The organism is Pseudomonas sp. BRM28 (assembly GCF_002939405.1).
Classification (GTDB): domain Bacteria; phylum Pseudomonadota; class Gammaproteobacteria; order Pseudomonadales; family Pseudomonadaceae; genus Aquipseudomonas; species Aquipseudomonas palmensis.
The window spans coordinates 3,321,129-3,426,056 of sequence record NZ_PEFV01000001.1; the positions used below are offsets into that span (position 1 = coordinate 3,321,129).

92 protein-coding genes, 1 tRNA gene and 2 pseudogenes (1 of these 95 cut by a window edge) are annotated in these 104,928 nt (G+C 64.6%); 45 read left to right on the top strand and 50 right to left on the bottom strand.

The features are described 5' to 3' along the window. Window positions 1–343, top strand: the 3' portion of a protein-coding gene (locus tag CR917_RS15675) for a LysR family transcriptional regulator (RefSeq protein ID WP_104572597.1). It extends 551 nt beyond the left edge of the window; 343 of the gene's 894 nt are visible here — the last part of the coding sequence; the start codon falls outside the window, past its left edge; it ends in the stop codon at window positions 341–343. A 239-nt stretch (window positions 344–582) separates the two neighbouring features. Here CR917_RS15675 and CR917_RS15680 read toward each other — a convergent pair whose 3' ends face one another. From CR917_RS15680 to CR917_RS15690, 3 genes are all read right to left on the bottom strand, one after another. Further along, complete coding sequence (locus CR917_RS15680) at window positions 583–2,940, bottom strand: TonB-dependent receptor (RefSeq protein WP_104572598.1); 2,358 nt, start codon at window positions 2,938–2,940, stop codon at window positions 583–585. An 81-nt stretch (window positions 2,941–3,021) separates the two neighbouring features. Continuing rightward, window positions 3,022–3,936 carry a FecR domain-containing protein gene (locus CR917_RS15685; RefSeq protein WP_104572599.1) on the bottom strand — a complete coding sequence of 305 codons (915 nt, stop codon included), beginning with the start codon at window positions 3,934–3,936 and terminating at the stop codon, window positions 3,022–3,024. Continuing rightward, window positions 3,933–4,448: an RNA polymerase sigma factor gene (locus tag CR917_RS15690; protein WP_104572600.1), complete on the bottom strand. Its 516-nt coding sequence runs from the start codon at window positions 4,446–4,448 to the stop codon at window positions 3,933–3,935. Before CR917_RS15690 ends, CR917_RS15685 begins: the two co-directional genes overlap by 4 nt. An 853-nt stretch (window positions 4,449–5,301) precedes the next feature. On the opposite strand from CR917_RS15690, the gene CR917_RS15695 reads away from it, so the two are divergent. Beyond that, window positions 5,302–5,862 (top strand): restriction endonuclease, encoded by a 561-nt coding sequence (locus CR917_RS15695; protein ID WP_256589690.1) that lies wholly within the window; start codon window positions 5,302–5,304, stop codon window positions 5,860–5,862. A gap of 535 nt (window positions 5,863–6,397) precedes the next feature. On the opposite strand, the gene CR917_RS15700 is transcribed toward CR917_RS15695, so the two are convergent. Genes CR917_RS15700 through CR917_RS15705 form a run of 3 tightly spaced genes read right to left on the bottom strand, consistent with a single transcriptional unit; the run spans window position 6,398 to window position 7,997 of the window. Continuing rightward, window positions 6,398–6,928 (bottom strand): restriction endonuclease, encoded by a 531-nt coding sequence (locus tag CR917_RS15700; protein WP_104572601.1) that lies wholly within the window; start codon window positions 6,926–6,928, stop codon window positions 6,398–6,400. Then, window positions 6,928–7,371 (bottom strand): hypothetical protein, encoded by a 444-nt coding sequence (locus CR917_RS27105; protein WP_146095017.1) that lies wholly within the window; start codon window positions 7,369–7,371, stop codon window positions 6,928–6,930. Before CR917_RS27105 ends, CR917_RS15700 begins: the two co-directional genes overlap by 1 nt. After that, window positions 7,368–7,997, bottom strand: coding sequence for an AAA family ATPase (locus tag CR917_RS15705; RefSeq protein WP_104572602.1), 630 nt, complete (start codon window positions 7,995–7,997; stop codon window positions 7,368–7,370). The genes CR917_RS27105 and CR917_RS15705 overlap by 4 nt, the downstream gene beginning before the upstream one ends. A gap of 543 nt (window positions 7,998–8,540) precedes the next feature. Here CR917_RS15705 and CR917_RS15710 point away from each other — a divergent pair. After that, window positions 8,541–8,846, top strand: coding sequence for a DUF6124 family protein (locus CR917_RS15710; protein ID WP_058540395.1), 306 nt, complete (start codon window positions 8,541–8,543; stop codon window positions 8,844–8,846). 348 nt (window positions 8,847–9,194) lie between these two features. Here CR917_RS15710 and CR917_RS27440 read toward each other — a convergent pair whose 3' ends face one another. The 5 genes from CR917_RS27440 to CR917_RS15730 form a co-directional block, all read right to left on the bottom strand. Next, entirely contained in the window at window positions 9,195–9,335 is a 141-nt protein-coding gene (locus tag CR917_RS27440; RefSeq protein WP_173925052.1) for a hypothetical protein, read from the bottom strand. 228 nt (window positions 9,336–9,563) lie between these two features. After that, complete coding sequence (locus tag CR917_RS15715) at window positions 9,564–10,538, bottom strand: tripartite tricarboxylate transporter substrate binding protein (RefSeq protein WP_104572603.1); 975 nt, start codon at window positions 10,536–10,538, stop codon at window positions 9,564–9,566. Between the two features lie 170 nt (window positions 10,539–10,708). Further along, window positions 10,709–11,848: a mandelate racemase/muconate lactonizing enzyme family protein gene (locus CR917_RS15720; RefSeq protein ID WP_054916483.1), complete on the bottom strand. Its 1,140-nt coding sequence runs from the start codon at window positions 11,846–11,848 to the stop codon at window positions 10,709–10,711. A gap of 15 nt (window positions 11,849–11,863) precedes the next feature. After that, window positions 11,864–12,985 carry a mandelate racemase/muconate lactonizing enzyme family protein gene (locus CR917_RS15725; RefSeq protein ID WP_043860271.1) on the bottom strand — a complete coding sequence of 374 codons (1,122 nt, stop codon included), beginning with the start codon at window positions 12,983–12,985 and terminating at the stop codon, window positions 11,864–11,866. Next, entirely contained in the window at window positions 12,982–14,607 is a 1,626-nt protein-coding gene (locus CR917_RS15730) for a BCCT family transporter (RefSeq protein ID WP_104572604.1), read from the bottom strand. The genes CR917_RS15725 and CR917_RS15730 overlap by 4 nt, the downstream gene beginning before the upstream one ends. 123 nt (window positions 14,608–14,730) lie before the next feature. Here CR917_RS15730 and CR917_RS15735 point away from each other — a divergent pair, with 123 nt between their 5' ends. After that, window positions 14,731–15,633 carry a LysR substrate-binding domain-containing protein gene (locus CR917_RS15735; protein WP_100632494.1) on the top strand — a complete coding sequence of 301 codons (903 nt, stop codon included), beginning with the start codon at window positions 14,731–14,733 and terminating at the stop codon, window positions 15,631–15,633. 19 nt (window positions 15,634–15,652) lie between these two features. Here the strand turns inward: CR917_RS15735 and CR917_RS15740 are convergent, their stop codons facing one another. Then, window positions 15,653–16,582, bottom strand: a complete 930-nt coding sequence (locus CR917_RS15740; protein WP_054916486.1) for a LysR family transcriptional regulator — start codon at window positions 16,580–16,582, stop codon at window positions 15,653–15,655. Between the two features lie 108 nt (window positions 16,583–16,690). On the opposite strand from CR917_RS15740, the gene CR917_RS15745 reads away from it, so the two are divergent. Beyond that, on the top strand, window positions 16,691–17,887 hold the full coding sequence (locus CR917_RS15745; protein WP_256589692.1) for an MFS transporter: 1,197 nt from the start codon (window positions 16,691–16,693) through the stop codon (window positions 17,885–17,887). Between the two features lie 97 nt (window positions 17,888–17,984). Continuing rightward, window positions 17,985–21,200, top strand: a complete 3,216-nt coding sequence (locus CR917_RS15750) for a hybrid sensor histidine kinase/response regulator (protein WP_104572606.1) — start codon at window positions 17,985–17,987, stop codon at window positions 21,198–21,200. 115 nt (window positions 21,201–21,315) lie between these two features. On the opposite strand, the gene CR917_RS15755 is transcribed toward CR917_RS15750, so the two are convergent. The 4 genes from CR917_RS15755 to uvrY form a co-directional block, all read right to left on the bottom strand. Then, window positions 21,316–21,391, bottom strand: a tRNA-Gly gene (locus tag CR917_RS15755). Window positions 21,392–21,456: 65 nt separating this feature from the next. Beyond that, a complete protein-coding gene (pgsA, locus tag CR917_RS15760) occupies window positions 21,457–22,017 on the bottom strand; it encodes a CDP-diacylglycerol--glycerol-3-phosphate 3-phosphatidyltransferase (RefSeq protein ID WP_043860267.1) in 561 nt (186 codons plus the stop codon). A gap of 32 nt (window positions 22,018–22,049) precedes the next feature. Further along, window positions 22,050–23,873 carry an excinuclease ABC subunit UvrC gene (uvrC, locus tag CR917_RS15765; RefSeq protein WP_043860266.1) on the bottom strand — a complete coding sequence of 608 codons (1,824 nt, stop codon included), beginning with the start codon at window positions 23,871–23,873 and terminating at the stop codon, window positions 22,050–22,052. A gap of 1 nt (window position 23,874) precedes the next feature. Next, the gene (gene uvrY / locus CR917_RS15770) at window positions 23,875–24,516 is read right to left on the bottom strand and encodes a UvrY/SirA/GacA family response regulator transcription factor (protein ID WP_043860265.1); all 642 of its coding nucleotides are present in this window, start codon (window positions 24,514–24,516) and stop codon (window positions 23,875–23,877) included. Window positions 24,517–25,240: 724 nt separating this feature from the next. Here uvrY and CR917_RS15775 point away from each other — a divergent pair. The 11 genes from CR917_RS15775 to CR917_RS15825 all read left to right on the top strand — a co-directional run bounded on the left by CR917_RS15775 (window position 25,241) and on the right by CR917_RS15825 (window position 39,601). Next, window positions 25,241–26,548 (top strand): nucleotide sugar dehydrogenase, encoded by a 1,308-nt coding sequence (locus CR917_RS15775; protein ID WP_043860264.1) that lies wholly within the window; start codon window positions 25,241–25,243, stop codon window positions 26,546–26,548. A gap of 154 nt (window positions 26,549–26,702) precedes the next feature. Beyond that, window positions 26,703–28,235, top strand: coding sequence for a glycosyltransferase (locus tag CR917_RS15780; RefSeq protein ID WP_173925053.1), 1,533 nt, complete (start codon window positions 26,703–26,705; stop codon window positions 28,233–28,235). Window positions 28,236–28,250: 15 nt separating this feature from the next. Further along, entirely contained in the window at window positions 28,251–29,420 is a 1,170-nt protein-coding gene (locus CR917_RS15785) for a PilZ domain-containing protein (protein ID WP_054916489.1), read from the top strand. Window positions 29,421–29,431: 11 nt separating this feature from the next. After that, entirely contained in the window at window positions 29,432–30,877 is a 1,446-nt protein-coding gene (locus tag CR917_RS15790; RefSeq protein WP_058540402.1) for a sel1 repeat family protein, read from the top strand. Beyond that, window positions 30,874–32,328: a hypothetical protein gene (locus CR917_RS15795; protein ID WP_058540403.1), complete on the top strand. Its 1,455-nt coding sequence runs from the start codon at window positions 30,874–30,876 to the stop codon at window positions 32,326–32,328. The genes CR917_RS15790 and CR917_RS15795 overlap by 4 nt, the downstream gene beginning before the upstream one ends. Window positions 32,329–32,342: 14 nt before the next feature. After that, entirely contained in the window at window positions 32,343–33,770 is a 1,428-nt protein-coding gene (locus CR917_RS15800) for an MBOAT family protein (protein WP_043860260.1), read from the top strand. Between the two features lie 9 nt (window positions 33,771–33,779). Next, on the top strand, window positions 33,780–34,874 hold the full coding sequence (locus CR917_RS15805; protein ID WP_058540404.1) for an alginate O-acetyltransferase: 1,095 nt from the start codon (window positions 33,780–33,782) through the stop codon (window positions 34,872–34,874). Window positions 34,875–34,885: 11 nt separating this feature from the next. Continuing rightward, window positions 34,886–35,530 carry an alginate O-acetyltransferase AlgF gene (locus tag CR917_RS15810; RefSeq protein WP_043860258.1) on the top strand — a complete coding sequence of 215 codons (645 nt, stop codon included), beginning with the start codon at window positions 34,886–34,888 and terminating at the stop codon, window positions 35,528–35,530. Between the two features lie 38 nt (window positions 35,531–35,568). Further along, window positions 35,569–36,969 (top strand): alginate biosynthesis protein AlgX, encoded by a 1,401-nt coding sequence (locus CR917_RS15815; protein ID WP_058540405.1) that lies wholly within the window; start codon window positions 35,569–35,571, stop codon window positions 36,967–36,969. Next, window positions 36,960–38,075 carry a polysaccharide lyase gene (locus tag CR917_RS15820; RefSeq protein ID WP_058540406.1) on the top strand — a complete coding sequence of 372 codons (1,116 nt, stop codon included), beginning with the start codon at window positions 36,960–36,962 and terminating at the stop codon, window positions 38,073–38,075. The genes CR917_RS15815 and CR917_RS15820 overlap by 10 nt, the downstream gene beginning before the upstream one ends. 17 nt (window positions 38,076–38,092) lie before the next feature. Then, entirely contained in the window at window positions 38,093–39,601 is a 1,509-nt protein-coding gene (locus CR917_RS15825) for a right-handed parallel beta-helix repeat-containing protein (RefSeq protein WP_058540407.1), read from the top strand. Here CR917_RS15825 and CR917_RS15830 read toward each other — a convergent pair. Next, on the bottom strand, window positions 39,591–40,022 hold the full coding sequence (locus tag CR917_RS15830) for a GNAT family N-acetyltransferase (RefSeq protein WP_058540536.1): 432 nt from the start codon (window positions 40,020–40,022) through the stop codon (window positions 39,591–39,593). The two genes, CR917_RS15825 and CR917_RS15830, sit on opposite strands and share 11 nt — an antisense overlap. A 122-nt stretch (window positions 40,023–40,144) precedes the next feature. After that, complete coding sequence (locus tag CR917_RS15835; protein ID WP_054916493.1) at window positions 40,145–40,552, bottom strand: DUF488 domain-containing protein; 408 nt, start codon at window positions 40,550–40,552, stop codon at window positions 40,145–40,147. Between the two features lie 138 nt (window positions 40,553–40,690). Between CR917_RS15835 and CR917_RS15840 the strand changes: the two genes are divergently transcribed. Continuing rightward, entirely contained in the window at window positions 40,691–42,307 is a 1,617-nt protein-coding gene (locus CR917_RS15840) for an inorganic phosphate transporter (protein ID WP_054916494.1), read from the top strand. A gap of 3 nt (window positions 42,308–42,310) precedes the next feature. Here the strand turns inward: CR917_RS15840 and CR917_RS15845 are convergent, their stop codons facing one another. After that, entirely contained in the window at window positions 42,311–43,081 is a 771-nt protein-coding gene (locus tag CR917_RS15845; RefSeq protein WP_043861092.1) for an OmpA family protein, read from the bottom strand. An 11-nt stretch (window positions 43,082–43,092) separates the two neighbouring features. Continuing rightward, a complete protein-coding gene (locus tag CR917_RS15850) occupies window positions 43,093–43,488 on the bottom strand; it encodes a DUF4398 domain-containing protein (RefSeq protein WP_052504235.1) in 396 nt (131 codons plus the stop codon). Window positions 43,489–43,706: 218 nt separating this feature from the next. Here CR917_RS15850 and CR917_RS15855 point away from each other — a divergent pair, with 218 nt between their 5' ends. After that, the gene (locus CR917_RS15855; protein WP_058540537.1) at window positions 43,707–44,354 is read left to right on the top strand and encodes a TIGR04211 family SH3 domain-containing protein; all 648 of its coding nucleotides are present in this window, start codon (window positions 43,707–43,709) and stop codon (window positions 44,352–44,354) included. A 58-nt stretch (window positions 44,355–44,412) separates the two neighbouring features. Here CR917_RS15855 and CR917_RS15860 read toward each other — a convergent pair whose 3' ends face one another. Then, window positions 44,413–45,366, bottom strand: a complete 954-nt coding sequence (locus CR917_RS15860) for a LysR family transcriptional regulator (protein ID WP_058540408.1) — start codon at window positions 45,364–45,366, stop codon at window positions 44,413–44,415. A gap of 78 nt (window positions 45,367–45,444) precedes the next feature. Here CR917_RS15860 and CR917_RS15865 point away from each other — a divergent pair, with 78 nt between their 5' ends. From CR917_RS15865 to fusA, 7 genes are all read left to right on the top strand, one after another. Continuing rightward, window positions 45,445–46,497, top strand: a complete 1,053-nt coding sequence (locus CR917_RS15865) for a Gfo/Idh/MocA family protein (protein ID WP_043861095.1) — start codon at window positions 45,445–45,447, stop codon at window positions 46,495–46,497. A 70-nt stretch (window positions 46,498–46,567) separates the two neighbouring features. After that, window positions 46,568–47,965: an MFS transporter gene (locus tag CR917_RS15870; protein WP_043861096.1), complete on the top strand. Its 1,398-nt coding sequence runs from the start codon at window positions 46,568–46,570 to the stop codon at window positions 47,963–47,965. Next, a complete protein-coding gene (gene aroQ, locus CR917_RS15875) occupies window positions 47,962–48,417 on the top strand; it encodes a type II 3-dehydroquinate dehydratase (RefSeq protein WP_043861097.1) in 456 nt (151 codons plus the stop codon). The genes CR917_RS15870 and aroQ overlap by 4 nt, the downstream gene beginning before the upstream one ends. Then, window positions 48,414–49,577, top strand: a complete 1,164-nt coding sequence (locus tag CR917_RS15880) for a Gfo/Idh/MocA family protein (protein ID WP_058540409.1) — start codon at window positions 48,414–48,416, stop codon at window positions 49,575–49,577. The genes aroQ and CR917_RS15880 overlap by 4 nt, the downstream gene beginning before the upstream one ends. 100 nt (window positions 49,578–49,677) lie before the next feature. Next, window positions 49,678–50,076: an ACT domain-containing protein gene (locus CR917_RS15885; RefSeq protein WP_058540410.1), complete on the top strand. Its 399-nt coding sequence runs from the start codon at window positions 49,678–49,680 to the stop codon at window positions 50,074–50,076. 127 nt (window positions 50,077–50,203) lie between these two features. Then, on the top strand, window positions 50,204–50,593 hold the full coding sequence (locus CR917_RS15890) for a tautomerase family protein (protein ID WP_058540411.1): 390 nt from the start codon (window positions 50,204–50,206) through the stop codon (window positions 50,591–50,593). 97 nt (window positions 50,594–50,690) lie between these two features. Beyond that, window positions 50,691–52,796 (top strand): elongation factor G, encoded by a 2,106-nt coding sequence (fusA, locus tag CR917_RS15895; RefSeq protein ID WP_078481078.1) that lies wholly within the window; start codon window positions 50,691–50,693, stop codon window positions 52,794–52,796. A gap of 12 nt (window positions 52,797–52,808) precedes the next feature. On the opposite strand, the gene CR917_RS15900 is transcribed toward fusA, so the two are convergent. From CR917_RS15900 to CR917_RS15935, 9 genes and pseudogenes are all read right to left on the bottom strand, one after another. Continuing rightward, window positions 52,809–53,144 (bottom strand): hypothetical protein, encoded by a 336-nt coding sequence (locus CR917_RS15900; RefSeq protein ID WP_058540413.1) that lies wholly within the window; start codon window positions 53,142–53,144, stop codon window positions 52,809–52,811. 94 nt (window positions 53,145–53,238) lie between these two features. Next, complete coding sequence (locus tag CR917_RS15905) at window positions 53,239–53,886, bottom strand: response regulator (protein WP_043861102.1); 648 nt, start codon at window positions 53,884–53,886, stop codon at window positions 53,239–53,241. 43 nt (window positions 53,887–53,929) lie between these two features. Further along, window positions 53,930–56,308 carry an ATP-binding protein gene (locus tag CR917_RS15910; protein WP_104572607.1) on the bottom strand — a complete coding sequence of 793 codons (2,379 nt, stop codon included), beginning with the start codon at window positions 56,306–56,308 and terminating at the stop codon, window positions 53,930–53,932. After that, window positions 56,308–59,109, bottom strand: a complete 2,802-nt coding sequence (locus CR917_RS15915; RefSeq protein ID WP_043861103.1) for an ATP-binding protein — start codon at window positions 59,107–59,109, stop codon at window positions 56,308–56,310. Before CR917_RS15915 ends, CR917_RS15910 begins: the two co-directional genes overlap by 1 nt. Before the next feature lie 139 nt (window positions 59,110–59,248). After that, window positions 59,249–60,130 (bottom strand): methyl-accepting chemotaxis protein, encoded by an 882-nt coding sequence (locus CR917_RS28145; RefSeq protein ID WP_371917300.1) that lies wholly within the window; start codon window positions 60,128–60,130, stop codon window positions 59,249–59,251. After that, window positions 60,107–60,874 (bottom strand): annotated as a pseudogene (locus tag CR917_RS28150) (MCP four helix bundle domain-containing protein); the annotation flags it as partial. The pseudogene CR917_RS28150 and the gene CR917_RS28145, both read right to left, overlap by 24 nt. Before the next feature lie 201 nt (window positions 60,875–61,075). Further along, on the bottom strand, window positions 61,076–61,879 hold the full coding sequence (locus tag CR917_RS15925) for a bifunctional diguanylate cyclase/phosphodiesterase (protein ID WP_104572609.1): 804 nt from the start codon (window positions 61,877–61,879) through the stop codon (window positions 61,076–61,078). A 164-nt stretch (window positions 61,880–62,043) separates the two neighbouring features. Further along, window positions 62,044–63,513: a SulP family inorganic anion transporter gene (locus tag CR917_RS15930; protein WP_043861106.1), complete on the bottom strand. Its 1,470-nt coding sequence runs from the start codon at window positions 63,511–63,513 to the stop codon at window positions 62,044–62,046. A 179-nt stretch (window positions 63,514–63,692) separates the two neighbouring features. Beyond that, the gene (locus tag CR917_RS15935) at window positions 63,693–65,456 is read right to left on the bottom strand and encodes a S8/S53 family peptidase (protein WP_104572610.1); all 1,764 of its coding nucleotides are present in this window, start codon (window positions 65,454–65,456) and stop codon (window positions 63,693–63,695) included. A 140-nt stretch (window positions 65,457–65,596) separates the two neighbouring features. Between CR917_RS15935 and CR917_RS15940 the strand changes: the two genes are divergently transcribed. From CR917_RS15940 to CR917_RS15950, 3 genes are all read left to right on the top strand, one after another. Then, window positions 65,597–66,874, top strand: coding sequence for a bifunctional O-acetylhomoserine aminocarboxypropyltransferase/cysteine synthase (locus CR917_RS15940; protein WP_054916502.1), 1,278 nt, complete (start codon window positions 65,597–65,599; stop codon window positions 66,872–66,874). 123 nt (window positions 66,875–66,997) lie between these two features. Then, a complete protein-coding gene (locus CR917_RS15945) occupies window positions 66,998–68,944 on the top strand; it encodes a DNA topoisomerase III (RefSeq protein ID WP_100632478.1) in 1,947 nt (648 codons plus the stop codon). A gap of 63 nt (window positions 68,945–69,007) precedes the next feature. After that, on the top strand, window positions 69,008–69,397 hold the full coding sequence (locus tag CR917_RS15950) for a VOC family protein (RefSeq protein WP_054916504.1): 390 nt from the start codon (window positions 69,008–69,010) through the stop codon (window positions 69,395–69,397). A 58-nt stretch (window positions 69,398–69,455) separates the two neighbouring features. Here CR917_RS15950 and CR917_RS15955 read toward each other — a convergent pair whose 3' ends face one another. From CR917_RS15955 to CR917_RS15970, 4 genes are all read right to left on the bottom strand, one after another. Beyond that, on the bottom strand, window positions 69,456–70,400 hold the full coding sequence (locus tag CR917_RS15955) for a p-hydroxyphenylacetate 3-hydroxylase reductase component (RefSeq protein WP_043861111.1): 945 nt from the start codon (window positions 70,398–70,400) through the stop codon (window positions 69,456–69,458). Window positions 70,401–70,462: 62 nt separating this feature from the next. Next, a complete protein-coding gene (locus CR917_RS15960) occupies window positions 70,463–71,632 on the bottom strand; it encodes a p-hydroxyphenylacetate 3-hydroxylase oxygenase component (protein ID WP_043861112.1) in 1,170 nt (389 codons plus the stop codon). Window positions 71,633–71,838: 206 nt separating this feature from the next. Continuing rightward, window positions 71,839–73,251 (bottom strand): DOPA decarboxylase, encoded by a 1,413-nt coding sequence (locus CR917_RS15965; protein ID WP_104572611.1) that lies wholly within the window; start codon window positions 73,249–73,251, stop codon window positions 71,839–71,841. An 85-nt stretch (window positions 73,252–73,336) separates the two neighbouring features. Next, the gene (locus CR917_RS15970) at window positions 73,337–74,281 is read right to left on the bottom strand and encodes a LysR family transcriptional regulator (RefSeq protein WP_043861114.1); all 945 of its coding nucleotides are present in this window, start codon (window positions 74,279–74,281) and stop codon (window positions 73,337–73,339) included. A gap of 144 nt (window positions 74,282–74,425) precedes the next feature. On the opposite strand from CR917_RS15970, the gene CR917_RS15975 reads away from it, so the two are divergent. After that, window positions 74,426–75,289 carry a LysR family transcriptional regulator gene (locus tag CR917_RS15975; RefSeq protein ID WP_054916507.1) on the top strand — a complete coding sequence of 288 codons (864 nt, stop codon included), beginning with the start codon at window positions 74,426–74,428 and terminating at the stop codon, window positions 75,287–75,289. On the opposite strand, the gene CR917_RS15980 is transcribed toward CR917_RS15975, so the two are convergent. Both CR917_RS15980 and CR917_RS15985 read right to left on the bottom strand, forming a co-directional pair. Further along, window positions 75,230–76,426: an HPP family protein gene (locus tag CR917_RS15980; protein WP_043861116.1), complete on the bottom strand. Its 1,197-nt coding sequence runs from the start codon at window positions 76,424–76,426 to the stop codon at window positions 75,230–75,232. The two genes, CR917_RS15975 and CR917_RS15980, sit on opposite strands and share 60 nt — an antisense overlap. A 267-nt stretch (window positions 76,427–76,693) precedes the next feature. Further along, a complete protein-coding gene (locus CR917_RS15985; RefSeq protein ID WP_043861117.1) occupies window positions 76,694–76,981 on the bottom strand; it encodes a hypothetical protein in 288 nt (95 codons plus the stop codon). A 268-nt stretch (window positions 76,982–77,249) separates the two neighbouring features. Here CR917_RS15985 and CR917_RS15990 point away from each other — a divergent pair, with 268 nt between their 5' ends. The 4 genes from CR917_RS15990 to ppk2 all read left to right on the top strand — a co-directional run bounded on the left by CR917_RS15990 (window position 77,250) and on the right by ppk2 (window position 82,055). Further along, a complete protein-coding gene (locus CR917_RS15990) occupies window positions 77,250–78,173 on the top strand; it encodes a hypothetical protein (protein ID WP_104572612.1) in 924 nt (307 codons plus the stop codon). A gap of 282 nt (window positions 78,174–78,455) precedes the next feature. Continuing rightward, entirely contained in the window at window positions 78,456–79,436 is a 981-nt protein-coding gene (locus CR917_RS15995; protein ID WP_100632474.1) for an aliphatic sulfonate ABC transporter substrate-binding protein, read from the top strand. Window positions 79,437–79,453: 17 nt separating this feature from the next. Beyond that, on the top strand, window positions 79,454–80,815 hold the full coding sequence (locus CR917_RS16000; protein WP_104572613.1) for an LLM class flavin-dependent oxidoreductase: 1,362 nt from the start codon (window positions 79,454–79,456) through the stop codon (window positions 80,813–80,815). Between the two features lie 205 nt (window positions 80,816–81,020). Then, window positions 81,021–82,055 carry a polyphosphate kinase 2 gene (gene ppk2 / locus CR917_RS16005; protein WP_043861121.1) on the top strand — a complete coding sequence of 345 codons (1,035 nt, stop codon included), beginning with the start codon at window positions 81,021–81,023 and terminating at the stop codon, window positions 82,053–82,055. Window positions 82,056–82,096: 41 nt separating this feature from the next. Here the strand turns inward: ppk2 and CR917_RS16010 are convergent, their stop codons facing one another. The 3 genes from CR917_RS16010 to CR917_RS16020 form a co-directional block, all read right to left on the bottom strand. After that, window positions 82,097–82,282, bottom strand: a complete 186-nt coding sequence (locus CR917_RS16010) for a DUF1289 domain-containing protein (RefSeq protein ID WP_043861122.1) — start codon at window positions 82,280–82,282, stop codon at window positions 82,097–82,099. A 9-nt stretch (window positions 82,283–82,291) separates the two neighbouring features. Next, window positions 82,292–83,038 carry an SDR family oxidoreductase gene (locus tag CR917_RS16015; RefSeq protein WP_043861123.1) on the bottom strand — a complete coding sequence of 249 codons (747 nt, stop codon included), beginning with the start codon at window positions 83,036–83,038 and terminating at the stop codon, window positions 82,292–82,294. Window positions 83,039–83,108: 70 nt separating this feature from the next. Further along, the gene (locus CR917_RS16020; RefSeq protein ID WP_043861124.1) at window positions 83,109–84,245 is read right to left on the bottom strand and encodes a sterol desaturase family protein; all 1,137 of its coding nucleotides are present in this window, start codon (window positions 84,243–84,245) and stop codon (window positions 83,109–83,111) included. Between the two features lie 268 nt (window positions 84,246–84,513). Between CR917_RS16020 and CR917_RS16025 the strand changes: the two genes are divergently transcribed. Both CR917_RS16025 and CR917_RS16030 read left to right on the top strand, forming a co-directional pair. Then, a complete protein-coding gene (locus tag CR917_RS16025) occupies window positions 84,514–84,945 on the top strand; it encodes a DUF411 domain-containing protein (RefSeq protein WP_043861125.1) in 432 nt (143 codons plus the stop codon). A gap of 10 nt (window positions 84,946–84,955) precedes the next feature. After that, complete coding sequence (locus CR917_RS16030; RefSeq protein WP_058540424.1) at window positions 84,956–85,390, top strand: YqaA family protein; 435 nt, start codon at window positions 84,956–84,958, stop codon at window positions 85,388–85,390. A gap of 6 nt (window positions 85,391–85,396) precedes the next feature. Here the strand turns inward: CR917_RS16030 and zapE are convergent, their stop codons facing one another. The 3 genes from zapE to CR917_RS16045 all read right to left on the bottom strand — a co-directional run bounded on the left by zapE (window position 85,397) and on the right by CR917_RS16045 (window position 88,087). Beyond that, window positions 85,397–86,506: a cell division protein ZapE gene (gene zapE, locus CR917_RS16035; protein ID WP_104572614.1), complete on the bottom strand. Its 1,110-nt coding sequence runs from the start codon at window positions 86,504–86,506 to the stop codon at window positions 85,397–85,399. A gap of 104 nt (window positions 86,507–86,610) precedes the next feature. Continuing rightward, the gene (locus CR917_RS16040; RefSeq protein ID WP_043861128.1) at window positions 86,611–87,759 is read right to left on the bottom strand and encodes a PQQ-dependent sugar dehydrogenase; all 1,149 of its coding nucleotides are present in this window, start codon (window positions 87,757–87,759) and stop codon (window positions 86,611–86,613) included. 28 nt (window positions 87,760–87,787) lie between these two features. Then, window positions 87,788–88,087, bottom strand: coding sequence for a hypothetical protein (locus tag CR917_RS16045; RefSeq protein WP_043861129.1), 300 nt, complete (start codon window positions 88,085–88,087; stop codon window positions 87,788–87,790). A 181-nt stretch (window positions 88,088–88,268) separates the two neighbouring features. Between CR917_RS16045 and CR917_RS16050 the strand changes: the two genes are divergently transcribed. Continuing rightward, on the top strand, window positions 88,269–88,757 hold the full coding sequence (locus CR917_RS16050) for an LEA type 2 family protein (protein WP_043861130.1): 489 nt from the start codon (window positions 88,269–88,271) through the stop codon (window positions 88,755–88,757). Between the two features lie 13 nt (window positions 88,758–88,770). Here the strand turns inward: CR917_RS16050 and CR917_RS16055 are convergent, their stop codons facing one another. Beyond that, window positions 88,771–89,025, bottom strand: coding sequence for a hypothetical protein (locus tag CR917_RS16055; protein WP_043861131.1), 255 nt, complete (start codon window positions 89,023–89,025; stop codon window positions 88,771–88,773). Between the two features lie 130 nt (window positions 89,026–89,155). Between CR917_RS16055 and CR917_RS16060 the strand changes: the two genes are divergently transcribed. Continuing rightward, window positions 89,156–89,476, top strand: coding sequence for a YqjD family protein (locus tag CR917_RS16060; RefSeq protein ID WP_043861132.1), 321 nt, complete (start codon window positions 89,156–89,158; stop codon window positions 89,474–89,476). A 75-nt stretch (window positions 89,477–89,551) separates the two neighbouring features. Here the strand turns inward: CR917_RS16060 and CR917_RS16065 are convergent, their stop codons facing one another. Beyond that, window positions 89,552–90,178: a response regulator transcription factor gene (locus tag CR917_RS16065; RefSeq protein ID WP_088514900.1), complete on the bottom strand. Its 627-nt coding sequence runs from the start codon at window positions 90,176–90,178 to the stop codon at window positions 89,552–89,554. Window positions 90,179–90,192: 14 nt separating this feature from the next. Continuing rightward, the gene (locus CR917_RS16070) at window positions 90,193–91,992 is read right to left on the bottom strand and encodes a PAS domain S-box protein (protein WP_104572615.1); all 1,800 of its coding nucleotides are present in this window, start codon (window positions 91,990–91,992) and stop codon (window positions 90,193–90,195) included. Between the two features lie 198 nt (window positions 91,993–92,190). Here CR917_RS16070 and CR917_RS16075 point away from each other — a divergent pair, with 198 nt between their 5' ends. From CR917_RS16075 to CR917_RS16085, 3 genes are all read left to right on the top strand, one after another. Further along, window positions 92,191–93,813 carry an acyl-CoA synthetase gene (locus CR917_RS16075; protein WP_088514884.1) on the top strand — a complete coding sequence of 541 codons (1,623 nt, stop codon included), beginning with the start codon at window positions 92,191–92,193 and terminating at the stop codon, window positions 93,811–93,813. 29 nt (window positions 93,814–93,842) lie between these two features. Next, window positions 93,843–95,612, top strand: a complete 1,770-nt coding sequence (locus CR917_RS16080) for an acyl-CoA dehydrogenase C-terminal domain-containing protein (protein ID WP_104572616.1) — start codon at window positions 93,843–93,845, stop codon at window positions 95,610–95,612. A 156-nt stretch (window positions 95,613–95,768) separates the two neighbouring features. Then, window positions 95,769–96,773 (top strand): FecR family protein, encoded by a 1,005-nt coding sequence (locus CR917_RS16085; protein ID WP_043861136.1) that lies wholly within the window; start codon window positions 95,769–95,771, stop codon window positions 96,771–96,773. Between the two features lie 31 nt (window positions 96,774–96,804). Here CR917_RS16085 and CR917_RS16090 read toward each other — a convergent pair whose 3' ends face one another. After that, the gene (locus CR917_RS16090; RefSeq protein ID WP_104572617.1) at window positions 96,805–98,124 is read right to left on the bottom strand and encodes a Na+/H+ antiporter family protein; all 1,320 of its coding nucleotides are present in this window, start codon (window positions 98,122–98,124) and stop codon (window positions 96,805–96,807) included. A 1,408-nt stretch (window positions 98,125–99,532) separates the two neighbouring features. Here CR917_RS16090 and CR917_RS28155 point away from each other — a divergent pair. Together CR917_RS28155 and CR917_RS28160 are read left to right on the top strand one after the other, a co-directional pair. Beyond that, a pseudogene (locus tag CR917_RS28155) lies at window positions 99,533–99,679 on the top strand (HAMP domain-containing protein); the annotation flags it as partial. A 102-nt stretch (window positions 99,680–99,781) separates the two neighbouring features. Continuing rightward, entirely contained in the window at window positions 99,782–100,537 is a 756-nt protein-coding gene (locus tag CR917_RS28160) for a methyl-accepting chemotaxis protein (protein WP_370409198.1), read from the top strand. Window positions 100,538–100,542: 5 nt separating this feature from the next. Here CR917_RS28160 and CR917_RS16100 read toward each other — a convergent pair whose 3' ends face one another. The 4 genes from CR917_RS16100 to CR917_RS16115 are packed head-to-tail and all read right to left on the bottom strand — an operon-like array spanning window position 100,543 to window position 103,152. Further along, window positions 100,543–101,865: a sensor histidine kinase gene (locus CR917_RS16100; protein WP_078481102.1), complete on the bottom strand. Its 1,323-nt coding sequence runs from the start codon at window positions 101,863–101,865 to the stop codon at window positions 100,543–100,545. Then, the gene (locus tag CR917_RS16105) at window positions 101,862–102,530 is read right to left on the bottom strand and encodes a response regulator transcription factor (RefSeq protein ID WP_043861139.1); all 669 of its coding nucleotides are present in this window, start codon (window positions 102,528–102,530) and stop codon (window positions 101,862–101,864) included. Before CR917_RS16105 ends, CR917_RS16100 begins: the two co-directional genes overlap by 4 nt. Then, window positions 102,530–102,844, bottom strand: coding sequence for a PepSY domain-containing protein (locus CR917_RS16110; protein WP_043861140.1), 315 nt, complete (start codon window positions 102,842–102,844; stop codon window positions 102,530–102,532). The genes CR917_RS16105 and CR917_RS16110 overlap by 1 nt, the downstream gene beginning before the upstream one ends. Beyond that, window positions 102,844–103,152 carry a PepSY domain-containing protein gene (locus CR917_RS16115; RefSeq protein WP_043861141.1) on the bottom strand — a complete coding sequence of 103 codons (309 nt, stop codon included), beginning with the start codon at window positions 103,150–103,152 and terminating at the stop codon, window positions 102,844–102,846. The genes CR917_RS16110 and CR917_RS16115 overlap by 1 nt, the downstream gene beginning before the upstream one ends. A 156-nt stretch (window positions 103,153–103,308) precedes the next feature. On the opposite strand from CR917_RS16115, the gene CR917_RS16120 reads away from it, so the two are divergent. Both CR917_RS16120 and queD read left to right on the top strand, forming a co-directional pair. After that, window positions 103,309–104,391, top strand: a complete 1,083-nt coding sequence (locus CR917_RS16120) for a patatin-like phospholipase family protein (protein WP_104572618.1) — start codon at window positions 103,309–103,311, stop codon at window positions 104,389–104,391. A 51-nt stretch (window positions 104,392–104,442) separates the two neighbouring features. Further along, window positions 104,443–104,799: a 6-carboxytetrahydropterin synthase QueD gene (queD, locus tag CR917_RS16125; RefSeq protein WP_043861143.1), complete on the top strand. Its 357-nt coding sequence runs from the start codon at window positions 104,443–104,445 to the stop codon at window positions 104,797–104,799. The last annotated feature ends 129 nt before the right edge of the window (window positions 104,800–104,928 follow it).

The following is a 104,928-nucleotide window of genomic DNA, read 5'->3' on the forward strand; positions in this document are numbered from 1 at the left end:
AGACTTGTTTCAGCACAATTGCCTGCGCTTCAACTTCCGGCGTGCCGAACCCAACTGGCCGTTCATCCGCGATGGAAAAGAGTTTTCCCTGAAGGTCAGCGGCAACATCGAATGCAGCAGTGGTGAAGCGCTGGCACAACTTGCGCGAGTAGGTGCCGGCATTGCACGTATCGGTGAGTTCAGCGTGCGCGAGGATCTGCAGCGCGGCGCCCTGATTCCGCTGCTGGAAGCCTGGAACCCTGGGGACCAGGAACCGATTCATGCTGTGTTCGTCGGCGGGGCGGCAATGCCGGCGCGGGTGCGACTGTTCGTGGACTTCTTGCTGGAACATCACCGGATGTAAGCGCTTGATCTGAAATTTCTGGGTACTTGTGGTGTTGAAGTCTCCAAAATGTCGTTACCTCACCAGCATCAATGCTGAAACGGTAACCCCTCCAGCTTCCCCACAAGCCAGAACCTTGATGTAGTGGTCACTCCATTACTGATGAGCACAGCGCTCAGGCAGGTTTCGACCTGTCCCTTTCGAAATACGGCCAGTAGCCCCGACTACACAACAGTCAAGGCCATGGTCTGCTTCTTACATCAGAAACTGTATTTGACCGTAAGCATCAGGTTGCGCGGGTCACCGTAGATGTTTTCGGCGCGAGCTGGACTGTCGGTGATGCTCACGTAGTATTTTTTGTTGAACACGTTGTTGAGGTTCAGGCGTGCGTCGATATGCTCGGTGGGCTTGAAGCCGACCATCAGGTCCAGCAGGGCGTAGGCATCCTGCTCGACCTTGTAGCCACTCCCCTTGTTGTACACGGAGTTCTGACCATAAGCGGTACCGCCGATGCGCCAGCGTTCAAGATCGCCTGGCAATTGATAGCTGGTGGTGAGCTTGACCAGGTGGCGCGGCAGGTCCGTATCGAAACCGCGGCCGACGTTGGCGCGGTTGGAATCACTGAGGTACTTGACCTCGGTGTAGGTATAGCCTGCGCCAACTTGCCAGCGAGGCGTGATTGCGCCTTGCAGTTCCATATCGATACCTTGCGCGCGCACTTTACCTGCCGCTTCATAGCACGTTACGGCAGTCGGGCAGCCGTCGGCGACTCGCGCACGGTTTTCCTGATCCATCCGGAACAACGCAATGGAGCCATTAAGTGCACCGTTGAAGTATTCGCCCTTGATACCGATTTCATAGTTCTTGCCCACGATCGGGGCCAGCAGGCCGCCGCTGGCATTCAGATTATTCTGCGGTTTGAAGATATCGGTATAGCTCACGTAGATCGAGTGATTATCGTTCAGATCGTAGATCAGGCCTGCGTACTTGGTGACGTGTCGTGTGACCTTGTAGTCCACCGTCCCGTATTGAGATTCGGCGTCATAGTCGTACCAATCCAGGCGACTGCCGAGGATCAGGTGCAATGGGTCTGCCAGGCTGAAACGGCCGGTGACGTAGGCGCTCTTCTGGTGGATATCAATGTGTTGCCAGAAGGTGGAGATCAGCGACGACGGTTTGGGGCGAAGGCTCGGATCCCAATTGTAGATGTCGATGTCGTTGTAGATGGAGTTGTCGGTGTTTTCTACCACCTTGATCTTCTCTTCCCGGGCACTGGCACCGGCCACCAGTTGGTGTTCGCGGCCGAACAGCTGGAACGAGCCGCTGGCGAACGCGTCGACGCCGGTCTGGTCGTCATCGTATTTGTAGCCACCAAAAATCTGGCGATAGACATTGTTGGTGTTGTAGACCTTGCTGGCGAGGTGATCCAGCTTTGACCAGGTCTTGTTGCCGGACAGGGTGAGCCTCCAGTCGTTGGCGAGATTGTGTTCAAGCTTGGCAAAGGCGATGGTGGTGTCTTTGTCCCAGTAATCCCAGTCGTTGCCCAGATAGGTCGAGCGGGGCAGGTTTAGGTCGCTGCCATCCGCCGCCACGGGAATGCCGCCCCATGGTACGTGGTTGTTGTCGTCCTGATAGGACGCGCCCACGGTCAACAAGGTGTCGTCGGTCAGGTCTGCCTCCAACACGCCATAGTAGACGCCGCGTTCGGTCTGGATGTTGTCCTGGAAGCTGTGGTTGTTCTGGTAGGCACCCACCAAGCGTCCACGGACCGAGCCCTGCTCGTTGAGAGGACCACTGACGTCCACCTCCGAGCGATAGCGGTCCCAACTGCCGGCGCTGGCGGTAATGCTTGCCTGGGTTTGTGCGGTGGGCTTCTTGCGTACCAGGTTGATCGAGGCTGCCGGGTTACCGGAGCCCTGCATCAGGCCGGTCGCGCCACGGACAATTTCAACGTGGTCGTACATCGCCAGGTCGCCCGACGCGATGATGTCGGCGGCGTTGGCTCCGACGTTGGTCGGGATCCCGTCGTACATGATGTTGTCGACCTGGAACCCGCGGGAGTAGTAGCGCTGCCTGTCTGGGCCGAGTTTCTGTGAACTCATGCCGGGGGTATTGCGCACCACATCATCCAGGGTGTTCATCGCCTGGTCATCCATGCGCTGGCGCGTGATCACCGTGACCGATTGAGGGGTTTCGCGCACAGTCAGCGCAAGCTTGGTTGCGCTACGCATAGGGCCGGTGGTGTAGGAGCCACTGCCTTCGGTAGTCTCGCCCAAGCCTCGGCTGTTCACGGTGGTGGCATCAAGTTCCAGGCTGTTTGCTGCTGGAGTTGCAATCACCCAGACCGCGCCTTCGGTGCTCAGTACCAGGCCGCTCCCTGCCAGCGCTAGGCGTACCGCTGATTCGGTTTCATACCGCCCCTTGAGCGCTGGAGCGGATTTGCCGGCAGTCAGACGCTCGTCGAAGGCCAGGCTGATACCAGCTTGCAAACCGATCATGCGTAGGGACTGAGACAGCGGTTGGACAGGCAGGTCGAAGTCGAAGCTTGCGCCAAGGGCCGGGATGCTCAGCACCAGGGCCGAGCTTGCGGCCAGGCTTCGGAGGGCGTTGTACAGCATGGGGTCATCTCTCGTTGATGTGGGCAGATACTCCCTGACGGAGTAGCGCCACATTTCCCTGACGTCCGATTGCAAAAAAGATCAGCGAGGCACCAACCAAATGGCGTCGTCGCGCCGTTGCAGGGTGGCGTTGGCCAATACCGGCAGGGTCTCGACGAAACTTTCTATGTCACCCAACTGCACCACCGCCGACAGCCGACGTTGCGACGGGCCGAGGACTTTCAGGGGTAGCCGCTGGTAGCGCGACAACACCGCAGCGACCTCTGCGAGGCTTGCATCCTCGAAGTTGAGGTTGCCGTCGGCGAAGCTGAACGCCGCCGAAGCCGAGCGGGCAAGGCGGGTTAAATGGCCAGCCACATCGCAACGAATTACCTGGCCAGCTTCGAGTACCGCCTGAGCGGTATCGCTATCGACCTGTACACGTCCGCGCTCGACGCTGACCTGGATCTGCTCAGGCAGGCGCTCGACCACAAAACGTGTGCCCAGCACCCGCACCCGTGCCAATCCGGCTTCTACCAGAAATGGCCGCTGGGCATCGCGCTGTACCGAAAAAATCGCCCGCCCCCGCAAGAGCATCAGGTACCGCTCGCCGCTGGAGTAGCGCACGAGCATTAGCGAATCGGCATCGAGGGTCAGTTGGCTGCCATCGTCCAACGCCACCGACCGTTGCTCGCCGATGCCAGTGGCGTACTGCACTTCACGGCCAACCAGCCGCGACCAGGTCAGCAAGCCCCCCAAGCCCGACATCGCCAGCAGCCCCAGCAGGCTCCCGCCCAACAACCGCCGACGCCTGACGCCCTCCATGGCCCCCGCCAATGCCTGGGTCTGCGAGGTGTGGGTAAAGCCCTGCCACAGGTCGACGAAGGTCTGGTATTCCTCGACGTGCCGCGGGTCTGCTTCCAGCCATTGGTTGAAGCGCGCACGTTCTGGGTGATCGTCGGGCAATTCGAGCATCCGAGTGAACCAGCGTGCAGCCTGCTGGCGAACATCGCTCATGACAACAGCGCCCGCGCCGCACGTAGGTCGAGCATCGCACGGATTAGATGGCGCTCGACCGCCGACAGAGATATCCCCAGCAGCTTGGCGATCTCGGGTTGGCGGCGGCCTTCGATACGCGCCAGCCAGAACACCTCCCTGCACCGTGGTGGCAGGCAATCGAGAATACGTTGCAGTGCATCCAGGCGCTGGGCCAAGTCCGCCAGGTGTTCAGTCGATGGCGAGACAGCCGCCTCGCCGGCCACGACCATCAACGGTTCAAGTGTTCCTTCACCCTCGGGCAGCCCCACATAGCGACGCGCCTCACGGTAATGGTCGATCAGCACCGAATGGGCGATGCGCCGCAGGTAGGCATTTGGTTGCTCGATTTTCCGACGCTGGGACGCCAGTACGAAGCGTATGAAGGCATCGTGCAGCACGTCACAGGCGCGTTGCATGCACTGGGTGTGCCGGCCGATCCCCAGGAGGAGGTCGGAATATGCCCACTGCAAATTGATGCCTTTCCACTCCATCCCAATGCTTCCTTTCCCAGCAAGATGGCGGATCATAGGCACCCAGAGCAGCAATGGCAAATGGGAATCATTCTTTTTGATAGGTGGGATATCCAGCTTTGGATATGGAGTACACCTAAGACCAGCAACGATGGCTGCGAAAATATTTACCTCGGGGCGCCGGCTCTGGTGACTATACGACCACTATTCAGCCCGAAGATGTCGATGAATCCAGATGCAATTTCTGCGTGGACTCACCGGCAGCTATGGGTCGGAAGCGGTCGTCCATAGATATCCGCTTCTGGCCGAAAGCAGCCTTCACCAAAAACCAGGTATCGATCGATAGCCCCACAGACAGCCTCAACCAACCCGCCCTTGAACATCCCCCAACACCCGCTAACCTTCGCCCATCGCTTTTTGTCTGCTGTTTCGTGTCATGGCGGCTGTGCGTGGGGTGCATTCGTGCGCGCCGGGTTCCTTGATTCCCGGTCTACCAACCTGCGTACAGCGCCACCCTTCGTCTGGTAGCGATAGGTGTCGGCTCCGCCAATCAAGGGAACTGCACAATGACAAGAATTGTCCCCGAACCCCGCGTGTTAATCCCCGCAAAACCACCTACACCGCCTTCGGCTGTTGCAACGGAAACCACCCTCCCCTGTTTTCCGTCTGCGAAGGCATCGAGCTCGAAGATGCGTTGGTCCATCTGTCGCTACAGATCCAATGCGCCAAGGAGATGGCGACAGGCCGAGGTTGGCCAGAAGCAGACCTTCGTGCCGCAAAAGTGGAGTTGACTTGCTATTGAACGGTCGGTGGACGACGTTCGTACACCTCAGTAACTTTACCATTTTGCGAATTGCGCATAGGAAAAGTAGCTGTGATCGATGATCCGTTACCAAAAAACTGGCGGGGCCTCCAGACAGGTGTTCAACAAATCTTCCGAAACGTCGGCTTGCTTGCTGACGTCGAGGTTGATTTGGGAACGCCGCGTGGCTCGGTGAATGTGGATGTCCACGCAATAGATGTTCGGAGCGTGGACAAAATCAGATACATCGTCGAGTGCAAAAACTGGGGCAGTGCCGTACCCCAGTCCGTAGTCCATTCGTTCACAACGGTGATGCACGAAACCGGCGCGAACATCGGATTTATCATTTCGAAGCGTGGGCTACAGCAGGGTGCCAAACGATACACCCAAAACACAAATATCGTTGGGATGACATACTTAGAGTTTCAGCAAAGATATTTTGAGGCTTGGTGGAAGAGGTACTTTTGTCCACGTATAGGCGATGCAGCGGACAACCCGCTTCGGTACACCGAGGAGTTCAACAGTGTTCGAGACAGCGCTTACGAAAAGCTTAGTGCTCAAGATCAAGAAAAATTTGATCGGCTAAGGCAAGAGAACGGTGGATCGCTAATGATCTTGTCTATGTTCAATTAGTTGGTCATGTCGCCAGTGTTGAACACCGGCACCATGCTGGATGTTCCAACGAATCTGGATAGTTTAAGACCAAGGTACTCGCAAAGATTACTCCTCACATCGAATGGCATTGCTACACCTTTCGGGGGTTGCTAGACATCATTCTGAAATACCTAGCAGACGTGGAAGGAGATTTTGACGCAATATTTGGAGGATCTATATTTGAACCAAGAGATCCTATCAGCAGGGTGACTGCTGATGGCCCCCCTTTGGAGGATGGTATCTATCACCGCTGACTCGCCGGCTAGTGCGATAGTGTGCGTTGTCGATTGCGCTCGTCTAAGCGTTGCTACGAAAGGCAGGTAGCAGCCTTGCGTGAAGGGCAACTATTGGACGATTTCCGCCGGTAGTGATAGGCAGAAAACGGCCATAAGCAACCATTCACATGAACGCCCTTTTCGAGCCTAGACAGCTGGGTTTAGGTATACGAAACCAAGGGCAACTCAGATTATTTATCTCGCCCAGCCTAATTCCGCTAGGCTCTATAATTCAGACTTTATGTGCTAGTGAGTATTTCTTCTATAAGAGTTCTTAAATTATCTGCCAGTAGCATGTTCAAAGGACAACCATTTATGTGAATATCGAGAAAGCGTCGTCCTCCTCCTAGCAGGTCGGACAGACGGATATGCAATAACTCTATCGTCCCCTCTGAGTTTTTACGCGTTAGCTCTGCTTTGGCATCCGGCGTAAGATTCGCAGCAGTCAGAATAATACCTGTGTTTATTTTTTCCCGGTCCATATCTAGGATGAACCCGCCCAGTTGCTCCCGCGTGAAGTCGCTTTGACGTACCTTTATATTTAATGCCGCATTGGTCTCAGGTGTAAGTGAACCATTTTTAATTTGCGAAAAGCGTACTACTCCGTCGATTCCACCATCCGCAGCCCCCCGTCTTGCGGGGAGCCCTGTTACCTCGATGAAAGGGGCAGCGCTGAGCAGAGCTCGGATTCGCACTTCCATAATGTCGCGTTTAAAGCTAGGCGTGGTACGCAGCAGCTGATTGACAAGCGTCTCTTCTAAAATACCCACTACGCATCACCAAAAAGAGCTTTCATTTGTTCCGACGAATATTTCAGACAAAAGTTAACTAATGCCTCAGAGCTATCAAGGGACGTCGGTGCTTGGCTGGCTATAATTATGATTTCCCAATTCATCGCCTTGATTTTTACCATTTCACTCTTAGGTGGTAGTTTCTCGTTTGAATCCGCAGTCTGAAGCTGCTTTACAATTGCAAGTTTGTCGAGGACGGCATTTTCAAGAATGTCGCAATCTCTCAGGGCTAATCTTGCCGCAGCATTAGAGATAGCGCGCTCGATTGCAGCCGTTGTTGACCTCACACCGTAAAAAATTCGAAGTTTTTCTACCTGCGGCTTATCTAAAGATTGCTCACTAAGATTAATAGACACCTTTCGTCGAGCGTTAGTTTTTAATGCTTCAGCTCCAACTTTTCGGGCTCTCGTAGAGTTACTCATATGCCTATTTCCGCAAGAAGGTTGTTCAGTGCAGTATTATATGCTGCATCACTTAACCGAATTGGAGCACTAGTTGTAGAGGCGTAAGGTACAGTGGTAGTGAGCATCAACACCTCGATGCCCTCGATGGAGAGCGCGTTGCGCAGGATTGTAGCCCCTTCTGTGGCATCGCCTGGATATGCCATATTTGCGAATACCTTCATCTTTGGTCCATTGGGGGAAAGATACGCACCCACCGCAACACCCCTAAGCTCATGTGGAATTCTTATCAAGCCAACTTGGTCGAGAGGATTGATCGGTGAGATAACTCTCCAACCGTTTTGATCCGCCCTAAGCAGATCCTCAAATACAGTGTAGCTGTCGTCAGTGTCGATTACCGCATAATCAAAGTTCGACGAGCCGGGGAATCGAGTCGGAACCGCTTCAGTCTCCCTTGAGTCGATCTTATTACCTGTTCCTGCGGCAAACTCTGGAGTCTGTGCCAGCGCTTGGCTCATCAAGAGTCCACCTGCAAGATCCACGGCGAGAACCCTTTGGCCGCGCTTGGCCAAAAGTAACGCTATATTCGTAGCAGTTGTCGTCTTTCCAACGCCGCCTTTCGGCGTATTAATCATAATCTTTATCATTGGCTTCTAATCTTGGCTTAGAGGATGGCTGCTTGCTCTTTAGGTTGAAAGCCTTGCCGGACAAAGCAGAATCACGAGATTACCGCAAAGTCTTGTGGACTGGGCAACCTCAAGCGCCAAGGCAGTGAATCGCCCAGATGTCCTCGGTGCAGACTGGTTTATTTTGGCTGATAGCCGCCCCTGATGGATGTCCGCTTCTGGCCGAAAGCAGCCTTCACCAAAAACCAGGTATCGATCGATAGACCCATAGACAGCCTCAACCAACCCGCCCTTGAATATCCCCCCAATCCTCGCTACCCTTCGTCTCGCCGCTGCCAATTCAGCGGCCGGGTCTGCAAGCCCGCCAAGCAAAAGGCGCACAGCGCCACCTGAAAGTCACTGGCGCTTTTTTGTGCCCGTGGTTTCTATTTATGGTGGCTACGTGTGGGAGACCTTCGGGTCTGCCGGGTTCCTTTTGCCCCGGTCTTGCAGACCCGCACGTAGCCGCCACCCTATCAACTGCAAGTGATAGCTGGCGGTTCCACTGCAAAAGGGAGCTGCACAATGACAAAAATCGTCCCCGATCCCCCGCTTGTTAATCCCCGCAAAACCGCCTACACCGCCTTCGGCTGTTGCAACGGAAACCACCCTCCCCTGTTTTCCGTCTGCGAAGGCATCGAGCTCGAAGATGCGTTGGTCCATCTGTCGCTACAGATCCAATGCGCCAAGGACACCACCGCACAAGCTTGCGAACGCGCCGACGCGCAGTTCAAGCACCTGCTGGTGGCAGCGCAGCAGTCGCTGGAGATGAGCACCGTGTTGATCGACACGGTGCTGGACGGCATGGAGGCGCAAGCGGTAGACGCGTAACGACGTGACACCCGGGCCGCAGACGCGGCTCACTGATAGGTGTGCCTATACGCCAAGTAGGAGCCGGCTTTGCCGGCGAAGCGACGCGCGGGCAGCGCGCGGCCTAGAGAGCGCCATCACATTCAAAGCATGCCCCCCAAACCCAGATGCAATTTCAAGACAGGTGACTGGGGATGTCTTCAGAAAGGCCACCAAAGGATCGCGGTGAAGTTATCAGGTGCCAGTCAATGCTGTTGTGCCGGTCACAAGATCGAGCGCCGCGAGCGCGGCGCTTCGCCGGCAAAGCCGGCCCCTACATGGGCTGCCACGTGCCAACGCCTGTGAGATTCGAGTTGTCAGCCACTACAACTACACCACCAGAATCGCCTCATGCACATCAATTGTCGGAATCGGCACCACACAACGGCGCGTGTCGAGCCACTGGCGCATCTTGCAGGCATCGAAAATCTGCCCCTCGTCCATCATCGCCAAGATGAGCGTTTGAGACATACGGTAACATCCACACTGAAGGCAACGCCGCCCTTCCCACCCGGCTGGGCAGTCGATGGCCTCGGCGTGGCCGGCGCAGATCAGACAGCTCATGCAACCCCCTGATTGTTTTTCTGGGCGGGAAGGAACGTGCTGGTTACACCACAAAAAACAGCGTTCGAAAAAGGCATGAAAATTCCGTGCCAAGGCACGTATCTCGACAGATGGCAGCTGTTTCGGGCACCCGCCTCACTGGCCCCTGCGAAGGTCGTCGATCAGGGTCTTGTACCCGGCCACCTGCTGCTTGACGTAGGTGCGCAATTGATCACCGGTCAGGGCGAACGGCAGCAGCCTGAAGCCGCTGCGAAGCTGGGCGAACTGTTCCGAGGCCAGTAGCTGGTCGAAGGTGTGCTTCCACCAGGCATAGTCCTCGTCGCTGACCCCGGGCCCCAGATAGAAGCCCCTGACCACCGGGCAGACGATGTCGTAGCCCTGTTCCCTGGCGGTGGGTACGTCCTTGAGCTCACCACCCAGGCGTTCTTCCGAGAGTACGGCCAGCAGGCGCATCTCGCCGCGCTGCAGGTGCGTGATGACCTCGAACGCATCGGTACTGCTGACTTCGATGTAACCGCCCAGCAACGCCGTGGCGCTTTCGCCGCCGCTTTCCAGGGCGATGTAGCGCAATTCGCCAATATCGATACCCGCGGCCTTGGCGAGCAATGCGGCCTGCACCCAGTCCTGCCCGCCGGCAGTGCCGCCGGAGCCGAACAGCACCTTGCGCGGCTGCTGCTTCAGCGCCTTGACCAGGTCGTCGAGGTTCTTGTACGGGGAGTCGCTTCTTACCGCGATGGCGCCATAGCTTTTGCCCAGGGCGGCGACCCAGCGTACCGCGCCCTCGTCGAAGCGCCCGAACTTGCCCTGGGCAAGGTTGAGCAGCGACCCGCTGGACCATGCGATCAGGGTGCCCGGCTCTGCCGGCCGTTGCGCGATGATGGTGTTGTAGGTCACCGCCCCGACCCCACCGGGCATGTAGGTGATCTGCATGGGCTGGTCGAACACCTTGTCCTGGGCCAGGGCTGTCTTTATCAACTGGCACATCAGGTCCCCACCGCCACCCGATGAACCGGGCACGATGCACTCGGGCGAAGACGGCGGCGCCGCCAGCAACGAAGTGGCGAACAGGGAGCAAGCAATCGAGCAGATACTGCGCAGGAAAAACGTCATGGCGGTCGCCTGTTATTGTTTTTGGTATGACTTGGCAGTTGCGCACCGGGCGGGTTGTCGCCAGTGCACAACTGCACGTACCAAATCTTAGGCTGTGTAGCTTTCTCCAACCTTGCAGCAAGGCAGCGTACGCTGCCCGCGCCATGACTGCAAAACCGGCACCACGGCAGTTACGCAGCGCCCGCCTGGCGGCCGACGCTCAGCTGCAACTGGGCAACGCGCCCGATCTGCTCCCAGTCGATCTGCAGGCCCAGGCCCGGTTGCTGCGACACCGTCACCTGCCCTTGCGCGTTGGTGCGGATCGGGTTGGCGGTGGCGAACTCGAACAGCTCGACCTCGCACGCCTGTTCGAAGTAGCTGCACACCGGCTGCCCCAGCATCAGGTGCAGGTTGGCCGCCTGCGCCAGCGAATGCCCCCAGCTCTGCAATTCGACCTTGAGCCCGCTGGCCGCAGCGTGGTGGATGATCTTCAGCGCGGGGGTGATGCCGCCGCAGGTCATCACATCCACCCGCACACGGCTCCAGCACTGCTGGCTGGCGGCAAACGCCACCAGCTGGCTGTCGGTGATGGCGTTGCCGGCGGCCAGCACCGGCACCTGCAGCCGCGTGCTCAAGTGTCGGTACCCGGCCAGGTCGTAGTCGTCCAGCGGCGCCTCGAACCAGGCGTAGCCCAGCTCGCCCAGCACCCGCCCGACCTTGAGCGCGGCGTCCAGGTCGTAGCGCTGCTCCACGTCCAGCATCAGCGCCAGGCCCTTGTCGCCGTGGGCCCGCTGAACCTGCTCGAGCAGTTGCAGGTCGCGCGCCGGGTCGCACCAGCAATGGAACTTGATGGCCGCAAAGCCCGCCTCGACCAGTTGCTGCACGGCGTCCACATAGGCCTGCGGCGTGGCCAGCACCGGGGTGCTGGCGTAGGCGTCGATGCGCTCGCGGTAGCCGCCCAGCAGCCTGAACAGGGGCAGGCCCGCCGCCTGCGCCGCGATGTCCCACAGCGCCACGTCGATCAGCGCCTGGGCCTGGGCCGAGCGCGCATAGGCCCTGGGCTTGAAGTGCATCCACAGCCCTTCGCGCTGCAGTGCCGAGCGCCCGAGCAGGTCGGGGATCATGTCGCGCAGCGTCTCGGCCAGTACCGCGTCGGGGTGGTGCGTGGTGTACGAATCGGTAGCCGCCACGCCGACGATGCCGTCGCAGGTGCTGATGCGGATGAAGGTGTGCGTGGTGCACGGCGCCGGTTGCTCCGGGGTCCAGGTGGAGCCGCGCAGCGGCGGCGCGCACACGAACACCTCGACCCGGTCGATGATCTGGTTGTGCATGGGGGCCTCCCGCCTCTAGGTGCGAACGCGATAACGCTCGATCATCGCCTCGTCCAGTATCACGCCAAGGCCTGGGCTGTCGGGCACGCGCACATGGCCGTCCTCCAGTGCCAGCAGGTTGCTCACCAGGCCACGGAACAACGGGCTGTCGCTTTGCGAGTATTCGATCAACTCGCCAAACTCGCTGGCCGCCAGAAAGTGCACGGTGGCTGCCAGCAGGATGCCGGTGCTGAAGCCGTGGGGCACCAGTTGCGCGCCGTGCAGTTGCGCCAGTTCATAGATGTGGCGCATCTCGCTGATGCCGCCGCAGCGGGTGATGTCGGGCTGGATGATCGCCGGGCGCGAAGCCTCCAGAAAGTGACGGAACTCGTGCCGCGTGGCCAGCCCCTCGCCGCCGGATACGCGCAGCCCGGAGCGCTCGGCCAGGTACGCCAGGCCGCGGGTGTCGTCCGAAGGCAAGGGTTCCTCGATCCAGTTGAGGTTGAACTGGCGCAGTGCATCGCATTGCACCAGCGCGTGGGAGTAGTTGCGCCAGCGCCCCACCAGGTCGATCTGCAGTTGCACGTCGTCGCCGATCTCCTCGCGCACCAGTTGCAGCAATGCCTTGTCCCTGGGCAGGTCTTCGCCAAAACCTGCGCCGCCGAGCTTGATGCTGCGCAGGCCCTGGGCCAGCAGGCCGCGTACCCGCTCGCGGTTGCCGGCCTCGTCGGGCCGCGGGATGAAGGTGCCGTAGGCGGCGATGCGCTCACGGTACTTGCCGCCGAGCAGGGTGTGCACCGGCACGCCGTAGTGCTGGCCGGCGATGTCCCACAGGGCGATGTCGAGCGCGCTGATGGCATGGATGGCCACGCCGCGCCGGCCCATGTATTCGCAGTGGCGGTACATCTTCTTCCACAGCCGGTCGATTTCCAGCGGGTTCTCGCCGACCAGGATGTCGCGCAGCCCCTGGCAGGTTTCATGGGATGCCGGGGTTTCGATCAGGGCCTTGACCACGGCCGGCGAGCTGTCGGTTTCACCGATGCCCAGCAGGCCGCTGTCGGTGTAGATGCGCACGATCAACGCATCCTCACCCCACTCGCAGGGCTGGTCGAGCGCAGGCACGCGCAACCAGATCGCTTCTACATCGACTATTTTCATTGCAGGTTTTCCAGAGTTTTCGGGGCGCCCTGGCAAGCTTGGCGAGGGGCCTGTTCGGCGTCGCACGCAGTGCCCTGGGCCAGGCGGGCGGACTGCGCTTCGATCAGGTGTGCGGGCATTGCCGCGTAGTCTTCGCGCAGCCACTTCAGCAGCCCCCAGATCTTCACCATGAGGATGAAGATGAACGGGATGGCGGTGAGGATCACGGCAGTCTTGAGGGTGTTGAGCGAGGCATTGATGTACAGCATCGCCAGCGGCAGCACGGCCAGCATCAGGCACCAGAACAGGCGCAGGCTCGGCGACGGGTCCTGGCCTTCACGCAGGTTGCGGGTGCTGGTGGCGGCCACGGTGTAGGCCACGGCGTCCAGGTGCGAGGCCAGGAACACCAGCATGAGCAGGAAGTACACCACCGACAGCAGTTTGCCGAACGGCAGGCTGGCGAGCAGCATCGACACCGCCGCTTCGCCGCCGGCACCGCTGAGCATGGCCGGGGCATTGACCACATCGGTGACGAACTGGTGAATGGCAAAGCTCTGCAGGCTGCCGAAGAAGAACCAGCAACCGCCGCAGCCGCCCAGGATCATCGCCAGTACCACCTCGCGAATCGTGCGGCCCTTGGAGACGCGGGTGACGAAAATTGCCACGCCCGGCGTGTAGGTGATCCAGTACAGCCAGTAGAACACGGTCCAGTCACGGGAGAAGCCGCCGTCCCCGGTAGGGTCGGTGAACAGGCTCATGTGGATGAAGTTCTGCAGGGTCAGGCCGATGGCGTTGGCGATGTTGCTGACGCTGAACTGGGTCGGCCCCAGCAGCAGCACGACCAGGGCGAACAGCATGGTCATGCCGCAGGCCAGTTTTGCCAGGCGCTGCATGCCGGAGCTGATGCCGATGTAGGAGCTGAGCGAGAACACCAGTGTCACCAGGATCACCAGCGACGCCTTGAGCATGAAGCCGTCGGCAAGCCCGGTGAGGTCCGACAGCCCCTTGGCCACGGTGGAGGTGGTCAGGGTGGTGGTCAGCACCAGCCCGCCGAAGGTGGCGAACAGGAAGATCAGGTCGATGACCCGCCCGACCGAGCCGTGGGCCTTGTAGCCGGTGATCGACTCGATGATGCCCGCCAGGCTCAAGCCTTTGTTCTTGCGCACATGGAAGTGATACGCCATCGCCAGCGAGGCGATGCCGTAGATGGCCCACGGGGTCACGCCCCAGTGGAAGAACGAGTAGGCGATGCTCATCTCCAGCGCCTGCTTGCTGGCGGCGGTTATGTTCAGGCCCGGGGTGAGGTAGTAGTAGGCCCATTCCATGAACGCCCAGTACATGGTCGCCGAGCCGAGGCCGGCGCAGATGAACATGAAGATCCAGCTGGTGTTCCTGTACTCGGGCTTGCCCTCGCCCAGGCGGATGTTGCCGTACTTGCTCATGCCCAGGCCGATCACCAGCACCACGCAGGCAAAGCCCAGTACCTGGACCAGCACACCGAAGGTGGTGGTGGCACGGGTGAAGAGCTGATCGGCCAGTACCTTGGCCTGATCGGGGAACATCATCAAACCGATGACCGTCAGCGATATCACCACGATGCTGGTGAAAATCAGCGTCAGGTCTTTCTGGGTGTTCTGCTGCATAGTGAGTCCCAACTGTTGTAATTATTGGACAGACCCCCGTATTGGCGGGCTCGGCGGCTAATGTAAGCTGGTGCCCAGCGCCGAGAGAATCGCGATTTGGTAATGGACTAATAACGAAGTCTTATGAATAAATTCGCCCTGACCCGCCTGCCGCACATGACCCTGCTGCTGGCCTTCAAGACCGTTGCCGAGCACGGCAGCTTCACCCGTGCCGCCACCGCGCTGCACCTGTCGCAGTCGGCCATCAGCCAGCAGGTGGTCAAGCTGGAGGAGGCATTGGGGGTGACGCTGTTCGTGCGTTCGACCCGTACCGTGGCCCTGACCAGGGCCGGCGCCGCGCTGCTGGACGATGTTCGCGCCCCCTTCGACCAGCTGGTGGCCGCCTTCGAGAAATGCGCGCGCAAGGCCGCACCGTCGGTGCTGCACATCGAGGCCGAGCCGGTGATGAGCGCGTTCTGGCTGACCCCGCGCCTGAAGCATTTCACCCAGCGCTTCCCCGCGCTGCGCATCCAGCAACTGCTGAGCACCCAGCGCGTCGAGTTTCCCGACGAGGTGGAGCTGGCGATCAAGTGGGGCACGGCCGACTGGCCGGGTTTCGACACGCAGTTTCTGATGGGCCTGAACTACGTGCCGATCTGCTCGCCCGCATTGCTCGAAGGGCCCGACGCACTGCGGGTGCCGGCCGACCTGGCGCGTCACCCGCTGCTGCATGACCGGCATCATCACGACTGGGAAGCCTGGCAGGCGCTGTACCCCACGCCAGGGCTGGAGGTGCGCAGCGGGCACGTGGTCACCGACTCCAATGTGCTCGCGCAGCTGGCGATCGAGGGGCATGGTGTCGCCCTGTGTGCGATCGAGCTGACCGAACGGGCGGTGCGCAGCGGCGAACTGGTGATGCCCTTCCCCGAGCTGGTGATGCCGCATCAGCTGGCGTATTACCTGCTGACCAAGCCGCACAAGCAGATCAGCGACATGGCCCGGCAGTTCATTGCGTGGCTGAAGGAAGAGGCAGGCAACGGGGCGTAGTGCGTGAATGGGTGCCCGATCAGCCCATCAGCTCGACATCCGGAATCGCCGCCACCGTGGTTTCGCGCAGCAGCGCCAGGAACTCGACGACATAGGGTTTCTGGCTGTCTGCCGGCAAGGTGGCAGCCCAGATATCCGAGATAAGCCCCTCGCGGGTGATGGGCCTGGCCGTCACGTACTGACGCTGGAGGTAGGTCTGCACGGCCCAGCGTGGCAGCACCGCAATGCCGCGCCGCGCGGCCACCAGCATCAGGATCGCGACAGTCAGCTCGGCGGTGCGGCGCACAGGCTTGATCCCCGCGGGCCGCAGCAATGAGCGGACAATGTCCAGCGCGTCTTCCTCGATCGGATAGGTCACCAGGGTTTCGTCGATAAAGTCCTCGGCCGTCAAGAACTCGCGCAGGGCCAAGGGGTGGTCGTTGGCAACCAGTGCCACCAGCGGATAGCGAAACAGCCCGTGAAAATCGACCCCTTCCTCGTCCCTTTCGGAGCAGGACACCAGTGCAAGATCGGCGGTGCGCTGATGCAGCAGGCCAACGGGATCGTCGTGATAACCCGATACCAGGTCCACTTCCACCTCAGGCCAGCGTGCTCTAAAGGCATCGACTGCGGGCATGAGCCAGTCAAAACAGGTGTGGCATTCGACAGCGATACGCAAGGTACCGCCGGTGCCTTCGGCCATCTGCAGCAGGTCACGCGTGGTCTGATTAAGAATGGGCACCACTTTGTCGGCGGCTTCCAGCAGCCGCTTGCCAGCCGGCGTAAAGACCACCGGGGAAGACTTGCGAACGAACAATGGGGTGCCGAAAAACTCCTCCAGCGCCTTGATGTGATGGGACAAGGCGCCTTGGGTCAGTCGCATCCAGGACGCGGCGCGGGAGACGCTGCCGCTGTCGCGCAGGGCCACCAGCGTTTGCAGGTGGCGAACATCGATCGGGATTCTGTCCATTAAATTTACTGAGGTTAGGTGACGATATTATTCGTTTGAATAATAGACCTGCGATTTTCATACTTCCAGCCTCGATTTCACCCAGGCAAGACAGAGGCTGCACGCAAGATGAAAAACACACACATGCACAGGCAGGTCGGCATTCTGGCAAGTGCACAGGCCTTGTTCCAGACGGTTTCGGTTCTGGTAATGACCATCGGCGCACTGGCAGGCGCCCAGTTGACCCACCGCGCCGACATGGCCACATTGCCTATCGCCAGCATGTTCCTGGGCACCGCACTGGCGATGTTTCCGGCCTCGTCATTCATGGCAAACGCCGGGCGCAGGGCCGGCTTTGTACTTGGCGCGGCGCTGGGCGTGACCGGCGGCATGGTCGCTGCCGCCGGTATCTGGTTCGGCTCCCTGGCCCTGCTCGCACTGGGCACCTTCCTGGTCGGCACCTATCAGGCCTTTGCCCAGTTCTACCGTTTTGCCGCAAGCGAGGTCGCGGACGAGAGCTTGCGCCCCAAGGCCATCTCGCTGGTGCTGGCAGGTGGCATAGTCGCTGCACTGCTGGGGCCGGCGTTGGCGCGGTTCGGAGGCCAGTGGATAGGCCCGCAGTACTTCGGGTCATTTGTTCTGCTGACCGTCGTCGCCGTGTTGGGGCTGGGCGTGCTGCTGTTTCTGGATATGCCTGCCACCGAACCACCGGCGGCGGCCCTGGACAAGGGCCGGCCATGGGCCCGGATCGTCCTGCAGCCGACCTACCTGGTAGCCCTGTTCGGCGCGGTGACCGGCTATGGCGTGATGATACTGGCGATGACGGCGACTCCGCTGGCGATGCTCCACCATCACCATCCGCTGGCCACGGCCGCCACCGTCATCCAGTTGCACGTGATGGGCATGTTCCTGCCCTCGTTCTTCACCGGCGCCCTGATTTCCCGGCTGGGTGCGGCGTGGGTGATGCTGCTGGGCGTGATGCTGCTGGCCTTGCACGTTCTGACCACCTGGTCCGGCACGGGCTTCAATGCCTTTGCCAGTGCTCTGGTTCTGCTGGGTGTGGGCTGGAATTTCCTGTTCATCGGCGGCACGGCCTTGCTGACCACAACCTACAGCCCGGCGGAAAAGAGCCGGGCCCAGGCGACCAACGACATGGCGATCTTTGCGGTGGGATTGACGTGCTCGTTTGGCGCCGGCGGCCTGCTCGACGTGTTTGGCTGGCAGGTGCTGAATGCGCTGCTGCTGCCTTGGCTGGGGCTTGCCGGCCTGATGATCGTATGGCGGCTCGTGGCTGAAAACCGCACCCGAACGCTACCGCAGGGCTAGGGCCGCACGGGGTGTGGCACCCGGGATGATCCGGCAAGCACTCCAGCTCTTGTATAGACTGGGTCTGGACGCGCCTCATCACTGACGGGATTGCACGATGAATCACCGCTACACCCGCCTGGACAGGCTGGCCAGCAGTTCACTGCGCCTGAACATGGGGCTTGCCGTGCTCCTGGGCCTGGCGCTGCTGTTGACTGGCTTGTGCTACTGGGGCGTGAATCGCGTGCTGCAGAAGCAGGAAGACACGGTGAAGTTTCACTTCGCCCGCCTGATGGAAAACATCCGCGAGCAGGAAGCCTTTCTCAGCGCCGTGTCGCGCAAAAGCGCCGAAGGCCAACTGCTGGGCGCCTCCAGTGTGCCGGTGGTGGTGCAACGGTCTTCGTCCGATGCCACCGGTGCGGTCTATGAAGAAATCGAATACGCCTTCTCCCTGCCGTTCAGCGTGAAGATCAACCCGGCCAGGATCGCAGCCTCGCAACACGCCAGCGTCTCTACCCTGGGGGCGAACCTGGCCAACTACTACAGTGCATTCTGGTCGGCTTCGCACTATCAGTCGCCCCAGGTGCTGCTGTTCAACCTGCCGGACAACTTCGATATCAGCGTACCGGCCATGGGGCGCCTGCGCGGCACGGGTCGGCCCCGACAAGAGGACTTCGATCGTGTGGTGCGCCAGGTGGGCAAGAGCCTGCACGACCACGCGCCGCAGGACCACCAGGTGCAGTGGGTGCCCTATGACGCAGGCCCCGATGCCCCTGCCACTGTGCTGGGGTATGTCGACATCGACCTGTCGGCAACCCGGCTGCACATTTCAGGGGCCAGCCCCTCGGTGGTGGTGGCGTCCATGTTCACGCTGGATCAGGTCAACAACATCGAACGCATCATGCAATGGTCGATCTACGATCACTTCAGCCTGATCGCCCCCACCCGCGAGGCATTGGTGGGCGAGTTCAAGCCCGATCGGGTGCTGCATGAAGGCCTGAACCTGAACGCTGACGGGCTGGTGTTCCGTGTGACAAGCCCGGGCGAGCAGCCATGGACCGGCATCTATGTGATCGGTTTCAAAAGCTTTGTGGACTATGCCTTCTGGCCGCTGCTGGGGCTGGTTGCACTGATGCTGGCCGGATTGGGCGGCGGCTGGGCGTTCAATCACTGGTATCGCAAGCATGTGGTGTTGCCTGCCCACCGTGCACTTGAAGACATCGCCGAGAGCGAGGCTTTCAGTCGAGCCGTCATCGACACGGCGCCAGCCGGTCTGTGCGTGCTGCGTTGCAGCGACTACGCGGTGCTGCTGGAAAACCAGCACGCCCAGCAGTCCCACGGCAGCGCCACGCTGATCGGCGCCCTGCGTCGACAGCACGACCTGGCCGAGCGGGGCTCAACCGATCTGCAGGTTGAAGGCCGCCATTGGCACGTGAGCCTTGTGCCTACCCGCTACCACGGCGAAAACGCCTGGCTGTGTGCCTTTCATGACGTTACCCGGCTTGTCGAAGATGCCGCCAGCCTTGAACAGGCGCGCTTGGCCGCCGATTCCGCCAATGAAGCCAAGACACGTTTCCTGGCCACCATGAGCCATGAGATCCGCACACCGCTGTACGGCGTACTGGGCACCCTGGAGCTGATGGGGCTGACCGCGCTCGACCCGCGCCAGCAGCACTACCTGCAGACCATCCAGCGATCATCGGCCACCCTGTTCCAGCTGATCAGCGACGTGCTGGATGTGTCGAAGATCGAATCCGGACAGATGACCATCGACGATCTGGACTTCTGCCCTCTGGAGATGATCGAGGCCACACTCGGCACCTACAGTGCATACGCCCAGGCCAAAGGCTTGCAACTGTATGCCTGCATCGATGCCGACCTGCCCGACCGGCTGCGCGGCGATCCGTTGCGCATTCGCCAGATCCTCAACAACCTGCTGAGCAATGCCATCAAGTTCACCGACAGCGGCCGGGTGGTGCTGCGGGCTCGGGTCGTGGAACAGGACAGCGAATACAGCCAGTTGCAGTGGCAGGTCAGCGATTCGGGACTGGGCATTTCCCAGGCCCAGCAGGTGCATCTGTTCGACCCGTTCTATCAGGTGCGCGACGCCAGCAGCGAGGCCGGTGCAGGCCTGGGCCTGTCCATCTGCCGCCGGCTCTGCGAACTGATGGACGGCCAGCTCGACGTGGTCAGTGCAATCGGGCTGGGCAGCAGTTTCACCCTGCAGCTGAAGCTGCCCCGCGCGCCCGGCGCACTCACCGACTGTCCTGAATTCGAGCCATCCACCGCCCCTGTGTACGTGCGCGCACCCGTCCCGGAACTGGCCCGGCACCTTTGCGCCTGGCTCGTTCGGCTGGGGGTCGACGCCCGTCCGCTGGCCAGCGACATGGGTTCGGGCAACGACGCGACACTGTTGGTGGACATGCTCGCGTCCGGTCAAGCGTGGGCTGGCCCCCGGATCAACGCCGTACCGGGCGGGCCCAACCCACCCGACCACGGCGCTGATGGCTGGGAGGTCGATGCCTACGACGTTCGCGCGATCGCCAGGGCGGTGGGCCTGGCGCACGGCGGTCACGACACGCAGCACAGCGCCTGGCCAGCGGGCACCCGCCAGCCACTGGACCTGCGGATTCTGGTAGCCGAAGACAACCCCATCAATCAGGCGATCATCAAGGAGCAACTCGAAGCCCTGGGCTGCGTGGTCACGGTGGCGTTCAACGGTGAGCAGGCACTGGCACTCTGGGCGCCCGGGGCGTACGACCTGGTGCTCACCGACGTCAACATGCCGGTTATCAATGGCTATGAGCTGACCCAGGCATTGCGCCAGCAGGATGCCGACCTGCCCGTGATCGGCATCACAGCCAACGCCATGCGCGATGAAGGCGAGCGCTGCGCGGCCGTGGGCATGAACGCCTGGATGGTCAAGCCCCTGAACCTGCACACCTTGCGCACTCAGCTGTTGCAGCACTGCGAGCTGGTTCTGCCGCAGCCCTTCACCGAGGTCGACGACGCCGCCACCACACCATCGAGCGACGTCGACACCGTCCACGTTCCGCCTGCGATGCGAAAACTGTTCATCACCTCGATGCGCGACGACCTGCGCAAGATCCACGTCGCACTGGACAACGCCGATGCCGGCGTCCTGGCGCAGGTACTGCACAGCCTGGGCGGCGCCCTGTGCTCGGTTCAGGCGTTCGCCCTGGCCACCTTGTGCGCCGAACTGGAATGCCAGCTTGCGGGGTCGCACATCACGCCGCAGCTGGCCCGGAAAGTACGCCAGGTGCAAACGCGCCTGGAGACCGTGCTGAACACACAGCAGACCCTGGACGGTTGAAGCCGTCCTGTCTTGCGTATTCGAAGAGGATTGTTGCGCAACGAAAAAAGGGCCACTTTTCAGTGGCCCTTCTTTCTGACGAATTACAGACCTTTCGATCTGTAGCTCCAAATACTGGAGCGGGAAACGAGACTCGAACTCGCGACCCCGACCTTGGCAAGGTCGTGCTCTACCAACTGAGCTATTCCCGCGTCGTGTTGATGGGGGCCATTCTAGCGATTTTAAAAACGCCGTCAACCCCTTGATTCAAAAAAGTTTATTTTATTTCAGAGCCTTCACGCAGGTGCGGCCAGGCTGCACGCAGGTAGTGCACCATCGACCACAGGGTCAGCCCCGCCGCCACCAGCAGCAGCGCATAACCCAGGCCTACCCAGAACCCCCACACCGGCGGATTGCCCAGCAGGATCACCAGCGCCAGCATCTGCGCCGCGGTCTTCCACTTGCCCAGGTTGGACACCGCCACATGGGCACGTGCGCCCATCTCGGCCATCCATTCACGCAGCGCCGACACCACGATCTCGCGACCGATGATGACCGCCGCCGGCAGCGTGAGCCACAGGTTGGCATGCACCTGCACCAGCAGCACCAGGGCCACGGCCACCATCAGCTTGTCCGCGACCGGGTCGAGGAAGGCGCCAAACGGAGTGCTCTGCTGCCACCGACGAGCCAGGTAACCGTCCAGCCAGTCGGTGGCGGCGGCAACGGCAAACACGCTGCTGGCGGCTATGTAGCTCCAGTGATACGGCACATAGAACAGCAGTATGAAGATCGGTATGAGCAGAACGCGTAGTACGGTAAGCAGATTCGGGATATTCATCGGCACAACTGGCTGCGAGGTGAGCGGGCATTCTACTCGCTATGCAGGCTGTCATAAATCGACTCGGCAAGCTTTTTACTGATTCCGGGTGCTTTGGCGATTTCTTCGACGCTGGCACGGCTCAGTTCCTGCAGTCCGCCAAAGTGTTTTAGCAGGTCGCGCCGGCGCTTGGGCCCTACCCCGGCGACGCCTTCCAGGGTCGAGGTGCGCCGCGTCTTGCCGCGCCGCGCGCGATGACCGGTGATGGCAAAACGGTGCGCCTCGTCGCGGATCTGCTGGATCAGGTGCAGCGCCGGCGAGTCGCCCTTGAGGGTGAACTCGTGGGCCACATCGTTGAGGTACAAGGTTTCGAAACCGGCCTTGCGCGTGGTGCCCTTGGCCACGCCCAGCAGAATCAGGTCGGGCACGGCCAGTTCCTGCAGCACGTCGCGGGCCATGTTCAGCTGGCCCTTGCCGCCATCCACCAGCAGCACGTCCGGCAGTTTGCCCTCGCCGTCCTTGATCCGCGAGAAGCGCCGGGTCAGGGCCTGGTGCATGGCCGCGTAGTCATCGCCGGCGGTCACGCCCTCGATGTTGTAGCGCCGGTAGTCGGACTTGATCGGGCCCTCGGGGCCGAACACCACGCAGGAGGCCACGGTGGCCTCGCCGCTGGAGTGACTGATGTCGTAGCACTCCAGGCGCTGAGGGGTTTCATCCAGGTCCAGCACCTGGGCCAGCGCATCGAAGCGCGCGGCCATGTGCTGGCGGTTGGCAAGACGCGCCATCAGCGCCTGCTCGGCGTTGGTCACGGCCAGTTGCTGCCAGCGCGCTCGGGTGCCGCGCACCCGATGGCTGATGGTCAGCTCGCGACCCCGCAGGGCCTCGACGGCGGCGCACAGGGCTTCGAAGTCTTCGTGCACCACGTTGACGATCAGCTCGGCAGGCAGTTCGCGCTCGGCGTTGCCAACGTAGTACTGGGCCAGGAACGCCGATAGCACCTCGGCCACGTCTTCCTCGATGCCCACCTGCGGAAAGAAGTTCTTGCTGCCCAGCACCCGCCCGCCGCGCACGCTGATAAGGTGCACGCACGCCCCGCCCGGGTTGACGAAGGCGGCCACCACATCCACGTCGCCGCTGCCGCCCTCCATGCTCTGCTGATCCTGCACGCGGCGCAGCAAGGCGATCTGGTCGCGCAGCTCGGCGGCACGCTCGAACTCCAGGGCCATCGCGGCGCGCTCCATCTCTTCGTTGAGCTCGTTGGTCAACTGGTGGCTGCGCCCCTCCAGGAACATCACCGAGTGGCGCACGTCGGCGGCGTACTCCTGTGGCTCGACCAGGCCGACGCACGGCGCCTTGCAGCGCTTGATCTGGTACTGCAGGCACGGCCGGGTGCGGTTGGCGTAATAGCTGTCTTCGCACTGGCGCACGAAGAAGGTCTTCTGCAGCAGGCTCAGGCTTTCGCGAATGGCACCGGCACTGGGGTAAGGGCCGAAGTACCTGCCCTTGGCCTTCTTGGCCCCGCGATGGATACCCAGGCGCGGGTAGTCGCCATCACTGAGGAACACATAGGGGTAGGACTTGTCGTCGCGCAACAGGATGTTGTACGGCGGGCGCCATTCCTTGATCAGGGTCTGCTCGAGCAGCAGCGCCTCGGTCTCGTTGGCGGTAATGGTGGTCTCGACCTGAGCGATGCGCGCCACCAGCGCGGCTGTCTTGGGCGCCAGGCCCGCCTTGCGAAAATAGCTCGCCAGGCGCTTCTTGAGGTTTTTGGCCTTGCCGACATACAGCAGGCGCGCGCCTTCATCGAACATCCGGTAGACACCCGGACGTCCGCTGCAGGTCGCCAGAAAGGCACTTGAATCAAACGCTGGGGTCATATCAGAGGTTGGCGTCAACCATACCGTGGCGCACGGCCAGCAACGTCAGTTCCACGTCGCTGGTAACGGAAAGTTTCTCGAAGATCCGGTAACGGTACGTATTCACCGTCTTCGGCGACAAGCACAGCTTGTCGGAAATGATCTGCACCTTCTGGCAACCGACGATCATCAGGGCGATCTGGATCTCCCGCTCCGACAGGCTGTCGAACGGCGAGGCATTCTGCGGTTCGAACGACTTGAGTGCCAGCTGCTGGGCTATCTGCGGGCTGATGTAGCGCTGCCCGGCAAACACCAGGCGAATGGCCTGGACCATTTCACCCAGCCCGGCGCCCTTGGTCAGGTAGCCGGCCGCACCGGCCTGCAGCAGGCGGGTGGGAAACGGGTCTTCCTCGCACACGGTCACGGCCACCACCTTGATGTCGGGGTGGCTGCGCAGCAGCTTGCGGGTCGCCTCCAGGCCACCGATGCCGGGCATCTTGACGTCCATCAGGACCACGTCGGGCTTGAGTTCGCGGGTGAGTTTCAGTGCTGCCTCGCCGGAATCGGCTTCCCCTACCACCTGCAGGCCGTCGATGTCGGCCAGCATGCGGGTAATGCCCGTACGCACCAAATCGTGGTCATCGACCACCAGGACCCTGATCAAGCAGACACCTCGCGTTACGGTGTGAATTGTATCCGGCCACCTTAGCAAAAAATCGACCGGGTGAGCTAACTGTAAACGCCATCCGGCTGACGTCAATTTCCCAGCCTTCCTACGTGGCTTCCTACGCGGCTCATCGTCACTGCAGCTGGGCTTCTGCCTGGATGAGCAGACCTGCCTGTACAGGCACAGGCCACGCATGAAACTGAAACTATGCCCGGCTCGCCACGCGGAGCACAAGCGGTGGCGAATGCAAAAAAAGCAACGCCAATAAAACAGGCTGTTCACGCTCGCGATGCACTCATCAACACAACTAACCCGTCGCCCGATTGCAACTTTCAAAACATTAAGCTGAAACGGTTTACCTAATTAAATGAAGGCGATTTGCCACTATTTAAAGTTATGTAAAAACCCCGTGGAAGCATTTTTTTGGCGCCATTAAAACACACCCAATACACATATCAATTTTTTGACGTCGAACTTTCTACAAACTATATGTCATTGTTTTTAAACGGTTTTTTAACTTTCACAAAACAAACTATATTTTTTTCTAGTTAATTTGATATGAAGTGTTGCCGTTCCAAAATTAAACGCTATAGGATGAAAAAAAGAGAGATAAGCCGCCGACGAACATCAACGTTCGCCGCGTTTCAGTTTGCGCCTGCCGCCTGAACATTTATCAACTACACAAGGGTTCGCTCAGGCGAACAGTGCTAAAGGGATCTCTATGAACATCAGTATTTTCGGGCTCGGATATGTAGGTGCCGTGTGCGCCGGGTGCCTCTCGGCACGTGGCCACAATGTGGTGGGGGTGGATATCTCCCCGGCCAAGATCGACATGATCAACCAGGGCAAGTCGCCCATCGTCGAGCCGGGGCTCGAGCAGCTGTTGCAACAGGCCGTGCAGCAAGGGCGCCTGTACGGCACCACCGACGTACAACGCGCCGTGCTCGACACCGAACTGTCGCTGCTGTGCGTGGGCACGCCCAGCAAGAAGAACGGCGACCTCGACCTGGTGTACATGGAGGCCGTATGCCGCCAGATCGGCGAAGCCCTGCGCGACAAGGCTGGCCGTCACACCGTGGTGGTGCGCAGCACCGTGCTGCCAGGCACGGTCAACAACGTGGTCATCCCGCTGCTCGAGCAAGCCTCGGGCAAGAAGGCCGGCGTCGATTTCGGCGTGGCGGTCAACCCCGAGTTCCTGCGTGAAAGCACGGCCATCAAGGACTACGACTTCCCGGCCATGACCGTGATCGGCGAACTCGACACCCAGTCGGGCGACATCCTGCAATCGCTGTACGAGGGCCTGGACGCCCCGGTGATCCGCAAGTCGATCGAAGTGGCCGAGATGATCAAGTACACCTGCAACGTGTGGCACGCCACCAAGGTGAGCTTCGCCAACGAGATCGGCAACATCGCCAAGGCCTCCGGGGTGGACGGACGCGAGGTGATGGACGTGGTGTGCCAGGACCACAAGCTCAATCTGTCGCGCTACTACCTGCGCCCCGGCTTCGCCTTCGGCGGCTCGTGCCTGCCCAAGGACGTGCGCGCCCTCACCTACCGCGCCGGCCAGCTGGACGTCGAGCACCCGCTGCTGGCCTCGATCATGTCCAGCAACCGCAGCCAGGTGCAGAACGCCTTCGACCTGGTCAGCGGTTTCAACAAGCGCCGTATCGGCCTGCTGGGGCTGAGCTTCAAGGCCGGCAGCGACGACCTGCGCGAAAGCCCGCTGGTGGAGCTGGCCGAAATGCTGATCGGCAAGGGTTACGAGCTGCGCATCTTCGACGCCAACGTCGAGTATGCCCGGGTGTTCGGCGCCAACCGCGACTACATCGAGTCGAAGATCCCGCACGTGTCGTCGCTGCTGTGCAACGACCTCGACCAGGTGATCGACGGCGCCGAGATCATCGTGCTGGGCAACAACGACCCGCGTTTCGCCCAGGCTCTGGAAGGCAATGGCGACAAGCAGATCGTCGACCTGGTCGGTTTCATGCCCAACGCCAGCAACGCCACCCAGGAAGGGATCTGCTGGTAAGGCCACAGGCTCCGTCAAGAGAGCCCAAGGCGTTCGACTCCACGCGTCACCCGACTGTTTACCTGCCTGAGTGCCGCCTCCTTCGGAGCGCCGGCGAACCTCATGTGCGTGAACGGCCGGGTGCGCGCTGCCCGTACCAAGGAGAAACGGCACCATGAAACCACAGCAACAGCGGCCCGAGGGCCGACCCGGCTACCTGCAGGCAGGCGCCAGCTTCTGTGCCTGGGCCTGCCTGTTCGGCCTGGTCGCGCTGGCGTCGCAGATGATCGCGCCGCAGTACCTGGACCCCAGCCACCACACGTTCATCTTCATCATCGGTACCCTGGGCATGTGGCGCTACGGCAATGCCATCGTCCACTACATCCGCGGCATGTACTTCCTGCACTGGAAGTTCCCGCGCATCCGCAAGGCGGTCGAGCGCATGGGCGACGATGCCCTGCCCTCGCACATGTTCATGGTGGTGACCAGCTTTCGCATCCCCACCCACACCACCTTCAAGGTGTACCAGTCGGTATTCCAGGAAGTGCAGCGGCTGAACGTGCCGTGCACGGTGATCGCCTCGATCGTGGAAAAAGGCGACGAGCAGTTCATCAAGACCATCATGCGCAACGAGGTGGTCGATCGCGACGACATCAAGCTGGTGATCGTGCGCGCCCGTGGCACCGGCAAGCGTGACGGCCTGGCTCATGCCTTCCGTGCCCTGTCGCGGCAGATGCCGCTGCAGGACGCGGTGGTCGGCGTGGTCGACGGCGACACCATGATGCTGCCCGGCTGCGTCGAGCGCGCGGTCAAGCTGTTCGCCTACCTGCCCAATGTCGGTGGCCTGACCACCAACGAGTTCTGCGAGGTCGAAGGCAGCCCGCTGATGCGCCAGTGGCACTCGATGCGCTTCGTGCAGCGGCACATCAACATGTGCTCGATGGCCCTGTCGCACCGGGTGCTGACCCTGACCGGCCGGCTGTCGTTCTTTCGCGCCAGCGTGATGACCGACCCCGAATTCATCCGCGACGTGGAAGCCGACTTTCTCGAACACTGGCGCCTGGGCCGCTTCCAGTTTCTCACCGGCGACGACAAGTCCTCGTGGCTGAGCCTGATGCGCGCCGGCTGGGACACCTTCTACGTGCCCGACAGCAACACCCTGACCGTGGAGCATCCACCAGACAACAGCTTCTGGCGCGCCACCCGCCAGCTGATGTTCCGCTGGTACGGCAACTCGTTGCGCCAGAACTTTCGCGCCACCCACCTGCTGGGCCGCGCCCGCCTGGGCCTGTTCACCCTGTACGTGCTGCTCGACCAGCGCGTGTCGATGTGGACCTGTCTGATGGGCCTGACCGCCTCGGTAGTGGCCGGCGTGGTGTTCGGCATCGAGTACCTGCTGGTGTACCTGTTCTGGGTACTGCTCTCGCGCAGCCTGGTGACGGTGCTGTTCCTGTTCGCCGGTCACCCGGTCAGCCCGGTGTACCCGTTCGTTCTCTATTACAACCAGATCGTGGGCTCGCTGATGAAGGTGTACGCACTGTTCCACATGGACCAGCAGAGCTGGACCCGGCAAAAAACCACGCTAAGCAACGGCACTGTCGATTTCGACACGGCCCTGAACCGCTGGTCATCGAAGGCGATGCTGTTTTCATCCATCGCGATTTTCTTCGGTGCCATCTCGGTACTTCTCGAACTCACGCAACGTTAAGGAAAGGCGCCTGCCATGAGTAGCTCGAACATCCCAGCAGCCCCCGGCACCACTGCAGCCAACGTGGTCCACGAGGCCATCGACGAACGCCAGTACGTGCGCACCAAGCTCAATGCCCGGGTCAGGCTCAGCGCCCCCGGCCAGGCGCCCATCGACAGCACCCTGCAGGACATCTCCCTGGGCGGCCTGGGCCTGGTGCACAGCGCCCCGCTGAAGATCGGCAGCCTGTACACCGCCTCGATCCAGCTGCGCCTGAACCAGGTCGACCTGAACATCGACAGCCAGATCAAGATCGTCTCGCAGCGCGGCGCCGAAGTCGGCGCGCAGTTCGTCGACCTCGACGCCCAGAAGCGCGACATCCTGCGCTACATCATCAGCGCCTACCTGTCGGGCGAAATTGCCGACGTCAACGGCCTGTTCAACGTGATGCAGCGCGAGAACTACATCAAGGAGCGCAAGCACAAGTACGCCAGCGCACGCAATGCAGGCGATCGCCTGCGCGCCATCGGCGGCACCCTGCTGTTCACCGCCGCCGGCATCGCCGCCCTGAGCTTCGTGGCCTACAAGAGCTACTTGCTGTTCTTCCGCATTCCGGCCGTGCAGGCCCAGGTCAGTGCCGATGCGCAGATCATCAGCATGCCCGACAACGGCTACGTGAAGTTCCTGCTGCAGCCTGGGCAGAGCGAGGTCAAGGCCGGCGAGCCGCTGGCCAACATCTCCACCCAGCTGGCCACCAGCTTCACCAGCCCGGCCGACATGAAGGCGCTGGCCGACCTCGCGCCCGGCGACCTGCAGACCCTGCTGGGGCGCGCCACCATCGAGACCGTGATCAACAGCCCGTGCGACTGCCAGGTGTACTTCCCCAGCACGCCCATGAACGGCTACGGCTACAAGCAGGCGCCGCTGCTGCACCTGCTGCCCAAGGACCAGCCGCTGTACGTCAGCGCCAACGTGCCGTTCGACAAGCTGAGCGACATCAGCCGGGTCAGATCCGTGGACCTGCAGGTGTTCGGCCTGGACGAACGCTTCGGCGGCACCGTGGTGGACTCGCGGGTCGACGCACTGAACAAGAACCTCGCCCTGACCATCCGGCCGGACCGTCCGCTGCCACTGGCGGCCTACCAGAAACCGGTGGCGGTGGACCTGTACCTGGGCCTGCCGGCCTTGCCGTCGCTGTCGCGCTGAAGGGCCCCCAGATGAAACCGATGACGCCCGCCTGGCTGCTGTTCACCGCCCTCGCCTGCACCGGCCCTGCCCTTGCCGGGCAAAGCCTGGAGCAGATCCGCTACGCGCTGTACAAGGACCCGCAAGCCGATGTGAGCGCCGATTTGCGCGTGCTCGCCGAGCGCGGTGACCTGGCGTCCAAGCAGTTGCTGGGCGATGTGCTGGCCAGCAGCGACAGCGCCAACCGCCAGGAGGCGATCCGCCTGTACCAGGAAGCGTTTGCCGAGGGTCGCGGCCTGGTGCCGGCGCTGGCCTCGCTGGCCCGCCTGCTTGACCGCAGCCCCGGCCTGCGTCAGCAGCAGCGCCCCTGGGTGGCCCAGGCGCTGACCCGCTACCCGGCCACCCTGGACCCGCGCAACACCAATGCCACGCTGGAAGTGTTCCTGACCTACCCGGACCTGGTGCCCACCGCCGAGGCCGCGCAGTTGCTGGCGCTGTACGAGCAGTCCTGCCTGCTCGACTGCCACCCCGAGCTGTACCGCGCGGTGGTCGCCGAGCGCCAGGGCGACCGCGCCGCTGCCGAGCACTGGTATCAGCAGGCGGTACGCGTCGACCCGCGTGGCGTCGACCGCTACTACGCCTTCCTCGGCGAGCGCCAGGACACCGCGTTCCCCGCCTTCGCCCGCACCCTGGAGCCCCGGATGGCGCAGTTGCCGGTGGAGATCGTGCACCGTATCGGCTCGTTGCTCGACACCATCAGCACCGTGCAGCGTGCCGACCAGCAGGCCGAGCAGGATGAGCAGCTGGGCAACGCCATGGGGGCCCCAAGGCCCGCGCCCACCCCCGAACAGCAGGCCCGTGCAAAGGCCCTGGCCGATGAATGGGCGGCCGCCATGGCCGAGGTCCAGCGCTGGTTCGACAACGCCGCGCAGCGCGGTTTCGTGCCGGCGCTGGTGTCCAAGGCCAACTTCATGATCTCCAACCCCACCGAGCACAACGCCGACCAGGTACAGGCGCTGATTGCCCAGGTGCAGGCCAAGGACCCGACCCGGGCCAAGGCGCTCAATGCCTCGCTGTACATGGTCACCAACTGGCTGACCCTGGACCCGCAAAAGGCCCAGGTGCTGATCGACGAACTGATCGCCAGCAACTTTCGCGACGCGCACCTGCTGCTGGCCGACCTGTACAGCAAGGGCGGCCTCGACCAGCCCGACCAGGAGCGTGCCCTGGCGATCTACCAGGAACAGGCCGAGCGCGGCGCCACTGCCGCCTGGTACCGCATGGCCACCATCTACGCGAGCGGCCGCGCCATCTGCCACGACCCGGTCAAGGCCTACACCTACGCGCGCCTTGCCCTGGACCTGGGCGAGCGCCGCGCCCGCGGGCTGCTCAAGCGCCTGGACAAAACCCTGAAAACGGCTGACATCGAGCGCGCCATGGCGGCACGCAATGACCTGCTCAAGGAGACCACCCTGTGAAAGCGCATCCGTCCCTGTTTGGCGCCCTGCTCATGCTCGCGCCGCTGTACACCGCGTTCGCCGCCGAAGAAATCACCGGCCCCGAGGCCGACAGCAGCGAGCCGGTGCGGGTAGACGCCGACGCCAGCACGCCGGTGATCACCTCCGAATTCTTCAACAAGCTCACCGTGCAGACCGGCTACGGCCCCGAAGATTCCCAGGTGGGGCGCAGCCGCGAGAGCTTCTACAGCCTGCGCTACGAACCCTCGTTCGCCTGGTACTCGCCGGAAAAACGCTGGGCCAAGTGGATGGTCTACGGTCGCCTGTGGCTCAACTACGACTCCAGCCAGACGGCCAACAGCCAGAACGAAAGCACCAACGCCTTCGACCGCGAGCAGCCCGAAGGCTGGTACGCCGAGCTGCGCGAGCTGTACGTCAAGCGCAACCTGCTGGGCGACGACCCACGCTTCTCGCTGTCGGCCGGACGCCAGCGCTTTGCCGACGACTACGGCATCTGGTGGGACGACAGCATCGAATCGCTGCGTTTCGATTACAAGGACACCTTCGCCAAGGGCTTCTTCGCCGTGGCGCAGAAGTTCTACAACTACAACAGCGACGTCAACCGCCTGGCCGACAGCGAAGAACGCACCACCTACCTGATGGGCGAGTACGCCTACCGCTGGAGCGAGAACAACTGGGCCGGCACGCGCCTGATGTACGAAGACGACCACAGCGGGCACGACCCGCGTGACCGCTACGACTTCACCGGCATGCGCTACGGGCTGTTCTTCAAGGCCGACAACCTGCAGGTCAGCCCGCTGTTCAGCGACTACCACCTGGAGCTGGCCGCACTCGACGGCAAGGTCGACAACACCGACGGCAACGGCCTGACCACCACCGGCCACAACGCCAGCGGCTGGGCGGCGCTGGGCGAGATCGGCAAACGCTTCGACGACCTGCCCTGGACCCCGCGCCTGGCCTTGCGCGGCGGGCTGACCGACAAGCCGAGCAACGAGAACGACGGCTTTCGTCTCAACACCATCCAGTCCGACCGCATCACCCGCCAGGGCTCCTACAGCACCCGCCTGGCCAGCTCGTTCGTCAGCCTCGACCTGCGCAACCTGAGCTACTACGGCTTTGCCGTGGAAACCCGGCCCACGCCGCGCAGCGCCCTGGATTTTCGCCTCACCGAACTCAAGCTGCGCGATGCCAGTGGCACCCTGCCGATCCGCGTCGACGGCGACCAGCGCAGCGCGCGCAACCAGGCCATCGCCCAGGGCAGCAACGGCAACGGCAAGCACGTGGGGCAGATGCTCGACCTCAACTACTACTGGAAGATGTTTCCGGTCGCCCTCGACGGCAAGCACCTGGACGTCAACACCCTGGTCAGCGCCAGCTACCTCAATGCCGGCAACGCGCTGGATACCGGTGACGACTACCAGCTGACGGTCGGCGTCGTGATCAGTTACTAAGGGCGGGCCCCGCGATGATTTTCGCCTCAAACGTGTTCCTGTTCCTCTACCTGCCGCTGTTCCTGGCGGTGTACTTCCTGGCGCGTGCGCCGTGGCGCTCCACGGTGATCGTCGCCGCCAGCTACATCTTCTATGCCTGGTGGCGCCCGGACTTCCTGCTGCTGTTCGTCGGCATCACCTACTGGAACTACTGGTTCGGCCTGCGCATCAAGGCGCGCCTGGACGCCGGCGACAAGCGCTGGGCGTTCCGCCTGCTGTGGATCGGCATCATCGGCAACCTGTCGACCCTGGGCTATTTCAAGTACGCCAACTTCGGCGCCGAGGTGCTGGGCGCACTGCTGGCGCCGCTGGGCATCAACACCTTCACCCTGGAGACGATCTTCCTGCCGCTGGGCATCTCGTTCTACGTGTTCCATGCCCTGAGCTATATCGTCGACATCTACCGCAAGGACGCCACGCCCACCAACAACTTCATCGACTTCGCCGCATTCGTCGCGCTGTTCCCGCACCTGGTGGCCGGCCCGATCCTGCGCTACAGCCAATTGGCCCCGCAGCTGCGCCAGCGTACCCACTCGCTGGAGATGTTCTCGCTGGGGGTCTGCCGGTTCATGCTCGGTTTCATCATGAAGGTGCTGATCGCCGACCAGCTGGCGCCGATCAACGTGCTGTTCATCAGCGAGGGCAGCCTGCAGCTGAGCGATGCCTGGTTCGGCCTGGTGGTGTCGACCCTGCAGCTGTACTTCGACTTCGCCGGCTACAGCCACATGGCCCTGGGCCTGGCGCTGATGATGGGCTTTCGCTTCCCGGAGAACTTCAACCAGCCCTACGTCTCGCAGAGCATCACCGAGTTCTGGAGCCGCTGGCACATGACCCTGGCGCACTTTCTGCGCGACTACGTGTACATGCCGCTGGTGCGCAAGCGCATCGCCGGGGCCATGCCGGCGCTGGTGTACACCATGCTGCTGTCGGGGCTGTGGCACGGCGCAAGCTTCGCCTTCATCTGCTGGGGGCTGTTCTTCGGCCTGGGCATGGTGATCGAGCGCAAGTTCAACCTGGCCACCAAGGTCACCACGCCCTACCGCCTGGGGCGCAACCTGCGCACCGGGTTGCTGATCATCCTGAGCATGCCGCTGTTCTTCACCAACGACCTGCGCCACAGCCTGGACATCTACCAGGCGCTGTTCGGCTTCAACGGCCTGGGCTCGCTGGAGCTCTACGTGCTGGGCGCCTCAAAGATGGCCATGTCGTTCGTGGCGGTGGCGCTGTGCTGGCTGATCCTGGCCGGCAGCAACAACGTGCGCTACTACGCCGGCAACAAGCAGCACTTCTTCATGGCCCATGTCGGCGGGCTCAAGGCCGTGCTGCTGTGGGCCGGCTTCGCGCTGGCGCTGAGCAGCCTGGCTGCGCACTCGTTCTCCCCCTTCCTCTACTTCCAGTTCTAGGAGACTGTCATGTACCCGGTGATGAACTCGGCAAGCAAGGTCAACGGCATTCTGTTCTGCCTGGTGCTGGCGGGGATGTTCGTCTACTCCCTGCCGCCGGTTTTCAGTTTCGCGAAAAACCAGAGTGACGCCTGGAACCTGTTCGTCGACGGCAAGCTGCTGCGCAAGTTCGAGCAGGCCTACGACAAGCGCTTCTTCCTGCGTGAGCCCTCGGTGCAGCTGTGGGCCGACGCGCAGTACCTGCTGTTCAGGGAGGGCACCAAGGGCGTGGTACTGGGCAAGGACGGCTGGCTCTATACCTCCCAGGAATACCGTGTGCCCAATGACCTGGAGGCCAACCTGCAAGGCCAGCTGGCACAGATCGACGCCGTGCAGGCGCAACTGGCGCAGCACGGCAAGCGCCTGGTGCTGCTGCCGTTGCCGATGAAGCTGGACATCTATGCCGCGCATGCCGAGCACCCGTTCGATCCGCGGGCCATCAGCCTGTACGACCGCTTCGTGGCGCAGCTGCAGGCACGCAACGTCACGGTGACGCCGCTGCGCTCGGCGTTTCTGGACAACCTCGGCGGCCCACCGCTGTTTCTCAAGTCCGACACCCACTGGAGCCCCGATGGCGCACGCCTGGCCGCCTTCGAACTGGCGCGCCAGCACCCGGAGCTGCTGGGCCAGGAGCGCTATGTGTCGCACCAGATCGCGCAAAAGACCGTCAAGGGCGACCTGATGAACTACATCCAGTTCGACCAGAGCCGGCTGATGCCGGACTTTGGCGCCAACCAGATCGCCGTGTACGAAACCCTGAAGGCCGAACAGAGCAGCGATGAGCTGTTCGCCGACCAGGCCCAAAGCCTGCTGCTGGTAGGTACCAGCTACAGCAAGATCGACGACTGGAACTTCGTCGGTTTTCTCAAGGAAGCCCTCAACCGTGACCTGCTGAGCATTGCCGTGGAGGCCCGCGGGCCGTTCGAGGCAATGAACCAGTTTCTGGCCAGCGATGAGCTGGGCAACCCTGACATCGACACCGTGGTCTGGGAATTCCCGCTGCGCACCCTGCTGGCCCATCGGGTCAGCGGCCAGCGTCAGATGAACCAGACCCAACACTTCTAAGGAGATACACCATGACCCGTTCGCCACGCCAACTGCTCGCCGCCACCGCCCTGCTGCTGGTCAGCACCGCCAGCCTCGCCAACGACGGCAATGCCGACCTCTACGACGCCGTGGCCCCGGCCGACTCGGCCTTCGTGCGCGTGCTCAACCTGAGCGATCGCAGCATCGACGTGACCCTGAGCGGCAAGGTCAACCCACAGAAGGTCGCCCCCGGCCAGCTCAGCGGCTACCGCTTCACCCCTGCCGGCAGCCACAAGATCGCGGTCGACAAGCAGGCCATCGAGCCGCAGCTCAAGGCCAACGCCGCCAGCACCGTGGTGTATGACGGCAAGGGCCTGACCCTGATCGCCGACAAATACGTCAACGAACCGAAAAAGGCCCAGATCGCCTTCTACAACCTGACCCCCGCGCAGGCCGCCCTCAAGACCTCCGACGGCAAGACCTCGGTCATCGACCCGCTGGGCAAGGACCAGACCGGCAGCCGCCTGGTCAACGAAATCAAGATCGGCTTCGCCGCCTATGTCGATCAGCGCAACGTCGCCCAGTTCGACGACCTGTTCCTCAAGAAAGGCCGCTCGTACAGCTACGTGCTGCTGCCCGCCGCCAATGGCTACAAGAGCATCAGCGTGGCCAACAGCATCGACCCCACGCTGTAACCGCAGGCTGGCCTTGAACACAGGATGATGAACCGCGCATGAAGATCCTTACCTCCCTCGGCCTGATGGCCGTACTCGCTGCCGCCAGCCAGGCCGGCCAGGCCGCCGAGGCGCCCAGCACCGGCTGCACCAGCCTTGAGTGCATGGTCTGCCCGGCCCTGAGCGATCCGCAGAAATACGCCGAAGGGCGGATGAAACTGATGCGCGAGATCGTCCCGGGCAAGGACCGCTGGCTGTTCCGTTCGGCCGTCGACCTGACCAACGACTTCGGCATCCCCGCGCCCATGCGCCCGGAGTTCGCGCGCCTGATGGCCGCGTTCCGCCAGCAGGGTATCCACGTGGCCATGGCCGTGCAGCCCACCCGTGGGCTGATGCACCGCGACAAGCTCTACCCCGGGCAGTTGCACGGGTTCGACTTCGAGCGCGCCAGCAACAACCTGGCCAGCTACCTGCAGCAGCTGCGCAGCGGCGGCGCGGTGGTGCCCGACCTGATGCAACTGGTGCGCACCCCGCCGGCGGGCGAGTACTTCTTTCGCCGCGACCACCACTGGACCCCCAGCGGTGCCGAGGCCACCGCACGCCTGGTGGCCGATGAGGTGCGCCGCCAGCCGTTCTATGCCGACCTGACCAAGAAGCACTACCGCACCGAGCCCGGCGTGATGGTACCCAAGGACGGCACCATGAACCTGGCGATGAGCAGCATCTGCGGCAACAACTACGGCTTCCAGTACGTGCGCGGCTACCAGACCATCCCGGTGGCCGACGATGCCGACGCACTGTTCGACGAAGCCCCCGACCCGCAGGTGATCCTGGTGGGCGACAGTAACGCCGCAGCCCGTGAGGACGAGAGCAAGCAGTTCAACTTCGACGGCTACCTCAAGCAGTACCTGGATGTCGACATCCTCAACTACGCCCTGCCCGGCGTTGGCCAGGACGGCTCGCTGCTCGAATACCTGCTGTCCGAGAACTACAAGCCCGACGCACCGCCCAGACTGATCATCTGGGAGCTGCCGGCCAACTACCAGCTGGAGTCCGACCAGATGTACCGCCAGCTGATTCCGGCGGTCAAGGGCGGTTGCAGCACCTCCACACCGGTGCTGGGCAACCGCCTGCAGCGCCCTGCGCTGCGCGTCAACGACCGCATCGAACTGCTGAGCAACGCCGGCGAAAGCCGCAAGGCACTGGGCAGCGGCCAGGGCTTTCTGGACATCCGCATCAGCGACAAGAACGTCAAGGACTTCTACGTGATCGTGTATTACGACAACGGTGCCCGCGACAAGGTGTGGTTTCGCCGCGAGGCGGCCGTCAGCGGTGGCCAGTACTACCTGGAGCTGAGCAAGGCCAAGGAGTTCGCCGGGGCCAACCTGCTCTCGGTGTTCCTCGAACCGACCAAGCCGAGCCAGGCCGCCACCCAGGTGGAAACCCGTCTATGCCTCTGAAGCCCTGGCTGGTCGCCACCCTGGGCCTGTGCGCCGGGTTGCAGCTGGGCAACAGCCTGGCCGCGCAATCGATCTGGCCGGCGCGGGCCACCGCCCAGTCGGCGATGATCGCCGACTACCGCACCCTGCAGTGCAACAAACAGCCGCCGCCACCGTACACCGCCAGCCTGCGCATGCAGAGCAAGTACGACCAGCGCGATGCCAGCAAGTCGACCCTGCGCAGCCGCCCCGATGCCGACACCGAGGCGGCGAGCAAGCAGGTCAAGCAGTTCATCGCCGGGCTGATCTTCGCCAGCAAGCGTTTCCAGCGCGCCAAGACCCCGCAACAGGCCAACATGGCCCTGGCCTGCCAGGACCAGTGGCTGGAGCACTGGGCGCAGGCCGGTGCCCTGCTCAACCCGGATGCCAGCAGCACCGGCATGGCGGCGCGCAAGTGGGCGGTGGCGGCCATGGCCTCGACGCTGCTGCTGACCCAGGCCGCCAGCAACGGCCAGGTGCAGCTGTCGCCGGCCCAGACGCGCTGGTTCGAACAGCTCGGCGAACTGATCATCCGCGAGTACCAGCCACGCCAGGCCGCCAGCTTCACCTGGTTCAACAACCACGACTACTGGGCCGCCTGGGCCGTGGCCGCCAGCGGCATGCTGGTGCAGCGCGACGACTTCATCCGCTGGGCCGACGGCAATCTGCGTCGCGGCCTGCAGCAGGCGGTGCGCAGCGGGGACGGCAGCTATGCCTACCTGCCGCTGGAAGTGGCGCGTGCCCGGCTTGCCGCCACCTACAGCCAGTACGCGCTGGTGCCGCTGGTGCTGCTGGCCGAGTCGGCGCGGGCCAATGGCCTGCCCTGGAGCGAACACGACCAGCAGACCCTGGAGCTGCTGGGCAACTTCGCCGCACGCACGGTGCTCGACCCCGGCCCGCTGCCCGAACTGATGGGCCAGGCCCAGACCGAGGTAGCCCCCTACAAGCTGGCCTGGCTGATCCCGTTCCTGTACCGCGCGCCCAACAACCGCCTGGCCCGCCAGCTGTACGAAAGCGAGGACGGCAACGTCGACAACTACAGTCAGATCGGCGGCCCGCTCAAGCCCTTCTACCCCCCTTTGCCGTAACCCAAGGACGAATCGCCATGGCCCAGCCTGCCCGCATTTTCCGCTTTACCCGACTGGCCGGCCTGCTGCTGGCCGGCCTCGCCGGCGTGGCCCACGCCGCCCCCCAGGGCCTGCCGATGCAGCAGGCACTGCGCGTGGTCAGCCCCAACGACTACCAGGCGCAGGTGCAACAGGTGCAGGCCAGCACCCGCGAAGCAGTGAGCTTCACCCTGCAGGAACGCCCGCGCCCCGGCGGGCGTGCCACTGTCAGCCTGCAACCGATGTTCTCGGCCCAGGGCGGCAGCTGGCCGTTCGAGCCGTTCGTCAACAACGGCCTGTTCCGCGCCGTGGCCGGCTACCAGGCGCACCACCCGCAGGCGGTGCTGATCCAGGGTGGCAGCATCACCCTGGCGCAGTTGGCCGACACCCTGAACAACCCGCAGGTACTCAAGCGCTACAAGGACGGCTACCTGCTCAGCTACCCGCTGATGATCGCCGCCGATGGCGGGCTGGTGCTGGAGGGCACCAGCCTGTACCTCTACAGCTATTCGGGCACGGCCCTGATCAACCAGGGCTGGCTGGGCCTGAACCAGTCGCGCCTGGAAAGCGTGGCCGGCGACAAGGCCGGCAACACCGAGCGCGCCTGGCGCCCGTTCGTGGTGGCCTGGGCCGGCAGCCATACCCAGCTGATCGGCGCCACCCTCAACCGCCTGGGCTACAACGCCAACCTCTCGCGGGGCCTGACCACTGCCCTGAGCAGCCAGCAATCGCCGGCCACCCGGCCGGCCAGCGTGCTGATACGCGACAGCCAGTTCAGCGAGCTGTCGGCGGTGGAGCTGCAGCACAGCCGTGGGGTGATCGAGGGAAGCCGCTTCGAAAGTGCCCAGCAGTATGGCGTGGACGTGCGCGACAGCCAGATGCGCATGGCGCACAACCAGATTCGCGGGGTCGACAACAACAGCGGCATCCGCCTGCGCGGGCAGACCCGCGCCTGGCTCGACGACAACCTGATCCTGGGCACGCACAAGGCCGCCATCGAGGTCAGCGACCAGCGAGGCGCGCTGCTGCTGAGCGGCAACCGCATCGGCGCCAGCCGCGGCAACGGCGTGCTGCTGCGCAACCTCAAGGGGGAGATGCCGGTGCTGATCGAAGGCAACTTCATCGGCAACAGCCAGGGCAGCGCGGTGGACGCCAGCGACGTGGCTGGCGCGGTCATGCTGGAAAACCACATCGGCAACACCCCCGAGTACGCCATCAGCCTGCGCAACACCCAGCCGCTGGCCGGGCCGCTGATTCTGGGCGGCAACACCCTGGGCCGGGTGGGCAAGGCGGTGGTTCGGGTGGAAGGCATGGACCAGGTGCTGCTGGGCAGCAACCGTTTCGAGGGCAAGCCATTGCTGCAGAACCTGCTGATCGGCGACCTGCTGCCGGTGCAGGGCCCGTTGCTCGACGCCACCGTGCGCCAGGGCTGCGTGGTGCAGGTACGCCGGGTGGCCGCCGGTACCCCGCAGCCGGGGCTGACCTGCGTGCAGAGTGCTAGCCGATAACCCGCTGCATGCGCACGAAGCATTCGTCCTCACCCTGCGCGACGAAGCCGTGGCGCAGGTACAGGGCCTGGGCCGGATTGCTCTTGAACACGGTCAGGCGCAGCAGCGGCAGATGGCGCCTGCCGGCCCATTCGGCCAGTTGCTCCAGCACCCAGCCACCGGTGCCCTTGCCGCGTGCGGCCTCGACCAGGTGCAGTTCGCGGATGTACAGCGCACGGCTGTCCTGGCTGAGGCTGCAGAAGCCCAGGGGCTGTTCGGCGTCGACAATCAGCCATTGCTCGCGCCAGCCCCAGGCCTGGTCGAAGGCTTCTTCCAGCCAGAGCAGATCGAATTCGCGGTAGTACGCCAGCATGGCGCGGCGCGTGAGGTCGCGGGCGAAGGTTCGGTGCAGGTCGGTGGCGGGGGTCAGGGTTGGGGTCATTTGGGTGCCCGTCAGGGGATTTTCGGCGCGGCCATCGCGGGTCAAGCCCGCTGCCACAGGTAAGGCGGGGGCCTTGTGGGAGCGGGCTTGACCCGCGATGGCCGTAACGCAGATTCAGAGAGTCACACTTTAGGCCCCAGCTCATCGGCATAGCAAACCGGCGAACTCCCGGGCCCCTGGCGATCCAGCTCATCCTCCAGCCACTGGGCCAGCACCCGCGCATTGTTGTGCTGTTCATCCTTGAACGCATACACCAGGGTCAGGGTGCCGCCACGGGCCTTGTCCAGCAGCCCCCACCAATGCTGCGGCCGGTCGGCCAGCTCCTGGCGATACCGCTGGCAGAACCCGTCGTAGTCCACCTCACCGCGGTGAAAGGCCTGGCGCAAGGCCGACGACGGCGCCACCTCCGGTAGCCAGGCACTCAGGTGCAACTGATCCTTGCGCCGGTTGCGCGGCCACATCCGATCCACCAGCACCCGCTCGCCATCCTGCGGCGCAGGCGCCTCATAGGCCCGTTTGCACTGAATCATCGGCACGTTCCTCCCACTGCCTGGGTACAAGCGTAGCTGGGCAACCCGCGTTTTTGTTGATCGAAGTCACTATGCCATCACTCAGGGTTTTTATCCTTGATGCGCCAGGCACGACTTCCACCCTACCGGACCCGTCTAATGACAACCCCGATCAGCACCACCCTTGACTCCGCGGGTGGCCGCCCCTCCCTTGCACAACTGGCCACCCGCCCCGGCCGCGCCTCCGTCACCCTGTTCGTCTGCCTGTTGCTGGGGGGCCTGGTGTACACCGCCTGGAGCCTGTTCCGCGACATCGATGCCGCCGGTACCGTGGTCACCACCTGGACGCCCTTTCTGCTGCTGGGCCTGGCACTGCTGATTGCCCTGGGTTTCGAATTCGTCAACGGTTTCCACGACACCGCCAACGCCGTGGCCACCGTGATCTACACCAACTCGCTGCCGGCGCAGTTTGCCGTGGTGTGGTCGGGGTGCTGGAATTTCATCGGGGTGCTGCTGTCCAGCGGCGCGGTGGCCTTCGGCATCATTGCCCTGCTGCCGGTGGAGCTGATCCTGCAGGTGGGTTCGGCCACCGGCTTTGCCATGGTCTTCGCCCTGCTGCTGGCCGCGATCATCTGGAACCTGGGCACCTGGTGGCTGGGGCTGCCGGCCTCCTCCTCGCACACCCTGATCGGCTCGATCATCGGCGTGGGCGTGGCCAATGCGCTGATGAACGGGCGCGACGGCACCAGCGGCGTGGACTGGACCCAGGCCAGCAAGGTGGGCTACGCGCTGCTGTTCTCGCCCCTGGTGGGCTTTGCCTGCGCGGCGCTGCTGCTGGTGGGCCTGCGCATGCTGGTCAAGCGCCGCGAGCTGTACCAGGCGCCGGTCGGCGACGCCCCGCCGCCCTGGTGGATTCGCGGCCTGCTGATCGCCACCTGCACCGGGGTGTCGTTCGCCCACGGCTCCAACGACGGGCAGAAGGGCATGGGCCTGATCATGCTGATTCTGGTGGGTACCCTGCCGATGGCCTACGCGCTGAACCGCACCATGCCGGCCGACCAGTCGCTGCAGTTTGCCGCCGTGGCCCAGGCCACCCAGCAGCAGTTGCTCGGCCAGTCGGCGCAGCCCCATGTCGGCGACCCGCGCGCCACCCTCACCCTGTACCTGCGCGAGCGGCAACCGAGCGCCGAGCTGGTACCGGCCCTGGCGGCACTGGCCGGCCTGATCGGCGAGGAAGTCGCAGGCTACGGCTCGCTGACCCACGTACCGGCCGAGGCCATGGCCAACGTGCGCAACGACATGTACCTGACCAGCGAAGCCATCCGCCTGATGCAAAAGCACCAGCACGGCGGGCTCGACGCGGCCGCCACCGCGCAGGTGCAGCTGTTCAAGAGCCGCATCGACGACGCCACCCGGTTCATTCCGTTGTGGGTCAAGGTGGCGGTGGCGATTGCCCTTGGGCTGGGCACGATGGTCGGCTGGCGGCGCATCGTGGTCACGGTGGGCGAAAAGATCGGCAAGACCCACCTCACCTACGCCCAGGGGGCTTCGGCGGAGCTGGTGGCGATGTGCACCATCGGTGCGGCGGACATGTACGGGCTGCCGGTGTCGACCACCCACGTACTGTCGTCCGGGGTGGCCGGCACCATGGTGGCCAACGGTTCGGGCCTGCAGTTGCGCACCATCGCCAACCTGGCGATGGCCTGGGTACTGACCCTGCCCGCAGCGATCATGCTGTCGGGCGGGCTGTACTGGCTGCTGACCCGGCTGCTGTAGGCCTCAGCGCTGGCCGACGGCAGCATTGCCGTGGGAGATGATCACTTCGACGCGGCGGTTGAGCTGACGCGACTGCGCGTCGGCGTTGGAGGCCACCGGGTACTCCTTGCCATAGCCGGCACTGATGATCCGCCCGGCATCCACCCCGTTGCGGCGCAGGGCGTTGGTCACAGCCGCTGCGCGACGCTCTGACAGCTGCTGGTTGAGGCTGTCGCTGCCGGTCGAGTCGGTGAAGCCCTCGACCCGCACCTTGCGCTCCGGGTTGGCACGCAGGTACTCGGCCAGCTGGTCGATGTTGCGCTGGCTGCCAGCCTTGAGTTCGGCACGCCCGGTGTCGAACAGTACATCGCCGAAGGTCACCACGGTGCCACGCTCGGTCTGCTTGGCCTTGAGCTGCTGCAGGGCCTTGAGCTGCGCGGTACGCACGTCCAGGCGGGCCTGGGTGCGCTGCGCCTCGATGCCCTGCAGGCCGGCTTCGGCCTGGCGCAGGGCAATGGTCTGCTCGGCGACGGCGATCTTCTGGTTGGCCAGGTAGGCCAGCTGCTCGATCTGCGGGGCCTTGCGGTCCTTGATCGAAGCCAGCTCGGCCTTGCCCAGGGCATTGAACGCATCCTTGGTTTCCAGTGCCGCCAGGCGGCTGGACTCCGGCTTGCTCTGCAGCACGCTGAAGTGCTCGCGGGCTTGCAGCAGGCCAGGGTTTTCGGCGGTAGTGCTGCAACCGGCGAGCAACAGGCCCATCACGGAAACGGCAGGCAACAGGTATTTGACGGACATGACGGGCATCCTTACGGCGTGATCGTGGGGGTGATGGCGTCGGGCGACTGGAGCATTTCCTGCTTCAGCACTTCAATGCCCTGCTGCGCGCTGCGCAGTTGCTGCTGGGCCTTGGCGGCACGCGCCTTGCGCTCGGCCAGGTTGGCATCGGCCTCGGCCTGCTCGGCCAGGGTGCGGGCCGCGACAAGGTTCCGTTCGCCCAGGGCGCGTTCGACGGCGTACAGCTTGTCCTGGGCGGCCTTCATTTCGGCTGGCGCGTACTGGGTGGCGTCGGCGGTCACGGCGCGGCTGACCGCGTTGCGGGTCAGTTCGACCTGCTCGGTGGGCACGGGCACGCCGGCACAACCGGCCAGCACCATCAGCAGGCTGCTGGCGGCCAGGTAGTTCGTGGTGCGTTTAGCAACCATTGAAAGACTCCATAACATGAGAAAGACAGACCGTTGTTCAAGCCGCGTAAGACTATTCCCGGTCATGCCCCGCCCCTATCAGGGGGCATCCTGCTGTCAGGTAGGAAACTTCTCCGGCATTGCCACGATTCGTGCCTGCCCTTCGTCAGTGCGCAGTGAACCTGACGGGCAAAAAATGGTCTGTGGGTTTCATTTTTTCCGTTTTCAAGAAGATCACCATGCCCCCATCTTTTCAGCTTCGCGCACGGCGCTCTCTTATCCCCGGCCTGCTCGGCAGCCTGGTCATCCTGTGTGGCCCGGCCCACGCCGAAGAAGGCAGCGGCAATGAACGCTGGGTCAGCGACAGCCTCAGCACCTACGTGCGCAGCGGCCCTACCGACGGGCACCGGATCGTCGGCAACCTCAAATCCGGCCAGAAGGTCACCCTGCTGACCAGCCAGGGCAACTACAGCCAGGTACGTGGCGAGTCGGGCGATACCGTGTGGATCAACAGCAGCGACCTGCAGACGGTGCCCGGCCAGGCAGAGCGCCTGCCGCAACTGAGCGAACAGGTGAGCCAGTTGAGCGAGCAGCTCAAGACCATCGACGACAGCTGGAAGACCCGGGTGCAGGGCATGCAGGAGACACTGGATTCACGCAAGGCCCTGATCGACGAACTGGAGGCGCGCAGCACCGCGCTCAATGCCGAGCTGGGCGATGCGCAATCGCAACTGCGCGCTACCCAGGCGCAGCTGGGCGACGAGAACAAGCAGGTGCTGATGCGCTACATGGTGTACGGCGGCGGCATTGCCGGGGCCGGCTTGCTGGCGGGGCTGATCCTGCCGATGCTCAGCCGCGGGCGCAAGCGCAGCGACCGCTGGTTCTGAGGCCCCGGCCTTCGCCCGCAGGGTGCAGGCGCCAGCCTTGCTGGCGAAGGCCGTCCCACTATTGCCCCGCCCTTCCCCCAGCCAGCGCATAGGGCCCCTGCGCCAGTTGCTCACGCAGAAACGCCACGCAACTGCGCACCTTGGCCGAACTTGACGAGCGCACCGCCGTCACCGCCCAGATGTCCGCCGGCTGGTGATACCCAGGCAGCACCTGTACCAGCGCCCCGCTGGTCAGGCTGGCCGCCACGTCCCAGCGCGAAGCCATGATGATGCCGTGCCCGTCATGGGCCCACTGGCGCACGATGTCGCTGTGGTTGGAGGCCATCGGCCCGGTCACCTTCACCGTCTCGGCGCCGTTGGGCCCCACCAGGCGCCATACCCCGAAACGGTCGTCGCGGCTGCGAAACAGCAGGCAGTCATGCTGCGCCAGGTCGGCCGGCACCCGCGGCTGGCCGCGCCGCGCCAGGTAGTCCGGGGCGGCCGCCAGCACCCGCGAGCTGCTGGCGATGCGGTGCGCGATCAGGTGTTTTTCCTGCACCTCGCCCACCCGCACATCGATATCGAAGTTGTCGGCAATCAGGTCCACGCGCCGGTCCAGCAGCTCCACCCACACCTCCAGCGCCGGGTACTGGCGCCGCAGCAGCGACAGGATCGGCGCCACGTGCTCGCGTCCCAGGCGCAGGCTGGTGCACACGCGCAAGGTGCCCTGCGGCTCGCGCTGCCCGCCGGACAACGCATCGAACATCGCGCCCACGTCCTCGAGGATCTTCTGCGCCCACACGAACGTCGCCTCGCCATCGCTGGTGATGTTGACCCGCCGCGTGGTGCGGTTGAACAGCTTGACCCCGAGCATCGTCTCCAGGGTGGCGATGCGCTTGCTCACATGCGCCGGCGACAGCCCGGTCTCGGTGGCTGCCGCGATGAAGCTGGAGCGCCGCGCCACCTCGCAGAACAACTGAAGGTCACGCAGCAACGACTCATTATTCGCTATCAGCGCATTCTGATTCTTCATCTGGCCCGATTATCTCCTGGCGCTTTTTTATTAGCCTCTCACAAATGCGCTTCGACCCAGAACAAGAAAGTGAGAACCATGACTGCATTACGCCTTGCCGTGGCCGGGGCCGGCCTGATCGGCCGCCGCCATATCGAACTGATCCAGGCCAGCGCCGAGTGCCAGCTGGCCGCCATCGTCGACCCCTCGCCCGCCGCCGCCGAACTGGCCAACGCCTGCGGCGTACCGTTGTACCCGGGGCTGGCCGAACTGTTCGGCGCGCAGCGCCCGGACGGGGTGATCCTGGCCACGCCCAACCACCTGCATGTCGACGGCGCACTGGCCTGCGTGGAGCACGGCATACCGGCACTGATCGAAAAGCCAGTGGCGCATACCCTGGAAGACGGCAAGCGCCTGCTGGCCATCGCCGAGCAGCGTGATGCACGCCTGCTGGTGGGCCACCACCGCGCCCACAGTGCGATCCTGCACAAGGCCCGCGAAGTGATTGCCGAAGGGGTACTGGGCAACCTGGTGGCGGTGATGGGCAGCGCGCTGTTCTACAAGCCCGACGACTACTTCGACGCCGCCCCCTGGCGCCGCGAAGCCGGCGGTGGCCCGGTGCTGATCAACCTGATCCACGAGATCGGCAACCTGCGTTCGCTGTGCGGCGAGATCGTCGCGGTGCAGGCCCAGGCGTCCAACGCCACCCGCGGCTTTGCCGTGGAAGACAGCATCGCCATCAGCCTGCGCTTTGCCAGCGGCGCGCTAGGCACCTTCATGCTCTCCGACACCGCCGCCTGCGCGCGCAGCTGGGAGCAGACCGCCCGCGAGAACCTCGACTACCCAAGCTACGCCGACGAAGACTGCTACGTACTGGCCGGCACCCAGGGCTCGCTGTCGATACCGACCATGCGCCTCAAGTACTACGCCCGCGACGAGCAGCGCTCGTGGTGGCGGCCGTTCCAGTGCGCCACCGCCAGCCTCGACGAGGCCGACCCGCTGGCCCGCCAGCTGGCGCACTTCTGCCAGGTGATCCGTGGCCAGGCCCGGCCGCTGGTGAGCGTGCGCGACGGCCTGCGCAACCTGCAGGTCATCGACGCCATTGGCCAAGCCGCCCGCTGCGGCCACACGGTAATGATCGACAGCCTCTGAACATCGGTGCCCCGGCCCTGCGCCGGGACGCCTGCGTGCCCCCAATAAAAACAACAAACGGAGAATTGCGATGGCCACACATGACGCCGCGCACAGTGCGCGCCAAACCCGCAAAGCCACCGCCAGCGGTTGGGTCGGCTCTGCGCTGGAGTACTACGACTTCTTCATCTATGCCCAGGCCGCGGCGCTGATCTTCCCGCAGATCTTCTTCCCCAGCACCGACCCCAAGCTGGCCATCTTCGCCTCCCTGGCCACCTATGGCGTGGGCTACCTGGCGCGCCCGGTCGGGGCCTTCGTGCTCGGCCACTGGGGCGACACCCGCGGGCGCAAGAACGTGTTGCTGCTGTGCATGTTTCTGATGGGCATCGCGACCATGGCCGTGGGCCTGCTGCCGACCTTCGAGCAGATCGGCTACTGGGCGCCGGCACTGCTGGTGGTGCTGCGCCTGGTGCAGGGCTTTGCGGTGGCCGGCGAGATCGCCGGGGCCAGCTCGATGATTCTCGAACACGCACCGCCCGGGCGCCGCGGCTTCTTTGCCAGCTTCACCCTGCAGGGCGTACAGGCCGGCCAGGTGATGGCAGCGGCGGTGTTCCTGCCGCTGGCGTACTTCATGCCCAGCGACGCCTTCAACAGCTGGGGCTGGCGCATCCCGTTCCTGCTCAGCGCCGCGGTGCTGATCGCCGCCTACATCATTCGCCGCGAGGTCAAGGAGCCCGAGGCCTTCAAGGTGGCCGCCAAGCAGACCGCGCGTTCGCCGATCCGCGATGCCTTCACCTACAGCTGGCGCGGCATGCTGGTGGTGTTCGGCGTGTCGCTGATGAACGTGATCCCGGTGGTGACCACCATCTTCGGCGCCGCCTACGCGGTGCAGCCGGCCTATGGCGTGGGCTTCGACAAGAGCGTGTACCTGTGGATTCCGGTGGTGGGCAACATCGTCGCGGTGCTGGTGATCCCGTTCGTGGGCAACCTCTCCGACCGCATCGGCCGGCGCCCGCTGATCATCGGCAGCGCACTGGGCTGCGGGCTGATGTCGTTCGTCTACCTGTATGCCATCAGCCTGCACAACCTGCCGCTGGCGTTCGGCGCCTCGCTGCTGATGTGGGGCATGGTCTACCAGGGCTACAACGCGATCTTCCCCAGCTTCTTCCCCGAACAGTTTCAGACCCACTACCGCGTGTCGGCCATGGCCATCGCGCAGAACGTCGGCTACATGATCACCGCCCTGCTTCCGGCGCTGTTCACCGCCGTGGCCCCGCCCGGCTCGAACAACGTGCCGCTGCTGATCGGCGCCATCACCTGCGCGGTCACCGCCATTTCGGCCGTGGCTGCCTGGAGCGCTCCGGAAACCTACCGCACGCCCCTGGACCAGCTCGGCAAGCCGGACGCCGTGGCCCTCGACAAACCCGTGTATGACGCGCTGCGGGCCAAGGCCCTGCGCACCACCCCTGCTACGGAAACCGCCCAATGAAGACCCTGCTCGTGCTCAATGGCCCCAACCTGAACATGCTCGGCCTGCGCCAGCCCGAGGTGTACGGCCGCGAAACCCTGGCCGATGTGCAGGCGCTGTGCCACAGCGCCGGCCAACGCCTGGACCTGGACATCGAGTTCCACCAGACCAACCACGAGGGCCAGATGATCGACTGGATTCACCAGGCCCGTGGCCGCGTGGCCGGCATCGTGATCAACCCCGGTGCCTGGACCCATACCTCGGTGGCGATCCACGACGCGCTGATCGCCGCCGAGGTGCCGGTGATCGAGGTGCACATTTCCAACGTGCACAAGCGTGAAGCCTTCCGCCACCACTCCTATGTGTCGCTGGTGGCCCAGGCGGTACTGGCCGGGTTCGGCACCCATGGCTACGTACTGGCCATCAACCACTTCGCCCACCTGCAGCGCACCGCGCAAGGAGCCGCGCAATGAAAACCGTAGCCAACCCCAGCCAGCGCCTGCGCCTGGGTTTTGTCGGCGGCGGCCTGGAGTCGTCGATCGGCGCCACCCACCGCTACGCCGCGCAACTGGACGGGCACTTCGAACTGGTGGCCGGGGTCTTCGCCCGCGACCCGGCACGCAACCGCGCCGCTGCCCAGGCCTACGGCGTAGCGCCGGAGCGGGTGTACCCGGACTTCCAGCGCATGGCCGTGGCCGAAGCCGCGCGCGCCGATGGCGTGCAGGCGGTGGCGATCATGGCACCCAACGCGGTGCACGTGCCGGCCAGCCTGGCGTTTCTCGACCAGGGCATCGACGTGATCTGCGACAAGCCGCTGGCCTCGAGCCTGGCCGAGGCGCAGCAACTGCTTGAACGCGCACGCAAGGGCCCCGCGCTGCACCTGCTGACCCACAACTACAGTGGCTACCCATTGGTGCGCGAAGCCCGCGAGCTGATCGCGCGCGGCGCCATCGGCGAGGTGCGCCTGGTGCAGGTGGAACACGCCAGCGCCTTCGGCACCCACCCGCTTGAGCAGCAAGGGGTCAAGGCGCTGGCCTGGCGCACCGATCCGGCCCAGGCCGGGGCCTCATCGGTGCTGGCAGATGTGGGCGTGCATGCCCACCAGTTGCTGCGTTTTGTCACCGGGCAGGAGGTCAGCGAAGTGTCGGCCGAGCTGAGCACCCTGGTGCCGGGGCGCCAGTCGGACGACAACGCACACGTGAAGCTGCGCCTGCAGAATGGCGCGCGCGGCATGCTGTGGGCCAGCTTCGTGGCGGCCGGGCACCGGCATGGCCTGCAGTTGCGCGTGTTCGGCTCCACCGGATCGCTGTACTGGCATCAAGAGGAACCCGATCGGCTGGAGCTGCGTCATCAGGACCAGCCGCACCAGATCCTGCGCCGTGGCGAGGCCTGGCTGAGCGAGTCGGCCAGGTTGTCGACGCGAATCAAGGCGGGCCAGCCGGAGGGGCTGCTGGAGGCGTTCGCCAACATCTACAGCGAGGCGGCCGAGCGGATCATGGCGCGCCGCGAGCACCGTGCGCCGAGCGCGCAGTCGCTGCTGTGCCCGACGGCCGAGGATGGAGTACGCGGCATGCGTTTCATTGATGCCTGCGTGCGCTCGGATGCGGCGGATGGGCGCTGGACGGAGGCCTGAACGCCAGAAGCTGCACTTATGCAGGCCCAGCAGAATTGATTTTGCTGATCAACAATCGGCTGCCAGACTGGCGGCCGATTTCTTTTGCAGGGGCACGATCATGTCGGGTGAAACAAGTCTGGCCGCGCTGTTGCGCAGCATGCGGCCGCAGTTGAATGAAGGCAGCTACGTGTTCTGCACGCTGGCCGACTGGTCGGGGCTGCAGCCTGACGAGGTGATCGGCAGTTTTCGCGAGCAGGAGGGGCTGACGGTGATCGTGTCGCGTGCGCGGGCCGAGGCGCTGAAACTGCCTTTCAGCTACGAGGCCGCGTGGATCACCCTGACGGTGCATTCGTCGCTGGAGGCGGTGGGCCTGACCGCGGCGTTCGCCACGGCGCTGGGCCAGGCCGGCATCAGCTGCAACGTGGTGGCCGCGTTCTACCATGACCATATCTTCGTCGCGCAGGCCGATGCGCAGCGGGCGATGGCGGTGCTGGAAGGGTTGGCGGCGGGGGCCTGATGATAGCGGGGGCCTTCGCCGGCAAGGCCGGCTCCTACAGGTTCGGCGTTCTCTGCAGCAGCCAGCCTTGCCGGCGCCAGGGCCATCGGCCACGATGCACCTCCCCCGCCCCACACGGAACGTCAGCATGGCCCAGATCAAGATCTATGGATTGCGCACCACCCTCGACCAGCACCGCCCTGCCCTTGCCGAAGCCATCCATGGCGCGGTGATGAGCGCCCTGCAGTACCCGCCGGAAAAACGCTTCCAGCGCTACCTGGCCCTGGACCCCGCCGACTTCCTCTACCCCGACGACCGCAGCGAACACTACCTGATCATCGAGATCAGCCTGTTCGAAGGCCGCTCCAGCGCCGCAAAGAAAGACCTCATCCGCCAACTGTTCCAGCGCATCGGCGAGCACACCGGCATCGGCGCCCAGGACATCGAGATCACCCTGTTCGAGACCCCCCGCGAAAACTGGGGCATACGCGGCCTGCCCGGCGACGAGCTGGGCCTGAACTACACCGTGGAGGTCTGAACACACGCGCCGACCGGTAGCAGCAGCCGTGCATTCTTCTGCTTAACTGGAAGAACCCGGGCCACAGGCTGCCCGCCTTTTGCACAGGTGAACGACCATGGCGCGCACCACCCCCATCGAGCTGTACCGCAATATCGGCATTGTCGCCCACGTCGACGCGGGCAAGACCACCACCACCGAACGCATCCTGTTCTACACCGGGGTCAACCACAAGATGGGCGAAGTGCACGACGGCGCCGCGACCATGGACTGGATGGCCCAGGAACAGGAACGCGGCATCACCATCACCTCCGCCGCCACCACCGCCTTCTGGCAGGGCTCGACCAAGCAGTTCCCCGAGAAATTCCGCTTCAACATCATCGATACCCCCGGCCACGTCGACTTCACCATCGAGGTGGAGCGCTCGCTGCGCGTGCTTGATGGCGCGGTGGTGGTGTTCAGCGGCGCCGACGGGGTCGAGCCGCAGTCCGAGACGGTGTGGCGCCAGGCCAACAAGTACCATGTGCCGCGCCTGGCCTACGTCAACAAGATGGACCGCCAGGGCGCGGACTTCCTGCGCGTGGTCAAACAGATCGACAAGCGCCTGGGCCACCACCCGGTGCCGATCCAGCTGGCCATCGGCGCCGAGGAACACTTCATCGGCCAGATCGACCTGGTGAAGATGAAGGCCATCTACTGGAACGAGGCCGACAACGGCACCAGCTACCGCGAAGAGGCGATACCGGCCGACATGCTGGAGCTGGCCACCGAGTGGCGTGCACACATGATCGAGGCCGCCGCCGAGGCCAACGACGAGTTCATGGAGCTGTACCTCAACGGCACCGAACTCGACAACGAGCAGATCAAGGCCGGGCTGCGCCAGCGCACCCTCAACAACGAGATCGTGCCGGCCATCTGCGGGTCGTCGTTCAAGAACAAGGGCGTGCCGCTGATGCTCGACGCGGTGATCGACTACCTGCCCGCCCCGTCCGAGATCCCCTCCATCAACGGCACCGACCCGGATCATGAAGACCGGCACCTGGAGCGCCATGCCGACGACAGCGAGCCGTTCTCGGCGCTGGCCTTCAAGATTGCCACCGACCCCTTTGTCGGCACCCTGACCTTCGCCCGGGTGTACTCCGGGGTACTGAACTCGGGCGATGCGGTACTCAACTCGGTCAAGGGCAAGAAGGAGCGCGTGGGCCGCATGGTGCAGATGCACGCCAACCAGCGCGCCGAGATCAAGGCGGTGTGCGCCGGCGACATTGCCGCACTGATCGGCATGAAGGACGTGACCACCGGCGACACCCTGTGCGACATCAACCAGCCGATCATCCTCGAACGCATGGACTTCCCCGACCCGGTGATCTCGGTGGCCGTGGAACCCAGGACCAAGGCCGACCAGGAGAAGATGGGCATCGCCCTGAGCAAGCTGGCCCAGGAAGACCCGTCATTTCGCGTGCGCACCGATGAAGAAACCGCACAGACGATCATCTCCGGCATGGGCGAGTTGCACCTGGACATCATCGTCGACCGCATGCGCCGCGAATTCGGCGTCGAGGCCAATGTGGGCAAGCCGCAGGTGGCCTACCGCGAGAAAATCCGCAACACCTGCGAGATCGAAGGCAAGTTCGTGCGCCAGTCTGGCGGGCGCGGCCAGTACGGGCACTGCTGGATCCGCTTCGCCCCGGCCGAGGAAGGCAAGGAAGGCCTGGAGTTCGTCAACGAGGTGGTCGGCGGCGTGATACCGCGCGAGTACATCCCGGCGATCCAGAAAGGCATCGAGGAGCAGATGAAGAACGGCGTGCTGGCCGGCTACCCGCTGATCGGCCTGAAGGCCACCGTGTTCGACGGCTCGTACCACGACGTCGACTCCAACGAGATGGCGTTCAAGGTGGCGGCGTCGATGGCCACCAAGCAACTGGCGCAGAAAGGCGGCGCGGTGCTGCTGGAGCCGGTGATGAAGGTCGAGGTGGTGACCCCCGAGGAGTACCAGGGCGACATCCTCGGCGACCTCAGCCGGCGCCGCGGGCTGATCCAGGAAGGCGAAGACACCCCGGCCGGCAAGGTGATCCGCGCCGACGTGCCGCTGGGCGAGATGTTCGGCTATTCGACGCAGATGCGCTCGATGACCCAGGGCCGCGCCAGCTACACCATGGAGTTCACCAAGTATGCCGAGGCGCCGGCGAGCGTGGCCGATGCCATCATCAAAAAGCAGGGCTAGGTCTTCGCGCGATTACTGCACGGTCGACGCCCCGCCGACCCGGTCGCTGGGTGCAGGGATGTGCTGATTGCTGACCACCAGCTGCAGCAGGTGTGCACTTGGCCGGTAAAAGGGGCGCCTGCTCAGTGTGTGGTCAAGCCAGGCATTGAGCTCGTACAGGCGCACCGGTGCTTCACCCGGGTAGTCCGCCAGTACGGCGAGGACCATGTTCCACACCGCAGGGCTGCAACGCAGGCAACGGCTGTCGATGTACTGCCCTATGAACTGGCGAACATCCGCTGTCTCGCTGTGTGAAATGAAGATTGTCCGCACGCTGTCGGGGCATCGCTGCTCAAGATCGGGCGCCATGATTGCCTCCTGTGGAATGCTGCCGTCGCTTGACGCCATTGAACGATACAGCCGGGCCCCGTGCCATCAGGCAAACCTGAAAACGCGGGCACACCTACTGGAACAGGTTGGCCTCCAGGCAGTACGAGATCAGCTCCTGGTCGCTGCGCACATCCAGCTTGCGCATGGCCGCGATCTTTTGCGTGCTGATGGTCTTGGGGCTGCGATTCTGATTGATCGCGATGTCGCGCAGGCTCATGCCCGCCACGAACAGACGCAGGATCTCCACTTCGCGGGTGGAAAGCGAAGCCATGCGCTCGTCGATCTGGTAGCCGTTGTCGATCACCGAGTTCCGGTTCGCCGGCGCCAGCTTGTAGATGCGGTTCTGGCTCAAGGCTTCCAGTGCGCGCAGCAACTCTTCGTTCACCGTGCGCTTGTCGATCACGCCCGCCACGCCCAGATTGTACAGCCGCGTGAGGATGAGGCTGTTGGACACCATCGTCAGCACCAGCACGCGCAGCGCGGGGAAGTTGCGCGTCAGGTAGGTGATCAGCCGCAGGCCGTCGCCATACTGGGAACTCTCCGGCATGTTGTAGTCGGTGATCAGGATCTGGGGCTGCTTGTCGTGCAGCACGTTGATCAGTTCGGTGGAGCTGCCCGCTTCGCCAACCACCTCGAAGCGCGGGTCGGACTTGATGAGTTCGCGTACGCCAAACAGCACGATCGGGTGGTCATCGGCGATGACTACGGTGATTTTATGCATGATCGCTCCGGTGTGCACAAAGTGTGGCAAGTCTCGGCCCGGGTCATACCGACCTCATCATGTCGCAGAGCCGGTCGAGCGCCTGGTGAATATCATCAATCAAGGTGAGCTGCAGGCTGGGCGCGCGCAGGCGGTGCTCAAGCTCACCGAACAGCCTGGCCAGCGCGTGCGCCTGCACCACCGACAGTGCGCCACTGACACCATGCACTTTGTGCAGGACGTCGGTTTGCTCGCCGGCCGCCAGGGCCAGGCGAATGGCGCGGATGTCCTTCTCCATGGTACTCAAAAACAGGTCGCGCATGGCCGGCGACAACACGATGCCCGCTGCCGATGACTCCGCCTCGGCCAACTGCACCGACAGCTCTAGCGACGGCTGGCGCCCGGCCTCCTCGTGCGCCAGCGCCGGGGTGACATTGAGCAGCAGGTTGCGCAAGGTGGTCAGGCTCAGCGGCTTGACCACCCAGCAGGTCATGCCCGCTGCCTGGCAACGCTCGCCCTCGTCGCGCATGGCATTGGCGGTAACGCCGATGATCGGCGCCTTGGCGTTCTGCAGGCGTATCGCGCGCGCCAGCTCGTAGCCGTTCATGACCGGCATGTTGACATCGGTCAGCAGCACGTCGAAGCGGTACTTGCGCCACTGCTGCAGCGCCTGCTGGCCATCGCTGGCCAGTTCCACGGTGCAGCCCAGGGCTTCGAGTTGTTCCTTGAGAATGGCCTGGTTGATCAGGTTGTCCTCGGCCACCAGCACCTGCAGGCCAAGCGCCGGCAAGGCAGGGGCTGCGCCAGGCGGCGCGGGCTCGGTGACGCCGTTCTTTTCCATCAGCACGGCGCCGGCAATCGCCCGCACATGATTGGCGCTGACGCGCCAGCCCGCCTCCATCGGCTCGGGAACCTGCGGGCCGTCGTAGTCGCACAACAGGCGCCGGCCGTTCCAGTCCGGCAGCCACTTGCCGTTGCCCAGTACCTCGACCAGCAGCGCCCCGCTGTGCACCTCGTGCTGCGCGGCGCTGAGCACCGTAACCGTGGCATGCCAGCGCAGCAGCCAGCTGCCGATGTTCTCGGCCAGCTCCAGCACGGGCGCACGCACGTACACCTGCACGCCGCCGAGGTCGATGCCAGGTTCTGCCGGCAACGGCGTGTCCGGCAGCACGAACGGCAGGCGTAGCGTGAAACTGCTGCCCAACCCCTGTTCGCTGACCACCTTCACCTCGCCGCCCATCAACGCACTGAAGCGGCTGCAGATCGACAGGCCAAGCCCGGTGCCGCTGACAAGGTTGCTCGCGCGGGCCTGGTAGAACGGCTCGAACAGGTGCAGCTGCTGCTCCGGGGAAATGCCGATGCCGGTGTCGGTGACCTGAAGTTCCAGCGTGATGTCTTGCCCTTCGCCCCTGGCCACGCGACAGCGCAGCACAACCCGCCCGATGTCGGTGAACTTGATCGCGTTGCCCAGCAGGTTGTTGAGGATCTGCCAGATGCGCACCTCGTCCCCGACCAGCTGGTCGGGTATTTCCGGTGCCACGCAGGCATAGATCTGCAGGCCCTTGGCACGCGCGTTGGCGATGTGCGCGGACATCACGTCCTCGATCAGGCCCAATGGCGAAAAGGCCACCGACTCAAGGGTGAGTTGACCCGACTCGATCCTGGACACGTCCAGCACATCGCTGATCAGTTGCAACAATGTGGAGGACGAGCGCTGGATGATGCTGAGGTAATCCATCTGGCGCTGGTCGAGGCCGGTCAGGCCGAGCAGCTCCAGGGTGCCCAATACGCCGTACAGCGGGGTGCGGATCTCGTGGCTCATGGTCGCCAGGAAGAGGGTCTTGGCTTCACTGGCCTTGTCGGCCATGGACTTGGCCTGGCTCAAGGCCACCGCGCGTTCCAGGTGTTCGGTGACGTCGGTGAACGCGCACAGCAGAACCTGCTGGTCCTGGTAGCGGGTCGAGGAGAAACTGAGCCGGAAACAGCGACCCTGCAGCACCATGCTCGCCTCGCCGCACAGTTCGATGCCGGGTTGGCGCGCCATCTCGACGATGGACTGCGCCACTTCGCGACTGTCCTTGGCACGCTGATTTTCCACCACCACCTGGTGGTCGTGCAGGCGGATGACAATCAGCCCGGCAGGTGCGCTTTCGATCACCGCCAGGCTGAACGCCTGGCTGTCGAGCAGCTCGCTCCGGGCCTGGCGAGCCGGCGCGATGACCTGCCGGCGATAGTGGTAGTACAGCCACCCCAGCAGGGCACTGAGCAACGCGAATGCCAGCACGATGCGCAGCAGCGGTAAATTCGCCCCACGGATGAAGCTGACGCAGTCGACGCAGTACTGCGCCGCCCATTGCTCGTGGGTCATCGCCAGCAGGAAGATCAGGGCAACGCCAAGCAGCAAGCCGATACCGAGGCGTAGGGAGCTTCTGGCCAACGACATCACGCTCGCCTCTCTTCACGCTGGCAGTGCTGCAGACAGGTGAACAGCGCACCGAGGCCGAAGGGTTTGACCAGCAGCTGCTGCATGCCTACCGCCAGGCACCGATCGCCCTCGTCGCGCATGGCATTGGCCGTGGCACCGATGATGGGCACCACGCAGCCTTGACGACGAAGGGCCTTGGCCAGGTCATAGCCGTTCATGCGTGGCATGTTGATGTCGGTGAGCACCACGTCGAACACCTCGTTCTGCCACAGCGCCAGGGCCTCATGCCCATCGCGGGCCAGGCCCACGCTGCACCCCAGCTCCTCCAGCTGGTCCTTGACGATCAGCTGGTTGATCACATTGTCTTCGGCGACCAGTACCCTCAGGTCCAGTTGCCGGGTGATCTCGTGCTCGATCCGGCCAGGCGCCGGGGGGGCGATGCCCTGGGCCTGGCTGACGGCCGCCAGCAGCCCGTTCAGGTCGTTGAGCTTGACCCGCCAGTAGCGTTGCTGCGACGGCGGCTCGCACTCCTGCGGGCAGATCACTACACGCGGCCCGCTCCACTCCAGCAGGACGGGGTGCGCGGTGTGCGGGTGGGCCTCCACCAGCAGCACGTCATGCGCGGCCTGGATCTCGGGTGGCAGCCCGATATGGGTCTGCGCGCCCCAGCGCCGCAGCCAGCCACTCACGTACTCGGCCATTTCCAGCACCGGGGAATGCACGTAGATCATCTCGTCGGCCAGGCGCGGCGTGTCGCTCGCCGGCATCGGGTACGAACGCCCCAGCGGAATGCTCAAGGTAAAGCTGCTGCCCAGGCCCACGGCGCTGACCACGCGGATGCTGCCGTTCATCAAGGCGGCCAGGCGCTGGCAGATGGACAGGCCCAGGCCGGTGCCGGGCACCACGTTGGTCTTGGTCGAGGACTGGTAGAACGGCTCGAACAGCAAGGCCTGGTCGTCCGGGGCAATGCCCGGGCCGCTGTCGCTGACCTGCCAGAGGATGTCGGCCCGTTCCTCGGTCATCGAGCCGACCTTGGCACGCAGCACGATCTGCCCGCTCTCGGTGAACTTCACCGCATTGTTGAGCAGGTTGTTCAGCACCTGGCGGATGCGCGTTATGTCGCCACGCAACAGCGCCGGCATGTGCGGGTCGACGAAGGCATACAGATACAACCCCTTGCTGCGCGCAGCACCGGCGTAGCTCTGGGTCACGTCGTGGATCAGCTCCAGCGGCGAGAACTCGCTGGCCTCCAGGGCCAACTGACCGGCTTCGATCTTGGCCACATCGAGAACATCGCACACCAGGTTGAGCAGCGCCGCCGAGGAACTCTCGATGGCGTGCAGGTAGTCTTTCTGCGGCCCCCTCAGCTCGGTACGGGCCAGCAGCTCCAGGGTTCCGAGCACGCCATACAACGGCGTGCGTATCTCGTGACTCATGGTCGCCAGGAACAGTGTCTTGGCTTCATTGGCGGCATCGGCCATCTGCTTGGCCATGGTCATCGCGGCCTCGGCCTGCTTGCGCGTACTGATATCGCTGAAGGCGCAGAACAGCACATCCTCGCCGTTGTAGCGGGTGCGCACGAAACTCAGGTGCAGGTGGCGACCGTCGCCAGCCTGGAATTCGTCGGACTGGACGATTTCGCGGTCGCTGAAGGCTTGTTCGATCCAGCCGTGGCACAGGCGCTCGCGCTCCTTGCACTCGCCCAGCCACTGCTGCGACAAGGTGTTCTCCAGTACCACCTGGCCATCCGCGCGGCGCAGCACGCACAGCGCCACCGGGGCGGTCTGGATGATCGCGCGGTTGAACGCTTCACTTTCGATCAGTGCATCGATGCGCTGGGTTGCCGGGGTGATCAGGCGCCGTTCGACGCGCGTCACCAGGCGCCCCACCAGCACGCCGATCAGCAGGATGAGGGCGCTGGCAGCCAGCAACGGCCACCACAACACCTTGAGCAAGGCCTCCAGCCCAATGGCATAGAACAGCTTCCAATCCGAGTAGCCCAGCTTCTTGCGCATCACCAGCTGGTCGGGCCAGAAGCCTTCCCCGGAGAAGCCGAAGTCATGGCCAGTCTCCAGCTTCGGCAAGGGCAGCGACGGGTACACGCTCGACACGCTGCGCATCATCACATCGCCTCTGGGGTTGAGCATCATGAACTGCCCTGCCGCGTCATCGTGCAGCGTGCTGGCCACGTCGCTGGCATCCATCTCCATGCCGAGCCAGCCCGATCGTGGCTGGTGGAAATCCACCCGCACGAACAGATACAGCCGCGGCGTCGACGCCTGCTGATCGCTGAGCCAGACCGCCTGGTCCGCCTCGGGCAGGGTGGGATCAATACGCTGCAGGCGGCTCAGCACCGCGCCAGGGATCGGCGTATCGAAGCTGACCGTGCGGTTCAGGTACACCACGCGGGCCGCCACCTGATCGGCGACGTACAGCAGGTTGATGCGGTTTGTGGTGAGGAAATCCACCATGCGCCCGGACAACTGCAGGTCCCAGCGGAGATCGTCACCGGGCTGTCGGTGGCCGACCTGCTGCGCCACCGCGAACTGTTGCCCAGGTGGCTTCGCCACCGCCGACAGCGCGAGGCTCTTGAGCAGCGCCTCGCGCTGGGTGAAGAACACCCGTGCATTGGCGATGGCATCGCTCATGAGCCCCTGACGACGGGAAACTTCGTTTCTGAGAATCGAGCTCAGAGAAATGATCGCACCCACCACCATGCCCAGCACCAGCAACTGGGCGAACAATCGCAGCAGCCGGCGCACGGCCTTGGGGGTGGAGAAGAACGAGTCGGTGGGTTGCAGGAAATGCTTCAATTTCATGGCGCCAGCTTAAGTGCCCTTTGCTGCGCAGCACTATCAGGCAAGCCTTAAAAATGCGCCCCAGCACAGCCAGGGCGCTTGGCTCAGCTCGATGTACCGCCGCGAATGCGCATGCCGTGGCTGGTGCACCGGCGCGGTTTCACGTGGTGAAACGCCGGGTCAGGTCGGCCATGGCAATCGCCAGCCTGGACAGCTCGTTGCTTGCAGTGGCCGTCTGGCTGGCGCCGTCGGAGGTCTGCACCGAGTGATCGCGAATGCTCACCAGGTTGTGGTCCACCGAACGTGCCACCTGCGCCTGCTCTTCGGAAGCGGTTGCAATCAGGAAGTTGCGGTCGTTGATCTCGGTGATCGAACGGGCAATCGCATCCAGTGCGGCGCCGGCTTCCTGCGCGATCCCCAGGGTGTCCTGGGCATTGACGCGGCTTTGCGACATCGCCGTTACCGCCTGCTCGGCCCCCGCCTGGATGTCGGCGATCATGGTCTCGATTTCCTTGGTGGACTCCTGGGTACGGTGGGCCAGTGCCCTCACCTCGTCGGCCACCACGGCGAACCCGCGCCCCTGGTCACCGGCCCTGGCAGCCTCGATGGCAGCATTGAGGGCCAGCAGGTTGGTCTGCTCTGCAATCGCGCGAATCACGTCCAGCACCTTGCTGATGTTCTGTGCCCTGTTCGCAAGGCCTTCGACTTCCCCGCTGGTGGACTCGACAATCGTTGTCAGGTTCTGGATGGCGACAACCGCCTGGGTCACCCGCTCGGAACCGGTGCGGGTCGAACTGGCGGACTGCTGGGTGACTTCCGACGCGGAGGCTGCGTTGCGCGCCACCTCTTCGACCGCAACCGTCATCTCGTTCACGGCGGTGGCGGCCTGTTCGATTTCATCGCTCTGCTGCTGCAGCCCGCGGCTCGATTCCTCGGCCACCGAATGCATCTGTTCGGCCGCAGCGGCCAACTGGTTCGACGAGTCGCCCATCAGACGAATGGTGTCACGCAGGCTGGCCTGCATGCTCGCGGTCGAGGCCATCAGGTCGGTCAGCTCGTCCTTGCCGGACATCGGCACGACACTGCGCAGGTCGCCTTCGGCAATCCGCTGGTTGATCCCCAGCACCGCCAGCAACGGCACGGTGATGCTGCGCGCGAACAGAACCCCCATCAGGATGCTCAACACCACGACCACGCTGATGATCACGATCACGGTCTTCACCGAGCTCTGATAGATGGCCTCGGACTCGATCCCCGATTGGCGGGCACCTTCGCGGTTGATGTCCATCATCTTGCCGATAACGACCTGCAGGCTGTTCGCCAGCGGCCGAGTCGTCTGGTTGAGGTACTCGGTGGCTTCGGCGGCGTGGTCGGCCTGCACCCGTTCCAGAAAGCTGTCCAGCTGCCCTATGTAGTTGGCGATCCCTGTCTTGACATCGTCGTAGGCCGCTTGTTCGTCCGGGCTGGACACCTGGTGACGATAGTCGGTGACCGCCTTGTCGAGCTCGCTGCGTGCACCGGTGATGGTCTCGATGGACATCTTCCTGATCGCTGTGTCATCGGTACTGAGGAGGCGATAGCTTTCAAGCCGCAGGCGCAGCACCAGCGCGTCGATCGCGCCTCCCTGGCGCACACTTTCCATCCAGTTCTTCTCGATTTCCAGGGCAGCGGCACGCACTCGGCCCATTTGCATGATGGAAACCACACCCAGGACAATGACCAGCACGTTCAATACGAAAAACACCAGTATTGCTCGATGGCCCAGCCTGAAATTTCTAAGCAGCATGTTCAATCCCTCATAGAAACAAGCAGAAAATCGGAGGCACCCGACTCCGCGTCGTTGCTGGTGGGGACTTTAATGAGGGCGTTTGAAATAGCCTATCAGGCAAGCCTGAAAACGGGCCTGCACACCGCCCTCCGATGATCGGCGATCGAGGTACGCCCACACTCCGAGCGGCCAGGCCCCCTTGCGTGGCGGTGGCAGCCGCTAGTTGAACAGGCGTTGCAACTCCGTCGGCGGCAAGGGCCGGCTGAGCAGGTAACCCTGCGCGTAATGGCAGCCCTGGCCCACGATGAAGTCCAGGTGGTCAGCCTCCTCGACGCCTTCGGCAACCACTTCGAAGCCCAGCTCGCACCCCAGCCCGATGATTGCACGACAGATCGCGTGCAGCTTGCCGCTCTGGGGCTGGCCGCTGACGAAGCTTCTGTCGACCTTGAGGATGCTCAATGGAAAACGCAGCAGGCAACTCAGGGCTGAGTAGCCGGTGCCGAAATCATCCAGCGCCAGCCGCACACCCATGCTCACCAGTTCATCGAGGCAGGCCTTGACCTGGGCACTGTCGCTGACCCACTGGCTTTCGGTGATTTCCAGGATCAGGCTCGCCGGCGGCAGCCCGCAGGCCTGCAGAACGCGCCGCACCGAGGCGGCGAAGCCGACCTGCTCCAGCTGCAGGCTGGAGACGTTGACCGAACAGTGCAGCTGCCCCTGCCCGGCCAGCTGCCAGTCGCGGACCTGTCGACAGGCGCGCTGCAGCACCCACTCGCCAACCGGTACGATCTGCCCGGTGGCTTCAAGGGTGGGGATGAACGACAGCGGCGGCACCAGTTGCCCGGCAGATCGCCAGCGCAGCAGCGCCTCGACACCCGCGATGTAGGGGCGGCCCTGATCGACGCGGTAGAGCGGTTGATAATGCAGTTCGAACTGATCCCGCTCCAGGGCCCTTCCGAGGTCCGACTGCAACGACGTACTCGCGACGGGCGTCGAGACCACGTAAAGCGCCGACTGATTCATCACTCACCCCTCCCACGCAGGCGTGCCATAGCCCATCCACCGCTTCGAAAGACTCCTCCAATCAACAGGCTTGCCGTCAGAGAACGTCACTCCCGTGACAGGCCAATGTTCAGGCACATGCCGCAGCGCGGACCATCAGCAGATCCTTAAAAATGCGCGTGGGCTCAGGCGGTGTGCTGCTCCCCCGCACGCCTGAGCAGTTGCTTGCAGCGCTCGGTCAGGTGCACCACGCGCAGGTGCTTGCCGGCCTTGGCATAGCGCTCGCGCAGGGTCTTGATGGCAGCGATCGCCGAGTAGTCGACCACCCGCAGGTGGGCGCAGTCCAGGGTCACCTCGGCCGGGTCGTCGGCCGGGGTGAACTGGTTCAGAAAGGTGGTGACCGACGCAAAGAACAGGGTGCCGTGCACGCGGTACAGCTTGCTGCCGTCGGCGTGCACGTCGCTGTCGGCGTACAGCTCGCGGGCCTGCTGCCAGGCAAAGTTCAGGGCGGCGATGATGATGCCGAACATCACGGCAGCCGCCAGGTCGGTGAACACCGTGACCACGGTGACCGCCACGATGGTCAGCACGTCGTTCACCGGCACCTTGTGCAGCACCCGCAGCGATGCCCAGGCGAAGGTCTGCTGCGCCACCACGAACATCACCCCCACCAGTGCCGCCAGCGGAATGCGTTCGATCAGCGGCGCGAGAAACAGCACGAACATCAGGATCATCACCCCGGCCACGACGCCCGACAGCCGACCGCGCCCGCCGGAGCCGAGGTTGATCACGGTCTGCCCGATCATCGCGCAGCCGCCCATGCCGCCGCACAGGCCCGAGACCATGTTGGCCGCGCCCAGCGCCACGCATTCGCGGTCGGGGTGGCCGCGGCTCTCGGTGATTTCGTCGGTGAGGTTGAGGGTGAGCAGGGTTTCGAGCAGGCCGACCATGGCCATCAGTACTGCGTATGGCGCGATGATGCGCAGGGTGTCGAGGGTCCATGGCACCTCGGGCAGGGCCAGGCCCGGCAGGCCGCCGGCGATGTGCGCCATGTCGCCCAGGGTGCGGGTGGGCAGGTCGAACAGGTACACCAGCAGGCCCACGCCGAGAATCGCCACCAGCGCCGGCGGCACGGCGCGGGTCAGGCGTGGCAGCACGTAGACGATGGCCATGGTCAGTGCCACCAGGCCGAGCATCAGGTACAGCGCATTGCCGGCAAGCCAGGCCTGGCCGGACTTGAAGTGTTCGAGCTGGGCCAGGGCAATCACGATGGCCAGGCCGTTGACGAAGCCGAGCATCACCGGGTACGGCACAAGGCGCACCAGCTTGCCCAGGCGCAGCAGGCCGAACAGCAGCATCACCAGCCCGCCCAGCAGCACCGTGGCCAGCAGGTATTGCACGCCGTGCTGCACCACCAGCGCGACGATCACCACCGCCATCGAGCCGGCGGCGCCGGAAACCATGCCCGGGCGCCCGCCGAACAGCGCGGTCAGGGTGCAGATGATGAAGGCGCCGTAGAGGCCCATCAGCGGGTTCAGGTGCGCGACCAGGGCGAAGGCGATGCACTCGGGCACCAGGGCGAAGGCGGTGGTTAGGCCGGCGAGCACGTCGGCGCGCACGGGGGCGAGTCGGAAGGGTTTGCGTGTGGGCTGCATCGGGGTTCCAATCGGCAGGGCATCGCCTGCGGGGGTGACAGGGCATCGAGGGGGTGCAAAAGGTTGGCTAGCTTACCTCAAACACAAACGGCGTCGCAGCCATCGCGGGGCAAGCCCGCTCCCACAGGACTGTGCAGAGCCTGTGGGAACGGGCTTGACCCGCGATGAAGGCGACACCCTCATCGCACCCGGTCGCGGCTCTGCACCGCCAGGTCCAGGGCCTTGTGCATGTCCAGCCGCGCCGAGCGGCCGACGTCCTTGTCATTGAGCTGGTAGTTGCGCTCGGACGGCAGGATCGGCGCGGTCAGGTCTTCGGCGTCCATCGGCTCGAAGTCGCCCTCGCCGCCCAGGGTCATGGCGCTGCGGCGCAGCAACAGGCGCAGTTGCTCGGGCTGCAGGCGCGGGTTGATCGAGAGCATGGCCGCCACCACCCCGGCCACCATCGGCGTGGCATAGGAGGTACCGCAGTGCACCTCGCCGCGCTGGTCGGCCTGCACAGTGGACGCCTGCACGCAGGCGGCGGCGGTGATGTCCACGCGCGCATCGATGTTGGAGGCGGCGCGCTTGACCACATAGGCCGGATCATCCACCGCCACCGGGCGCTCGCTGCGCTGGTGCCCGCCCACCACCAGCAACTGCTCGGTGACGAACGAGGACGGCAGGCGGTACTCGTCGGTACCCGAGTACGACGCGCCATTGCCCGCCGAGTTGATCACCACCACGTCCGGGTGCTCCTTGCGCAGCCACAGGAAGAACTCCTCCAGCAGCTCTTCATAGCCGCTCATGGCCAGGCCCGAGCGCACCAGCGAGTCGACCTCGTCGCCCTCGACGTTCTTCGCCCCCACCCGGTGAATGCCCCAGCTCCAGTTCAGCACCCGCACGCCATCCTCCACCAGGTTGACCGAGGCGGCGATGTTGGCGGTGATGCCAGCGTCGGAATTGCGCTCCACGATCACCTCGAAGCCGGGGCTGGCCGGGTCGAGCCCGCGCAGAAAACCGGTGTTGCCGCCCTGCTCCCAGCGCGCGGCGAGCACCCCGGCCACCGTGCTGCCATGCCCGTCGGGCTTGTCGGCGTCACGCGCGTACAGGCAGGTGCGTGGTCGCTCGCCACGGCACGGGCCCAGGTAATCGGCGAAATCGGGGGCGTCGAAATCCACGTCGCGCTCGATCACGCCGATGCGAACCGGGCTGACCGGTACCGCCGCATCGCGGGCAGGGATGCGCCGCTGGTAGAAGTTGACCGCGTCCATGAAACGGTTGGCGGCCCACTCCTCGCCGCCGGGCCGGGCCTGCGCATCTGCGGGTTCGCGCTCCTCGCCCTTTTCCGGCGCGGACTCCTCGATCACCACGGCGTCCACGCTGACCTCGCTGCCCAGGCGCAACACCATGGCATCGCGCTGCACCAGGTCACTGACCGGCAGGCGCAGCTGGTAGACGTTCAGCGGCGCGATCGCCCCCACCACCTTGGCGCCGTACTTGTCGGCCAGGCGCCGGGCCTCCTGCAGGCCGTCGTGGCGCTCTTCGATCAGCAGGCTGACCAGGTCGACATAGGTGGTCAGGCCGTCCATGTTCTTCGCCACCTCGCCCGGCCCGGCGGGCACCACATGGCTGGCCTTGAGCGACAGCCACACCGGGTTGCTGGCCTGGCCGCCCGCGTCCTGCAGCCACAACGGGCCGCTGTCCAACCGCGCCGTATCGAGGTTCAGGCGCAGCGTATCGCCATCGCGGGTGACACGGGCGGCGGGCAGCACGTGGCCGTCCAGATGCACCCCGGGCGTGCCCTGCGCCAGGCCGCGGGTGCTCACGCACCACTGCTGCTGCACCGCGCTCAGCACATCGCCACAGCGCTGCAGGCCGGTGATGCGCAAGGGCTCGGCGGCGATGGCCAGGGTGCTGGCCAGGGCCAGCAGGGCGAAACCGGGTGCAATCAGGTGGGGCAGCATGGGCGACTCCGTTGCAGGGTGGCAGGCAATGACCATCCGACCGGCTGGCGCAGGTCATCGTTCAGCGGGGCAAGGCTTGACCCCGCGTTTGCGCGCCGCGCATGCTTCGGCCTCCACGACTTTCAAGGAACGACTGCATCATGAAGCTGGAAACCTTGGCGATCCATGCGGGCTTCAGCCCCGATCCGACCACCAAAGCGGTTGCGGTGCCGATCTACCAGACCACCTCGTTCGCCTTCGATGACACCCAGCATGGTGCCGACCTGTTCGACCTCAAGGTGGCCGGCAACATCTACAGCCGCATCATGAACCCCACCAACGATGTGCTGGAACAGCGCATGGCCGCGCTGGAAGGCGGCGTGGGCGCACTGGCGGTGGCCTCGGGCATGGCGGCGATCACCTACGCCATCCAGACCGTGGCAGAGGCCGGCGACAACATCGTCTCGGTGGCCAAGCTGTATGGCGGCACCTACAACCTGCTGGCCCATACCCTGCCGCGCTTCGGCATCCAGACCCGCTTCGCCGCCCATGACGACATCGCCGCCCTCGAGGCGCTGATCGACGACAAGACCAAGGCGGTGTTCTGCGAGTCGATCGGCAACCCGGCCGGCAACATCGTCGACCTGCGCGCGCTGGCCGATGCCGCGCACCGCCATGGCGTGCCGCTGATCGTCGACAACACCGTGGCCACGCCGATCCTGTGCCGCCCGTTCGAGCACGGCGCCGACGTGGTGGTGCACTCGCTGACCAAGTACATCGGCGGCCACGGCACCAGCATCGGCGGCATCGTGATCGACTCGGGCAACTTCCCGTGGGCCGACCACAAGCAGCGCTTCGCCCTGCTCAACACCCCCGACCCGTCCTACCACGGCGTGACCTACACCGAGGCCTTCGGCCCGGCGGCGTTCATCGGGCGCTGCCGCGTGGTGCCGCTGCGCAACACCGGCGCGGCGCTGTCGCCGTTCAACGCCTTCCTGATCCTGCAGGGGCTGGAGACCCTGGCCCTGCGCATGGAGCGTCACACCGAGAACGCCCTGAAGGTGGCCCACTACCTGCAGGGTCACGAGCAGGTGGCGTGGGTCAAGTACGCCGGCCTGCCGGACCACCCCGAGCACGCGCTGGCGCTGCGCTACACCGAGGGCAAGCCGGCGTCGATCCTGTCGTTCGGGATCAAGGGCGGCCAGGAGGCCGGTGCACGCTTCATCGACGCACTCAAGCTGGTGGTGCGCCTGGTGAACATCGGCGATGCCAAGTCGCTGGCCTGCCACCCGGCCTCCACCACCCATCGCCAGTTGAACGACGAAGAGCTGGAAAAGGCCGGCGTGCCGCGTGACATGGTGCGCCTGTCGATCGGCATCGAACACAGCGACGACATCCTGGCCGACCTGGCCCAGGCACTGGAAGCGTCGCGCGGCTGAGGCATCGGCGGGCAGGCAAGCGCTACACATTCATCTGTATATCCATACAGATAAACCTTGCCTGCATCGCCAATCCTGCGCATTCTAGGGCCCATCACAGCCCGACCAAGAGCTCACTCGGCCATGCGCCTGTACCTCTGCGAAAAACCCTCCCAGGCCAAGGACATCGCCAAGGTCCTTGGCGCCAGCCGCCGCGGCGACGGTTGCTGGGTCGGCACGGGCGTCACGGTGACCTGGTGCATCGGCCACCTGCTCGAAACCGCCCCGCCCGACGCCTACGATGCCCGCTACAAGCGCTGGTCGCTGGCCGACCTGCCGATCATCCCGGCGCAATGGAAAATGCTGGTAAAACCAAGGACGGCCGCCCAGTTCAAGGCGGTCAAGCGCCTGCTCGGCGAGGCGGCCGAACTGGTGATTGCCACCGACGCCGACCGCGAGGGCGAAATGATCGCCCGCGAGCTGGTGGAGCACTGCCGCTATCGCGGGCCGATCCAGCGCCTGTGGCTGTCGGCGCTGGACGACGCCTCGATCCGCAAGGCCCTGGCCGCCCTCAGGCCCGGCGCCGCCACCTTCAACCTGTACCACTCGGCCCTGGGCCGCTCGCGTGCCGACTGGCTGATCGGCATGAACATGAGCCGGCTGTTCACCCTGCTCGGCCGCCAGTCCGGCTATCAGGGCGTGTTGCCGGTGGGCCGGGTGCAAACCCCGACACTGCGCCTGGTGGTGGACCGCGACCGCAGCATCGCCGATTTCGTGCCGGTGCCGTTCTGGGCCATCGATGTGCAGTTGCGCAGCGCCGGCGAGGTGTTCAATGCCCAGTGGCGTGCGCCCGACGAGCTGTGCGACGACCAGGGCCGCTGCCTGAACCAGGCGTTCGCGCAGCAGGCGGCTGCGGCCATCCAGGCGGCGCCCACGGCGCGCCTTTTGACGCTGACCACAGAGCGCGTGCGTGAGGCAGCGCCGCTGCCCTTCGACCTGGGCACCCTGCAGGAGCTGTGCTCGAAGAAATTCGGCCTGGGCGCACAGGAAACCCTCGACATCGCCCAGGCGCTGTACGAAACCCACAAGGTCATCACCTACCCGCGCAGCGACTGTGGCTACCTGCCCCTGAGCCAGCACGCCGAGGCGCCGGCGATTCTTGCCGCGCTGGGGCGCGCCGACCCGAGCCTGGCGCCCTTGCAGCCGCACCTGCAGGCGCAACGCCGCTCACGCGCGTGGAACGACGCCAAGGTCAGCGCCCACCACGGCATCATCCCCACCGCCGCCGCGCTCGACCCGGCGCGCCTGCCGCCCAAGCACAAGTCGGTGTACGTGCTGATTCGTGCCCGCTACCTGGCGCAGTTTCTGCCCAACCATGAATACGACCGCACCCAGGCCGACTTCGATTGCGCCGGGCAGGCGCTGCGTGCGGTGGGCAAGCAGATCGTCGAGCCGGGCTGGCGGCGCGCGCTGCCCGAAGCCCTGACCCCGCCCAAGGGCCGCGAGGCGCCGGTGGCGCAAGTGCTGCCGGCATTGCACGAGGGTCAGCTGTGCGAGGTGGCCGGGGTCAACCTCAAGGACCTGTGGACCCAACCGCCCAAGCCCTTCACCGAAGGCGACCTGATCAAGGCGATGAAGAACGTCGCCAAGCTGGTGGACGACCCGCGCCTTAAACAGAAGCTCAAGGACACCACCGGCATCGGCACCGAAGCGACCCGCGCCGGGATCATCCAGGGCCTGCTCGACCGGGGCTACCTGGTCAAGCAGGGCAAGGCGCTGTCGGCCACGCCGGCGGCGTTCAGCCTGATCGACGCGGTGCCAAGGGCGATTGCCGACCCTGGCACCACGGCGATCTGGGAGCAGGCGCTGGACATGGTGCAGAGCGGCGAAATGAGCCTGGAAGCGTTCGTGGCCAAGCAGTCGGCGTGGATGAGCAAGCAGGTGGAGCGCTGCTCGGGCATGAGCCTGCGCATTTCAGGGCCGCCGGTGCCGGCCGGGCGCGGCGGCGCGCCGTGGAAGAAGAAGCGCAAGAGCAGCGCCACGGCCGGCAAGCGACCCCGTGCCACCAAAGCGAAAAAAACCGGGGCTTAGGCCCGTGCCGGCTGCTTCGCCGGCAAGGCCGGCCCCTACAGAAACCACCGACAAGGAATGTGTATGAAACTGGGCTACACCATCGTTTATGTACCCGATGTCGAGGCATCGTTGAGCTTCTTCGAGAATGCCTTCGGCCTGAAGCGTCGTTTTCTGCATGAGTCCGGCGATTACGGCGAGCTGGACACCGGGCCAACCACCCTGGCCTTCGCGTCGCTGGAACTGGGCGAGTCGAATTTTCCGGAAGGTTTCGTTGCCGCCAGCAACAGCCACAAGCCCCTGGGCATGGAGATCGCGCTGGTGACCGAGAAGGTCGCGGCGGCCCACGCCAATGCCCTGGTCAACGGCGCCGAGGAAATCAGGGCGCCGCAGAGCAAGCCCTGGGGCCAGACGGTTTCCTACTTGCGCTGCCCGGCCGGGGTGCTGGTGGAGCTGTGCTCGCCGATGGGTTGAAAGCGCTTGGCCAGCAAGGCTGGCGCCTACAGGGGCCGTCCTTGGCAAAGCCTTTGGCTCACGCGCGAATCACTGCCTTGAGCACCGTCTTGAACGTCTCGATCTGCTCGTCGCTGAACGCGGCAAATACCGTGTCCTGCTGCTCGCGCGCAATCGTCCACAGGGCCTCGGTCTGGTCGATGCCGGCCACGCTCAGGCGCACATGCCCGGCCGCCTCGCTGTCGCACACCAGCCCCTTGCGCTTGAGGTTGGCCACCGCCTCGTCGATCTCTCGCGCCGGCATCGCCACCTCGCGCTGCAGGTCGGCCAGGTTCAACCCCGCATCGTTCTCCAGCACCATCAGCATGCGCGCCTCGCTGGTGCGCAAGCCACTGGACAGCTGGCGCGGCTGGTAACTGGCTTGGTAGGCACGCAGCGCCTGGGTCATCAGGTAGTACAGGTTGTGGCTCAGGCGCCCCTGAAAATGGCTGCTGGGGGCCTGCCCCTCTTCGCGTCGGGTCATGCGGGTGTGCGGCAGCACCATCGAGTACGCACCCTGGTGGTAGAGCAACGGCGAACGCCCGCCATCGTCGAACGCTACCACCTTGCCCAGCATGATCCAGTGGTCACCGCCGTCGAGCAGCTGATGGCGTTCGCACTGGAAGCACGCGGCGCAATCGGCCAGCAGCGGTGCGCCCCCCTCGCCCGCCCGGTGCTCGATGCCGGCAAAGCGGTCCTCCCGTGGCTTGGCGAAGTTGTTCGACAGCTCGATCTGGTCGGCGGCCAGGATATTCACCGCAAAGTGGCTGGCGGCCTCGAACACCGCGAGGCTGCTGGAGCGCTTGTCCAGGCTCCAGAGGATCAGCGGCGGGTCCAGCGAGACCGAATTGAAGCTGTTGGCCGTGACCCCGACCTTGTTGCCCGCGGCATCGGCGGCGGTGACCACGGTGACGCCGGTGGCGAAGTTGCCCAGGGCGCGGCGGAACGCGCGGCTGTCGAAGGCCACGGCAGGTTCAGTAGACATGCAAGACTCCCCGGCTGCCGCCAGGGCAGCCGTACGTTGTTGTTATGGGCAGGGCGCGGTGTTCACACCATGCTCGGGTCGGGCTCCAGGCCCATCAGCTCGCGACCGAGGATCTGCGCGCAGACGTCGTAGTCGGTGTAGGCATGGGCGCCGGTCATGTGCGAGTCGCGCCACAGGCGCTGCATCTCGTTGGCCTCGAACCAGGCGGTGCCGCCCGCGGCTTCGAACAGGCGATCCACGGCCTGGATGCACATCTTCACCGCGTAGCCCTGGTTGGTGCGCCAGAACGCCAGGGTCTCGCGGCTGGGGTACTGGTGGCGGGCGCTGTGGTCGGCGTGCTCCTGCCAGGTTTTTTCGAGAAAGGCCCGCGCGGCGGCCACCTGGTGGGTGGACTCGGCCAGGCGCATCAATGCGGGGGTGGCTGCGCCAACCGCGGCGCCGGTGTAGGCGCGCACGCGGTTGGCGGTCTTCTCGCGGAAGGCCTGGAGCATGCGCTCGGCCACCCCCAGGCTGACCGTGGAAAAGCCACTGGCGAAGTACGGCCGGTACGGCGAATAGAACACCTTGCTGTCCGGGTACAGGCCGAAGCCGGCGGACTTGCCTTCCATCATGTCCTTGGCTTTCTGGATGCGGTACTCGGGCACGAAGGCCTTGTCGATGAGCAGGGTCTTGGTGCCGCTGCCCTTCATGCCCGCAGCGTGCCAGTCGTCGCGGATCACGTAGTCGCTGCGCGGCAGCACGGCGAAGCAGTAGTCCTGGGTGCCTTCGGCGTTGGCGCGGCGACAGCCGACGATGGCCCATTCGGCATGGTCGCTGCCGCTGCTCCAGCCCATCTCGCCGCTGAACAGCAGGCCGCCCTCGACCTCCTCGATACGCCCGAACGGCGCGATGCTGCTGCTGGCAGTGGCGTCGCGGTCGGTGCCCCAGATCTCTTCCTGCAACCGGGCCGGGAACATCGCCAGCTGGTGGCTGTGGGTGCACAGCAGGCTCATGGCCCAGGCGGTACTGGCACAGGCACCGGCCAGCGCGGCGATGCAGTCGGCGAATTCGGGCAGGGAAATTTCCAGGCCGCCATACAGCTTGGGCTGGAAGGCGCGGTGCAGGCCGATGCCCTTGAGCAGCGCGATGTTTTCGGCGGGTACCTGGCGATCCTGCTCGGCACGGGCGGCGTTGGCAGCGATGGTCGGCAACAGTGGCTTGAGGTCTTCAAGCAGCGGGTTTGGCTTTTTCATGGAGGGCCCTGCTTATTATTGGATGTCCGGGCCGGGCTGCGAGGTGGGCAGCTGGCGGCGGATGCAGGGCCAGTATGGGATGGGTGTGACGGGGGGAAAATGCACCTTCCAGAGGCAAGGTTGTACTTTTCATGGGCCCCTTCGCCGGCAAGGCCGGCGCCTGCTATCGGTAGGAGCCGGCCTTGCCGGCGAAGGGGCCGCAGGGATCAGCCCTTGACCACCTGCTGCAACCCCTCCCAGAGCCTTGCCACATGCTCGCGCTCGGTGGGCAACGCGCCCACCGACACCCGCACCATCCACTGCCCGTTCAACGTCGCCGGGGTCACATACGCCGCGCCCGACGCATTGAGCCGGTCGGCCCAGGCGCGGGTGTGGCGGTCCAGTGCCTCGCCTTCCAGCCCGCCAGGCTGGTGACGAATGCACAGGGTCTGCAACTGCACCGGCGCCAGCACCTCCCAGCCCGGCGCCGCACCTACCTGCTGTTCAAGCCAGCGAGCATTGCCCAGGTCGCGGCGCATGCGTTGCTGCAAGCCTTCCACGCCTTCGCTGCGCAACATGAACCACAGCTTCAACGCACGAAACCTGCGCCCCAGCGGGATGCCCCAGTCGCGCAGGTTCTTCACTTCGCCATCGACCGCCGACTGCAGGTAGCTGGGGTTGGTGCTCATCACACGGATCAGGTGCTGCGGGTCACGCACGAAATACAGCGAGCAGTCGAACGCCACCCCCAGCCATTTGTGCGCATTGACCACGATGGAGTCGGCCTGCTCGATGCCGGTCCACATCCAGCGGCATTCGGGCAGGATCATCGCCGAACCGGCCATGGCCGAGTCCACATGCAGCCACAGGCCATGGGCGCGGGCGATGCGGCCGATCGGTTCGAGCGGGTCGAGGGCGGTGGTGGCCGTGGTGCCGGTGGTGGCGACCACCGCGCATGGTTGCAGCCCTGCGGCAAGGTCCTGCTCGATGGCCGCTGCCAGCGCTTCAGGGCGCATGGCGAAGGCTTCGTCGACTTCGATGTAGCGGATGTTGTGCTTGCCGAAGCCGGCCAGCAGCGCGGCCTTGTCTACCGAGCTGTGGGCCTGGGCGCTGGTGTAGATCATCAGCGGCCGGGCCTGCGCTTGCAGGCCACCCTTGACCAGCGCGTAGTCGCTGGCGCGCTCGCGGGCGCAGATCAGCGCCACCAGCGTGCTGCTGGAGGCGGTGTCCTGGATCACCCCACTCCAGGCACCGGACAGGCCGATCATCTGGCGCAGCCAGTCGACCGTGGTCTCCTCCAGCTCGCTCAGCGCCGGGCTCGACTGCCACGACAGGCCGAGCACGCCCAGGCCGGTGCTGAGAAAGTCGCCCAGCACCGAAGACAGCGTGCCGTTGGAGGGGAAGTAGCCGAAGAAGTCCGGGTGCTGCCAGTGCGACAGGCCGGGCATCACCAGCTGGTCCACGTCGGCGAGGATCTGCTCGAAGGGTTCGCCCTGCTGCGGCGCGGCCTGGGGCAAGGCATTCTTCAGGTAGCCCGGCTCGACCTGGGCCATGACCGGCAGGCTGGCGACATTGACACGGTAATCGGCGATGCGGTCGATCAGTTGGTGACCTTGCTGGCGAAATTCTTCTGGGCTCACGCGCTGGCTCCTGTGGGGGTGATTGCAGTGCCAGCGAGTCTAGGCGCTGGCTGGCCGCTGAAACACGCCGCGCCGCGCATAGCTGCTATGGCGAATCCACATAGCTGCCGGTGACGCCGAACTGCGACTGCTGCCACAGCTCGAACACCTGCGCACGAAACCAGCGGTGCTCGGCCGAAGCCTGCAGGCGCTGGTGCCACACCACCCAGTAGCGCTGGGTGTGTTCGACGAACGCCAGCGGGCACCACACCACCGGGTGCAGGCGGCTGAGCTGGCGGGCGATGTGTTCGGGCACGGTGACCAGTGTCTGGCTGGCGCACACCACCTGCACCGCCGCCGAGAAGAACGGCACCTGCAGGGTGATGCGCCGGGCAAGGCCCTGGCCGCGCAGGTGGCGGTCGATGAAGCTGTCCTTGTCGCCGCCGCCACAGATGCGCACGTGCCCCCAGGCCAGGTAGTCATCCTGGCTCAGCTCGGCGTGCCGGGCCAGCGGGTGTTCGCGGTGCATCAGGCACACCGCGCGATCCTCGCCGAGCATGCGCCCGTGCAGGTTGGCCGGGGCGCTGTCGAACAGCGTGGTGGCCAGGTCGATTTCACCGCTGGCCAGGCGTTCGAACTGGTCCGGCGACCAGCTGCGGTAGTCGATCGACACCCCCGGCGCCTGCTCGGCCAGGCGGCTGACCAGCAACGGCAGCATGTGTTCGGCGATGTAGTCGGAGGCGGCCAGGCAGAATCGCCGCTCGCAGCGCTGCGGGCTGAAGGCCTCGGGTTGGCGCAGGGCGTCGAGCTCGCCCAGTACCTGGCGCAGGGGCAGCACCAGCGCCTGGGCCCGTTCGCTGAGTACATAGCCGCGGCCCTGGCGAACCAGCAGCGGGTCGTCGAAGGCTTCGCGCATGTGCGCCAGCTGGCGGCTGAGCACCGACTGGCTGCTGCCCAGGCGCTCGGCGGCATGGCTGAGGTTCTTGAGCTGCAACAGCGTGTCGAGGGTACGCAGGTGCGCAAGGCTCAACGAGGCGAAGGTGGGGTTCAAGGCGCGCTCCGGCGGTGTAGTCGCCCTAGGCTAAGGGGTTTTGTGCCTGACGCAAAATCCGTTGCGTGGCCTTCGCCGGCAAGGCCGGCTCCTACAAGGGCACTGAAAGCTCTAGACTGTGCACTGGTAGAACACGAGGCCCCCATGGATATCGACCTGGCGCGTACCTTCATCGAAATCGTGCGCAGCGGCAGCCTGGTGGCCGCCGCAGAGCACCTGCACGTGACCCAGACCGCGATCAGCGCACGGGTGCAGAAGCTCGAGCAGTTGCTCGGCTGCCAATTGTTCGTGCGCAGCCGCAACGGCGCCAGCCTGACCGCCGACGGCAAGGGCTTCGTGGCCTACGCCAACCAGCTGGTGCACACCTGGGAGGCGGCGCGGCGCGACCTGCCGTTGCCCGCCGGCGGCTACCAGGTGCTGCACATCGGCGGCGAAGTCAGCCTGTGCAACCCGCTGCTGCTGGACTGGGTTCGCGTACTGCATCAGGAGGTGCCCAGCCATGCCATCCGCAGCGAGGTGGGCGACAGCGACACGCTGCTGCGCAAACTGGACATGGGCCTGCTGGATGCCGCGCTGGTGTACCAGCCGGGGTACGGCCCGGGGGTGCAGGTGGAGCAATTGCTGGAAGAGAAGCTGGTGTGCGTGCGCCGTGCCGGCCAGCCCGAGCCGTATATCTACATCGACTGGGGCGAGGCGTTCCGCCGCCAGCATGACGCGGCGCTGCCCGAGCACGCGCGCCCTGCCTTGAGCTTCAACCTCGGCCCGATGGCCTTGCAGTACATCCTCGAACACGGCGGCAGCGGCTACTTTCGCGCCCGCGTGGTGCAGAGCTACCTGGACTGCGGCGTGCTCGAACGGGTATTGCAGGCGCCGGAATTCACCTACCCGACCTACCTGGTGTACGCCCGCGAGCGCGACTCGGCAGCGCTGCAACAGGCGTTTGGCCTGTTACGCGGCGTGGTCGCGGGGGACAGTGACTGGTCCCAGCGCTGGGACCCGCTGATCTAGACCGGCCTGCTCGCGCTGCAGCAGTTGTTGGTGCAGCGCGCCGATCAGGTCGGTCTGGGTGACAACCCCGACCAGTTGCCCGGCTTCGAGCACCGGCAGGCAATGCAGGCCCTGGTCGCACAGCAGCGGGATCAGGGCCACCGCCGGTTCGTCGCTGTTCACGCTGCGTACCGGTTTGGTCATGACCTGTTCCAGGCGCACCGGGCGACGCCGGCCGAACAGCGCGCGCCAGCTGAAACGGCGTGCGGCCATTGCCGAATCGAGCAGGTCGCCGACGCTGACGATACCCACAAGCTGGCGCGCCTCGTCGAGCACGGGGAGGATCTTCAGGCGATGCTCGCCCAGCATCTTGAAGGCTTGCTCAAGCGTGGTGTCCGGGCTGGCGGACTGCACGTCGCGCGACATCACCCGGGCAGCCGTCATGCCGCCCAGGCTGCGCTGCAAGGCATGGCGCTCGGTGGCCAGGATGATGCGCTCCAGGTCATCACGGGTCACGTCGACGAACTCGCCCAGTTCATTCAATGCGCGGTCCAGGTCGCCGGCACTCACCCCTACCCGCTCGCTCACGGGCGCATCCTGGGTACGGTGCAGGTCGGGCCGCGGGGCGACGATCTTGGGGTAGCGCACGCCGGTCAGGCGGTTGTACACCACTGCCACCAGCAGCAGGCACAGGGCATTGAGCAGCACCGGCTCGACCACCTGGGCGCCCAGGCTCGCCAGCGACGGGTCGGCCATCGCCAGGCTGACCGCCAGTGCCGCGCCCGGCGGGTGCAGGCAGCGCAGCAGGCACATCAGCAGCACCACCAGCACCAGCGCCATGCACACCACCACCAGGCTCGCGCCCAGCCAGTGGTGCAGCACCAGGCCCACCAGCATCGCGCAGCTGTAGCTGCCCAGCAGCGGCCAGGGCTGCGACAGTGCGCCCGAGGACACCCCGAACAGCAGCACCGCCGACGCAGCCAGCGGGGCCATCAGGTGCAGGGTGACGGCGTTGCCGAACAGCACGCTGCACAGCCCGCCGGCCACCAGCAGGCCGAGCACGGCGCCAAGGCCGGCCCGCAGCCACTCTTTGGGCGGGATATGCAACGCGGCGGGGATGAAGCGATCGAGCCAGTTGTTCAGACGGCGGGTGGACATGCGACGACCTGGTACCTGTTGAAATAAAAGAAGCCCGCCCAAGACGAGGGGGCTTTGTATCGCGAGGGGGCAATACGCAAAGGGCTCCGTCCCTGGAGATGGAAATCCGGGGGTTCGGATGCGCGCAGTCTGAACAAAAGCGGGGATGGGCTCCAACGCAAAAAAATGCAGCTTGAGTGCAATTATTTTGCTGGATGAGCCGGCGGGAGGGTTATGGCAGGAACGCAAGGCTGCGCTCCTGCCGCTGACCGGGCCTGAACGGCCGAATCAGCCAAGCAGTGCCGGGTCGATGCCATCGCAGTCGAAGGCGATGTAGCCACCCACTTCATCGGCCCTGCCATCGGTGATCTCGCCGTGATAGGACAGGCCGTTGCTCAGGGTGACGCAGATGTGGGTGGGGTCCTGCGGGGCGTCCAGCTTGCCGTTGAACTCGACCGTGAAGCGGGTTTCGCCATCGACCTTCAACCCGATCAACACATTGGCATTGTCCACGGCCTCGGTCTCCTTGCCTGCGTATTCGGCGCTGACGGTCACGGTGGCGGTGTCTTGATACATGCTAGAGCTCCAACGGCAGGAATGCGTGACGCCCACTGGCGCCAACCGGCGGCTAGGGTAAGCCACCAGGCGGGGTGTGGGGAATCCCCGTCGGGCGCAAGGTTGCAATTTGCATGAGGCAAAACGGGCACTCATGCAGGCTGCATGGCCTTAGGACGGTTCGGTTTTACAACTGATTGATTTTGAAAGGATAAATATTTCGTAGCATTTGGCACAGCAACTGCTCTACAGGAGGGGGAAGACCCATTTCATGACTGGAGCACCAACAATGATTACAAGTGCCGATACCTACGCCGTCCCCGCGGGGGACACCTCCAGCCACTCAGGGGTGTCCTGGGCGGCCATCTTCGCCGGTGCCACCGGTGCCGCCGCACTGTCGCTGATCCTTATCGTGCTGGGCTTCGGCCTGGGGTTCTCGGCTGTCTCGCCGTGGCCGGGTGATGGCGCCACGGCCAAGCAACTGGGTATTTCGAGCATCGTGTGGCTGGCGCTGACGCAGATCATTGCCTCGGGCCTGGGCGGCTACATCGCCGGGCGGCTGCGGGTCAAATGGGCCAACCTGCATGGCGATGAAGTGTATTTCCGCGATACCGCCCACGGTTTCCTGGCCTGGGCCTTTGCCACGCTGGTAACTGCGGTGCTGGTGGTGGGTTCGGTGAGCTCGGTGGTGAGCGGCGGCGTCCAGGCCGGCGCGATGGCGGCCTCTGGCGTGGCTGCGGCTGGTGCCGGCGCGGCTGCCAACAGCAGCAAGGCGAGCAATGACGATTCGGCCTACTTCATCGACATGTTGTTCCGTGACGAACGCCCGGTGGCGGTCACCGATGACGCGGCCCACGGCATTGCCGCGCGCATCTTCGTGCGTGGCCTGGCCGACGGCCAGCTGAACGCCGAAGACCGTGCCTACCTGGCCAACGTGATTGCCCAGCGCACCCAGATCAGCCACGCAGAAGCCGAACAGCGCATCGACACCGTGTTCGCCGAAGCCCGCCAGGCCATCGAAGAGGCCAAGCAACTGGCCGACGCCGCACGCAAGGCCGCTGCCGCCTCTGCGCTGTGGATGTTCGTGGCCCTGCTGTGCGGCGCGTTCTTCGCCAGCCTGTTCGCCATCTGGGGTGGCCGTCGCCGTGATGCCGCCGTGTTCCTGACGGCCGACCCGGTGCGCGTCGACCCCACCACTGCCCGTACCCTCTGACAGGAGATTCACCATGCGCTCGATACTGCTGTTCTTCCTCGGTGTGCCTATCCCGATCATCATTCTGATCGCCTTGTTCATGCATTGATGCACACACGAAGCCCCCGACCCGTCGGGGGCTTTTTTGTGGGCGACTGGCACGGCCGATAAATTCAAAAAGGATATAAAAATAACTATTTGTTCTAACTAAAAGTAATAAAAAAATTGCACTCCGCGGGCGTCAGCCTTTACTTTCAGGCCTACCAGAAAACACCTGACGAACCCGCCTGCGGAGCCCTCACCATGTCCAACAAACCTCCTTCGACCCTGCGCCGCGTGCTGCTTGGCGGTGCCTTTGCCGCGCTCGCCAGCCTGGTACTGCCTGGCCCGGCCGCCTACGCCGAGCCAACCAAGAACCTGCGTATCGGCTACCAGAAGTTCAACAGCGTCAACATTCTCAAGGGCTCCGGCGCCCTGGAAAAAGCCCTGGCGCCGCAAGGCATCAAGGTCAGCTGGTACGAGTTCGCCGCCGGCCCGCAGTTGCTCGAGGCCCTGAGCACCGGCGCCATCGACCTGGGGCACGCCGCCGATGCGCCCTCGGTGTTCGCCCAGGCGTCGGGCAAGTCGGTGGTGTACCTGGCCGCCGAACAGCCCTACCCGCGCGGCATCGGCATTGTGGTGCGCGAGCAGGACAAGGTCGCCGATATCGCCGCCCTCAAGGGCCAGCGCGTGGCCACCGGTCGCGGCTGGAATGCCCAGTATCTGCTGGCCGTGGCCCTGCAGGACACCGGCCTGAGCTACAAGGACATCGACCCGGCCTACGTCAACAACGCCGCCGATGCCGTGGCCGCCCTGCAATCGGGCAGCGTCAAGGCCGTGACCCTGTGGGACCCCTTCCTCGCCGCAGCGGAAAAACAACCCGGCCTCAAGACCCTGCGCGACGGCACCGGGCTGACCAACAACCGCACCTTCTACCTGTCTTCGCCAGCCTTTGCCGACGAGAACCGTGGTGTGCTCAAGACCTTCTTCACCGAGCTGGGCAAGGTCAGCAACTGGGCCAACGCAAAACCCAAGGAAGTGGCGGCCCTGCTGGCTCCGCAACTGGGTATCGGCGCCGACGTGCTGGAAGTGGCCAGCGAGCGTCGCAACTACAACGCGGTGGCCATCACCCCCGAGATCACGGCCGAACAGCAGAAGCTGGCGGACACCTTCCAGGGCCTGGGCCTGATTCCCAAGCCGCTCAAGGTCGCCGACGCCGTGTACCCCGTCTCCGTACTGCCTTGACCGCGAGCGATTCGAGCATGTCCAAGCCCATCCGTTTCAACGCCTTCAGCATGAACGCCGCCACGCACCAGTCGCCGGGGCTATGGCGCCACCCACGCAACACCAGCAGCGATTTCAATCGCCTGAGCTACTGGACCGGGCTGGCCAGGCTGCTGGAGCGCGGACGTTTCGACGCGCTGTTCATCGCGGATGTGCTGGGCGTGTACGACGTGTACCAGGGCAGCCACGACGCAGCCCTGCGCGGCGGCGTGCAGGTACCGGTGAACGATCCGTTGCTGATCGTGCCGGCCATGGCCGGGGTCACCGAGCACCTGGGCTTCGGCATCACCTTCAGCCTCACCTATGAGCACCCGTACCCGTTCGCCCGGCGCATGTCGACCCTCGATCACCTGAGCGACGGGCGGGTGGGCTGGAACATCGTCACCGGCTACCTGGACAGCGCCGCGCGCAACCTGGGGCTGGCCCGGCAGCTGGCCCACGACGAGCGTTACGAGCTGGCCGAGGAGTACCTGCAGGTGCTCTACAAGCTGTGGGAGAAGAGCTGGGACGACGATGCGGTGGTCCGCGACCGGGCCCGCGGGGTGTTCGTGGAGCCTGCGCGGGTGCACCCGATCGGGCATGCCGGTGCGCACTTCCAGGTGCCTGGCGTGCACCTGAGCGAACCATCGCCACAACGCACCCCGGTGCTGTTCCAGGCCGGCGCCTCGGCACGCGGGCAGCGCTTTGCCGCTACCCATGCCGAATGCGTGTTCATCAGCGGCCCGACCCAGACGGTACTGCGCAGCTATGTGGACGGCATTCGCCAGGCCACGCGCGAGGCCGGGCGCCAGGAAGGCGAGGTGCTGATATACGCGCAGGCGCTGCTGATCGTGGGTGACACGCGCGAAGCGGCCCAGGCCAGGCTGGACGAGTACCGCCAGTACGTGGATATCGAGGCGGCGCTGGCCTTGCTGTCGGGCTGGACCGGCATCGATTTTTCCAACCTGGAGCCGGATGCGCTGATCGAGTACATCGAGAACGATGCCGGGCGCACGGCGCTGGCCGCCTTTACCAGGTCGGACCCGAACCGGCGCTGGACCGTGCGCGAGGCGGCGGAGTTCGTCAGCCTGGGCGGGCGTGGCCCGGTGCTGCTGGGGTCGCCGGTGGAGATTGCCGACCAGCTGGAGCAATGGCTGGATGCCACCGGCATCGACGGCTTCAACCTCACCTACGCGGTGGTGCCGGATGACCTGCAGGCGGTGGTCGACACGGTGGTGCCGGAACTGCAGCGGCGCGGGCGCTATCGCACCGAGTATGAGGCGGGCACCTTGCGCCACAAGCTGTTCGGGCGTGGGGACCGGTTGCCGGCCGAGCATGCGGGGCGGTTGGTGCAGATCTGAGACCGTGCCGTCTGCAATCGCGGGTCAAGCCCGCTCCCACAGGTTCGACGGTTTCTGTGGGAGCGGGCTTGACCCGCGATTGCAGCACCACCGTTACCGCGTGATATATGGCCACTTGCCTCCACGCTATTGACCAGGATCAACAGATCGCAAAATCACACTCCTACACTAGATAGAGGAAATCAGAACGCAAAACAGGCCCACCATGAGCGAAGAATCCACCGTACACCCCCTGCCCCTGCCATCCGCCTCGTCCAACGACAGCAGTTCGCCGGCCACGCCCAAAGCGGCCGTCACTCGTTCGCGCCGCCCACGCGCCCCGCGCAAGCCTGCTCAGGTGATCCCTGCCGAAATCGAAATCAGTGCCATCAGCCACGAGCCTGCCGCGCTGCAGGTCGCCAGTGCGCCGCGTCGCGGCTCCAACGAAGACAGCGTGTCTGCCGCCCTGCCCGCCAATTACCCCTACCGCAACCGCATGCGCCGCGCCGAGTACGAAAAGGCCAAGCATGAGTTGCAGATAGAGCTGCTGAAGGTACAGAACTGGGTAAAAGCCACCGGCCAGCGCATCGTGGTGCTGTTCGAAGGCCGCGATGCCGCCGGCAAGGGCGGCACCATCAAGCGCTTCATGGAGCACCTGAACCCGCGTGGCGCACGTATCGTGGCCCTGGAAAAACCTTCCGACCAGGAGAAGGGCCAGTGGTACTTCCAGCGCTATATCCAGCACCTGCCCACCGCCGGTGAAATGGTCTTCTTCGACCGCTCCTGGTACAACCGCGCCGGCGTCGAGCGGGTGATGGACTTCTGCACGCCGATGCAGTACCTGGAGTTCATGCGTCAGACCCCGGAGCTTGAACGCATGCTGTGCAACAGCGGCATCCTGCTGTTCAAGTTCTGGTTCTCGGTGAACCGCGAAGAGCAACTGCGCCGGTTCATCTCGCGCCGTGACGACCCGCTCAAGCACTGGAAGCTCTCGCCCATCGACATCAAGTCGCTGGACAAGTGGGACGAGTACACCGCCGCCAAGGAGGCGATGTACTTCCACACCGATACTGCCGATGCACCGTGGACCGTGATCAAGTCGGACGACAAGAAGCGGGCGCGCCTGAACTGCATCCGCCACTTCCTGCACACGCTGGACTACCCCGACAAGGACCCGAAAGTCGCCCACCAGCCCGACCCGTTGCTGGTCGGCCGCGCCTCGCGCGGGCTGGAGGAAGAGGACCTGGTCAACACCCACTGACCACCGCTGGGGGCGCGTCAGGATGGCGCGCTACCTGCGGCCTAGCGCTTGTTTTTCTTCTTCAGGGCCTTCAGGCGCTTGGCCGCCCGCTCCACCGTGGCCATTTTCTCGGGCCGCTTCATGCGCTTCCACTGCTTGATCTCGTCCTTGCTGCGCCCGCAGCTCACGCACAGCTCGCCGCTGAGCTTGCACGCCGAGATGCACGGGTTGTCGATATCCTTGGCCATGCTGCGCGCTCAGCGCCCACCGCCCAGGTCGATGAAGCTGCCGGTGGTGTAGGAGGCCTTGTCCGACAGTAGCCACAGGATCGCTTCGGCCACTTCGGCCGCCTGCCCGCCACGGCCCATGGGGATGCCCGGTTCCAGCTTGCGAACCCGCTCGGCATCGCCGCTGAGGGCATGGAAGTCGGTGAAGATGTAGCCCGGCCGTACGCCATTGACACGCACGCCCTCGCCCGCCACTTCCTTGGCCAGGCCCAGGGTGAAGGTGTCCAGCGCGCCCTTGGAGGCGGCGTAGTCGACATACTCGTTGGGCGAACCCAACCGCGCGGCCACCGATGACACGTTGACGATGGCACCGCCCGGCCCGCCATGGCGGGTCGACATGCGTTGCAGCGCATGCCTGGCGCACAGCATCGGCCCCACCACGTTGGTTTTCATCAGCTTGAGCAGGCGAAACTCGGACATCTCTTCCACCCGGCTCTGGTGGCCGATGGTGCCGGCGTTGTTGACCAGCGCCGTGACCCGGCCCAGTTCCTTGTCGACACGCTGGAACAGCTGGATGATTTCATCCTCGACGCTGACATCGGCGCGCACCGTGATCGCCTCGGCACCCAGCGCGCGCACCTGCTCCAGCACGCGATGGGCCGAGGCGTCATCGGCAAGGTAGTTGATGCAGATGCGGTAGCCGGCCCGCGCAGCGGCCAGCGCAGTGGCCGCGCCAATGCCGCGACCGGCGCCGGTAATGATGATCACGTTGTCCATGGATACTCCTGGCCCCAATGCCGTTCACCCGGCAAGGCTAACGCAGCATGGGGCAGCGGGCAAAGGGCTATCAGGCCTTGGGCTCGGGCTTTTGCAGCGGGTACAGGTGCTGGCGCACGATGCCTTCGGGCAGGTCTTTGCCGAACACGCCGTAGCGGGTCGGCCATTCCTTGCGCGGCAGCTTGAAGGTGCCGAACAGCATGTCGACCAGGGGCAGGTGGATCGCGTAGTTCTTGTAGATGTAGTCCTTGTGCCGGGCATGGTGCCAGTGGTGGTAGCGCGGCATCACCAGCACGTAGTTCAGCCACCCGCCGTCGATTCGCACGTTGGCATGCGCCAGCACCGCCTGCACGCCCACCAGGATCACGTAGGCATTCATCGCCTGCGGCGAGAAGCCCAGCAGGATCAGCGGTACCAGCACGCCGGTGCGGGTCAGCAGGATTTCGGCGAAATGGATGCGCGAGCCGGCCAGCCAGTCCATCGCGGTGCTGGAATGGTGCACCGCATGGAAACGCCACATCCACGGCACCACGTGGTACAGGCGGTGCAGCCAGTACTGCCCCAGGTCGGCGACGAACACCGCCAGCACGAACTGCACCACGATCGGCAGGCTCTGCACCTTGGCCTGCAGCGTTTCGGACACCACCCAGCCGGCCAGCCAGGTGGACGAGGCGGTGACGAAGATCAGGATGAACTGCACCAGCATGTGGCTGACGAAGAAGTAGCTCAGGTCGGTACGCCACTGCGGACGCAGGATGTTCTGCTGCGGGTCCTTGGCGTAGAGCTTTTCCAGCGGGATGAAGATGATCGCCGAAACCAGCAGCGCCAGCACGAACCAGTCAAGGCCAAGGGAATACGGGGTTTGACCGATGGTTTCGGTCTGAATGTTGGTGCCGCCCAGAAACACGGCCAGGCCCGCCGCGCTGATGCCGGTGAAGCCCAGGCGCTTGCGCCGGTTGAGCAGGATGTTGAGGGTGCCCAGGCTGAACGCCAGCACCAGCCCGGCCAGCAGCAGGGTGCGGGCGAACTGCTCGCTGTAGACCTTGCGGAACTCGCCGAAGGTCAGCCACTGCGGGAACAGAAAGCACAGCACCGCCAGCAGGCTGAGCAAGCCGAGCATGGCCGACAGGTAGCCGCTGATACGCCCTTCACCGAACCGGAACGGCTCGTGCCCGTGACGCTTGAAGTAGGCCTTGAGTGCCTGCATGGGTCATGTTTCCTTGATTGACTGTGGTACTCCATCACCGATGGTCGCCCTGGCCAGGCACGACGCCATCGTTTGGGGTTAGAGGAGCGAGTGCTCCCACAGGTCACGCAGGCAGTGTCCTACCTTACAAATCTGTAATGCAGCGCTCAGTCTGGCGACAGCTTCACCCGGCTATGCTCCAGCCATGAGCCCGGTTACCCTGTTGCACTGACCGACCACCGATCATTCGAGACGCGGGTTGCCCTGGCGGCGGCCCCGGAGATCCACGATGCTGAAAAAGAATTTCGTTGCCTTCGGCCTGCTGGCCATGAGTGCGCTGGCCCAGGCCGGCCAGACCATCGATGTGTACCGCGACCCCAACTGCGGTTGCTGCAAGGAATGGATCAGCCACCTGCGCGACAACGGCTTTAGCGTGAATGACCATGTGGAGCCGAACATGAGTGCAGTCAAGCAGCGCCTGGGCGTGGCGCCGCGCCTGGCGTCGTGCCACACCGGGGTGATCGACGGCAAGTTCGTCGAGGGCCATGTGCCGGCCGAGCAGATCCAGCTGCTGGCCAAGCGTCCCGACCTGCGCGGCCTGGCCGTGCCGGGTATGCCGATGGGCTCGCCAGGCATGGAGATGGGCGATCACAAGGATGCTTACCAGGTCATCGGCCTGACCCGCGACGGCACCGACGAAGTGGTCGCCAACTACCCGTGAGCACGGCCCCATGCTGAGCGGCTGGGGGCTGTTCCTCAGCGCCTTTGGCGCCGCCACCCTGCTGCCGTTGCAGTCCGAGGCGGTATTGGTCGGGCTGCTGCTGCACGAACCTGATGCCTGGTTGCTGCTGCTGGCGATTGCCACCGCCGGCAATGTACTGGGCTCGGTGGTCAACTGGCTGCTGGGCCGGGGTATCGAGCACTTGCGCGACAAGCGCTGGTTTCCGTTCAGCCAGGCCCAGCTGGACAAGGCCCAGCAGCGCTACCAGCGCTATGGCCAGTGGTCGCTGCTGTTGAGCTGGATGCCGGTGATCGGCGACCCGCTGACGCTGATCGCCGGGATCATGCGCGAGCCATTCTGGCGTTTCATGCTGCTGGTGACCGTGGCCAAGGCCGGGCGTTACCTGGTGCTGGTGCTGCTGACCCTGGGCTGGGTGCACAGCTGAGCGGCTTCAGCAGAAGCGTTGCAGTTGCATCTCGCGCAGCCGGCTGAGGGTGCGGCGGAACGGGAACTCCAGATAGCCTTCGGTATACAGCGCCTCGAGTGCCACCTCGGCCTCCACGTACAGCGTCACGCGGCGGTCATAGCATTCATCGACCAGCGCGATGAAGCGCCGCACGCTGTCGTCGTGAATCGACAGCTGCGGCAGTTCGCGATCCCCCGCCACTACCCGCTCGGCGCCGTCCTCGGTGCCGCGGGCGATTCTGCCCGGTCGTTGCCGGGCCCCGAGTGCAGGCACCTCGCCCAGCAGAATGACCTTGAAGCGATCACACAGGGCCATGAAGTCCATGGCGGCCAGGGGCTGCTCGCACAGTTCGTTGTAAGTGCACCACACCGCCGAGGTGCTGCGTCGCACCACCTTGACCGTGCGGTAGCCCAGGCTCAGGTCCTCGCAGGTGACCGGTTCACCCGCGCTCGACTGCTCGAACACCCGGGCCAGCGCGCTGGGCTGGCCCGGCTGGCGCACCCAGTAGCGTTGCAGTTCGGCACCGGGATGCAGGCGATGGTCCTGGCCGCCGTCCACCGCCACCACGTGCATGTGCCGCTCGATGGCGGCAATCGCCGGCACGAAGCGTTCGCGATTGAAACCGTCGGCGTAAAGCTGCGCCGGCGGCTGGTTGGAGGTGGCGACGATGACCACGCCGCTGTCGAACAGCACCTGGAACAGGCGACCGAGAATGATGGCGTCACCGATGTCGTTGACGAACAGTTCGTCGAAGCACAGCACGCGGATCTCTTCGGCCAGGCCGTGGGCAAGGGCCTGCAAGGGGTCGGCGGTGCCGTTGAGCTGGAACAGGCGCTGATGCACCCAGCGCATGAAGTGGTGAAAGTGCTGGCGGCGGGCGGGCACCTGCAGGCAGCGGTGGAACTGGTCCATGAGCCAGGTCTTGCCGCGCCCGACCGGGCCCCACAGGTACACCCCACGCGCCACCTCGCCGCGCTCAAGAGCCTCGAAGCAGGCTTGAAGGCAGTCGACGGCATGCTGCTGCGCAGCGTCGGGGACGAAGCCATTGAGTGCGATGGATTGCTGGTACAACGACAGCGGGGTGAGGCTGGACATGCCGGGGGCCTGTGCGGAAAAAGGCCAAGGGTAGCATCAGTGAGGTTTGCGGGGCGTGCTTCGCCTGCAGCAGCCGGCCTTGCCGGCAAAGGACGCGCCGCCGCTTACTGCGTCAGGCCCACCTTCAGCAGCGCACCGTCACTCTCGTCGGTCAGCACATAGAGAAAGCCGTCCGGCCCCACCCGCACATCGCGAATACGCGCATTCAACTGCCCAAGCAGGCGCTCTTCATGCACCACCTTGTCGCCATCCAGTTGCAGGCGGATCAGCTCCTGGGCGGCCAGCGCGCCGATGAACAGGTTGTGGTCCCAGGCCTTGAAACGCGGGTTGTCGTAGAACGCCATGCCGCTGATGGCCGGGGACTTCTCCCACACGTGCAGCGGGTCCACCGCGCCCTCGACGCGCTTGCCCTTGGCCTCGGGTATCGGCAGCAGCGAGTAGTTGATGCCGTGCGTCGCCAGGGGCCAGCCGTAGTTCTTGCCCGGCTTGGGAATGTTGATCTCGTCGCCGCCGCGAGGCCCGTGCTCGTTGGTCCACAGTTCGCCTGTCCACGGGTTCAATGCCGCGCCCTGCTGGTTGCGATGGCCATACGACCAGATCTCGGGGCGCACGTTGCTCTGGCCCACAAAGGGGTTGTCCTTGGGCACCTGGCCGTCGGGCAGGATGCGCACCACCTTGCCCTGCAGCTTGTCCAGGTCCTGGGCGGTGGGCCGCTGGTTGTTCTCGCCCAGGGCGATGAACAGGTAGCCGTCGCGGTCGAACACCAGCCGCGAACCGAAGTGGTTGCCGCTGGACAGCTTGGGCTGCTGGCGGAAGATCACGTTGAAGTCGTCCAGGCGCAGGTTGTCGCTCGACAGGCGGCCGCGCCCCACGGTAGTACCGGCCGTGTCGCCATCACCCCCGCCTTCGGCATACGAGAGGTAAACCATGCGGTCCTGCTCGAACTGCGGCGACAGCGCCACGTCGAGTAACCCGCCCTGCCCCTTGGCCCACACCTGCGGCACGCCGCTCAACGGCGAACCGACCTTGCCGTCGGCACTGATGATGCGCAGGTTGCCCTGGCGCTCGGTCACCAGCATGCCCTGCCCGTCGGGCAGGAACGCCAGCGCCCAGGGGTTCTTCAGCCCCTCGGCCAGGGTACTGACGGTGAGCTGGCCTTCTTCGCTGGGGAAGGTGCGCTCAGGGGCGGCGGTGGCGGTCAGCGGCAACAGCGCCGCAGCGCAGAGGGAGAGTAGCCAGGTACGTGAAGACATGCAGGGTTCCTTGCAGTGGGCCAAGCGATCAGGGCGTACGCGTCGATTCGCGCGGCGGGCGGGAGGGGTCCAGGCGCGGCGGCACCTGTTCACGGCGCAGGTTCTGGCCGTTGCCGATGCCGCCATTGTCGAGGGTGGGTGGGCGCGGCAGCGGCTGGGTGGAAGGCCCGCGCGGCGGTGGCGTGGAACGCACGGTGCCCTGCTGGGAATTGGGGTTGGCGCGGCGCACCGGGTCGTTGTAGGGATTGCCCGCGTCGGCGGCCTGAACAGGCATGCCCAGTATCAGGCTCAGTGCTGCGCCGGTCAGGGCCGGCAACCATCGGTTCATCGCGTTCATCTCCTGCACAACGTCAGTGGCCCCAGGCGTTGGATAGCCTACGGCGCGAGAGGTTCGCGACGAAACCCGTTGCCGGGCCGGAGATGATTCAGATTGTTACGCTGCTTGCGCCACTTTCAACCGCGCCGGGCATTTGCCACACTGCAGAGACATTTGTCCGGAGCCAAGCCCCATGCCCTGTTTCCTGCGTCATACCCTGCGTGTCGGCCTGGGCCTGCTGCTGGCCCTGAGCCTGAGCGCCTGCGCGTTGCTGCAGGGGCGCGACCCGTTGACCATCAGCGTGATCGGCATCGAGCCGCTGCCCGGCCAGGACCTGGAAATGCGCATGGCGGTGAAACTGCGGGTGCAGAACCCCAATGAAACGCCCATCGACTACAACGGCGTGGCGCTCAACCTGGAGGTCAATGGCCAGCCGCTGGCAACCGGGGTCAGCGATCAGCACGGCAGCATCGGGCGCTATGACGAAGCGGTACTGAGCATTCCGGTGAGCATCACCGCGTTCTCGATGCTGCGCCAGGCCGTGGGCCTGAGCCGGGTGAGCAACCTGGATGGCATGCCCTATGTGCTGCGCGGCAAGCTGGCCGGGGGCGCCTTCGGCACGATGCGCTTCACCGACAGCGGGCGGCTGGCGCTGCCCAAGCCCACCGATACGGCGTGGTAGCGCTGGGGGTCGGCTACTTGGCAGCCGCCATCAGCTTGTTGACTTCGCTGCGCACCATGTTGGCGAACTCCGGCGGCGACATGCCGTCGAGCTCGGCGCGCACCCACTCGGCCCATTTGCCCTTGCGCCGCGGCTTCTCGCTGATCAGCCGCGCGGCTTCGGCCTTGGCCTTGCCCAGGTTCGATTGCCAGAGCTCGAACAGTCGCGACTTCTCGTCCTCGATCTGTGCCCGCTCGGCGAAGCTCATGTTGGCCAGATTGAAACTCATGGGGATTCCTGCCACTTGAAAATGGGGGCTATCTTACACTGTAGCCACCGAGCGCCGCCAAGGCGCTGCAACTTTCGGCGCGCTCAGGCATCCATTGATACAGTGACCATCATTCAACGAGGAAGCGTACATGGCCAGGAAAAGCACCCTTAAAGCCGATGCCGAACAAATCAAGGACCAGGCCTTCAGCGAACTGCAGGCGCTGATCGAAGAGTCTGACAAGCTGCTCAAGGACAGCTCCACCCTGGTGGGCGAAGAAGCCGAGACCCTGCGCGCACAGGTGGGCCTCAAGCTCAAGCAGGCCCTGGATGCGGTGGGCGGCGTGCGTGAAAAGGCCAAGCCGGCGGTGGATGCCACCGAGGATTACATTGGCGGCCACCCGTGGCAGACCGTGGCGATTTCGGCCGGCTTCGGGCTGGTGGTCGGGCTGTTGCTGGGACGTCGCTCCTGACACCCAATCGCGGGTCAAGCCCGCTCCCACAGGCTTGCACTGTACCTGTGGGAGCGGGCTTGCCCCGCGATGCATTCAACGCAGTTTCAAGGGGTCCACCACCCCACACGCAATCGCCATCCCCACCAGGTCCGGCAGGTGTTCGGCCTGCATGCGCTTCATCACCCGCGAACGGTACAGGTCCACGGTCTTCACGCTGACCTGCAACTGCTCGGCAATCTCCCGATTGGTATAGCCCTGCACCAGGGGCACGAACACGTCGCGCTCACGCGGGGTGAGGCTGTCGATGCGCCCCTGCACTTCATCGCGCTGGCGACTGCTGACCTGAACCCGTGACGAGCGCCCCAGGGCATCCTGCACGCTGTCGAGCAACAACTGGTCGTTGTAGGGCTTCTCGATGAAATCGATGGCCCCGGCCTTGAAGGCGCGTACCACGATCGGCACATCGGCATGCCCGCTGACAAAGATCACCGGCACCTGCACGCCCCGGGCGCGCAAGGCTTCCTGCACGCTCAGCCCACCCATGCCGGGCATGCGCACATCCAGCAGCACGCACGCCGGCAACGCCGCATCGCAGGCCTCCAGAAAAGCCTGGCCACTGGTGAACGGCAGCGCCTGCAGGCCCACCGACTCCAGCAGCCAGACGGTGGAGTCGAGCATGCCCTGATCGTCGTCGACCACGTAGACCTTCGGTTCCTGCATGGAAATCCCCTTGTTCATGCACTGGCCACCGGCGCCAGCCGACAGCACAAAATCAATCCGCCGGTATCACCCGGGTGCGCCTGCAAGGTACCGCCGAACCCTTCGACGATACTGCGGCTCATGCTCAAGCCCAGCCCCAGCCCTTCGGGCTTGCTGGTGGTAAACGGGGTGAAGATGCCGTCCAGCTGCTCGGCGGCCACCCCGGGGCCCTGGTCGGCCACCTGGATACGCAGCCAACCGGCCTGCTGGTCGGCGCTGATCAGCACGCGCGAAGGCGCCCCGGCATGCTGCTCGCGGTTGGCGTCGATGGCGTTGCGCAACAGGTTGAGCAGGACCTGTTCGAGCAAGACACGGTCGGCGTATACCGGCGGCAGGTTGTACACCATGTGCTGCTCGATGGTCACCTGGGCCTGCGCCGCCTCCCAGGCACACAGGCGCACGGCCTCGCGCGATACATCGGCCACGTTGAGCGCCTGCAAGCGGCGCGGCTCCTTGCGCAGGAACGAGCGCAGGCGCTTGATCACTTCGGCGGCATGGGTGGCCTGCTCGGTGATGCGCTGCAGGCCCTGGGCGACCCGCCCGGCCGCCTGCGGGTCACGCTCCACCGCCAGCAGGTAGCGCTGGCTGGCACTGGCATAGTTGACCACCGCTGCCAGCGGCTGGTTGATCTCGTGGGCGATGCCGGAGGCCAGCTCGCCCAGGGTGACCAGCCGCGCGGTGTGCGCCAGTTCATCCTGGTGTCGGCGCTGCTGGCGTTCACGCAGCTCGCGCTCGGTCATGTCGCGAGCCACCAGCGAGTAGTAGCGCTCGCCACCTGCGGCCCGGTGCGCCAGCAGTACCAGCGACACCGGGAACGGCGCCGAGCCGTTGTAGGGCGCCAGCCGCGCCTCGCATTGCCACACCCCTTCGCGCTCGGCGCAGGCCCAGCCCTCTTCGTCGAGGCGTTGCAGGGCTTCTTCGTCCAGCAGCTCGCGCAGGGGCGGCACGGCCTGCACCTCCAGCAGGCCCAGTGCACGCCGGGCGGAACGGTTGAGGTAGGTGAGCTGGCCGGCGGGGTCGGTGAACAGCACCAGGTCGGTGTTGGCCTCGACCACCTCGGCCAGGCGCCGGCGGTTTTCCTGGGCTTCGATGCGCACGGTGATGTCGCGTGACACGCTGACGATCTCGACCACCGCACCGGTGTAGGTTTCGCGGATGGCGCGGCTGGCGATCTCGAACCACAGGTCGCGGCCATCGCGGTGGCGCACGCGGCAGGTCATGGTCTGGTAGCCGTCCTGCTCCAGCGCCTGGGAGGCCTGCAGCAGCGATTGCTGGCGGTCCTGGGGGTGAAACAGCGACTGCACCGCCACCCCGCGCAGCTCTTCCGGCCAGTAGCCCAGCAGGCGATAGGAGGCCGGCGAAGCATCCAGGAAACACCCGTCGGGGGTATGGCGCGAGATCAGGTCGGTGGTGTTTTCGGTGATCAGGCGGTACAACCGACGTGCCTGGCTGGCCTCGCGCTCGGCCAGGCGCTCCACCGTGGCGTCGCGGCAGCGGGCCAGCACCTGCAGGCCGCCCTCCAGCGGGACGAAGGTCCACAACAGGATACGCTGTTGCACCAGGGCCTCGACCTCGGCAATCGCCCGCTGCTGGTGCAGGCAGGCGCTCACCAGCGCCTTGTAGTTGGCGGGCAGCAGGCTGCCGACGGGCGGCTTGGGCCAGGTGTCAAACAACCCCTGCACCGCCGGGTTGGCGGCCACCACCTGGGCGGCGGCATCGAGCAGCACGGTGGGTTGCGGGTCCTTGTCGAGCAAGGCCGAGGGAGGAAAGGTCACTTGGGGCTCCGGCTTTTTATAGTATTTATACCATATTGCTATAGTCTATCTTCCAAGTAATATGGAGAACAGCGTAAAAATGAAACACCGAAGTCGGTCTGCGTACCGCCTTTCAGAAACCTGATCAGAGCTAACAATCAGCCATCGGAGGTTTCAGCCAGCGCCTGATCGCGGCTGCCTCCTGCACAGGAACCGTTCATGTCGATCTTCTCCCAGGGCCTGCAGCCCGCCCCCGTCAACCATGTCGCCCTTTCCCCGCTGAGTTTCATCGAACGCACGGCTGCGGTCTATGGCGATTACCCGGCGGTGATCCATGGTGCCATCCGCCGCAACTGGCAGGAAACCTACCAGCGCTCCCGCCGCCTGGCCAGCGCCCTGGCCGGCCGCGGCATCGGGCTGGGCGATACGGTGGCGGTGATGCTGCCCAACATTCCGGCCATGCTCGAGGCGCATTTCGGTGTGCCGATGATCGGTGCGGTGCTCAACGCCCTGAACGTGCGCCTGGATGCCGAAGCCATCGCGTTCATGCTCGAGCACGGTGAAGCCAAGGTGCTGATCACCGACCGCGAATTCCACAAGGTGATCGAAGCAGCGCTGGGCCTGATGGCCCACCCGCCGCTGGTGATCGATGTGGACGACCCGGAGTACGGCGAGGGCCGCGCCGTCAGCGACCTGGATTACGAAGCCTTCCTGGCCGAGGGCGACCCCGAGTTCGTGTGGCACTGGCCCGAGGACGAGTGGCAGGCGATCTCGTTGAGCTACACCTCCGGCACCACCGGCAACCCCAAGGGGGTGGTCTACCACCACCGCGGCGCCTACCTGAACGCACTGGGCAACCAGATGACCTGGGCCATGGGCAACCACCCGGTGTACCTGTGGACCCTGCCGATGTTCCACTGCAATGGCTGGTGCTACCCGTGGACCGTGACGGCCCTGGCCGGCACCCATGTGTTCCTGCGCCGGGTCGACCCGCAGAAGATCCTGACCCTGATTCGCGAGCACCAGGTCACCCACCTGTGCGGCGCACCGATCGTGCTCAATGCGCTGATCAACATGCCCGACTCGGCCAAGGCCGCCATCGACCACCCCGTGAACGCGATGGTGGCCGGGGCGGCGCCACCCGCCAAGGTGATCGGCGCGGTGGAGGAAATGGGCATCAAGGTGACCCACGTCTACGGCCTGACCGAGGTCTACGGCCCGGTGACGGTGTGTGCCTGGCATGCCGAATGGGACGCGCAGCCGCTGGAGGAGCGGGCCCGCATCAAGTCGCGCCAGGGCGTGCGCTACCCTACCCTCGAGGGGCTGATGGTGGCCGACCCGCAAACGCTTGAACCGGTGGCCCGCGACGGCAACACGCTGGGCGAGATCTTCATGCGCGGCAACACCGTGATGAAGGGCTACCTGAAGAACCCCGAGGCCACCGCCGAAGCCTTCCGAGGCGGCTGGTTCCATACCGGCGACCTTGCAGTGTGGCATGCCGACGGCTATGTGGAGATCAAGGACCGGCTCAAGGACATCATCATTTCCGGGGGCGAGAACATCTCGACCATCGAGGTCGAAGACACGCTGTACCGCCACCCGGCCGTGCTCGAGGCTGCGGTGGTCGCCCGCCCGGATGAAAAATGGGGCGAAACCCCCTGTGCCTACGTCACCCTCAAGGCCGGTTTCGAAGGTACCCGCGAGGCGGACATCATCGCCTTCTGCCGCGAGCATCTGGCCGGCTTCAAGCTGCCCAAGACCGTGGTGTTCAGCGAACTGCCGAAAACCTCCACGGGCAAGATCCAGAAGTACCTGTTGCGCGACTGGGCCAAGGCGCTCTGACCTTTTTTCACCTTTATTCGGAAACCGTTATGCCTGAGTTCAATGCACCGCTGCGCGACATGCGTTTTGTTCTTCACGAAGTGTTCCAGGGCCCGGCCCTGTGGGCACGCCTGCCGGCGCTGGCGGCCAGCGTCGACGCGGATACCGCCGATGCGATACTGGAAGAGGCGGCCAAGATCACCGGCCAGCTGATCGCCCCGCTCAACCGCAGCGGCGATGAGGAAGGCGTGCACTTTGCGCAGGGTCGGGTCACCACTGCGCAGGGGTTCGTGCAGGCCTGGCAGACCTACCGCGAAGGCGGCTGGGTCGGGCTGGCGGGCAACCCCGAGTACGGCGGCCTGGGCATGCCCAAGATGCTCGCGGTGCAGTTCGAGGAGATGCTCTACGCCGCCAACTGCAGCTTCAGCCTGTATTCGGCGCTGAGCGCCGGCTGCTGCCTGGCCATCGACGCGCACGCCAGCGAGGCATTGAAGGCCACCTACCTGCCGGCGCTGTACAGCGGGCAGTGGGCCGGCACCATGTGCCTGACCGAACCGCATGCAGGTACCGACCTGGGGATCATCCGCAGCAAGGCCGAACCCCAGGCCGATGGCAGCTACCGGGTCAGCGGCACCAAGATCTTCATCACCGGCGGCGACCAGGACCTGACCGAGAACATCGTGCACCTGGTGCTGGCCAAGCTGCCCGACGCGCCGGCCGGGCCCAAGGGCATCTCGCTGTTTCTGGTGCCCAAGCGCCTGGTGGGCGAGGACGGCAGCCTGGGTGAAACCAACGCGGTGAGCTGTGGATCGATCGAGCACAAGATGGGCATCAAGGCCTCGGCCACCTGCGTGATGAACTTCGATGGCGCCGTGGGCTACCTGGTGGGCGAACCCAACCGCGGCCTGGCGGCGATGTTCACCATGATGAACTACGAGCGCCTGTCCATCGGCATCCAGGGCATCGGCTGCGCCGAGGCGTCGTACCAGAATGCCGCACGCTACGCCCGGGACCGCCTGCAAAGCCGCGCCGCCACCGGGCCGCTGGCCAGCGACAAGGTGGCCGACCCGATCATCGTGCATGCCGATGTACGGCGCATGCTGCTGAGCATGCGCGCCCTGACCGAAGGCGGCCGGGCGTTCGCCACCTATGTCGGCCTGCAGCTGGATATCGCCAAGTACGCCGAGCAGCCGGAGGAGCGCGAGGCCGCGCAGCGCCTGGTGGCCTTGCTGACACCGGTGGCCAAGGCGTTTTTCACCGACATGGGCCTGGAAAGCTGCGTGCTGGGCCAGCAGGTGTTCGGCGGGCATGGCTACATTCGCGAATGGGGCCAGGAACAGCTGGTGCGCGATGTTCGCATCGCGCAGATCTACGAAGGCACCAACGGCATCCAGGCGCTGGACCTGCTGGGGCGCAAGGTGGTGGCCGATGGCGGACAGTCGCTGGCGCTGTTCGCCAACGAGATCCGCAGCTTCTGTGAAACCCGTCCGCCCCTGTGCGAACCGCTGCTGCATGCCCTGGCGCAGCTGGAAAGCGTGAGCCATTGGGTACGCGAGCAGGCCACCGGTGATGCCAATGCCGTGGGCGCGGCGTCGGTGGAGTACCTGCACCTGTTCGGCTATGTGGCCTACGCCTACATGTGGTCGCGCATGGCGGCCACTGCCCGCGAACGGCGCGAGCAGGAGCCGGCGTTCTACGAGGCCAAGCTGGCCACGGCTACCTTCTACGTCGAGCGTCTGCTGCCCAGGGTACTGTCGTTGCAGGCCAGCATCCGCGCAGGCAGTGCGCCGCTGTACCAGTTGCCAGCCGAGCTGTTCTGAGCCGCGCAACGCTCCAGGCGGGTGCTTAAACGATAAAAACCACGCATTTGCGTGGTTTTTCGTTCAAATATTTCTTACAACTGATAGTCATTCACGATGAACTCGGTTCTCGTTGGCCACCTGCCAAGGGTAGAATGGCCAAAACCGGGAGTATCAATGAACCAAACCAGCCTCAGCGCAGCCGAACTTGATGCCATCACCGATGCCGCTGCGCACTGGTGCATGCGCCTGCATGCTGAGGACTGCAGTGAACAGGAACGTGCCGCCTGCGCGCAATGGCGCGCAGCCGACCCACTGCACGAGCAGGAATTCCAGGCCATGCAGGAGATCTGGCAGACCGCCGACCACCTGCCCCGCCCTGCTGCCCCGGTAATCACCCTGTCAGCCAGGCCCCGCGGGCGCGCCTTGCGTCGGCTGGCCTCGGCTGCGGCCGTGGCGCTGGTGGCGCTGCCGATTGGCGCCTGGGTGGGCTGGGAACAGGGCTGGCTGCCCAACAGCTATGAGCGCGTTGAAAGCGGCAATGCCATCGCCCGCGCGGTGCTGCCGGATGGCAGCGAGGTGGAGTTGAACCTCAACACCACCCTGCGCTACGCCAACTACAAGGACGAACGACGGGTGACGCTGGTCAACGGCGAGGCCTTCTTCAAGGTGCAGCACGATACCCAGCACCCGTTCGTGGTGCGTGCCGGCAAGGGCCAGACCCGGGTGACCGGTACCCAGTTCAACGTGTGGAAGTACCAGGACCAGGTGAAGGTCACCCTGGTGGAAGGTTCGGTGCTGGTCAGCAGCAACAGCAGCGACCCGGACAGCGGCTATCGCCTGGGCCCCGGCATGCAGGCCAGCTACCGTCGCGGCGACTACGAGCCGGCCCTCAGCCAGACCTATGCCCACGACACCAGCCTGGCCTGGCGCGGCGGCAAGCTGATCCTCGACAATCTGCCACTGGACCAGGCCCTGCCGCTGATCAACCGCTACCTGGAAACGCCGTTGCTGCTGGCGGACGCCAGTACCGGCAGCATCCGCATCAGCGGCATCTACAACACCACCGAGGTCAATCGCCTGGTGAGCAACATGCCCAAGGTGCTGCCGGTGTACCTGACGCGCAACAAGAACGGCGATACGGTGCTCAACCGCATCTCGCCGCCCCCGCGAAAAAGCTGAGCCTCGCGCACAGCTCCTGCGCCCTGGCGCGCTACAGCACCATCGCCGCTACCCAGCCGAACGCCAGCAACGGCAGGTTGTAATGCAGGAAGGTCGGCACCACCGTGTCCCAGATGTGATGGTGCTGGCCGTCGACGTTCAGGCCCGAGGTCGGGCCCAGGGTGGAGTCCGACGCCGGTGAGCCGGCATCACCCAACGCGCCGGCAGTACCGACGATGCACACGGTGGCCAGCGGGTCGAAGCCCAGTTGCACGCACAGCGGCACGAAGATCGCCGCCAGGATCGGCACCGTGGAGAACGACGAACCGATACCCATGGTCACCAGCAGCCCCACCAGCAGCATCAGCAGCGCCCCGACCGCCTTGCTGTGGTCGATCCAGCCGGCCGAGGCCTCCACCAGGGTCTTCACTTCGCCGGTGGCCTTCATGACCTCGGCAAAGCCGGACGCGGCAATCATGATGAAGCCGATCATGGCCATCATCTTCATGCCTTCGGTGAACAGGTCATCGGTGTCCTTCCAGCGCACGATGCCCGACAGCGAGAAGATCAGAAAGCCCGCCATCGCACCGATGATCATCGAGTCCAGCCACAGCTGGATGATGAACGCCGCGGCGATCGCACAGCCGGCCACCATCAGCGTCAGCGGGTTGTAGCTGACCGCCACCTGCTCGACCTGCTCGATCTTTGCCACGTCGTACACGCGCTTTTTGCGGTAGCTGAAGAACACCGCCAGCATCAACCCGAACAGCATGCCCGCCGCCGGTATCGCCATGGCCTGGGTCACGTTGACGCCGCTGACGTCCACCCCGCTGCGGCTGACGTTGGCCAGCAGGATCTGATTGAGGAAGATGTTGCCGAACCCCACTGGCAGGAACATGTAGGGGGTGATCAGGCCGAAAGTCATCACGCAGGCCACCAGGCGTCGATCGATCTGCAGGCGAGTCAGCACGTACAGCAGTGGCGGCACCAGCAGCGGAATGAAGGCGATATGAATGGGCAGGATGTTCTGCGACGAGATCGCCACCACCAGCAACAGGCCGATCAGCAGCCACTTGATCTTGCCGCCTTCGGCATTGCGCTGACCATGGAACATCGACAGGACGCGATCGGCCAGCGCATGGGCCAGCCCGGACTTGGCGATGGCCACGGCGAATGCGCCCAGCAGCGCATACGACAATGCCACCGTGGCGCCGCCACCCAGGCCGCCGTTGAACGCCTTGAGCGTGCCTTCGATACCCAGGCCGCCCACCAGGCCGCCGGCGAGCGCGCCGATGATAAGGGCGATGACCACGTGCACACGGGCCAGGCTCAATATCAGCATGATGCCGACCGCGGCAATTACTGCATTCATTTCATGACCTCTAGAAACCAGACAAAGCTTGCGCTGCGGCGACAGACTGCAAGTGCAGTGGCCGAACGACAGGTGTTTTTATGGGAGGGCGCACACTCTGAAGCAGCACCCGCCACTTGTCAAAGTACGGGGCTAGACGGCTGCACGCGGGTCGCATGCATGACTGAAAACGACGCATTTCAATTGAACGTTTGAATAAAGAAAAACTGCGCCTGGCCGTTACAGTCGTCAGCCTCAATCTTTTTTTGGATCAAAGGACTTCGTCATGTCGTCGAGACAACTTTCCATCCAGTGGAAAATCACCCTGCTGGCCGGGCTCTGCCTGGCCAGCATCGTTACGCTGCTGGTGGGCCTTTCGCTGTACCGCATGGAGCACAACTCCGAGCTGGTCAAGGCCAGCAGCATGCAGATGCTGACCGAAGCGGCCCAGTCGCGTATCGAGTCCCAGGGCGAAGTCCAGGCCTTGAGCATCCGCCGCCAGTTCATGGATGCCTACCAGTACGGTGCAGGCTTTGCGCGCCAGGTGCTGTTTTTGCGCGAGCAGGCCGAAAAGCGCTTTCTGGACGCCTTCGACCTGCGCGAGGACATGACCCGCCAGGTGCGCGCCGCGCTGCAGGCCAACCCCGACCTGCTGGGGCTGTCGCTGGTGTTCGAGCCCAACGCCCTGGACAACAAGGATGCCCTGTTCGCCAACCAGGCCGAGCTGGGCAGCAACGAGGCCGGCCGCTTCGCCCTGTACTGGTCGCAGCCCACGCCCGGCAAGCTGACCTCGATGGCGCTGCCCGAAAAGGACATGACCGACACCAGCATCGGCCCCAGCGGCGAGCCGGCCAACACCTGGTCGGTGTGCCCGCGTACCACGCGCAAGACCTGCGTGATCGAACCCTACTTCTATGACATTGCCGGCCAGCGGGTGCTGATGACCAGCATCGTGTTCCCGCTGATCGTGGCCGACAAGGTGGTCGCCACCCTGTCGATCGACATCAACCTGAACAGCCTGCAGGCGCTGAGCCAGCAAGCCAGCCAGAACCTGTACCAGGGCCAGACCCGCATCGGCATCATCAGCCCGGTGGGCCTGCTGGCCGGCTACAGCCCGGATGCGGGCAAGCTGGCGCAACGCTTCGACCAGGTCGACAGCACCAGCGGCAAGGAGCTGATAGGCCTGCTGAGCAGCGGCACGCCCCTGCAGAGCCTCCACAAGGACGAGCGCCTGAAGGTGCTGGCATCGTTTGCACCGATTCCGGGGGGCAAGCCCTGGGGCGTGCTGCTGGATGTGCCGCAAAGCGCCCTGACCGGCCCGGCCGAGACCCTCAAGAACGAGCTCGACCAGCGCAATACCAGTGGCACCCTGATCGAGCTGGGCCTGGGTGTGCTGGCCGCGATCGTGGGGCTGCTGCTGATCTGGGTGATGGCGCGCAGTGTGACCCGCCCCATCCTGGGCGTGGCCGCCATGCTCAAGGACATCGCCAGCGGCGAAGGCGACCTGACCCGCCGCCTGAACTACGACAAGCGCGACGAGCTGGGGGAACTGGCCGGCTGGTTCAACCGCTTCCTCGACAAGCTGCAGCCGATCATCGCCGAGGTCAAACGCTCGGTGCAGGCGGCGCGCGACACTGCCGACCAGTCTTCGGCGATTGCCTCGCAGACCAGCGCCGGCATGGAGCAGCAGTACCGTCAGGTCGACCAGGTGGCCACGGCGTCCCACGAAATGAGCGCCACCGCCCAGGATGTGGCGCGCAGTGCTGCGCAAGCGGCCCAGGCGGCGCGTGACGCCGACCAGGCGACCCGTCAGGGCCTGGCGGTAATCGACCGCACCACCACCAGCATCGATACCCTGGCAGCCGACATGAACACCGCCATGGCCCAGGTCGAAGGCCTGGCCGACAACAGCGAGAAGATCGGTTCGGTACTGGAAGTGATCCGCTCCATCGCCGAGCAGACCAACCTGCTGGCGCTCAATGCCGCCATCGAGGCGGCCCGTGCCGGGGAAGCCGGGCGCGGCTTTGCGGTGGTCGCCGACGAGGTGCGCAACCTGGCCCGACGCACCCAGGAGTCGGTGGAGGAGACCCGTCAGGTGATCGAGCAACTGCAGGCCGGCACCCGCGAGGTGGTGGGCGCCATGGACAGCAGCCACCGCCAGGCCCAGGGTAGCGTCGACCAGGTCGGTCAGGCCGTGACTGCGCTGCGCCAGATCGGCGAGGCCGTCACCGTGATCAGCGACATGAACCTGCAGATTGCCAGTGCTGCCGAAGAGCAGAGCGCGGTGGCCGAGGAAATCAACAACAACGTGGCGACCATTCGCGATGTGACCGAGTCACTCTCGGAGCAGGCCAATGAGTCGGCGCGGGTCAGCCAGTCGCTGAACAGCCTGGCCAACCAGCAGCAGGGGCTGATGGACCAGTTCCGCGTCTGATGGTGTTATCGGGCTACCCTGCGGGGTAGCTCGATGCTCACCCGCAGCCCGCCCAGCGGGCTTTCCAGCAACCTCATCTGCCCACCCCAGGCTTCGGCGATATCGCGAACGATGCCCAGGCCAAGCCCATGGCCATCGACCTGTTCGTCGAGCCGCGCACCGCGCTCCAGCACCCCCGCCCTGGCATTTTCGGGGATGCCCGGGCCATCATCGTCCACCCACAGGCGATACACCCCGCCCTCTTGCTCGATGCTCAGGCAGACCTCGCTGTCGGCCCACTTGCAGGCGTTGTCCAGCAGGTTGCCCAGCAGCTCGAGCAGGTCTTCGCGGTCCCAGGGCAAGGACAGCCCATCGGGCACCTGATGGCGGATGAGCAGGTGATCGCCGTGAATCATGCCCAGGGTCGATAGCAGGCCCGGCAGTTCGGTGGCGCAATCGAAATGCGCCCCCGGCAGGGCATCGCCGGCCAGCCGGGCGCGATTGAGTTCGCGGCTCAGGCGTTGCTGGATCTGCTCCAGCTGAGCCTGCAACTGGGCGCGAACCTCGGGCAGGTCGTTCAGGCGCTCGCTCGACGCCAGGCTCATCAGCACCGCCAGGGGGGTCTTCAGGGCATGCCCCAGGTTGCCCAGCGCGTTGCGTGAACGTCTGAGGCTGTCTTCGGTGTGTGCCAGCAGGTGGTTGATCTGCGCCACCAGGGGCTCAAGTTCGACAGGCACCTCACTGTCGAGCTGCGAGCGCTTGCCCTGCTGCAGTTGGGCGATCTGTTCGCGCGTGCGTTCCAGTGGGCGCAGGGAGCGTGTGACCGTGATGCGTTGCAGCACCAGAATCAACAGCAGCGCCACCAGCCCCAGGCCAAGGCCGAGCTGCTGCATGCGCCGGAAGCCGTCGCGCACGGGGGTATAGTCCTGCGCCACGCTGATCGAGATCGCCTGGCCCAGGCGCCGGTAGTCGGCACGCAGCACCAGCAGTTGCTGGCCAGCCGGGCCCAGCTCCAGGCCCGCGTGCAGGCCGGGAGTTGGCGGACGGGGCATGTCCATGTCCCAGAGCGAACGGGAACGCCAACTGCCCCCTTCGAAATCGATACGGAAGTAGTAGCCGGAAAACGGCCGCTGGTACGCCGACGACAGGCGTCGCTCGTCCAGTTCGAGGCCGCTGTGGCCGCGTACCAGCGCCACCAGCAGGTTTTCGCTTTCCTTGCGCAACCCCGTCTCCAGGTAGCGCTGCAACCCGACCTCGAACAGCCACAGGCTGATCTGCGCCAGGGCCAGGCCGACCACCACCAGTACACCGACCAGCCCCAGGCTCAGGCGCGCCTGGATCGACTTCACTCGACCACTCCGCCAAAGCGATAGCCCTGGCCGCGATGGGTTTCGATCACGCTGCGCCCCAGCTTGCGGCGTAGGTGGTTGACGTGTACTTCGAGCACATTCGAATCGCGCTCGGTTTCGCCGTTGTACAGGTGCTCGGCCAGGTGGCTTTTGGAAAGGATCTGCTGCGGGTGCAACATGAAGTAGCGCAGCAGGCGAAACTCGGCGGCCGTCAGTTGCACGTCCTGCCCGTCGCGGCTCACGCACTGGCGGCCTTCGTCCAGGTGCAGGCCGGCGGCCTGCAGGGTCGGCTGGTTGGCCAGGCCACGGGCACGGCGCAGCAGCGACTGGATGCGCAGTTGCAGCTCTTCGGGGTGAAAGGGTTTGCTCAGGTAATCGTCGGCACCGGCCTTGAGGCCCTCGATGCGCTCGGCCCAGGAACCCCGTGCGGTCAGGATCAGCACCGGGGTCGACAGCCCGCCGGCGCGCCATTGGGCCAGCACTTCGAGGCCGGGCAGGCCAGGCAGCCCCAGGTCCAGGATAATCAGGTCATAGGGCTCGCTGCTACCCTGGTACACCGCATCTCGGCCGTCGGCCAGCCAGTCGATGGCGTAGCCCTGGCGCTGCAGGCTCTGGGTGAGTTCATCGGCCAGCGGGACGTTGTCCTCGACCAGTAACAGGCGCATCAGTCATCTTCCTCATCTTTGATCAGCACACCCGTGCGTGCATCGAACTTGATTTCACGCACGACCCCTTGCGGGGTGACCAGCTCGACTTCGTACTCGTAGCGGTTGTGCTTCTCTTCCAGCTCCGCCTCAAGCAACTTCGCCCCGGGGTAACGCCCCAGGGCGGAGTTCAACAGTTGCTCCAGCGGCAGGATGATGCCCTTCTGACGTAGCTCCAGGGCTTCATCCTGATCGAGGTCGCGGGCCAGGGCCGGCGTACAGAAGACCAGCAATGCGAGGAACAGCCACGGTGCCGTTCGCTTGCGTGCAGTCATCAGGTGTCCTTGGCGTCCTTGAGTACTTCACCGGTCTTGGCATCAAGGTCCACGTCCCATTCGACGTTCTGCGCGTCACGCAGTTCGACCTTGTACACATAACGGCCGTACACGTCCTCGAGCTCGGAGTCCTTGATGGTGGCACCCGGATGCTTGGCCAGCGCTTTTGCGTTGAGGTCATCCAGCGACAGGATGGTCTTGGCCTGGACCAGCTGCACGACTTCATTGGTGGGGATGTCTTTAGCCAGCGCAACGTTGGCGCTCAGGGCAAGGGCGGCGGTGGCGAACAGGGCAGTCAATGTTTTCATCGTGTCTCTCCATTTAGGATCAATCTTGCTTACGGGTTCAGAATACCGAACCGAACTTAACTGAAACTGAAAACAACTGGCGCCATGATAGCTCAGGCGCGCCCCTGTTCCGTCCACGCTTCTCTATAATCGTTGATCCAGGACAACGAGGCCCTTATGAGCTCAATCCAGATCAAGTTTCCAGCGCTGACACTCAAGGCCGGCACGCGGGCGTTTGCCCATGTACACGAACGCGGTCTGCAGGCTGCAGACGTGGCGGTGCTACCGGGCGCTGCAGGCGGCCCCAAGGCGCTGGGTATCCAGGGTATCGACCTGACGCTGTTCGGCCAGTGGCTGCCCACAGCACCGCGCGCGCGCTCGCTGATCGGGGCATCGATCGGCTCCTGGCGCTTCGCCAGTGCCTGCCTGCCCGACCCCGCCCAGGCCCTGCTGCGCCTGGGCCATCTGTATACCGAGCAGGATTTCGCCAAGGGCGTGACCCAGGCCCAGGTCAGCCAGAGCTGTCGTCGCATGCTCGATGACCTGCTGGAGGGCCAGGATGCTCGCATTCTCGACAACCCCCACTATCGGCTCAACATCATGCTGGTCAGAAGCCACGGCCTGCTTCAGCACGATCATCGAGGCCGACTGGGCGTAGGCCTGTCGTCGGTGATTGCCGACAACCTCGTGAGCCGTTCGCGGCTGGCCCGGCACTTCGAACGCGTGATCCTGCATGACGCACGCTGCGCACCGCCGTTGAACCCCCTCACGGACTTCCCTTCGCGCTGCCTGCCGCTGGCGGTCGACAACCTGCGTCATGCCCTGCTCGCTTCAGGCTCCATTCCCATGGTGATGGAAGGCGTGCGGGACATTCCGGGGGTCGGGGCGGGCACCTACCGGGATGGTGGCTTGCTCGACTATCACCTCGACCTGCCCTACAGCGGCGAGGACATCGTGCTTTACCCTCACTTCACCCACAAGGTGGTGCCGGGGTGGTTCGACAAGGCCCTGCCCTGGCGGCGCAGCAATGCGCAGTACCTGCAGAACGTGCTGTTGCTGGCACCCTCGCCGCAGTACCTGGCCCGCCTGCCCTACGGCAAGCTGCCGGATCGCAGCGACTTCAAGCGCTTCATGGGCGATGCCGGTAACCGCCAACGTTACTGGCGTACCGCCATGAGCGAAAGCCAGCGGCTGGGCGACGAGTTTCTGGAACTGGTGGAAACCGGCAAGCTGCACCAGCATCTGCAACCGTTGAAGTAGGCTTGCTGTTAAACTGCCGGTCAGCATTGGTTTTCAGAGTTCTAAGATACCGTGGAAATTTTCAAAGAGTTCACCTTCGAATCGGCCCACCGCTTGCCGAATGTGCCCGCCGGGCACAAATGCGGGCGCCTGCACGGCCACTCCTTCAAGGTTGCCTTGCACCTGACCGGCCAGCTGGATCCGCATACCGGCTGGATTCGCGACTTCTCGGAGATCAAGGCGATTTTCAAGCCGCTGTACGAGCAGCTAGACCACAACTACCTCAATGACATCCCTGGCCTGGAGAACCCGACCAGCGAAGTGATTGCCAAATGGATCTGGGACCAGGTCAAGCCATTGCTGCCAGAACTGAGCAAGGTGCGTATCCATGAGACCTGCACCAGTGGCTGCGAGTATTACGGCGACTGAGCTGACAGTGACATATCTGAAAACCACCTCCCAAGGTGGTTTTTTTATGCCCGCCTTGCAGGAAACTTTCGGCCCACAAAGACAAAACCCCTACCTGCAGATGCAGATAGGGGTTTCGGAATTTAATCT

What these genes read in the sequence shown, in the direction of transcription:
- CR917_RS15690 (WP_104572600.1), bottom strand. Translation starts at nt 4,448, where the DNA reads ATGGAGTGGAAAGGCATCAATTTGCAGTGGGCATATTCCGACCTCCTC.
- CR917_RS16030 (WP_058540424.1), top strand. Translation starts at nt 84,956, where the DNA reads ATGCTGAGCGGCTGGGGGCTGTTCCTCAGCGCCTTTGGCGCCGCCACC.
- CR917_RS15885 (WP_058540410.1), top strand. Translation starts at nt 49,678, where the DNA reads ATGTCGGGTGAAACAAGTCTGGCCGCGCTGTTGCGCAGCATGCGGCCG.
- CR917_RS16090 (WP_104572617.1), bottom strand. Translation starts at nt 98,124, where the DNA reads ATGAATGCAGTAATTGCCGCGGTCGGCATCATGCTGATATTGAGCCTG.
- CR917_RS15845 (WP_043861092.1), bottom strand. Translation starts at nt 43,081, where the DNA reads ATGTCCGTCAAATACCTGTTGCCTGCCGTTTCCGTGATGGGCCTGTTG.
- CR917_RS15990 (WP_104572612.1), top strand. Translation starts at nt 77,250, where the DNA reads ATGATTACAAGTGCCGATACCTACGCCGTCCCCGCGGGGGACACCTCC.
- CR917_RS15960 (WP_043861112.1), bottom strand. Translation starts at nt 71,632, where the DNA reads ATGAAAAAGCCAAACCCGCTGCTTGAAGACCTCAAGCCACTGTTGCCG.
- CR917_RS15840 (WP_054916494.1), top strand. Translation starts at nt 40,691, where the DNA reads ATGACAACCCCGATCAGCACCACCCTTGACTCCGCGGGTGGCCGCCCC.
- CR917_RS15820 (WP_058540406.1), top strand. Translation starts at nt 36,960, where the DNA reads ATGCCTCTGAAGCCCTGGCTGGTCGCCACCCTGGGCCTGTGCGCCGGG.
- CR917_RS15945 (WP_100632478.1), top strand. Translation starts at nt 66,998, where the DNA reads ATGCGCCTGTACCTCTGCGAAAAACCCTCCCAGGCCAAGGACATCGCC.
- CR917_RS15685 (WP_104572599.1), bottom strand. Translation starts at nt 3,936, where the DNA reads ATGAGCGATGTTCGCCAGCAGGCTGCACGCTGGTTCACTCGGATGCTC.
- CR917_RS15855 (WP_058540537.1), top strand. Translation starts at nt 43,707, where the DNA reads ATGCCCCCATCTTTTCAGCTTCGCGCACGGCGCTCTCTTATCCCCGGC.
- CR917_RS16075 (WP_088514884.1), top strand. Translation starts at nt 92,191, where the DNA reads ATGTCGATCTTCTCCCAGGGCCTGCAGCCCGCCCCCGTCAACCATGTC.
- CR917_RS15905 (WP_043861102.1), bottom strand. Translation starts at nt 53,886, where the DNA reads ATGCATAAAATCACCGTAGTCATCGCCGATGACCACCCGATCGTGCTG.
- CR917_RS16065 (WP_088514900.1), bottom strand. Translation starts at nt 90,178, where the DNA reads ATGCAGGAACCGAAGGTCTACGTGGTCGACGACGATCAGGGCATGCTC.
- CR917_RS15810 (WP_043860258.1), top strand. Translation starts at nt 34,886, where the DNA reads ATGACCCGTTCGCCACGCCAACTGCTCGCCGCCACCGCCCTGCTGCTG.
- CR917_RS27105 (WP_146095017.1), bottom strand. Translation starts at nt 7,371, where the DNA reads ATGAGTAACTCTACGAGAGCCCGAAAAGTTGGAGCTGAAGCATTAAAA.
- CR917_RS15715 (WP_104572603.1), bottom strand. Translation starts at nt 10,538, where the DNA reads ATGACGTTTTTCCTGCGCAGTATCTGCTCGATTGCTTGCTCCCTGTTC.
- CR917_RS15725 (WP_043860271.1), bottom strand. Translation starts at nt 12,985, where the DNA reads ATGAAAATAGTCGATGTAGAAGCGATCTGGTTGCGCGTGCCTGCGCTC.
- zapE (WP_104572614.1), bottom strand. Translation starts at nt 86,506, where the DNA reads ATGTCCAGCCTCACCCCGCTGTCGTTGTACCAGCAATCCATCGCACTC.
- ppk2 (WP_043861121.1), top strand. Translation starts at nt 81,021, where the DNA reads ATGAGCGAAGAATCCACCGTACACCCCCTGCCCCTGCCATCCGCCTCG.
- CR917_RS16020 (WP_043861124.1), bottom strand. Translation starts at nt 84,245, where the DNA reads ATGCAGGCACTCAAGGCCTACTTCAAGCGTCACGGGCACGAGCCGTTC.
- CR917_RS16010 (WP_043861122.1), bottom strand. Translation starts at nt 82,282, where the DNA reads ATGGCCAAGGATATCGACAACCCGTGCATCTCGGCGTGCAAGCTCAGC.
- CR917_RS15830 (WP_058540536.1), bottom strand. Translation starts at nt 40,022, where the DNA reads ATGACCCCAACCCTGACCCCCGCCACCGACCTGCACCGAACCTTCGCC.
- CR917_RS15800 (WP_043860260.1), top strand. Translation starts at nt 32,343, where the DNA reads ATGATTTTCGCCTCAAACGTGTTCCTGTTCCTCTACCTGCCGCTGTTC.
- CR917_RS15950 (WP_054916504.1), top strand. Translation starts at nt 69,008, where the DNA reads ATGAAACTGGGCTACACCATCGTTTATGTACCCGATGTCGAGGCATCG.
- CR917_RS15740 (WP_054916486.1), bottom strand. Translation starts at nt 16,582, where the DNA reads ATGGACAGAATCCCGATCGATGTTCGCCACCTGCAAACGCTGGTGGCC.
- CR917_RS15835 (WP_054916493.1), bottom strand. Translation starts at nt 40,552, where the DNA reads ATGATTCAGTGCAAACGGGCCTATGAGGCGCCTGCGCCGCAGGATGGC.
- CR917_RS15930 (WP_043861106.1), bottom strand. Translation starts at nt 63,513, where the DNA reads ATGCAGCCCACACGCAAACCCTTCCGACTCGCCCCCGTGCGCGCCGAC.
- CR917_RS16115 (WP_043861141.1), bottom strand. Translation starts at nt 103,152, where the DNA reads ATGAAAACATTGACTGCCCTGTTCGCCACCGCCGCCCTTGCCCTGAGC.
- CR917_RS15985 (WP_043861117.1), bottom strand. Translation starts at nt 76,981, where the DNA reads ATGTATCAAGACACCGCCACCGTGACCGTCAGCGCCGAATACGCAGGC.
- CR917_RS15815 (WP_058540405.1), top strand. Translation starts at nt 35,569, where the DNA reads ATGAAGATCCTTACCTCCCTCGGCCTGATGGCCGTACTCGCTGCCGCC.
- CR917_RS15730 (WP_104572604.1), bottom strand. Translation starts at nt 14,607, where the DNA reads ATGCAGCAGAACACCCAGAAAGACCTGACGCTGATTTTCACCAGCATC.
- CR917_RS16025 (WP_043861125.1), top strand. Translation starts at nt 84,514, where the DNA reads ATGCTGAAAAAGAATTTCGTTGCCTTCGGCCTGCTGGCCATGAGTGCG.
- CR917_RS15955 (WP_043861111.1), bottom strand. Translation starts at nt 70,400, where the DNA reads ATGTCTACTGAACCTGCCGTGGCCTTCGACAGCCGCGCGTTCCGCCGC.
- CR917_RS16045 (WP_043861129.1), bottom strand. Translation starts at nt 88,087, where the DNA reads ATGAACCGATGGTTGCCGGCCCTGACCGGCGCAGCACTGAGCCTGATA.
- CR917_RS16015 (WP_043861123.1), bottom strand. Translation starts at nt 83,038, where the DNA reads ATGGACAACGTGATCATCATTACCGGCGCCGGTCGCGGCATTGGCGCG.
- CR917_RS16050 (WP_043861130.1), top strand. Translation starts at nt 88,269, where the DNA reads ATGCCCTGTTTCCTGCGTCATACCCTGCGTGTCGGCCTGGGCCTGCTG.
- CR917_RS16040 (WP_043861128.1), bottom strand. Translation starts at nt 87,759, where the DNA reads ATGTCTTCACGTACCTGGCTACTCTCCCTCTGCGCTGCGGCGCTGTTG.
- CR917_RS16060 (WP_043861132.1), top strand. Translation starts at nt 89,156, where the DNA reads ATGGCCAGGAAAAGCACCCTTAAAGCCGATGCCGAACAAATCAAGGAC.
- CR917_RS28145 (WP_371917300.1), bottom strand. Translation starts at nt 60,130, where the DNA reads ATGGCCTCGACCGCGAGCATGCAGGCCAGCCTGCGTGACACCATTCGT.
- CR917_RS16120 (WP_104572618.1), top strand. Translation starts at nt 103,309, where the DNA reads ATGAGCTCAATCCAGATCAAGTTTCCAGCGCTGACACTCAAGGCCGGC.
- CR917_RS15785 (WP_054916489.1), top strand. Translation starts at nt 28,251, where the DNA reads ATGAGTAGCTCGAACATCCCAGCAGCCCCCGGCACCACTGCAGCCAAC.
- CR917_RS15805 (WP_058540404.1), top strand. Translation starts at nt 33,780, where the DNA reads ATGTACCCGGTGATGAACTCGGCAAGCAAGGTCAACGGCATTCTGTTC.
- CR917_RS15775 (WP_043860264.1), top strand. Translation starts at nt 25,241, where the DNA reads ATGAACATCAGTATTTTCGGGCTCGGATATGTAGGTGCCGTGTGCGCC.
- CR917_RS15680 (WP_104572598.1), bottom strand. Translation starts at nt 2,940, where the DNA reads ATGCTGTACAACGCCCTCCGAAGCCTGGCCGCAAGCTCGGCCCTGGTG.
- pgsA (WP_043860267.1), bottom strand. Translation starts at nt 22,017, where the DNA reads ATGAATATCCCGAATCTGCTTACCGTACTACGCGTTCTGCTCATACCG.
- CR917_RS16110 (WP_043861140.1), bottom strand. Translation starts at nt 102,844, where the DNA reads ATGACTGCACGCAAGCGAACGGCACCGTGGCTGTTCCTCGCATTGCTG.
- CR917_RS16055 (WP_043861131.1), bottom strand. Translation starts at nt 89,025, where the DNA reads ATGAGTTTCAATCTGGCCAACATGAGCTTCGCCGAGCGGGCACAGATC.
- CR917_RS15900 (WP_058540413.1), bottom strand. Translation starts at nt 53,144, where the DNA reads ATGGCGCCCGATCTTGAGCAGCGATGCCCCGACAGCGTGCGGACAATC.
- fusA (WP_078481078.1), top strand. Translation starts at nt 50,691, where the DNA reads ATGGCGCGCACCACCCCCATCGAGCTGTACCGCAATATCGGCATTGTC.
- CR917_RS15995 (WP_100632474.1), top strand. Translation starts at nt 78,456, where the DNA reads ATGTCCAACAAACCTCCTTCGACCCTGCGCCGCGTGCTGCTTGGCGGT.
- CR917_RS15790 (WP_058540402.1), top strand. Translation starts at nt 29,432, where the DNA reads ATGAAACCGATGACGCCCGCCTGGCTGCTGTTCACCGCCCTCGCCTGC.
- CR917_RS15780 (WP_173925053.1), top strand. Translation starts at nt 26,703, where the DNA reads ATGAAACCACAGCAACAGCGGCCCGAGGGCCGACCCGGCTACCTGCAG.
- CR917_RS15825 (WP_058540407.1), top strand. Translation starts at nt 38,093, where the DNA reads ATGGCCCAGCCTGCCCGCATTTTCCGCTTTACCCGACTGGCCGGCCTG.
- CR917_RS15860 (WP_058540408.1), bottom strand. Translation starts at nt 45,366, where the DNA reads ATGAAGAATCAGAATGCGCTGATAGCGAATAATGAGTCGTTGCTGCGT.
- CR917_RS28160 (WP_370409198.1), top strand. Translation starts at nt 99,782, where the DNA reads ATGGAGCAGCAGTACCGTCAGGTCGACCAGGTGGCCACGGCGTCCCAC.
- CR917_RS15935 (WP_104572610.1), bottom strand. Translation starts at nt 65,456, where the DNA reads ATGCTGCCCCACCTGATTGCACCCGGTTTCGCCCTGCTGGCCCTGGCC.
- CR917_RS15720 (WP_054916483.1), bottom strand. Translation starts at nt 11,848, where the DNA reads ATGCACAACCAGATCATCGACCGGGTCGAGGTGTTCGTGTGCGCGCCG.
- CR917_RS15870 (WP_043861096.1), top strand. Translation starts at nt 46,568, where the DNA reads ATGGCCACACATGACGCCGCGCACAGTGCGCGCCAAACCCGCAAAGCC.
- CR917_RS15705 (WP_104572602.1), bottom strand. Translation starts at nt 7,997, where the DNA reads ATGATAAAGATTATGATTAATACGCCGAAAGGCGGCGTTGGAAAGACG.
- CR917_RS15880 (WP_058540409.1), top strand. Translation starts at nt 48,414, where the DNA reads ATGAAAACCGTAGCCAACCCCAGCCAGCGCCTGCGCCTGGGTTTTGTC.
- CR917_RS15865 (WP_043861095.1), top strand. Translation starts at nt 45,445, where the DNA reads ATGACTGCATTACGCCTTGCCGTGGCCGGGGCCGGCCTGATCGGCCGC.
- CR917_RS15735 (WP_100632494.1), top strand. Translation starts at nt 14,731, where the DNA reads ATGAATAAATTCGCCCTGACCCGCCTGCCGCACATGACCCTGCTGCTG.
- CR917_RS15710 (WP_058540395.1), top strand. Translation starts at nt 8,541, where the DNA reads ATGACAAAAATCGTCCCCGATCCCCCGCTTGTTAATCCCCGCAAAACC.
- CR917_RS15850 (WP_052504235.1), bottom strand. Translation starts at nt 43,488, where the DNA reads ATGGTTGCTAAACGCACCACGAACTACCTGGCCGCCAGCAGCCTGCTG.
- aroQ (WP_043861097.1), top strand. Translation starts at nt 47,962, where the DNA reads ATGAAGACCCTGCTCGTGCTCAATGGCCCCAACCTGAACATGCTCGGC.
- CR917_RS15975 (WP_054916507.1), top strand. Translation starts at nt 74,426, where the DNA reads ATGGATATCGACCTGGCGCGTACCTTCATCGAAATCGTGCGCAGCGGC.
- CR917_RS15745 (WP_256589692.1), top strand. Translation starts at nt 16,691, where the DNA reads ATGAAAAACACACACATGCACAGGCAGGTCGGCATTCTGGCAAGTGCA.
- uvrC (WP_043860266.1), bottom strand. Translation starts at nt 23,873, where the DNA reads ATGACCCCAGCGTTTGATTCAAGTGCCTTTCTGGCGACCTGCAGCGGA.
- CR917_RS15940 (WP_054916502.1), top strand. Translation starts at nt 65,597, where the DNA reads ATGAAGCTGGAAACCTTGGCGATCCATGCGGGCTTCAGCCCCGATCCG.
- CR917_RS15925 (WP_104572609.1), bottom strand. Translation starts at nt 61,879, where the DNA reads ATGAATCAGTCGGCGCTTTACGTGGTCTCGACGCCCGTCGCGAGTACG.
- CR917_RS15915 (WP_043861103.1), bottom strand. Translation starts at nt 59,109, where the DNA reads ATGAAATTGAAGCATTTCCTGCAACCCACCGACTCGTTCTTCTCCACC.
- CR917_RS16085 (WP_043861136.1), top strand. Translation starts at nt 95,769, where the DNA reads ATGAACCAAACCAGCCTCAGCGCAGCCGAACTTGATGCCATCACCGAT.
- CR917_RS16105 (WP_043861139.1), bottom strand. Translation starts at nt 102,530, where the DNA reads ATGCGCCTGTTACTGGTCGAGGACAACGTCCCGCTGGCCGATGAACTC.
- CR917_RS16080 (WP_104572616.1), top strand. Translation starts at nt 93,843, where the DNA reads ATGCCTGAGTTCAATGCACCGCTGCGCGACATGCGTTTTGTTCTTCAC.
- CR917_RS15890 (WP_058540411.1), top strand. Translation starts at nt 50,204, where the DNA reads ATGGCCCAGATCAAGATCTATGGATTGCGCACCACCCTCGACCAGCAC.
- CR917_RS15910 (WP_104572607.1), bottom strand. Translation starts at nt 56,308, where the DNA reads ATGTCGTTGGCCAGAAGCTCCCTACGCCTCGGTATCGGCTTGCTGCTT.
- CR917_RS16000 (WP_104572613.1), top strand. Translation starts at nt 79,454, where the DNA reads ATGTCCAAGCCCATCCGTTTCAACGCCTTCAGCATGAACGCCGCCACG.
- CR917_RS15980 (WP_043861116.1), bottom strand. Translation starts at nt 76,426, where the DNA reads ATGTCCACCCGCCGTCTGAACAACTGGCTCGATCGCTTCATCCCCGCC.
- CR917_RS27440 (WP_173925052.1), bottom strand. Translation starts at nt 9,335, where the DNA reads ATGTCTCAAACGCTCATCTTGGCGATGATGGACGAGGGGCAGATTTTC.
- CR917_RS15750 (WP_104572606.1), top strand. Translation starts at nt 17,985, where the DNA reads ATGAATCACCGCTACACCCGCCTGGACAGGCTGGCCAGCAGTTCACTG.